Raw genomic sequence first — 112,397 nt, 5'->3', positions numbered from 1 at the left:
CAACCTGCGCGGCTGCGTCGTCGGCAAGAACACCGACATCATGCGGGCCGCGCGGATCGAGGACGGCGCCGTCATCGGCGACGAGTGCCTGGTCGGCGAGGAGTCGATCGTCCAGGGCAATGTGCGGGTCTACCCCTTCAAGACCATCGAGGCCGGCGCCTTCGTCAACACCTCGGTGATCTGGGAGTCGCGCGGGCAGGCGCACCTCTTCGGAGCGCGCGGGGTGTCCGGCATCCTCAACGTCGAGATCACACCGGAGCTCGCGGTGCGGCTCGCCGGTGCGTACGCGACGACCCTGAAGAAGGGCGCCACCGTCACGACGGCCCGTGACCACTCCCGTGGCGCCCGGGCGCTCAAGCGGGCGGTGATCTCCGCGCTGCAGGCCAGCGCCATCGACGTCCGCGACCTGGAGAACGTGCCGCTGCCGGTGGCACGGCAGCAGACCGCGCGCGGCAGCGCCGGCGGCATCATGATCCGCACCACGCCCGGAGTCCCGGACTCGGTCGACATCATGTTCTTCGACAGCCAGGGCGCCGACCTGTCGCAGGCCAGCCAGCGAAAGCTGGACCGGGTCTTCGCGCGCCAGGAGTACCGGCGCGCGTTCCCCGGTGAGATCGGTGACCTGCACTTCCCGGCCAGCGTCTTCGACTCCTACACCGGGTCGCTGCTGCGCAACGTCGACACCACCGGGATCGCCGAGTCGGGCCTGAAGGTCGTCGTGGACGCCTCGAACGGCAGCGCCGGGCTCGTCCTGCCGAGCCTGCTCGGCAAGCTCGGCGTGGACTCGCTGACCATCAACCCGGGTCTCGACGAGTCCCGGCCGACCGAGACGGCCGACATGCGCCGTTCCGGCCTGGTGCGTCTCGGGGAGATCGTGGCGTCCTCCGGAGCCGCGTTCGGTGTCCGCTTCGACCCCGTGGGCGAGCGGCTGTCCCTCGTGGACGAGAAGGGCCGCATCATCGAGGACGACCGCGCCCTGCTGGTCATGCTCGACCTGGTCGCCGCCGAACGGCGCAGCGGCCGTGTGGCCCTGCCGGTGACCACCACGCGGATCGCCGAGCAGGTGGCCGCCTACCACGGCACCCAGGTGGAGTGGACGACCACCTCGCCCGACGACCTGACGCGCGTCGGCGGCGAGGAAGGGACCATCTTCGGCGGTGACGGCAAGGGCGGGTTCATCGTTCCCGAGTTCAGCAGCGTCTACGACGGCACGGCGGCTTTCGTGCGGCTGATCGGCCTGGTGGCGCGCACGCAGCTCACGCTCAGCCAGATCGACGCCCGGATCCCGCGGGCCCACGTCCTCAAGCGGGACCTGGCCACCCCGTGGGCCGTCAAGGGCCTGGTCATGCGCCGGGTCGTCGAGGAGGCGGGGGACCGCCACATCGACACCACCGACGGCGTGCGGGTCGTGGAGGCCGACGGCCGCTGGGTGCTGGTGCTGCCGGACCCGGCCGAGGCGGTCACGCACCTGTGGGCGGAGGGTCCCGACGACGCGTCCGCCCAGGCACTGCTGGACGAGTGGTCGGCCGTCGTGGACAGCGCCGGACGGTAAATACGGACAGCGCGTACGCGTGCCGGACAAGTCTCCCCCAAGGGGGCCTGTCCGGCACGCCGGTGGGGCCGTTCGGAGGTACCGGCCGGACCGTGCGACGATGTGCGGCATGCCGCAGCAACCCCCCATTCGGAGCACACCCGCGCGGCCCTCCCGTCCGGACGCGTCGATGTCGTTGATCACCAACGTCATGGACCACAGCCTCGACGACGGATACGCCGAGGCCGCCGAGCGGAAGAGGGCCGCGGGCGAAGGGGGCATGCCGAAGACGCTCAGGGCGAAGCTGGGTCTCGCCGGCGGCCTGGTGCTCGCCGCCCTCGTCGTGACCGTGGGGGCTGCGCAGGCGCGCGTCGCGGCCCCGACCGTCGCCAAGGAGCGCGAGGAGCTGATCGACCGCATCGACCGCGAGACCGCGGCGGCGGACAAGCTCGAAGCCGCCGTCGACGAGCTGCGCGACGACGTCAGCGCCCGCCAGCGCAAGGCGCTGAAGCAGAGCGGCGGCAACGACCGGGCCGACCTGGTGGGCATCCTGTCGGGCGCCGCCGCGGTGCACGGCCCCGGTGTGAAGCTGGTGGTGGACGACGCCAAGGAGGCCGGGACCGGAGGCGAGGCGGACCCCCGTCAGGCGGCGGGCTTCTCCGACACGGGCCGGGTGCGCGACCGGGACATGCAGCGCGTCGTCAACGGACTGTGGCAGTCGGGGGCCGAGGCCGTCACCATCAACGGGCAGCGGCTGACCGCCCTGTCCGCGATCCGCGCCGCGGGTGACGCCATACTGGTCGACAACAGGCCGCTGGTCCCGCCGTACACGGTGCTCGCGGTGGGGGACGGCGACCGGCTGAGCGACCGGTTCCAGAACAGCCCGGACGGGCTGTATCTGAACGCCCTCCAGGAGAACTTCGGCATCCGGACCGCCATCTCCGTGGAGAGCGACCTCCGGCTGCCCGCCGCACCCAGCGTCATCGTTCGTACCGCACAGCCGAGCACTGAGAAGGGCACATCGTGATCGCCGTACTGGGCCTCGTCGTGGGAGTCGTGGCCGGCCTGTTGGTCCGGCCCGAGGTTCCGGCGGTCGTCGAGCCTTACCTGCCGATCGCCGTCGTGGCGGCACTGGACGCCGTCTTCGGTGGTCTGCGGGCCATGCTCGACGGCATCTTCGACGACAAGGTGTTCGTCGTGTCGTTCCTGTCGAACGTCGTCGTGGCCGCGCTGATCGTGTTCCTGGGCGACAAACTGGGCGTCGGCGCCCAGTTGTCCACGGGCGTCGTGGTCGTCCTCGGTATCCGTATCTTCTCCAACGCCGCGGCGATCCGACGGCACGTGTTCCGGGCGTGAGGCCGATGAGCGAGCAGGACGAGCAGGCCGGGACCCCGCTGCGCAGGGAACTGCCCGAGGAAGTGCCCGCGGGGGCCGCCGGCGGTGAGGTGCCGCGCGCGACGCCCGGGACGGCGCCGGGCGCTGGGGCCGGGGCCGCGCTGACCGGCCGGCAGCGGCTGGCCGACGGCCTGTGGCCGCCGCGGTTCAGCCGCGCCCAACTGATCGTCGCGCTGCTGCTGTTCGGCCTCGGGTTCGGCCTGGCCGTCCAGGTCGCCTCCAACAGCGACAGCGACAGCGCGCTGCGCGGGGCACGCCAGGAAGATCTTGTCCGCATCCTCGATGAACTGGACGACCGCACTCAGCGTCTTGAGGACGAGAAGCAGGGTCTGGAGAAGCAGCGCCAGGAGCTGGAGAACAGCTCGGACCAGGCCGAGGAGGCCCGCAAGCAGACGGCCGAGAAGGAACGGCAACTCGGCATCCTGGCGGGCACCGTGGCGGCGCAGGGACCCGGCATCACCATCACGGTCGACGACACGAAGGGGACGGTCGAGGCGGACATGCTGCTCGACGCCATCCAGGAGCTGCGCGCGGCCGGTGCGGAGGCGATCCAGGTGAACGGCGTACGGGTCGTCGCCGGCACGTACCTCACGGATTCCGGCAAGGGTGTGGAGGTCGACGGGAACAAGATCGGCACGCCGTATCGTTTCAAGGTCATCGGCAAGCCGCAGGACCTCGAACCGGCGCTCAACATCCCCGGAGGCGTGGTGCAGACCCTGGAGAAGGAGCAGGCCACGGTGGCCGTCGAGCGGTCGGACAAGATCGTCGTTGACGCCTTGCGGGCGGCGAAGCGGCCTGACTACGCTCGGTCGTCCTCCCGGTGAGCACCGGGAGCATGGGGCTCGTCCGGGAAGGGCAGGAGGTTGCGGGGGGTCGGCGCACCAATCGGGTGGTGCGTGGTGGAAACTGTCTGGTGGATACGGACGTTGTGAGGATGTCCGGGTCGGCCGGTGTATGCAGTCAGGGTTCGTCCTGCCCCACGGGCGGGTCTGTTTCGGTCAAGGGGAATCGCCCGTGAAGTTGTTTGCGAAGTTGTTCGGCAAGAGCGCACGAGAGGACAGCGGCAGCGCGTCCGCTCGTCATCGCGCGGAGCCCGGTGCGGAGGGCCAGCGGCCGCTGTTCCGGGACCAGGTCGCCGGTCCGGGCGGCGACATTTCCGGTGGTCAGGGCGCGGCGTCTGTTGACCCGGCCCAGGCGGGCGGCATAGGTTTCGGGCAACCGTCAACCTCAGGTACGGGTGGAGGGTTTGCCACCGACCCGTACGCGTCCCAAGCCCCGGCGGGGCAGCCGCGGCAGGAGGATCCGTCCATGTCGGCCCTGGTGTGTACGAGGTGCGGCAACCGCAACGCCGAGAACAGCCGCTTCTGTTCCCACTGCGGTGCGCCGCTGCGGGCCGGTGCGGCGGCGGAGCGTCCGTCGGAGACCACCTCCACGATCTCCATCTCCGGTATCGAGGCCTACGACGCCGAGGCGACCGGCCAGACGCCGATGCTCTCCCCGGAGGCGCAGGCGGCCGTCGACGCGCTCCCGCTGGGCTCCGCCCTGCTGGTGGTGCGCCGCGGACCCAACTCCGGCAGCCGCTTCCTCCTGGACGGCGAGCTGACCACCGCGGGGCGTCACCCGCAGAGCGACATCTTCCTGGACGACGTGACGGTCTCGCGCCGGCACGTGGAGTTCCGGCGCCGCCCGGACGGCTCGTTCACGGTGGCCGACGTCGGCAGCCTGAACGGCACGTACGTCAACCGGGAGCGGATCGACGAGGTCGCCCTGGCCAACGGTGACGAGGTGCAGATCGGCAAGTACCGGCTGGTCTTCTACGCGAGCCGGCAGGCAATCTGACCGTCCCCCCGACGCCTCCGGGGGGACCCAGGGAAGGTCCATGCGCCAACCACCGAGCGGCGGTGCCGGCTACGGCGCCGCCGCCGCGGACACTGGGCTGATGAGCATCGGCACGGTGCTGAACGTGCTGCGCGACGAGTTCCCCGAAGTCACGATCTCGAAGATCCGCTTCCTGGAGTCGGAGGGGCTCGTCGAGCCCCGGCGCACCCCCTCGGGGTACCGCAAGTTCAGCGCCGAGGACGTCGAGCGACTCGCCCGCGTCCTGCGGATGCAGCGGGACCACTACCTTCCGCTGAAGGTGATTCGCGAGCACCTGGACGCGATGGAGCGCGGCGAGGCGGCTCCGCTGCCGGTCCTGGGCCGGCAGCGCGAGGGAGAGGCCGTGCCGGCGGTCCCCGAGACGCCGACGGCGGCCCGGATCGGCCGGGCCGAGCTGCTGGCCGCCGCCGGGATCGAGGCGGGGGACCTCGAGGAGTGGGAGTCGTACGGGCTCGTCACTCCGCTGGCGGACGGGGTCTACGACGCCGAGGCGGTCACGGTCGCCTCGCTCGTCTCCGAGCTGGGCCGTCATGGGATCGAACCCCGGCACCTGCGGGTGATGAAGGCGGCCGCCGACCGTGAGGCCGGGCTCGTCGAGCAGGTGGTGGCACCGCTGAGGCGGCACCGCAATCCGCAGACCAGGGCGCACGCCGAGGCCCGTACCAGGGAGCTGGCCGAGCTCACGGCGAGGCTGCACGCGGCGCTGGTGCAGACCGCGCTCGGGGTGCGGCTGCCGTGACCGGGGCGGGACGGTGCGGCCGGGATCGGCCACCCGTTCCCGGCCCGACTACCCAAACCTTGCGACCACGGCCTAGGGTTGCTGTGTGAACGAGCTCGATGTCGTAGGTGTCCGGGTCGAAATGCCCTCCAACCAACCGATCGTGCTCCTGCGTGAAGTGGGAGGCGACCGCTACCTCCCCATCTGGATCGGGCCGGGGGAGGCGACGGCGATCGCCTTCGCCCAGCAGGGCATGGCTCCCGCGCGACCACTGACGCACGACCTGTTCAAGGACGTGCTGGAGGCCGTCGGGCAGGAGCTCACCGAGGTACGCATCACGGATCTGCGCGAGGGTGTCTTCTACGCGGAGCTGGTGTTCGCGAGCGGGGTCGAGGTGAGCGCCCGCCCGTCCGACGCCATAGCGCTGGCCCTGCGCACCGGGACGCCGATCTACGGCAGCGACACGGTGCTCGACGACGCGGGTATCGCGATCCCGGACGAGCAGGAGGACGAGGTGGAGAAGTTCCGCGAGTTCCTCGACCAGATCTCGCCGGAGGACTTCGGCACCAGCAACCAGTAGAACCAGCAGGTCGCCGCACGCCCGGGGCGTACGGCCCCGACGGGCGTGGGCGGGGGCTGGAGGGAGGCGGTCGTCCGGGCGCCGGTTTCCGGGTGGGACCGGGCAGGGCTCGGGCGGGCGGACGTCCGTCGGCACATGCCACTGGTCTGGTGGTGTTCCGCGGCTCCGGCCAGGGCATTCGGCTAGCCTTTCCCCGCGGTGGGGTTCGGGAAACCACTCTTAGGGTGATTATCACTCGGCGTGCCGAGTGTGGCGATCGTTGACGCGCCCCTGGTGACTGCCTACCGTCGAGAAGGCAGGTCGAGGACGGAGGTCGGCGTGGGAAGCAGCGGCGACGGTACGGCTGGGGGTGCCCCCGGACGCGGTGTCGGGGGAAGCGGTCCGTACCCTCCTCCCAGCTCTCGGCCCCGCCCCGGCTGGGGGCACGCCCAGCACGGCGGTGCGGCCGACCGCGCTCCGCAGCGACCGACGGCCGTGCCGAGCAGCGGAGGGGCGACGTCCATGGCGTCCGAGGAGATCGGCTACCGCGGCCCGACGGCCTGCGCGGCCGCCGGCATCACCTACCGGCAACTGGACTACTGGGCGCGCACCGGTCTCGTCGAGCCGAGCGTGCGGCCCGCCTACGGATCCGGCACGCAGCGCCTGTACAGCTTCCGCGACGTGGTCGTGCTCAAGATCGTCAAGCGCTTCCTCGACACCGGGGTGTCCCTGCAGAACATCCGCACCGCCGTCCAGCACCTGCGGGAGCAGGGTTTCCACGACCTGGAGCGCCTGACGCTGATGAGCGACGGCGCCACGGTGTACGAGTGCACCTCGCCCGACGAGGTCCACGCACTGCTCCAGGGCGGCCAGGGCATCTTCGGGATCGCCGTCGGCGTCGTCTGGCGGGACGTGGAGAACGCGCTGTCGCAGCTGCACGGGGAGCGCGTCGACACCGGGGAGACGCTGGTCGGGCACAACCCGGCCGACGAACTGGCCCGCCGGCGCAACAGGGCGGTCTGACGCGGGTCGGCCGGGTAGCCGGTCCGCCTGGCTCGCCTCGTGGGGCCGCCTGGCTCGCCTCGCCGGTCCGTCGGGCTCGCGGCGGATCGAACGCCGCCCTCCGGTGGTCACCGGTCCTCCGGCTCTTCCTCCGCTCCTGAGCGTCCCGGCCCGCCGGGGTGTGCCCGGGATGCGGTGCTGTCAGTGGCGTGGTGCAGCATCGGAGGTGTGAGAACCGCGCCCACGATCCTGCACCTCGACATGGACGCCTTCTTCGCCTCGGCGGAACAGGCGTCCAAGCCGAGCCTGCGCGGGAAGGCCGTGGTCGTGGGCGGTCTCGGGCCGCGCGGTGTGGTCGCCACCGCGTCGTACGAGGCGCGGGTCTTCGGGGTGCACTCGGCGATGCCGATGGCGCAGGCGCGGCGGCTGGCGCCGAACGCCGCGTACCTGGTGCCGCGCTTCGCCTTCTACCGGGCGATCAGCGAGCAGGTGATGGGGCTGCTGCGGGCGCTGTCGCCGCTGGTGGAGCCGCTGAGCCTGGACGAGGCCTTCGTGGACCTGGAGGCCGGGGGAGCGGCGTGGGACGCCGAGTCCGCGCGGGCGGTGGGCACGAAGCTGCGCGCGGACATCCGGGCGGTCACGGGACTGACGGGGTCCGTGGGTCTCGCCGCATCCAAGATGCTCGCAAAGATCGCCTCCGAGCAGGCCAAGCCGGACGGCCTGGTGCTCATCGAGCCGGGCACCGAGCGCGCCCTGCTCGAACCCATGCCGGTGCGGACCCTGCCGGGCGTGGGGCCTGCGACGGGCGACCACCTGCGGCGGGCGGGCATCCACACGGTCGGCGAGATCGCCGAGGCGGGCGAGGACGAACTGGTCCGGCTGCTGGGGAAGGCGCACGGGCACGCGCTGTACGCCATGGCGCTGGCGCACGACGAGCGGCCCGTGGTCGCCGAGCGGGAGGCCAAGTCGGTCTCGGTCGAGGACACCTACGACGTCGACATCCACGACCGCCTCCGGGTGGGCCTCCAGGTGCAGCGGCTCGCCGACCGGTGCGTGCGGCGGCTGCGCGGGGCCGGGCTGTCGGGCCGGACGATCGTGCTGAAGGTACGGCGGTACGACTTCTCCACGCTGACCCGGTCGGAGACCCTGCGGGGACCCACCGACGACCCGGCCGTCGTCCGGGAGGCGGCCGCCCGGTTGCTGGACTCGGTGGACACCACGGGCGGGGTGCGGCTGCTCGGCGTCGGGGTCACGGGGCTCGCCGACTACACGCAGGAGGACCTGTTCGCCCAGGCGGCCGGGGTGCGCGAGGCCGGACTCGCGGAGGAGCCGGCGGAGCAGGAGCCGTCGCAGGAGCAGCCGGAACCCGGTGAGCGGCGCTGGCCCGCGGGACACGACGTGCGCCACGCGCTGCACGGGCACGGCTGGGTGCAGGGCAGCGGCCTGGGCCGTGTCACCGTCCGGTTCGAGACGCCCTACTCCGCACCGGGGCGGGTGCGGACGTTCCGGGTCGGCGATCCGGACCTGGAGCCCGCGGATCCGCTCCCGCTGGTGCCGCGGGGACCGGGTGAGGAGGGCGGTGGGGTCTCCGCGGGGCCGGACGGAGCCGGCGCTCAGGTCTCCTCGGAGCCCGCCAGCTTGCCGAACTCGTGGTCGGGGACCGGGGGAGCGGAGGCGACGTCGAGGCCGTAGTGGTGGTACAGCTGCAGTTCCTGCTCGGGGGAGAGGTGACGGCCGACGCCGAAGTCGGGGGCCTCCTTGATCAGGGCGCGGTCGAAGGGGACGCGCAGGGTGCCCTCGACCAGTTCGCTGGGCGCCAGGGGCACGAAGGCGTCCCGGGAGAACAGGCCCGTGCGTATCGCCGCCCACTCCGGCACCCCGGTCGCGTCGTCGAGGTACACCTCGTCCACGGTGCCGATCTTGTTGCCGTCGCGGTCGAACGCCTTGCGTCCGATCAGATTGCGCGGGTCGATTTCGGTTCGCACGGGCCCTCCACAGCGTCGCGATGGTTCGCACCTCATCCGTAAGCACTACGAAAGAGCACAATCGTCACGGCGGCCACTCGAGGGCCCGGCCGGCGGGCCCGCTGGTAGGCTGGCAGCGGCTGCTGACCCCGTGCGGGAGAGTCCTCCGGTGACACCGGAGGCGCCGAAGGAGCAAATCCTCCCCGGAATCTCTCAGGCCCACGTACCGCACGGACGAGGTCACTCTGGAAAGCAGGGCGGGTGTCGACGGCGTCCGCCCTCACCGACGGTGAAAGCCGGAGCCCTCGGGCGACCCGGTGAAGCTCTCAGGTCGAGATGACAGAGGGGGAGGCCGTCCGGGCACCCGTGCCGTGGTGCCCCCGAAGGTCGCGTCAGACCAGGAGGCCTCCGCAATGACCGCCCATCGCATTCCGCTCTCCGAGCTCGAACAGGGTACGCCCTTCGAGCAGCGCCACATCGGCCCCGACCACGAGGCCCGGGCCAAGATGCTCGCGCAGGTCGGCTACGGCTCGCTGGACGAGCTCACCGCCGCGGCGGTCCCGGACGTGATCAAGAACGCCGACGGGCTCGCCCTGCCGGGCGCGCGCACCGAGGCCGAGGTGCTGGCCGAGCTGCGCTCCCTCGCCGACCGCAACCAGGTCCTCGGCTCCATGATCGGCCTCGGGTACTACGGGACGTTCACCCCGCCCGTCATCCTGCGCAACGTCATGGAGAACCCGGCCTGGTACACCGCCTACACCCCCTACCAGCCGGAGATCTCCCAGGGCCGCCTCGAGGCGCTGCTCAACTTCCAGACGATGGTGGCCGAGCTGACCGGCCTGCCGACCTCCGGCGCGTCGCTGCTCGACGAGGGCACCGCGGCCGCCGAGGCCATGGCGCTGTCCCGGCGCATGGGCAAGAACAAGAAGGGCCTGTTCCTGGTCGACGCGGACGCGCTGCCGCAGACCATCGCCGTCATCCGGACCCGGGCCGAGCCGACCGGCGTGGACGTCGTCGTCGCCGACCTGAGCGAGGGCATCCCCACGGAGATCGCCGGCCGTGACATCAACGGGGTGCTGCTGCAGTACCCCGGCGCCTGTGGTGCGGTGCGCGACCTGAAGCCGGTCATCGACCAGGCGCACGAGCTGGGCGCGGTCGTCACCGTCGCCGCCGACCTGCTCGCCCTCACCCTGCTGAAGTCCCCCGGCGAGCTCGGCGCCGACATCGCCGTCGGCACCACCCAGCGCTTCGGTGTCCCGATGGGCTTCGGCGGGCCGCACGCCGGCTACATGGCGGTGCGCGAGAACTTCGCGCGCAGCCTGCCCGGCCGCCTCGTCGGCGTCTCCGTCGACGCCGACGGGCACAAGGCCTACCGTCTCGCGCTGCAGACCCGCGAGCAGCACATCCGCCGCGAGAAGGCGACCAGCAACATCTGCACCGCCCAGGTGCTGCTCGCCGTGATGGCCGGCATGTACGCGGTGTACCACGGCCCCGAGGGCCTGCGGACCATCGCCCGGCGCACCCACCGCTACGCCACGCTCCTCGCCGCGGGTCTGCAGGCGGGCGGGGCCGAGGTCGTGCACGGCGCGTACTTCGACACCGTGACGGTCAGGGCCGAGGGCCGTGCCGCCGAGATCGTCGCCGCGGCCCGCGACCACGGCGTCAACCTGCGCCTCGTCGACGCCGACCACGTGTCGGTCGCCTGCGACGAGACGACCACGCGGGCCCAGCTGGCCGTCGTCTGGGGCGCCTTCGGCGTCCAGGGCGACGTCGAGGCGCTGGACGAGGCGGCCGCGGACACCCTTCCGGACGGCCTGCTGCGCACGGACGACTACCTGACCCACCCGGTCTTCCACCAGTACCGCTCCGAGACGGCGATGCTTCGGTACCTGCGCCGGCTCGCCGACCGTGACTACGCGCTCGACCGCGGCATGATCCCGCTGGGCTCGTGCACCATGAAGCTCAACGCGACCACCGAGATGGAGCCGGTCACCTGGCCCGAGTTCGGGCAGCTGCACCCCTTCGCGCCGGCCGAGCAGGCCGAGGGCTACCTCACGCTCATCCACGAGCTGGAGGAGCGTCTCGCCGAGGTCACCGGCTACGACAAGGTCTCCCTCCAGCCGAACGCCGGTTCGCAGGGGGAGCTGGCCGGTCTGCTCGCCGTCCGCGGCTACCACCGCGCCAACGGCGACGAGCAGCGCACGGTGTGCCTCATCCCGTCCTCCGCGCACGGCACCAACGCCGCCAGCGCCGTGATGGCGGGCATGAAGGTCGTCGTCGTCAGGACCGCCGACGACGGCGAGATCGACGTCGAGGACCTGCGGGCGAAGATCGAGCAGTACCGCGACGAGCTCGCGGTGCTGATGATCACCTACCCGTCCACGCACGGTGTCTTCGAGGAGCACGTCGCCGAAATCTGCGCGGCCGTGCACGACGCCGGCGGCCAGGTGTACGTCGACGGCGCGAACCTCAACGCGCTGGTCGGGCTGGCCAAGCCGGGCCACTTCGGCGGCGACGTCTCGCACCTCAACCTGCACAAGACCTTCTGCATCCCGCACGGCGGCGGCGGTCCGGGTGTCGGCCCGGTCGGTGTGCGCGCGCACCTCGCCCCGTACCTGCCCAACCACCCGCTGCAGCCGGCCGCCGGCCCGGAGACGGGCGTCGGCCCGATCTCCGCGGCGCCGTGGGGCTCGGCGGGCATCCTGCCGATCTCGTGGGCGTACGTCCGCCTCATGGGCGGCGAGGGACTCAAGCGCGCCACGCAGGTGGCCGTGCTGTCCGCCAACTACGTCGCCAAGCGCCTGGAGCCGCACTTCCCGGTGCTCTACACCGGCCCCGGCGGCCTGGTCGCGCACGAGTGCATCATCGACCTGCGCCCGCTGACCAAGGCGACCGGCGTCAGCGTCGACGACGTGGCCAAGCGGCTGATCGACTACGGCTTCCACGCGCCGACGATGTCGTTCCCGGTGGCCGGCACGCTGATGATCGAGCCGACCGAGTCGGAGGACCTGGCCGAGCTCGACCGGTTCTGCGACGCGATGATCGCGATCCACGCCGAGATCGAGAAGGTCGGTTCCGGCGAGTGGCCCGCCGACGACAACCCGCTGCGCAACGCCCCGCACACGGCGGCCGCCCTCGGCGGCGAGTGGAAGCACGCCTACAGCCGTGCGGAGGCCGTCTTCCCGGCCGGCGTCACGGCCGCCGACAAGTACTGGCCGCCGGTGCGCCGCATCGACCAGGCCTTCGGCGACCGGAACCTCGTCTGCTCCTGCCCGCCGCTGGACGCGTACGAGGACTGAGCACGGCACCTGGGCTCCGCCCGGCCCCTCTTCCGGGGGCCGGGCGGAGCCCTTGGTGTGTCCGAGGGCGCGCATTTCGTCCCGGGGTGCCGCCTGGCGGGGCTGGTCGGGCCGCGAAGGGCGCTGTCCGGCTTGTGCCCTGCGCGGGCCAACCAGGCCGTGCCGCCAAGTTCTGGTGTGTCCCGAGGGCGGCTCACCGCGTCGTGCCGCCAAGCGTCCGGTCGTGTTTCGAGCGGGGGCTCGTCCGGTCTGCCGCTCAGCGTCCGGTCGTGTCCGGCACGGGGCCGCGGCGGTGCCGCTGAGCGTGCGGTCGTGTCCGGCACGGGGCCGCGGCGGTGCCGCTGAGCGTGCGGTCGTGTCCGGCACGGGGCCGCAGGGGTGCCGCTGAGCGTGCGGTCGTGTCCGGCACGGGGCCGCAGGGGTGCCGCTGAGCGTGCGGTCGTGTCCGGCACGGGGCCGCAGCGGTGCCGCTCAGCGTCTGGTCGTGTCCCCCACGGGGCCTCGGCGGCCAGCTGCTCGCCGCTCGGTGGCGTCTCGGCCGGCCGCTCGCCGCGCGGTCGCCGTCGTCCGCCGGTCCGCTCCGGGTGCCGCCTCGGCCGGCCGGCACTCCTCAGGCGGGATAGGCGTGGGTCTGGGTCGCCTTGACCGTCGCCCAGACCCGGGCGCCGGGGTGCAGGCCGAGCTCGGCGGCGGCCACGGCGGTGAGGTCGGCGGCGAGCCGCAGCTCGCCGGTGAGGTCGGCGCGGATCTGGTCGCCGTGGGTCTCCAGTCCGGCGACCTCGCAGGCCCACAGGTTGCGCGCGCTGGAACCGGTGGGCCGGTCCCGGTGCAGGGTGACTGCACCCGGTGGGAAGGCGACGAACACCGCCCCGGCGAGGTCCTCGGTGGTGGTGACGGCGGGACCGGCCTCCAGCCGGACGGTGTGCCCCTCGGCCCGCCCCCGGTAGAGGTTCAGCCCGACGAGCCGGGCGATGTAGTCCGTCCGGGGCCGGCGGGCGATGGCGGACGGGGTGCCCTCCTGGACGACGCGTCCGTGCTCGACGACGACCAGCCGGTCGGCCAGCACCATCGCGTCCAGCGGGTCGTGCGTGACCAGGACCGCGACCGCCTCGAACTCGGCCAGATGGCGGCGGAGCCGGGCCCGGACCTCCAGACGGGTGCGGGCGTCCAGGGCCGCGAGCGGCTCGTCGAGGAGCAGCAGCCGGGGGCCGGTGGCCAGGGCGCGCGCGAGGGCGACGCGCTGGGCCTGGCCGCCGGACAGCCGGCGCGGCCTGGCGTCCGCGTGGTCGGCGAGGCCCATGCGCTCCAGCCACGCGGCGGCCAGGGCGCGGGCCTCCCTCCTGCCGGCGCCGTGGCAGCGCGGCCCGAAGGCCACGTTGTCCAGGGCGGACAGGTGGGGGAAGAGCAGGTAGTCCTGGAAGACGACGCCGACCGGGCGCTCCTCGGGCGGGGTGCGGTCCAGCGCGACGCCGTCGAGGCGCAGGTGACCACCGGTCAGCGGCAGCAGGCCGGCGAGGGCGCGCAGGGCGGTGGTCTTGCCCGCGCCGTTCGGCCCGAGCAGCGCGACGACGTCGCCGGGTGCGGCGGTGAGGGCGACGTCCAGGCGGAAGGAGCCGCGGTCGACCACGAGCCGGGCGTCCAGGCCCTCGTCCCGGGCGCCTTCGGGGAGCACGCCGGTCGCCGTGCCGTCGATGTCGGTCATGAGGCGGATGTCCAGAGGTCGTGGGCCGGGGCCGTCGCGGGGCGCGGGGCGGGGCGGCGGCCGGGGGTCATGGCGCCGTGATCCAACGGTCCCGCAGTCCCGCCAGCACCGCGATCGACACGGCCAGCAGCACCAGGCTCAGCGCGATCGCCGCGGCCGGGTCGTTCTGCAGGGCCAGGTAGACGGCGAGCGGCATGGTCTGCGTACGGCCGGGGAAGTTGCCGGCGAAGGTGATCGTCGCGCCGAACTCGCCGAGCGCCCGCGCCCAGGCGAGCACGGCGCCCGCCGCGACGCCGGGCGCGACGAGCGGCAGGGTGACGCGGCGGAACGCGGTGAACCGGGAGGCGCCCAGCGTCGCGGCGGCCTCCTCGAAGCGGGGATCGGCGGCGCGCAGGGTGCCCTCGACGCTGATGACGAGGAACGGCATGGCCACGAATGCCTCCGCCACCACGACCCCGGCCGTGGTGAACGGCAGCGTGATCCCGAACCACTCGTCCAGCCAGTGCCCGGCGACGCCGTTGCGGCCGAGCGCGAGGAGCAGCGCCACGCCGCCCACCACCGGCGGCAGCACCAGCGGCAGGGTCACCAGTGCCCGTACGAGCCGGCGCCCGGGGAAGTCCGTGCGGGCCAGCAGCCAGGCCAGCGGCACCCCGAGCACCAGGCTCACGGCGGTGGCGGCGCTGGCGGTGACGAGGGACAGCCGCAGCGCCTGCCACACCTCCGGGCCGGTCAGCTGGGCCGGGAGGTCGCGCCAGGGAGTGCGCAGCAGCAGGGCGAGCAGCGGCAGCAGCAGGAAGGCGAGTCCCACGAGGGCGGGGACCAGCAGGGGCAGCGGGGCGCCGCGGGAAGCGGTGCGGACGCGGCGGCCGCGCCGCGGGCCACCCAGCGGGCCGGCCGCGGACCTGGTCCCGTCCTCTCCGGTCACGGCGCGAGGAACCCCGCCTCGGACAGGACCTTCAGGCCTCGCGGGGACCTCACCAGCTCGATGAACGCCTTGGCCGCCGCGGTGTGGGGCGCGTCCTTGAGCAGGGCGATCGGGTAGTCGTTGACGGCCGTGGCCGACTCGGGGAACTCCACGCCCTCCACCTTGTCACCGGCCGCCTTCACATCGGTCCGGTAGACGACGGCCGCGTCGGCCTCCTTCAGCTCCACCTTGGTCAGGGCACTCTTGACGTCCTGTTCGTAGGAGGCCGGTGTCAGGGTCAGTCCGGCGGTGTCCAGGGCCTCCCGGGCGGCGGCACCGCACGGGACCGTCCTGTCGCACAGCACCACCTTCAGACCGGACCGGGTGAGGTCCTTCAGGGAGGAGACCTTGTGCGGGTTGCCGGGCAGGGTGGCGATCTCCAGCTGGTTGCGGACGAAGGTGACCGGTGTGCCGGCCGCGTCCTCGCGGTCCGTCACGAGCGCCATCGTCCTGGTGCTGGCGGCGGCGAACACGTCGGCCGGCGCGCCGGCGGTGATGCTCGCGGCGAGCGTGTCGCTGCCGCCGAAACTGAAGGTGACCCTGGTGCCGGGATGCTGCCGTTCGAACTGCCGGCCGAGGGCGGTGAAGCTCTCCTTCAGCGAGGCGGCGGCGAAGACCGTGACCGTGCCGGACAGCTTCCGGGAGGACGGCGAGGAGCCGGACGCTTCGGGTGCCGACGAGCCTTGGGAGGAGCAGGCGCTCAGGGCCAGCAGTACGGCCGCTCCGGCGGCGGCCGTCCGTGCGATCCGGCGTGCGGGACGGGTCATCCGGGTCAGCTCCCTCGTGTCGGTGGCCGTGCGGCGATGATACTGCCGCAGATACGAGGGGGAAGCGTGATGCCGCATCGCAGGAGCGAGCCGGTCGCGCCGTCGGCCCGGGCACTTGCGATCGAGTGAGATGGGACTCCGCGGCCTTTCGTCCGACCCGGGCGCGGGGGATCCGGATGTCAGGTCCTAGGCACGGTCGATGTGCACGTTCGTCGACTTCACGCGGGCGGTCGCCTCCATGCCGACCTCCAGGCCGAGTTCCTCCACGGCCTCCCGGGTCAGCAGCGAGACCAGGCGGTGCGGACCGGCCTGGATCTCCACCTGAGCCGCGACGTCGCCGAGCTTGACGGCGGTCACGATGCCGGGGAAGGCGTTGCGGACCGAGGTGTGCGACGGGGCTTCCCCGTCGCCTCCGGTGCGGGCCAGTTCGACGGAGAACGCGGCGAGGTCGCGCCCGTCGATGAGCCGTCGTCCGGTGTCGTCGCGGTGGGTGGCGACCCGTCCGGCGTCGGCCCACCGTCGTGCGGTGTCCGGACTGACGCCGAGCAGCCGGGCCGCCTGGCCGATCGTGTAGGACTGCATGCCGGTCACGATAGGGCCCGGGTGTCGCGGACGCCGATCCGGAGGGGGCGGCCCTCGCCCGGCGCCTGCCCGGGCCGTCCGGCGGGAGCCGGGCGGCCGGGTCAGCCGACGTGCACGTGGGGACGCCTGGCGCGGTCCGGTTCGGCCTCGCGCAGCACCTCGCGGGTGACCGGGGCGATCTCGCCCTGGCCGAACAGGAAGAAGCGCAGGAAGTTGGCGAAGGGGTTGCCCTCCGTCCACTCGAAGTAGATGTGCGGGGTGCGGCCGGTCGTGTGCTGTACATGAAGGAGAAGGGCGGCCAGGGCGTTGGGGACGGAGGCGGACTCCATGGTCAGGACGCGATAGCGGCCGTGCAGGACCTCGCCGTGCACCGTCAGGCCGGCCTCGAACTCGGACGGGTCGGTGACCGTCACCTCGGCGAAGACGAAGTCCTCCGGGCCCGTCATGTCGTGGTCCTTGCGGATCTGCTCGATCTTGTCGCGGTACTCGTTCTTGTCCCGCTGGTCGGGTTCGTTGGCGATGAAGCGCAGTGTCCGGCTGGCCATGTCCCGGACGAACCGGTCCGCCAGCGGGTCCAGAGTCACGCTCGTGATGCGGAGCTCGAAGGCGCGGGCCAGCCGGGACAGCAGCGAGACAAGGATGATGCCCGCGATGAAGCACGCACCGATCTTCACGCCGTCCGGACGCTCGATGATGTTGGCGACGGTCGTGTAGACGAACACCGCCGAGATCACGGAGAAGGCGACCGTCCACTTGCGGTGGCCGGCCTTGCGGGCGGCGATGGTCACCGCGATCGCGGCGGAACTGATCAGCACGAGCACGCCGGTGGCGTACGCGCCGCCCTGGGCGTCGACGCTGGCGTCGAAGATCCAGGTGACCAGGAAGGCGATGACCGTGAAGACGAGCACCATCGGGCGGACCGCGCGCGCCCAGTCCGGGGCCATGCCGTAGCGGGGGAGGTAGCGCGGCATGAGGTTCAGCAGTCCGGCCATGGCGGAGGCGCCCGCGAACCACAGGATCGCGATGGTCGAGACGTCGTAGACCGTGCCGAAGGCGCTGCCCAGGTACTCGTGCGCGAGGTAGGCGAGCGCCCGACCGCTGGCCTGACCGCCGGGCTTGAACTCCTGCGCCGGGATCAGCAGCGTGGTGATGAGGCTGGTCGTGAGCAGGAAGCAGCTCATGATCAGGGCGGCCGTGGTGAGCAGTTTCTTGGTGTCGCGGATCCGGCCGGTGGGCCGCTCCTCGGTGTCGTCCGGGTCGCCCCGCACGTGCGGCATGACGGCGACGCCGGTCTCGAACCCGGACAGGCCGAGCGCGAGTTTGGGGAAGACCAGCAGGGCCACGCCGATCATCATGAGCACGTCGGCGTGCTGGGCGGTCAGGGCGGCGGTCCAGTCCGTCACCAGCCGGCCCTGGGTGAGCACGTGCCACAGCCCGGTGGCCACCACCACGGCGTTCAGTCCGAGGTAGACCGCGACCAGCGCGACGGCCACCCCGATCGCCTCCAGGAACCCCTTGAGGAAGACGGCGCCCAGCAGCGCCACCAGCAGCAGCGTGATCAGCATCTGGTGGCCCTGCAGCACGCTCGTCAGGTGCGGGTTCTGGATCAGGTGGGTGGAGGCGTCCGCGGCCGACAGGGTGATGGTGATGAGGAAGTCGGTGGCGGCGAAGCCCAGCAGGGTCAGCACGAACAGCTTGCCCTGCCAGAAGGACAGCAGCCGCTCCAGCATGGCGATCGAGCCCTGGCCGTGCGGGCTCTCCTCGGCCACCCGGCGGTACACCGGCAGCGCCCCCGCGAGCGTGACCAGGACCAGCACCAGGGTCGCGATCGGGGACAGCAGCCCGGCCGCCAGGGCCGCGATGCCCGGCTGGTAGCCCAGGGTGGAGAAGTAGTCGACACCTGTCAGGCACATGACCCGCCACCACCGCTGTCCCCGTTCGGGCTGCGGCTCGGCGTACGGACCCTGCTGCGCGCCCTTGCTCATGTCGGACAGACCCTCCAGCAGCCAGGCGCGCAGGCGGCTGGGGAGGTGTGCGGTGGCGGCCATCGGACTGCTTCCGGTGGAGTGCTCCGCGTGCGGTACGGACACTCACGCGGACGGTCACACCAGCGTAGGCGGAGCGTGACGTCCGGGCTCGCGGAGGCGAGTCCGACGGCGTGGATCCCGGGTCCGTCCGACGACGTGGACCGCGTCCGAACGAGCGCCGGCGAGAACTCAGGCGGCCGTGGTCACCCGGTGCGTGTCCAGCGGGCGGTGCGGCGCGATGATGCTGCCGTCCGGCAGGAGCTCACCGGTGTCCTCGAAGAGCAGTACCCCGTTGCACAGCAGGCTCCACCCCTGCTCCGGGTGGTGGGCCACGAGCCGGGCGGACTCCCGGTCGGCGGAGGTGGCGGAGGGGCACGGCGGCTGGTGCTGGCACATGGGTCGGATCTCTCGCTGTGTCGGCTGGTGCTGAATGGGCGTTTTGTCTGTACTGCGGTGGGATGCATTCTCCATGACCGCTCCCCGTGGTGATGAGTCGGCGTGGGCCAGTCTTCCCTCACGGCGGTGCGCTCCGCAGGGATTTCGCGGCACCACTTCTCACTGGTTGGAGACGTGTGGCCCGCAGAGATGGTTCAGCTCGACTCCCCTGTCCCTTCGGGTGGTTCGCGATGGCCGGAACGGGCTAGTCCACACGGGCCCCGGCTTCCGCGGCCCGTCGGAGCGGCGCACCGCCCGTCCGCGCGTGCTTCCGGCGGGCGGTTCCGCCGAACGGCTGACCTGCGCGCACGCGTCGTACCCCGTTCCCGGGCGATCCGGGAACGGGGTACGCGGGGATCCGGGGTGTCCTCAGGCGGCGGGCGACCCCATGAGCCGCACGCGCGTCACCCGGCGGGTGAGGACCGGGAGGAGTTCCTCGACCCGGTGCGGCCGGTGGGAGGCGATGCCGGGCGGGGCCGGCGCCAGCGGGACGAGCAGGTCGGCCGGGGCCGGGCCGCCGGTGGCGCCGTCCGCCGTCACGTCGCCGTGCAGCCACAGGGTGAGCATGTAGAGGCCCGGCACCGACAGCAGGCGGGGCTGGTGGGGCTGGGCGGTGGTCTCGGCCTGGCGCAGGGCGCGCTCGGTGGAGGTGACGTAGGGGCCCTCGAAGAAGTGCGAGAACGCCCAGCCGTCCGGGGTCAGCATGGTCTCGGCGGCGGCCACGGCGCGGTCGTCGCAGCGGATCAGGAAGCGCCAGCCGGCCAGCCGGGTGGCCCAGCCGCCGGTCGCGGTGATGTGGTCCAGGACGTGGACCGGCAGCGGGAGCTCGGGCGTGACGGGACCCTGGGCCGCGCGCAGGGCCGGTGTGCGGGCCTCGCGGACCGCGGTGGGGGAACCGAGGGCCGTGAGGACCGAACGCAGCGCGGGTGCGGGCGCCGGGGGGAGGTGAAGCGGCATGGTGGGTCGCCTCTCATTCGACAGGCACGATGGCGCGAGGGCGGGGCGTGGGCGGACGGCGCTGTCAGCTCTCCGGGCAGGAGAGGGTGGGGCCGGGGCCGGTGTACGGGGGGTGCAGGAGTGCGGCCTGCCACATGTGACCCGGACGGCAGGACCCCAGGCCGTGGGCGCCAACCTTCTGCCTTCGGACGAGCTTATACGACAGATGTTCACAGGATGTTTCCGCTAGCGGCACCCGGCCCGAACAACAAGAGGCTATTCGGTCGATAATATGTGAGGAAAATCCAGGTTTCCCGTGAGCGGTGCCGCCATGACCTCGGATGGTCCCCTTTCGGGGGTCGGCCTGTTCTCGTCGGCGTTTTTCACCAGTTCCCCGGGGCACTCGCAACTGCGTTGTGCTCCATGCCGCGTGAATGTGCCTCCGGTCTTCCGGGACCAGGGTAGCGGGCGCGGGGCGGGCGCGGGACGTTATCGATCGCGTTCGCGGGGCATCATGACACCTGACCGGGACCCCGGCGGCCGTGATCTCGGCCCGCCCATCCGAGGAAGGACACAGCGATGGGGGAAAAGGTCGTGGCGGGCCAGTTCGACCTGTCCGATCGCCACCGCTACCGTGACAAGCTCCGGCGGTGCCTGACGGGGCTGGAGCGGCTTCTGGAGGAGAAGCGGTTCGACCGCCCCCAGAACCTCATGGGGCTGGAGATCGAATTGAATCTCGTCGGCTCCGACGGCATGCCCAAAATGCTGAATGCACAAGTGCTGGAACGCATCGCCAGCCGCGACTTCCAAACGGAACTCGCGATGTTCAACCTGGAAGTCAACATCGCCCCGCACCGCCTGGGCGGGCGGGTATTCGACCGGCTCACCGAGGAGCTGACGACTTCCCTGGCATATGCGCACCGGAAAGCGGGCGAGGTCGACTCCGGAATAGCGATGATCGGCATTCTGCCGACCCTGGACCGGGACGACCTCGTGTCGTCCAACCTCTCCGACGTCGACCGCTACACCCTGCTCAACGATCAGATCGTCGCGGCCCGGGGCGAGGAGTTCGCCCTCGACATCGACGGCGTGGAGCACCTCAGGTGCACCTCCAAGTCGATCGCGCCCGAGGCCGCCTGCACCTCCGTGCAACTGCACCTGCAGGTGACCCCGAACCGCTTCGCGGACGTGTGGAACGCGGCGCAGGTCGCCTCCGCGGCGCAGATCGCCGTGGGCGCCAACTCGCCGTTCCTGTTCGGCCGTGAGCTCTGGCGCGAGTCCAGGCCGCCGCTGTTCCAGCAGGCCACCGACACCCGCCCGCCCGAACTGCAGGCGCAGGGCGTGCGGCCGCGCACCTGGTTCGGCGAGCGATGGATCTCCTCGGCGTACGACCTCTTCGAGGAGAACCTGCGTTATTTCCCGGCCCTGCTGCCGATCTGCGACGACGAGGACCCCCTGGCGGTCCTGGACCGGGGCGGCGTCCCGAAACTCGCCGAGCTGGTGCTGCACAACGGCACCGTGTACCGCTGGAACCGGCCGGTCTACGACGTGGCCGACGGCGTCCCGCACCTGCGCGTGGAGAACCGCGTGCTGCCCGCCGGGCCCACCGTCACCGACGTGATCGCCAACGCGGCCTTCTACTACGGTCTCGTCCGCGCCCTCGCCGAGGAGCCGCGGCCCGTGTGGACCCGGCTGCCCTTCGAGGCGGCGGCCGCCAACTTCGAGGCCGCGTGCAAGCACGGCATCGACGCCCGCTTCACCTGGCCCCGGCGCGGCCGGTACGCCGGCACGGTCGAGGTCGACGCCGTGAGCCTCGTCCGCGACGAGCTGCTGCCGCTGGCCGAGTCCGGCCTGCGGGCGTGGGGCATCGAACCGGCCGACCGGGACCTGTACCTGGGCGTGATCGAGGAGCGGTGCCGCAACCGGGCCAACGGCGCGACCTGGCAGGTCGCCACCTTCCACGAGGCCCTCGACAAGGGGCTCGACCGCGACGCCGCGCTGGCCGCCACCACCCGGCGCTACTGCGAGCTGATGCACCTCGGTGAACCGGTGCACGCCTGGCCGGTGGGCCTGCCGCAGCCGGTACCGCTGGGCTGAGGCCGCCGCACCCGCCGCGCCCTGGGCGCGGCGGGGCGGCGACCTGCCGCTGGGCCGAGAGGCCGGCCGGGTGGTGGCGTTGCGGTGGGCCGAGGGCGTCGTCCGGGCGCTGCCCCTCCTGCTCAGTAGGGGGCGGGCGGCGGCGCGCCGCTGGGCTCAGGCGCCCTCGGGCCGGGAGGCTGCTGCCGGGCCGCCGGTGCCGGCTGCCGCCCGCTGTCGTCGTGCCGCCGGGCCGGTTCGGGCGGCGTGTGCCGACCCGGCCCGTCGCGCAAGGTGGGGCCGCCGGTGACCGCCGCCGGAGGATCGGGCAAGCTGTGACGTCCGACGACGGGCGATGCTCCCCCCGCCGTGCTCGCCTCCCTGTGCGGTGGTCCGGGCGGGGCGGGGCGCTCCACGCCCGTACGGTGTCCGTCCCCGACGGCCTGTCGCGCGGGACGCTCGCAGCGCCGGGAGCCCGGCCGGGCCGGACGGGGCGGGACGACCCGACTGGAGGCAGGCGTGCAGGCGGAGACAGTGCCAGTGGCCGGAGACGGTCCTCAGGAGCGGCCGTCGCGACGGATCCTCCGCGACGAGACACTGCTCGTACTGGCCCTCTCGCTCGGTGCGAGCGGGGTCTCCGCCCTGATCAGCTTCATCGGCTCCCTCACCAGGCCGGGAGGTCTGAAGGACCAGGCGGCCACCCTCAACGCCTCCGCCGCGCCGGGCCGGCCGTGGCTGGACCTCGCCTGGCAGCTGTTCGGGATCGCCTCCGCGCTGGTGCCCGTGGCCCTGGTCGCGCACTTCCTGCTGCGCGAGGGGCGGAGTCTGCGCACCCTGGGCTTCGACCGGACCCGGCCCTGGCCGGACCTCGGCCGCGGGGCCGTGGTCGCGGCGGTGATCGGCAGTAGCGGCATCGTGTTCTACCTGGCCGCCCGGGCCGTCGGCTTCAATCTCACCGTGGTGCCGGAGGCGCTGCCGGACGTGTGGTGGAAGTTCCCGGTGCTCGTCCTGTCCGCGCTGCAGAACGCGATCCTCGAAGAGGTGATCGTGGTGGGCTACCTGCTGCGCCGGCTCGGCGGTCTGGGCTGGACACCGGGGACCGCGCTGGCGGCCAGCGCCGTGCTGCGGGGCTCCTACCACCTCTACCAGGGCGTCGGGGGCTTCGTCGGCAACATGGTGATGGGCGTGGTCTTCGTCTGGCTGTACCGCCGGTGGGGCCGGGTGGGCCCGCTGGTGGTCGCCCACTCCCTGCTCGACATCGGGGCCTTCGTGGGCTACGCGCTGCTGGCCGGCAGGGTGGGCTGGCTGCCGACGGCGTGAACCGCGGGAGGGGGCGTGGGCACATCGGCCCACGCCCCCTCGTCACGGCGTGACGTGTCCGAGCGCTACGCGAGCAGTTTCCCGTCGATGACGGTGACCGCGCGGCCGGTGAGCAGGGTGCGGTCGCCGCGCAGCCCGGTGCGGACGAGACCGGAGCGCGGGGAGGCCTGGAGACCGGTCAGGTCGGGGCGGCCCAGGCGCTCGGCCCAGTAGGGGGCCAGGGCGGTGTGCGCGCTGCCGGTGACCGGGTCCTCGTCGATGCCGACGTTCGGGAAGAAGCACCGGGAGACGAAGTCGTAGCCGGCGGCGGGGTCCTCGGCGCGGGCGGTGGCGATGATGCCGCGCGCGGAGAAGGCGCCGAGGGCCTTGTGGTCCGGGTCGAGCCCGCGGACCGTGCGCTCGTCGGCGAGCTCCAGCACCAGGTCTCCCACGTTCGGGCCGGTGTCGAAGGCGCCCGCCGGCTCGGCGCCGAGGGCCTTGGCGACCCCGTCGGGGACCTCCACCGGGGTCAGCGGGGCGGTCGGGAAGTCCAGGGTGATCGAGCCGTCCTCGCCGGGCGTCGCGATGAGCACGCCGCTGCGGGTGGCGAACCGGACCGGGCCCTCGTGGGCGCCGGTGGTGCTGATCACGTGGGCGGTGGCGAGTGTGGCGTGACCGCACATGGCCACCTCGGTGGCGGGGGTGAACCAGCGCAGCGCCCAGTCGGCGTCCCCGCCCTCGGGCAGCCGGTGCGCGAACGCCGTCTCGGCGTGATTGACCTCCAGGGCCACGTGTTGGAGCCAGTCGTCCTCGGGAAAGGCGTCGAGGAGCAGCACCCCTGCCGGGTTGCCGCCGAAGGGACGGTCGGTGAAGGCGTCGACGATTCGGATCCGCATGGTCCGACGCTAAGGGGTGCGCGGAGCGGCCGGCCACGGCCAATTCACGGGCCCTGGCCTCGGCGCGGGGGAGGCGGGGCGGGCCGGCTGCAAGGGTCTGGCATCCGCGAGGGCCGGATGCTGAACGGTGCGTGCTGCTGCTCCCGCCTTCCGCGAGGGGGTTGTCGCACCGTGCACACCGATATATCGTCGAAGCATCGCGAGCGATCGACGAGGGAAGGAGCGATGGTCATGCGCACCCATGGATTCGAGCGCGGACACCGGCAGGACGGCCCCTTCGGGCGGGGTCGTGCGGGTTTCGATGGGCGGCGGGCCGCGTTCGGCCCCTTCGGCCCCGGTGGACCGGGCTTCGGCCCTGGCGGCCCGGGGTTCGGCCCGGGGTTCGGTCCGGGGCCCTGGGGCGGACGGGGACGTGGCGGACCGCGCGGGAGGGCTCGGCGGGGCGACGTGCGGGCGTCGATCCTGGCCCTCCTGAAGGACCGTCCCATGCACGGCTACGAGATGATCCAGGAGATCGCCGAGCGCAGCGGCGGCGCGTGGAAGCCGAGCCCGGGCTCCGTGTACCCGACCCTCCAGCTGCTGGAGGACGAAGGCCTGATCGTCAGTGAGTCGGAGGGCGGCAAGAAGCTCTTCTCGCTCACCGAGCCGGGCCGCGCGGCGGTCGACGAGGGGCCGGACGCCCCCTGGGAGGAGGCCTCCCGCGGGATCGACTGGGAGGCCCTCGGCGAGATCCGCCAGGCCGGCTTCGGCCTGATGGAGGCCTTCGGCCAGGTGTGGAAGACGGGCAGCAAGGAGCAGCGCGAGAAGGCGCTGGGCGTCGTCAACGAGGCCCGCAAGAAGCTGTACCGGATCCTCGCCGACGAGGACTGACGGACACCCCGGCGGTGGCCGGGACCAGCTCCAGGACAGGCGCCCCGCGGAGTGCTTCGCGGGGCGCCTGCGCCGGTACCGACTGGATCCGGCTCAGACGGCGGTGCCCTGCCAGTGAACCCGGTCGGGGGGAAACGGTGCCCCGATTCCGGCTGATCTCCTCCCCAAGGAGGAGACCGAGCCCCGGGATGTCCACTCCCCGTGGGACGGCGAAATGCTTCCCGCCGTGGATGACCGGGACCCGTCGTGGCTGATGGGGTAGGCGGGGTGCACTCCCCGAATCCCCGGCAGCCGGCTCGAGAGCAGGACACCCGCCGCCCGGACGACGCCACCGGGCTCAGCACGCAGCTCGTGGCGGCGGTCGCCGGTGCCCGCAGGAGGGCGGTCCGGGACGGGGACCGGCAGATCGACACGGCACACCTGCTTCACACCCTCCTGGAGGCCGACCCCGAGGTGCGCGCCCTCTTCGACGGCGGCCCGCGGATCGCGCGGCTGCTCGGCTATCTCGTGCAGCGCAGCATCGGTTACGGCCTGCGCTGGCAGAGCGCCGTCGAGGACTCCGCCGCCGTCCCCGTCGTGACAGAGGCCGACGGCTGGTCGCCCGCGGCCGCGGCCGCCCTGGAGCGGGCCCGCGAGCGTGCCGCCCGGCGCGGCGAGGACGTGGCGCACGGCGTCGATCTCCTGGCGGCCCTCGTCGCGGACCCGCAGGCGCGCGCCGTCGAGGTGCTCGCCCGCGCCGGAATCGACGCACGCGACCTGGCCGCGCGGGTCGAGGAGCAGGGCGCGGCCGCTTCGGCGGAGCACTGAGGGGGCGCAGGGGCGCCCGGCCGCGCCCGTCGTCGCGGGGCGCGGCCTTCCGGTGGGGTGAGAGCACCTGCCGATCGACGGCGGGGCCCATGGGACGGACGTCGTGTCGCGTGCGGTCGCCGTCCAGCCGGTGAGACAGGTGCCATCGGGCGTGACGGTCATGTCATCGCCTGTCATCATGTGCCGGTGCGTACGTCAGAGAGCAGTCAGAGCCGCCACGGCAACGGCGCGGGGCTCGGCCTCGCGCTCGTTTCCGCGGTCGCCTTCGGCGGATCCGGTGTGGCCGCCAAACCGTTGATCGAGGCGGGCCTCGATCCGCTGCACGTCGTGTGGCTCCGGGTGACCGGCGCCGCCCTGCTGATGCTGCCTCTGGCCGTGCGCCACCGGGCGCTGCTGCGCCGTCGCCCCGCCCTGCTCGCCGGGTTCGGGCTGCTCGCCGTCGCCGGCGTGCAGGCCTGCTACTTCGCCGCCATATCCCGGATCCCGGTCGGGGTCGCGCTGCTCATCGAGTACCTGGCTCCCGCCCTGGTGCTCGGCTGGGTGCGGTTCGTCCAGCAGCGGCCGGTGACGAGGGCCGCCGCGCTCGGCGTGGTCCTCGCCGCGGGCGGACTCGCCTGTGTCGTCGAAGTCTGGTCGGGCCTGGGCTTCGACGCCCTCGGGCTGCTGCTCGCCCTCGCCGCCGCCTGCTGCCAGGTCGGCTACTTCATCCTCTCCGACCAGGGCGGCGACGCCGGCGACGCGGCCCCGGACCCGCTCGGCGTCATCGCGTACGGGCTGCTCGGCGGCTCCGTGGTGCTGACGCTCGTCGCCCGCCCCTGGAACATGGGCTGGACGGTGCTGACGGGCACCGCCCGCGTGAACGGCACCCCGGTCCCGGCCGTCGCGCTGCTGGCCTGGATCGTGTTGGTCGCCACGGTCCTCGCGTACGTCACCGGGGTGCTCTCGGTGCGCCGGCTCTCGCCGCAGGTGGCGGGTGTGGTGGCCTGCCTGGAGGCGGTGATCGCGACCGTGCTGGCGTGGGTGCTGCTCGGCGAGCACCTCACGGCGCCGCAGGTCGCCGGCGGTGCGGTGGTCCTGGTGGGCGCGTTCATCGCCCAGTCCTCGGCGCCCGCGCACGGATCGGCCGAGCCGGCGGCGAGCGGCGGCGGGGAACGGCAGTTGTCGGCCCGCGGAACGGCGGCCTAGTGTGCTGATCATGCATCTGGACGCACTCGTTCTTCCGCCTCCGGCCGCCTGAGGCGGGCCTCCCCGTGACCGAGCCCGGTAGCCACCGGGCCGGACGGTGCTGCCCGCAGAAGAAGTCCGCCGACCTCCCTCGCTCGGGATTCCCCCCGGCGCACGGGGTCGTCATCCGAACTTCAGCCTCGCGGAGAACAAGTCGTGTCCCAAGCTTCCTCTGGCCTGCCCGTCGGGCGTGGCCTGCTCTACCTGATCGTCGCCGGTGCCGCCTGGGGCACCGCGGGTGCGGCCGCCTCACTGGTCTACCGGACCAGTGACATGGGTCCGGTCGCCCTGTCCTTCTGGCGCTGCGCGGCCGGGTCCGTACTCCTGCTCGCCGTCCGCTTCCTGCGGCCGCGGCGGCGCGGCGCGGCGCCCGTGCCGTTCGGCCGCCGCATGTGGCGGGCCGGTGCCACCGGCCTCGGCCTCGCCGTCTTCCAGACGGCCTACTTCGCCGCCGTCTCGGCCACCGGGCTCGCCGTGGCGACCATCGTCACCCTCGGCGCCGGACCCGTGTTCATCGCGCTCGGCGCCCGCCTCGCACTCGGCGAGCGGCTCGGCCGGGCCGGGGCGGCCGCCGTCGCCGGGGCGCTCGGCGGGCTCGGCGTGCTCGTACTCGGCGGTGGTGGCGCGACCGTCCACCCGTGGGGCGTGCTGCTCGCGCTGGCCTCGGCGGCCGGCTACTCGCTGATGACGCTGCTCACCCGGTGGTGGGGCCGCGACGGCGGCTCGGACAACTCCGGCACGACGGTGGGCGCGTTCCTGGTCACCAGCGTGTGCCTGCTGCCGTTCGCGCTGGTGGAGGGACTGGTGCCGCACACGGCCGAGCCCGGCCGGCTGGCCTGGCTGATCCTCTACATCGCGACGGTCCCCACGGCCCTCGCCTACGCCCTCTACTTCGCCGGCGCGGCGGTCGTACGGTCGGCCACCGTCTCGGTGGTCATGCTGCTGGAGCCGGTCAGCGCGGCGGTGCTCGCCGTCGCCCTGCTCGGCGAGAGGCTGACGGCGGCGACACTCGCCGGCACGGCACTGATGCTGGGCTCGGTCGCCGGCCTCGCCGTGGCGGAGACCCGCGGAGCGCGGGCCGGGACGCCGGAGGAGGAGCCGGTACTCGTGTGACGCCGGTTCCCGTCGGGGCCGTGACGAGGCGCCCTGTGTGAACGGGGCTGCCGCTCGGGCGGAGCTCCTCCGCCCGAGCGATCCCGCGCGCCGCGCCGGCGGAGCCGGCCGCCGTCGGTTCGTGCGCGAGACCGCACCGTGGGAGTGCGCCCGGCCGGCGCCGGGCCGCGCGGGCCGCGGAGTGCCGCCGTGTCGCGCTGCGCTGGCCGGGCCGGTCACGCCCCGCTGCCACCCGCGGCTGCCGGTGCTGCTTCCCGCCGTCCCGGCCCTCCCGTCCGGGGCGGTCGGGCGGCGGGCTGGTGTCACAGGGCCGCCAGGTACTCCGGCAGTGCGGTGCCCGGCGTGAGGGCGGCGTCGGCGAGCGGAGCGCCGTACCGCCGGCTGACCGGGATCACGCCGGCCCAGTGGGGGAGGGCGAGGTCCTCGGGCTCGTCGCTCACTCCTCCGGTGCGGACCTTCGCGGACACCTCCTCGAGGTCGAGGCGGATCACGGCCGTCGCGGCCAGCTCCTTGGTGTTGGCGGGTCGGGAGTCGGCCGACCGGCCCGGCACCACGTGGTCGACGAGCGCGTTGAGAGCCGTCCGCCGCTCCTCGGGGTCGGTGACCTGGTGCGCGATCCCGTGCACCACCACGGAGCGGTAGTTGATCGAGTGATGGAAGGCGGACCGGGCCAGCACCAGGCCGTCGACGTGGGTGACCGTCAGGCAGACCGCGAGGCCCGGGCCGGCCTGACCGGTCATCCGCAGCGGGCGGGACCCCGTCGAACCGTGCACGTACAGCCGCTCGCCGACCCGGCCGTACAGCGTGGGCAGCACCACCGGGGCACCGTCGCGCACGAAGCCGAGGTGGCAGACGTAGCCCTCGTCGAGTATCGCGTGCACCAGTTCCCTGTCGTACGACGCCCGTTGCGCCGAGCGCGTGGGAACGGTGCGGTCGGTCGGGGTGTAGGCGGTGGGTTCCGACGCCGGCGGCAGGGTCCCCTGCATTGCGACCTCCATTGCACTAGTGCATAATATGTTTTGTGCTAGGAGGATATCGGATCGAGGGCCGGCGCGCAGCGGACATCGCGGCGAGCGTCGAGCGCGCGGTGGGTTCCGGTGGGCTGGAGCCGGGCCAACTGCTGCCGCCCATGCGGGAGTTGGCGGTCGAACTCGGCGTCAATCCCAACACCGTCGCGGCCGCGTACCGGGTCCTGCGCGACCGGGGGGTCATCGAGACCGCCGGCCGGCGCGGCAGCCGAGTGCGGCCCGCGCCCGCCACGACCGGGCGGGACCACATCCGGGTGGACGTGCCCGAGGGCGTGCGGGACGTGTCGAACGGCAACCCGGACCCTGCCCTGCTGCCGCCCCTGGCCCCGGCGTTCGCGGCGGCGGCCGCACAGGGCGACCGGGAGCCCGTGCTCTACGGGGACGTCGCCGTCGAACCCGAACTGGAACGCGTCGCACGGGACCGGCTGGACGCCGAGGGCGTGCCCGGCGGACCGCTCGCCGTGCTGTCCGGAGCGCTGGACGGCGTCGAACGCGTCCTCGCCGCCAACCTCAAGCCCGGGGACACGGTCGCCGTCGAGGACCCCGGGTGGGGGAGTGTGCTCGACCTCGTGCCCGCGCTCGGGCTGCGCACGGCCCCGGTGGGCGTCGACGACGAGGGGCCGCTGCCCGACGACGTGCGGCGCGCCCTGGAGGGCGGCGCCCGGGCCCTGATCGTGACGGCTCGGGCCCAGAACCCGACCGGCGCCGCGGTGAGCGCGCCGCGCGCGCGGACGCTGCGGGCCGTGCTCCGGAAGCATCCGGACGTCCTGCTGATCGAGGACGACCACGGCCACGGAATCGTCGACCTGCCCCTCCACCCCCTCGCCGGGGCGACCCGGCACTGGGCGCTGGTGCGGTCGGTCGCCAAGGCCTACGGCCCCGATCTGCGTCTCGCGGTGCTCACCGGGGACGGGGTCACGGTCGACCGGGTCCGCGGCCGGCAGCGGCTCGGCCCCGGCTGGGTGAGCCGGCTCGTGCAGCGGGCCGTGGTGCGGCTGTGGGAGGACGGCGGCCTCGACACACGCGCCGTGGCGGCGGCGTACGGGGCGCGGCGCGACCTGCTGATCGGCGCGCTGGCCCAGCGCGGGGTCGTCGCCCACGGGCGCAGCGGGATGAACGTGTGGGTACCGGTGCCGGACGAGACCGGGGTGGTGGCCCGGCTGCTGCACGCCGGCTGGGCCGTCGCCCCCGGAGCCCGCTTCCGGATGAGCGCGCCCCCCGGCATCCGCATCACGGTTTCGGATCTCGGCGAGGAGGAGACCGGCCGCCTGGCCGACGCGGTGGCCGCGGCCCTGGTGCCGGCGCCGGCCCGGAGCTACGTCTAGCCGCCGGACGCCGGACGCCGGACCCCTGAGGGTGGGGCCGTGCGGGTGGGGCCGTGCGGGTGGGGCCGGAGGAGCCGGTTTCGGATCGGGTCCGGGGCGCCTGGACCGTACGGACACGGCCGGGAGCGCGTCGGATGGGAGCCGCGTCCGGGCCACCAGGCGGTCTGGACGCCCGTGACGCGCGCCGGCGCGGGCGGGGGCGCGTCGAGCCGCACATCGACGTCGGTGTGGGGCTGCGGCCCGGCTGAACCGGTCGGAGGCGCCAAAGCCCGCGGCCACGCCAGCCGGTCGGCAGGCCCGGCAACGTGCCCCGGTGGCGAGGGACAGGAGGGGGCGGCTCGACCCTCCGTGCTTCGCCCGTTCACATGCCGGCCTGGCCGCGGGCCGACCCGCACGGGCCCGCAGCCGGGCAGCCGGGCGTGGCCTGCGCCCCGCTCGGCCGGGTGCGCTTGGACGGCGCTTCCGCCGGGGCGCCGACGGCCCGGCTCGGCCTCCGCCCGTTACGCCGTGGCCGCGGGCTCGGAGCGGGCCGGCCGGGTGTCGTCGTCCGCCGGGAGGACGGGCGCCGGTGCGGCCGCCGCATCGACGGCGGCCGTGCCGGGCGCCGTCCCGTCCGCAGGCGCCGTTCCCGCTGCCGTGTTTCCGCCCTCGGTCCCGCCCGTCTCGGCGCGGCGCTTCGGACGGGCCTGCGTCAGGGCCGCGCCGGCCAGGACGATCACCGCGCCGACCGGAGTCGACCAGGTCAGGTCCTCGTCGAGGAGGGCCACGCCCGCGGCCGTGGCGATGACCGGCACGAAGTACGTGACCATCTGGGCCGTCGTCGGGCCGACCTCGGCGACCAGGCCGTACTGGACGAGCATCGCCAGTCCCGTGCCGAGGGCGCCCAGCGCCGCTATCGCCAGCAGGGGCAGGGCGGACAGCCGGCCGGGGAGGTCGGTGAACACCGGCGTGACCACCGCCAGCTGGAGCGTGGCCAGCAGCAGCTGACCGCCGGTCAGGGACAGGTGCGACTCGGAGGAGCCCGCCAGGGTGCGGCGGACGTAGATCCAGCCGACGGGGTAGCTCAGCGACGCCAGCAGGGCCATCGCCGTGCCGGTGGCGTCGAGCCCGCGGAAGCCCTGCCAGGCGCCCAGCACCGTGAGCACCCCGAGGAAGCCGAGCCCGAGGCCCGCCACCCGCACCCGGGTCGGGCGGTCCTCCGAGAGGGCGACGAGCGACAGGCCCATGCCCCACAGCGGCGACGTCGCGTTGCAGATGCCGGCGAGCGTCGACGGGATCGTCAGCTCCGAGTACGCGAAGAGCGAGAACGGCAGCGCGTTGAGGAAGAAGCCCGCGACCGCCAGATGGGCCCACGTCCGCACACCGCGCGGCAGGCGCTCCCGCTTCACCGCCATGACCGCCGCGAGCACCGCCGTGCCGAACACCAGCCTGCCGAGCGTGACCTGGAACGGCGCGTAGCTCTGCGTGCCGACCTTGATGAACAGGAAGCTGAAGCCCCAGATCAGGGACAGGAAGGCGAAGCGGACCCGCCAGTGCGTCTGGCGGCGGCCGGGTCCGGCGGGTGGGACGGGGGCCGGCTGGGAGGAGGCGGTCACGGTGCTCATGGTGCCCACCATGCAGCCGAACGACCTCTTAGCACAATCGAGAATTCGCCCCCGGTGTTGCGTAGCATCGCTTACATGTTGAACCTGGAGCGCCTGCGCACCCTGGACGCCCTCGCCCGTCACGGCTCGGTGAGCGGCGCGGCCGAGGGTCTGCACGTCACGACGTCGGCCGTCTCGCAGCAGATGACGAAGCTGGAGCGGGAGGTGGGCCAGCAGCTCCTCACCCGGAACGGCCGGGGGGTGCGGCTCACCGACGCGGGCCGGCTGCTCGCCGAGCACGCGGCGCGCATCCTGTCGCAGGTGGAGCTCGCCCAGTCCGACCTGGAGGCGCAGCGCGGTCAGGTGGTCGGCGAACTGCGGCTGGGCGCGTTCCCCACGGCCGCGCGCGGTCTCTTCCCCGCCGCGCTGGCGGAGCTGCGCGCGCGCCACCCCGGTCTGCGGGTCACCAGCGCCGAGACGGAACCGGTGACGGCGGTGCGCTCCGTGCTGCGCGGCGACGTGGATCTGGCGGTCGTCCTCGACTGGTACAACAAGCCGCTGCCCGTGCCCGACGGGCTTGTCCGGGCGCCCCTTCTCGACGACGCCGCCGACGTGGCCCTGTCCGCCGCACATCCGCTCGCGGGCCGTACCGAGGTCGACCTGGAGGACTTCGCGGACGACGACTGGATCACGTGGCGTGAGGACGAGTTCTGCCACGAGTGGCTGCTGGACACACTGCGGTCCAAAGGAGTGGAGCCGCGGATCGCACACCGTGCCGAGGAGCACGCGACGCAGCTGGCACTGGTGGCCGCGGGCCACGGGGTGTGCGTGGCACCGCGCCTCGGGCGCGGGCCGCTGCCCGCCGGGGTGCGGACCGTCGCCGTGCGACAGGCGGTCCGGCGGCACGTCTACGCCGTGTGGCGGGCCGACGCCGACCGCCGGCCCTCGATCCGCGCCGCGGTCGACGCCCTGCGGTCGGCCGGGGAGACGGTCTCCTGACGACCGCCCCACGACCGCCGGACGGCCGCCCACGACCGGCCTGCGGACGACGCGGTGGCCGTTCCCGGGAACGACCCGGTGGCCGTCCCCGGAACGACCCGGTGGCCGGGCAGGGCAGCGGGCGGAGACGAGGGCCAGGTGGCCGCGCCCCGGGCGGAGAACCAGGGCCGGCTGCCGGGCGACAACCGGCCGGCCGTCCGCACGGCGAAGGAGCCGCCGCTGAGCGCAGGAGCCGGGGGAGCCGCCGTTCGGTGCACGAACAACGGTCTCCGCTCGGCCGGGACTGGCCGACCATGGCGGATCCCGGGACTGCCTGGTCACCGCGGATCCCGGGACTGGCCGGTCACCGCGCATCCCGGGACTGCCCGGTCCGCCGCGTGCACGGCTGCAGTCGCCGGCCCACGGCCGGCAAGGACGAGGGCGGCCGGTCGCCATCAAGCAGCCGGCCGCCCGCCCGCTAGCCCAGCTTGCGGAAGTCCCAGGACACGGTCTTCTCCGGCGTCAGCCTCACCCACGCGTGCCGGCCGTCGTGCGGCATCTCCTCCAGGTCGAAGTACTTGCGGGCGAACAGCGTCTCGGGCACGTCGAGTTCGGCCCGCAGCTCGCCGGTCCGCGGGACCTCGCCCACGAACTCCGCCCTGCCGGACAGTTCGACGCCGCGCAGCTGGTCGTACTCCTCGCCCGTGTCGACCACGATCGCGACCCGGGGATCGCGGCGCAGCTCGGCCCAGCGCCTGCTGCGCACCACGGAGTACAGCCACAGCGAGACGCCGTCCCAGGCGAACCACAGGGCGCTCACGTGCGGAGCGCCGTCGGGCGACACGGTGGCGACCCGGCAGGTGCGCTGCGCGGTGAGGAACTCGTCCAGTTCGCCCGGCGTCATCATGATCTTCCGGCCCCGGCGCTGAGTCGCGGTCATGCGGCCCCCTCTTCCCTCGAGTCATGTCCGGGCAGCCATCCTCCGGCATGGCGGCGGGCCGCGTCGGCCGGCCGTGCCCTGCCCGCTCCGGCCGGCGTCGTCCGCTCCGGCTGCCGCGGCGCGTCGGCGCCCCGCTCGCCCGTCCGGCATCGGGGGGCGGGACGCCCGCGCCGGTCAGGCCAGCGTGATCTGGTCCCCCGAGACGGTGATGTTCTTCGCGGGCAGCGGCTGCGTCGCCGGGCCCTTCTTGACGCTGCCGTCGGTGGCGGAGAACTCGCTGTTGTGGCACGGGCAGCTGATCACGCCGTCCGCGATCCTGCTCACCGCGCAGCCCTGATGGGTGCACCGGGACGAGAACGCCTTGAACTCGCCCTTCGCCGGCTGGGTGACGACCACGCCCTGATCGCCGAAGACCTTGCCGCCGCCCTCGGGGATGTCGGCCGTCCTGGCCAGCACCGCGCCGGCGCCACCGGCCGCGCCACCGCCGCCGCCCGAACCGCCGTTGCCCGCCTGGCCGTTGTCCTGGGCGTTCGAGGACTCGGACGCCTTGTCGTCCGATCCGCACGCGGCCAGCGCGACGGCGAGCCCCGCCGCGCCCGCCGCCGCCACGACGGTACGGCGGGCCGGTCCCTCCAGGGCCTGAAACGATTCGCTGGTCATGCTGACATTCCCTTCCGCGAGCTTCCTCGATCCGCACTGGGGTACGGCCGCCGGGCGTCCGGCGTTCAGACTGCCGCGATCCTGACCCGCCCGGGGTCGGACGGGCGTAAGGAGCGGTGGACGAGCCGCCTCCGCAGCGGGTGAACGCCCCAGTAACCTGGGGCGATGCTGAAGGAAGTCATCGCCACCCGCTACATCACGCCCCTGCGTGAGGGCGGCTCGCTGCCAGGGCTCGTCGAGGCCGACGACTTCGGGACGTACGTCGTCAAGTTCACCGGTGCCGGCCAGGGCCGCAAGACGCTGGTCGCCGAGGTGGTCTGCGGCGAACTGGCCCGGCGGCTGGGCCTGCGGGTGCCGCGGCTGGTGACGGTCCGCCTCGACCCGGTGCTGGGGCTCGGCGAACCCGACCCGGAAGTGCAGGAGCTGCTCAGGTCCAGCGGCGGCACCAATCTCGGCATGGACTTCCTGTCCGGCGCACTCGGCTTCGACCCGCTCGCCTTCCCGGTGGACCCCGGGGAGGCCGGGCGGATCGTCTGGTTCGACGCGCTGGTGAACAACGTGGACCGCTCCTGGCGCAACCCCAACCTGCTCAGGTGGCGGGACGAGCTGTGGCTCATCGACCACGGCGCCACCATGATCTGGCACCACAACTGGCCCGGTGCCGAGGCCTCCGCCGCCCGGCCCTACGACGCCTCCGAGCACGTCCTCGCGCCGTTCGCGCCGGACGTCGCCGCGGCCGCCGCCCGGCTCGCCCCCCTGGTCACCGAGGACCTGCTCGCCGAGGTGACGGCGGAGATCCCCGACGCCTGGCTGACCGGCGAACCCGGCTTCGACACCCCGGACGACCTGCGACGGGCCTACGCGCGGCCGCTGCTCGCGCGCGCCGCCGTCGTGCACGACCGCATCCGGGGCATCGAGGGGGCGGCATGAACGACCGGCGTACCGGCGGGCGGGGCCACGGTGGCGACAGCCGCATCATCGCGGGCAGCGTCGTGACCGACCGCCACATCATCAGGGGCGGCCCGCGCGGTGAGCGCGAGGTCTTCGAGTACGCCGTGCTGCGGGTGGTGCCGCGCGTGGAGCGCGGGGAGTGCATCAACGCCGGCGTGCTCGTCTACTGCCGCGCCAAGGCCTACGTCGGCGCCCGTACCCACCTGGACGAGGCCCGGTTGCTGGCGCTCGACCCCGTGGCGGACGTGGCGGGGGTGCGGGCGGCGCTGCGCGCCGTCGAAGGGGTGTGCGCCGGGGGACCGGCCGCCGGCCAGGCCGGCCGGGACGACCCCGGACGGCGCTTCCGCTGGCTGATCGCGCCCCGGTCCGCCATCGTCCAGCCGGGCCCCGTGCACACCGGGCTGACCGCCGACCCGGCCGCCGAGACGGAGCGGTTGCTGGACCTCCTGGTGAGGTAATGGATCACATGCACCCGGTGCGCCGTTGACACCGGGTGCCAGGGCTTCTAGCGTCACGTCTACTGAAGGTACTAAGCGGTCGCTCACCTGACGGGCGTACCGTGGGAGCCGCAGAGTTCCGAAGGTGTTCCAGGCTTTCCAAGGGCGAGGAGAAGCAGCAATGTCCACCACTGAGCAGCGGGTAGCCGTCGTCACCGGTGCCGCGCGCGGCATCGGCGCCGCCACCGCCGTACGACTGGCCGCCGAGGGCCGCGCGGTCGCCGTGATCGACCTCGACGAGGCCGCCTGCAAGGACACCGTGGAGAAGATCACCGCGGCCGGCGGCAGGGCCATCGCGGTCGGCGCCGACGTCTCGGACGAGGCGCAGGTCGAGGCGGCCGTGGCGCGGATCGTCGAGGAGCTCGGCGCGCCGACGATCCTGGTCAACAACGCGGGCGTGCTCCGCGACAACCTGCTGTTCAAGATGAGCGTCTCCGACTGGGACACCGTCCTGAACGTGCACCTGCGCGGCTCGTTCCTGATGACCAAGGCCTGCCAGAAGCACATGGTGGACGCAGGCTTCGGCCGCATCGTCAACCTCTCCTCGTCCTCCGCCCTGGGCAACCGCGGCCAGGCCAACTACTCGGCCGCCAAGGCGGGTCTGCAGGGCTTCACCAAGACCCTCGCCAAGGAGCTCGGCAAGTTCGGCATCACCGCCAACTCCGTCGCGCCCGGCTTCATCGCCACCGAGATGACCAAGACCACCGCGGAGCGCGTCGGCATGGGCTTCGAGGACTTCAAGGCCGCCGCCGCCACCCAGATCCCGGTGCAGCGCGTCGGCGAGCCGGAGGACATCGCCAACGCGATCGCCTTCTTCACGGGCGAGGCGGCCGGCTTTGTCTCCGGCCAGGTGCTGTACGTCGCCGGCGGACCGCTCAACTAGGACCGGGGAAAAGAAGGACATGACTTCCGTGGAACTCTCCGGCAAGGTCGCTCTCGTCACCGGCGCGAGCCGCGGCATCGGCTACGGCATCGCCGAGGCCCTGGTGGCCCGCGGCGACCGGGTCTGCATCACCGGCCGCAACGAGGAGGCCCTGAAGGAGGCCGTCGAGAAGCTCGGCGCCGACCGGGTCATCGGCGTCGCGGGCAAGGCCCACGACGAGGCCCACCAGGCCGAGACCGTCGAGCGCGTGATGGAGGCCTTCGGCCGCGTCGACCACCTCGTCAACAACGCCGGGACCAACCCGGTGTTCGGGCCGATCGCCGACCTCGACCTCAACGTGGCGCGCAAGGTCTTCGAGACCAACGTCATCTCCGCGCTCGGCTTCGCCCAGCGCACCTGGCACGCCTGGCAGAAGGACAACGGCGGCGCCATCGTCAACATCGCCTCCGTCGCGGGTCTCGCCCCCTCGCCCTTCATCGGCGCCTACGGCGTCAGCAAGGCGGCGATGATCAACCTGACCCAGCAGCTGGCGCACGAGTTCGCGCCCAAGGTGCGGGTGAACGCGATCGCCCCGGCCGTGGTGAAGACCAAGTTCGCCGAGGCCCTGTACGAGGGCCGGGAGGAGGAGGCGGCGGCGGCCTACCCGCTGGGCCGGCTCGGCGTGCCCTCCGACATCGGCGGCGCGGCCGCCTTCCTCACCTCGGAGCAGTCCGACTGGGTCACCGGCCAGACGCTCGTCGTCGACGGCGGCATCTTCCTGAACGCCGGAGTGGGCTGAACGCAGCGGGCGCCGGGTCCGTACCCGGGGAGGGGTTCCTCGCAGCCCCTCCCTTGACGGAAACGGCGCCCGTGTCAGCTCCGGACACCCGCGCGGAGGCGGATGACAACGTAGTCAATAACGCGCTGATCAAGCCTTGTCCGAAAGGGTTGAGCGAACGTCACGCTGCGGTATGGTCTGCCGACCCTTGGTATGGCGGATCGAGGAGCGTGCGCGTGTTCAAGCGGAACCGGTGTCTTCGGCCGGCGGTGGTGATGGCCTCCATATCCCTGGTGGCCGGATGCGGCGTCTTCTCCGACGACGACCCCGCGGCGCAGGGGCCGATCGTCGTGGGCACCACGAGTGCCCCCAGCACGCTGGACCCGGCCGCGTCCTGGGACGGCTCCTGGGAGCTGTTCCGCAACATCTACCAGACGCTGCTCGCCTACCCGAACGGCGTGAGCACACCGCAGCCGGACGCGGCCGAGAGCTGCAAGTTCACCGACACCACCAACACCACCTACCGCTGCGAGCTGCGGTCCGGCATGAAGTTCGCCGACGGGGACACGCTGGACGCGCAGGCGGTCAAGCACTCCATCGACCGCATCAGGGCCATCAACCTCCCCGGCGGCCCGGCGGGACTGCTCGGCAGCCTGGACCGGGTGCAGGCGATCGGCGACCGGGAGATCGTCTTCCACCTCAACAAGCCGGACGCCACCTTCCCGTTCGTGCTCGCCACCCCCGCCATGTCGATCGTCGACCCCGACGACTACCCCGCCCGGTCCCTGCGCAAGGACGACAAGGTCGTCGGATCGGGTCCGTACGTCCTGCGGTCGTACGAGGAGGGCAAGGGCGCGGAACTGGTCAGGAACGACCGCTACAAGGGCTTCGCCCACCGCAGAAACGATGCGGTGACCATCCGCTACTTCCAGGATTCGTCCGCCATGGTCAAGGCGCTCAAGTCCCGGCAGATCGACGTCACCTACCGCGGCCTGGCCGCCGACGACATCATCGACCTGCAGCGCCACGACTCCACCGACCTGGAGCTGGTCGAGGGCGCCGGCACCGACATCAGCTACCTGGTCTTCAACCCCAAGGACTCCTGGGCGGGCAAGACCGCCGTCCGCAGGGCCGTCGCCCAGGTCGTCGACCGGGCGGCGATCGCGCACGAGGTCTACAAGGACACCGTCGACCCGCTGTACTCCATGGTCCCCAAGGGCCTGACCGGACACACCACCGGCTTCTTCGACGACTTCGGCGACCCCAGCACCGACAAGGCCCGGAAGATCCTCACCGGAGCCGGCATCACCCAGCCGGTCCCGCTCACCCTCTGGTACACCACCGACCGCTACGGCTCGGAGACCGCCAGGCAGTTCCAGGAGCTCAAGAGCCAGCTCGAGGGGTCGGGACTGTTCAAGATCACCCTGAAGAGCCGGCCCTGGAAGACGTACGTCACGGGCTACCAGAAGGGCGAGTACCCGGTGTTCGGGCGCGGCTGGTTCCCGGACTTCCCCGACCCGGACAACTTCATCGCGCCGTTCGTCGGCCAGCAGAACGCACTCGGCACGCCCTACCCGGCGCCCGAGATCACCAAGGACCTGCTGCCCAAGTCGCGCGGCGAGAGCGACCGCGCCAGCGTGGTGAAGGAGTTCGAGCGGGCGCAGCAGGTCCTCGTCGACGACGCGCGGCTGCTGCCGCTGTGGCAGGGCAAGCAGTACGTGGCCGCCAACGTCGACATCTCCGGCGGTGAGCGCGCGCTCGACCCGTCGACGATCATGATGATGTGGGAGCTGTCCCGGAAGACCAGCTGGTAGACCGCCGGTTTCCCGGAGCGGGCGTGCGTTGTCAGTGGTCGCCGGTAGGTTCTGAGGCCTGGAAGACGACCGCACATCGTAAGGACGTTGACGTGACCGACATCGCCATGCTGCCCGAGTCCTGGCGCGGGGTTCTGGGTGACGAGCTGCAGCAGCCCTACTTCAAGGAGCTGACCGAGTTCGTCGAGGAGGAGCGGGCGAAGGGTCCCGTCTACCCGCCGCGCGAGGAGGTCTTCGCGGCGCTGGACGCCACGCCGTACGACCAGGTCAAGGTGATGATCCTCGGGCAGGACCCCTACCACGGCGCGGGCCAGGGCCACGGTCTGTGCTTCTCGGTCCGCCCGGGCGTGCGCATCCCGCCGTCGCTGCGCAACATCTACAAGGAGATGCACGAGGAGCTGGGCACGCCCATCCCGGACAACGGCTACCTCATGCCGTGGGCCCGGCAGGGCGTGCTCCTGCTCAACGCGGTGCTCACGGTGCGCGGGGGCGAGGCCAACTCGCACAAGGGGCGCGGCTGGGAGAAGTTCACCGACGCGGTGATACGGGCCGTCGCCGGCCGGCCCGACCCGGCGGTCTTCGTGCTCTGGGGCAACTACGCGCAGAAGAAGCTGCCGCTGATCGACGAGACCCGCCACGTGGTGGTCAAGGGCGCGCACCCCTCCCCGCTGTCGGCGAAGAAGTTCTTCGGCTCGCGCCCGTTCACCCGGATCAACGAGGCGGTGGCCCAGCAGGGACACGAGCCGATCGACTGGACGATCCCGAACCTGGGCTGACACGGCGGACACCTGCCGTCCCCGGTCCGCCGGGTACGGCGGGGCGGGCCGGCGGCGCGGGCGGCTCGGCTGACTGGGCGACCGGTGTCCGGCGCGTGGTTCCGGGCCGGCGAGGTATCCGGGTGAGGCCCGTGCGGGCCGGCCGGGACCCCGGCGCGTGGGTGCGGCCGGTGCGGGCGTCCGGCCTGGCGGGCCGGCCCGTCCGGGGAAGGGTCCGGCCGGTGCGTTCGGGGCCGCCTGACCGGGATCGGCGGTGCGGGCGGCTAGCGTCTGGGGGAGTGGGGCCGGGGTCAGGGCTGGAGGACGTGGTGGCGGAGCGACAGGAACAGACAGCGCCGGAAGCCGTGATGACGCGGATCGGACAGGGCGTCATGCTGCACCATGCGGGGGACCGGGAGGAGGCCCGGATCCGCTTCCTGGAGCTGTGGACGGAGATCGGTGAGCGGGGCGACCCGCTGCACCGCTGCACCCTGGCCCACTACATGGCCGACACCCAGGACGACCCCGCGGACGAACTGGCCTGGGACCTCAGGGCGCTGTCGGCCGCCGAGGAGCTCACGGACGACCGGCTCGCCGAGCGTCGGGGCACGCTCGCGGCCCGCGCCCTGTATCCGTCCCTCCACCTCAACCTCGCCGCCGACTACGTGAAACTCGGCCGCTCGGAGGCCGCCCGCACCCATCTGCGGCGCGCCCGCGGCGCGGCCGACGCCCTCGGTGACGACGACTACGGCGACGGGGTGCGCGCGGCGATCCACCGGCTCGGGCTGCGACTCGGGGACTGACGCGGGCCGGCCGGTGGCCTCGGCGCGCGTGGGCGTTGGGCCTGCCGCGCGGCCCGGAAGGCGTGCGCCCGCCGGCGGAAGGACAGGCGGCCTGCCCGCGCCGGGAGGGGCCGGCTGCCCGAGGCCCGGTGACCGTGGGCCTGCCCGATCACCGTCCGAAGGCCACCATCCCCGCCCGAAGGACCCGATCACCGGCCGAGTGCCTCCCATCGCCGGCCGAAGGACCCGATCACCGGCCGAGTGCCTCCCATCGCCGGCCGAAGGACCCGATCAACGGCCGAAGGCCACCAGCACCGGCCGAGTGCCCGTATCACCGGCCGAGTGCCCGTATCACCGGCCGAGTGCCCCATCACCGTCCGAAGGCCACCATCACCGCCCGTACGCCTGCCGGCAGATCCTCGCCTGGGGGCTGTCCGCCGGCCAGTGGCCGAACTCCCGGCCGAGCGCGCAGACGTCCAGGTTCTTCGGGGCCGCCGGGGGAGCGGCGGGGACCCCGGCGCGGGGCGGCCGGACCCGTCGCGGCGGACGGGGCGCCGGTCGCGGCCGTTGCCGGGCGGGGGAGTGCGCCGACGACGGCCGGCGGCGGTCCTCGGCCTCCTCGGCAGCCGCTGTGGGGCGATCACGCGCGGTCTCCTCAGGGGGGCGGCGGGGACCGACGTGCTCCAGCGCCTCCTGGGCCGGGGCCTGCGCGTCGCGCGGCCGGGCGCTGCCGTCGGGGCGTGGCTCGGCGGGCCGGGTGTGCGCGGCCGGGGAACCGGCAGCGGGCGGCCGGTGGATCTCGACGCAGCCGGTGAGGGCCGAGACGGCCACGGTGACCAGGAGCGTTGCGGCGGTCGTCGTTCGATGCACGCGGCATACTCTGCTCGCTCGGGGCGGCCGCGGTCCGGTGGACGGGCGGGTAAGCCCTCGCACGGGTGACAGGTGTGCCCGTTGGAAGGCGAAGAGAGTCGTGGGGCTGACGCCGTGGAGACGGGCGTCGGCCTGCGAACAGCACGACAGCCGCCCCCGGGCGAACGGCGGCCGGGCGATGTCCGGGCGTCCCCCAGCCGCCCGTCCCTCAGCCGCCCGTCCCTCAGTCGCCCGTCGCTCCGTCGATGCGCTCCCGGAGGAGGTCGGCGTGGCCGTTGTGGCGTGCGTACTCCTCGATCATGTGGGTGTAGATCCAGCGCAGGCTGAACGGCTCGTCGGTGGACCTGCTCCGCCCCTTGGAGAGGTCGTCCAGGGCGAACCGGGCCGCGTTGCGCCGGGCGGCGTCGATCTCGGCCTGCCAGGTGGCGTACGCCTCCGCCCAGGTGTCCTCCCCGGTCGGGTGGAAATCGCCGTCCCGGTCCTCCTCCGTGCAGTAGATCGGTCCCGCGTCCTCGCCCGCGAGCACGGTGCGGAACCAGCCCCGCTCGACCTCGGCCATGTGCCGCACCAGCCCCATGAGGGTCAGCTCGGAGGGCTCCACGGAGGCGGTCCGCAGCTGTTCGTCGGTCAGGTCCTCGCACTTCCACGCCAGGGTCTGCCGGTGGTAGTCCAACCAGCCCTCCAGCATGGTGCGTTCGTCGGCGTCCAGAGCGGGCTCGCGGCGCTGCGTCGTCATGCCCCGATCCTTGCCCACCGCACTCCGCCACGCCACGCCTTTTCGTCCGTGAGCACACCGTCCGGGCTCCGCCGCGGGCCTTCGGGGGCATCGCCGGCCGGCGGACGCCGCCGGCGCCGTAAGCTGCGGTCCAGGCACGGCGGAGGCAACTGAGGGAGCGCACGTGAAGGTCGGCTGCATCGGACTCGGCGACATCGCGCAGAAGGCGTACCTGCCGGTGCTCGGCGTGCAGCCGGACGTCGAACTCCACCTGCAGACCAGAACCCCCGCGACGCTCCACCGGATCGCCGACGGCCTGCACCTGCCGGCCGGTCGCCGCCACGCCACGCTGGACGCGCTCCTCGGCGCGGACCTGGACGCCGCCTTCGTGCACGCGCCGACCGCCGTCCACCCGGAGATCGTCGCCCGGCTGCTCGAAGCGGGCGTGCCGACGTACGTCGACAAGCCGCTCGCCTACGAACTGGCCGACTCCGAGCGGCTGGTGGCCCTGGCCGAGGACAGGGGAGTGTCCCTGGCGGTCGGTTTCAACCGGCGCCACGCCCCCGGCTACGCGCAGTGCGCCGAGCACCCGCGCGAGCTGATCGTCATGCAGAAGAACCGCGTCGGGCTGCCGGAAGCGCCCCGGACGATGATCCTCGACGACTTCGTCCACGTCGTGGACACGCTCCGGTTCCTCGTGCCGGGGCCCGTCGACGACGTGACCGTCCACGGCCGGGTGCGGGACGGCCTGCTGCACCACGTCGTCCTGCAGCTCGCCGGGGACGGGTTCACCGCGCTCGGCGTGATGAACCGGCTCAGCGGCTCCGTGGAGGAGATCCTCGAGGTCTCCGGGCGGGACACCAAGCGTCAGGTGCTCAATCTCGCCGAGACGATCGACCACAAGGGACAGCCGACCGTGCGGCGGCGCGGCGACTGGGTGCCCGTGGCCCGGCAGCGCGGCATCGAGCAGGCCGTGCTGTCCTTCCTCGACACGGTACGGGCCGGGAAGACGCTCAGCGCCCGGGACGCGCTGGAGACCCACGAACTGTGCGAGCGGGTCGTACGTGCGGTTCTGGAGTCCTCCGGCGCAGCCTGACCGTCCGCACACCACCCGTGGCGGACCCGGCCGCCAGCACGAGCAGCGCCCCGTACACCGGCCAGTCGCCGAAGCGCACGTACGGCGTGGTGCCGGCCGCCAGCGGCACGTCGAACACCTGGGCCGTACTGGCCCGGGTGCCGAGCCAGGGGCCGACGCGCTCCCCGCCCGGGCCGTAGACCGCGGACACCCCGGTCAGCGTCGCGTGCACCATGGGACGTCCGGTCTCCGCGGCGCGCAGCGCGGCGAGGGAGGCGTGCTGCGCCGGCGCCCAGCTGTGCTGGAACGTCGACGTCGAGGACTGCGCGAGCAGCACCCGGGCGCCGTCCCGGGCCAGGTGGCGGCTCATGTCGGGGAACGCCGACTCGAAGCACACCATCGGGCCCACCCGCACTCCGTGCCCGGCGTCCATCACCACCTGACGGGTGCCCTGCCGGCGGTCCTCGCCCGCGGCCTTGCCGACGGAGGTCGCCCAGCCGAGCACGGAGCGCGCCGGTATGTACTCGCCGAACGGCACGAGCCGCATCTTGTCGTAGCGGTCGCCGGTCGGGCCGTCCGGACCGACGAGCACGGAGCTCTTGTAGATGCCCGGCCGGTCCGACCGCCGTGCGTCGACGTTGACCAGGAGGTCAGCCCCGGTCTCCCGGGAGAGCGCGGTGAGCCGGCGTGCCAGGTCGGGCCGGTCGGCGAGGTCGAAGCCGACGCTGCTCTCGCCCCAGACGACCAGGTCGACCCGCTGTCCGGCCAGGCGGTGGGTCAGCCGTTCCTCCAGGGCGAACCGCCGTTCCGCGCTGCGGGCGCCGTCGACGACTCCCGGCTGGACGACGGCGATGCGGACCCGGCCGTCGAGGTGCGGCCGCGGCGACCACACCCAGGCCGCGGAGGCCACGACCGCCACGGCGAGCAGGCCGGCCACCGCCGCGGCCCGGGCCGCGCGGACCGTGACGAGGAGGACGACGGCGACGTTGAGGGCCACCACCAGGAAGCTGAGCAGCCACACCCCGCCCACGGAGGCCAGGCGCAGCGCCGGCCCCACCTGCCACTGGCCGGCACCGAGCATGCCCCACGGGCCGCCGAGCCCCTGCCAGGAGCGCACGAGTTCCACGGCCAGCCAGCCCGACGGCAGCACGACGAGGGCGGCCGCGCTCCGCCCCGGCGAGGGGGCTCCGGCCAGGAAGCGGCGGACCAGCACGCCCCAGGGGGCCCACAGTGCGCCGAGGAGGGCGGCGATGACGAAGGTGAAGACGTGCAGGCTCGGCAGCAACCAGTGGTGCACGGCCAGCATGAAACCGAACCCGCCGAGCCAGCCGTCGTACGCCGCCCGCTTCCCGGTGGGTGCCGAGCGGACGAGCAGCAGCCAGGGCACCAGGGCGACGTAGGCGAACCACCACAGCGACGGGCCGGGGAAGGTGACCATGGGCAGGGCGCCGGCGAGCGCGGCGAGGAACGAGCGCCGCCAGGGGGAGGAGAGCCAGTGGCCGAACGTCTTCATACGAGGCCTTCCTACCCAGTGGTGGTTCCCCTGTGCGTGCAGGGGCCGATCTCCTGCCGGGAAGCCCGGCCGAGGCCTCCCGAAGAGCGGCCCCTTTTCGCGACGGACCGCTCCCGGCTACGTGTCCGGGGCCGGAACGGGCCGGTCGCGGCTCGGTTATTCGGTGGCCGGCCGGGGGCGGGCGGGCCGACCCTGGTTGCCGTGAACGAAGAGTATGACGATCAGTACGCCGGCCAGGAGCCGAGATTCCGGGTGCGCGCCCGGCACACGGAGCGCACGGTCACCGTCTACCAGGCCTACGGCCCCGGCATCGGCCGCGCCGCGGCCCGCACCGGACGCTTCCCGCCGTCGTGGAAGCGCGACCGTATGACGTGGATCAAGCCGTCGTTCCTGTGGATGATGTACCGCTGCGGCTGGGGCACGAAGCCGGACCAGGAGACCGTCCTCGCCGTCGAGATCACCCGGGACGGCTTCCTGTGGGCGCTGCGCAACGCGTGCCTGTCGCACCACGTGCCCGCGCTGCACGGGGACAGGGCCGCCTGGCGGCGGCAGGTCCGTGAGGCGCCCGCGCGCGTCCAGTGGGACCCCGAGCGCGATCTGCGCCTGCGCCCGCTGCCGCACCGGTCCCTGCAGCTCGGCCTGACCGGCGAGGCGGCGGCCCGTTACGCGGACGAGTGGATCGTCGGGATCCGGGACGTCACACCGCTGGCGGCGCGGATCCACTCGCTGGTCCGGACGGGCGACCTCGGGCAGGCGGCCGCGCTGCTGCCCGAGGAGCCGCCCTACCTCCTCGACGACGAGGTGCCGGCCCACCTGCGGGCCTGAGCGGCCGCTCCGGCCGCCCCGGTCCTTCCGCGGCGCGCGCGGACCGGGAGGGGCCTAGGGTGATCGCAGGGGTCGTGTCGCCGTCGATCGAGTGGGGGCCCTCATGAAACGTCTCGTCACGGTGGTCACCGGTGGCAGCGGAGGCATCGGCGCGGCGATCTGCCGGCGGCTCGCGGCCGACGGGCAGGACGTGGTGGTGGGGTACGTCCAGGACGCCCGGGCCGCCGAGGCGGTCGCGGACGACGTGAGCGCGGCCGGGGCCCGCAGTGTCACCGTACGGGCGGACACGTCGCTCGAGGCGGACGTCGAGCGGCTCTTCGCGACGGCGGAGGAACGGCTCGGGCCGGTGACAGGGCTGGTCAACAGTGCCGGGGTGACCGGGATCCCGGGTCCCCTGGCCGTCGCGGACACCGCCGACCTGCGGCGCGTCGTCGACGTCAACCTGTTCGGCACGCTGCTGTGCGCGCGGCGCGCGGCGCAGCTGATGACCCCGCGGCGCAGCGGCGTCATCGTGAACGTGTCGTCGGCCGCCGCCACGCTCGGCAGCCCCGGCGAGTACGTGCACTACGCCGCGACCGAGGCGGCCGTCGACGCGCTGACGGTCGGCCTGGCCAAGGAACTGGGCCCGGACGGCATCCGCGTCAACGTGGTCGCGCCCGGCCTGATCGACACCGGGAGCCACCGGACGATGGGCGAAGCGCAGCGGCTGGGGCGGGCCGCCGGGGCGATCCCGCTGCGCCGCGCGGGCCGGGCCGACGAGGTCGCCTCGGCTGTCGCGTGGCTGATGTCGCCGGCCGCCTCCTACACGACGGGAGCCGTGCTGCGGATCGCGGGAGGCGGGTGAGGAAGGGGCACGGCTCGAAGTGCGGGAGGGGCGCGGTCGAAGGCGCACGGCCGGGGGTGCGGGAGGCGGCGCGGCCGGAGGGGCGGCGCCGGGCAGGGGTCACGCCGCCTCGACGACCCGGCCCCGCATGGCCGCGGCCCACTCGACGACCAGCAGTTCGTACTCCGCGCGTTCCTGGGGCGACAGGGACCCGCCGGCGCGGAGCCAGAGGGAGCGGATCCGCTCGTTCAACTCGGCAGCGGACCGCACGGAACCAGGGGCCACTGAATCGGGGGACATGGCCCCAGCCTAGGGGCAAGCACTGACACTGCGCTACCGGACGGCTACGCGGCCCGTAGGGGGTCGGTCACGAACCGGGCGTTCCGGCTGCGGACGGCCCCGCCGCGGGGCCGCGGTCCCGCCGCCCTCCCGCTCCGTCATTCCGCCGACTCGGCCGCGTGCGGGCTCAGTACGCCGGCCGTCACCAGCACGATGATGACGATGCCGAGGGCCACGCGGTACCACACGAACGGCATGAAGCTCTTGGTCGAGATGTACTTCATGAACCACGCGATGACCGCGTAGCCCGACGCGAAGGCGATCAGCGTGGCGAGGATCGTGGGCCCCCACGTCACATGGTCGCTCTCCAGCGCGTCCTTGAGCTCGAAGGTGCCGGACGCGAGAACCGCGGGGATGGCGAGGAGGAAGGAGTAACGGGCCGCGGCCTCGCGGCGGTAGCCCATGAACAGTCCGCCGCTGATGGTGGCGCCGGAGCGCGAGACGCCGGGGACGAGGGCCATCGCCTGGCAACAGCCGTAGATCAGGCCGTCCTTGACGCCCAGGTCCGTGAGGCTCTTGCGCTGCTTGGGCGCCCGGTGCCGGCCGCCGGTCTCGTCGCGTGCCGCGAGCCGGTCGGCTATGCCGATGACCACGCCGACGACGATCAGCATGGTCGCCGTGACCCGCAGGTCGCGGAACGGCCCCTCGATCTGGTCCTTGAGCGTCAGCCCCAGCACGCCGATGGGTATGGAGCCGACGATCACCAGCCAGCCCATCTGCGCGTCGTGGTCCCGGCGCATCGCCTTGTCGGACAGTGAGCGGAACCAGGCGGACAGGATCCGGCCGATGTCCTTGCGGAAGTAGATCAGCACCGCCGCCTCCGTGCCGATCTGGGTGATCGCCGTGAAGGCCGCGCCCGGGTCCTCCCAGCCGGAGAAGGCCGCCGTCAGGCGCAGATGGGCGCTGGAGGAGACGGGGAGGAACTCGGTCAGCCCCTGGACGAGTCCGAGGATGAGTGATTCGAACCAAGACATGGAGGTACGGAGTCCAAGTGCCGATCGGGAAAAGGGCGATGGACACACCGAGCCGCAACGTGCGGTGATCGGGGTGTTGAGGGGCAGCGTAGCGTCCCGCTGCGACCGAGCTGCCACAGGGGCTTGTCCCGGCGGCCGGCGGCAGCGGGCGGGCGGGCCGGCCGCCAACGCCGCCGGGGGCAGGGTCCGGGGCGGACGGACCCCGCGCGGGCGCTTCCGGGCAGTCCGGCCCGCCCGTTCAGGCCGCGGTCGGGCCCGTCACCGTCCAGCCCGGCGCCTGCGGGTGGGCCGTCAGGTCGTCGTGGCGGACGGGCTCGCCGCAGGCGGCGCAGGTGACGACGGGCGTCAGCGCGCTGCCGCAGCTGTGCTCGATCACCATGGGCCGGTCGCCGTCCCCGTGCAGATGGCGGTCGCCCCAGGCCATCAGTGTCATCAGCACCGGTTCCAGCTCCAGACCGGCCCGGGTGGGCCGGTACTCGAAGCGCTGCGGACGCTCGCTGTAGGCCCGTTTGGTCAGGATCCCGGCGTCGACGAGGCGGCGCAGCCGGGTGGCCAGGATGTCGCGGGGGGCGCCGATGTTGCGTACCAGCTGGTCGAACCGGCCGTTGCCCAGGCACGCCTCGCGCAGGACGAGCAGGGAGTACTTCTCGCCGACGAGCGCCAGCGTGTCGGCGATCGAACAGGGACGCGGATCCTTCGTGGCGGCCATGGCCACCAGTCTAGGTGAGGGTTTGATTTTCCAACTCTTCGCGCTATGGTGAGTCCGGATTTCCTACTCATCGGTAATCGCCGGTGGCCGGTCGTCAGTCACCCCAGCACCCGTCACTGATCGGCGGCCACCGATTGCCGTCCGGCGGCCAAGGAGGCCCGCAGCATGCGTGACGCAGTGATCGTCGAAGCCGTACGCACCCCCGTCGGGAGGGGCAAGCCGAACGGCGCCCTCGCGCACGTCCACCCCGTCGAACTCCTCGCCCACACCCTGCGCACCCTCGTCGAGCGCTCCGGTGTCGACCCGGTCCTGATCGACGACGTCATCGGCGGCACCGTGGACCAGGTGGGCGAACAGGCCATGAACACCACGCGCTACGCCGTGCTCTCCGCGGGCCTGCCCGAGTCCGTGCCCGCCACGACCGTCGACCGGCAGTGCGGCTCCTCCCAGCAGGCCGTGCACTTCGCGGCCCAGGGGGTGATGGCCGGCGCGTACGACGTCGTCGTCGCCTGCGGTGTCGAGTCGATGAGCCGCGTGCCCATGTGGTCCAACGTGCCCGCCGGCGCCGACCCGTTCGGCCCCGGCGTCGCCGCACGCCACCCCGGCGGTCTCGTACCGCAGGGCATCAGCGCCGAGCTGATCGCCGCCCAGTGGTCCCTCGGCCGCGAGCGGATGGACGCCTTCGCCGTCGCCTCGCACCGCAAGGCGGCGGCCGCCTGGGACGCCGGTTGCTTCGACGCCGAGGTCGCGCCGCTGGAAGGCGTCGTGCGGGACGAGTGCGTCCGGCCGGACAGCACCCCCGGGATCCTCGCCGGCCTGAAGCCGGCCTACTACGACCCGGCCTTCGCCGAGCGGTTCCCGCAGATCGAGTGGAACGTCACCGCGGGCAACGCCAGCCCCGTCAACGACGGCGCGTCGGCCGTGCTCATCACGTCCGGCGACACCGCGGCCCGCCTCGGCCTGCGCCCGCTGGCCCGCCTGCACAGCTTCGCGGTCACCGGCTCGGACCCGCTGCTGATGCTCACCGGCGTCGTCCCCGCCACCGAGAAGGTGCTGCGCCGCGCCTCACTGACCCTCGACGACATCGACCTGTTCGAGGTCAACGAGGCCTTCGCCAGTGTGGTCCTGGCCTGGCAGCAGGAGACCGGCGCCGACCTGGCCAAGGTCAACGTGCACGGCGGGGCGATCGCGCTCGGCCACCCGCTGGGCGCCAGCGGCACCCGTCTGACCACCACGCTGGTCCACGCCATGCGCGAACGCGGCGCCCGCTACGGCCTGCAGACGATGTGCGAGGCGGGCGGACTCGCGAACGCGATGATCCTGGAGGCGGTGCAGCGGTAGTGGCGGTGGTGATGGTGCGCTGCCTCCGCGTCGCGGTGCCTCTACTGCGGCGCCCTGACCCGAAGCGGCGTGCGGTGTGCGGCGTGGTGGTGCCGCCCGGGCCCCGTGGTGCCGCCGTGGCGTGGTGGCGACCGTGCCGGCCCCGTGCGGGCGCGGCGGGGCGGTGGGGTCTCAACCCCGGCGCAGGTGGTGGCGCTTGCGCCAGGCGACGACCGCGCCCGCCACGGCGGGAGCGGCGATGCAGGCCACCGCGATCAGGAAGGCCGGCGAGGTCGGCGACGACGCCCGGGCGCCGGCGACGACGTACGCCGCGGTGTTCGGAACGGAACCGAGCGCGGTCGCGAGCACGAACGCCGGCCAGCCCATGCGGGAGACGGCGGCGCAGTAGTTCGCAGCCCAGAACGGCACCCCCGGGAACAGCCGCGCCGCCAGCATCGAACGGAAGCCGTGCCGGCTGAGCTGCCCGTCCGCCGCCGTCAGCCAGCGGCCCCGCAGCAGCGGCCGCAACGCGTCCTGGCCGAGGACCCGGCCGAGGCCGAAGGCGAGGCCGGCGCCGAGGACCGTGCCGGCCAGTGCCGTCGCGAGCCCGAGCGCGGAGCCGAAGAGCGCGCCCGCAGCGAGGTTCAGCAGCGGACGCGGTACGAACGCCACGGTGCACAGGCCGTAGGCCACCGCGAACACCACGGCCGCCGCGGGCCCGGCGAACTGCGGCGGCCAGCCGTCCGCCAGCAGTCGCTGCGGGTGGAGGAGCAGCACCGTGGTGCCGGCCCCGGCCAGCAGGACGAGCAGCAGGGACAACCGTGCCCACGGCGACGACACGACTCTCGTGCAGCGGGCGCGCCGGCCCGCCGGTGCGGCGGGCGGGACGGACGGCGGACGTGACCTGACGGGCGCCGGGCGTGCGGGCAGGAGCGGTGGCCCCGCCGCGGGGACGGCGACGGCGAGCTCCGTGGCGGCGGCCCGGGGAGAGGCCGTGGCGGTGCCCCCAGAGCGGGTGGTGGCATCGAGCATCCGGCGACACTAACCGACACAGGTGTGTGAGCGCCGTATGGTGCGTCTCATGACCGCCGCAGGAGCGGGCGCCGGGAGGCCGCGCAGCGCGCTCGCCGACACCCTCGTCGCGCGGCTGACCACCGAGTACGCCGCCGCGGCCGATCGCGAGGGGCCGCGGGCATGCGGGCGTACATGAAGGACGCGGCCCCGTTCCCCCGCGAGGCGCTCAAGCACGTCGGGGAGTAGGGCCCCGGCCCCCCGGCCCCCGGTCCGCCGCGCGGTGGCTGCCGTCGCGTCCGGACCCCGCGGTGCGGCGGACCGGCCACGTGGTCACGCGGCCGGCACCGGGCGCCCGGGCGGCGTCGACCCGCGGACGGCGCCGGCGTCCGGGCGGCATCGACCCCCTGCCGGCGCCGGCGCGCAGCCGGCGGTGGTGCCTGCCGGACGGCTCACGGCGGTCCGGTCCGGGTGGTCCGGTCCGGAAAACCATTCGACGGAAACCCGGCAGTCGGACAGGATCGACCCCATGTTCCGGCACGCCTTCCTCCTCGCAGCATCCGCCTCCGCGGATGCTCCGAAGGCTGCCGTCCCCGTCCTCGTCGCCGCAGTCGACGGCGCCCGAAGCTGACCCTCCCCGGATCGTCCGGCGGACCCCGCAGGGGGAGGGTCGGCGGTTCCCGGGGTCCCGTCCCGGCCGCGTGTGCCCGACACCGCGCCGGGGCCTCACACCACACCAGTGGAAGGCTTCGAGGTACAGCCATGCCCAAGACGGCGTACGTGCGCACCAAGCCGCACCTCAACATCGGCACGATGGGCCACGTCGACCACGGCAAGACCACCCTGACCGCCGCCATCACCAAGGTGCTCGCCGAACGAGGCACCGGCACCTTCGTCCCGTTCGACCGCATCGACCGGGCCCCGGAGGAGGCCGCGCGCGGCATCACCATCAACATCGCCCACGTCGAGTACGAGACCGACACCCGGCACTACGCGCACGTCGACATGCCCGGCCACGCCGACTACGTCAAGAACATGGTCACCGGCGCCGCGCAGCTGGACGGGGCGATCCTCGTCGTCTCCGCGCTCGACGGGATCATGCCGCAGACCGCCGAGCACGTGCTGCTCGCCCGGCAGGTGGGCGTCGACCACATCGTCGTCGCCCTCAACAAGGCCGACGCGGGCGACGAGGAGCTGACCGACCTCGTCGAGCTGGAGGTGCGGGACCTGCTCACCCAGCACGGCTACGGCGGCGACGCGGTACCCGTCGTCCGGGTCTCGGGCCTGAGGGCCCTGGAGGGCGACCCGCGCTGGACGGCGGCGATCGAGGCGCTGCTCGACGCGGTGGACACCTACGTGCCCATGCCCGAGCGGTACCTGGACGCGCCGTTCCTGCTGCCGGTGGAGAACGTGCTCACGATCACCGGCCGCGGCACGGTCGTCACCGGCGCCGTCGAGCGCGGCACGATCCGCGTCGGCGACCGCGTCGAGGTCCTCGGCGCGGACGTGGAGACGGTGGTCACCGGCCTGGAGACCTTCGGCAAGCCCATGGAGGAGGCGCAGGCCGGTGACAACGTGGCCCTTCTGCTGCGGGGCGTGCCGCGCGACGCGGTCCGCCGCGGGCACGTCGTCGCGGCGCCCGGCAGCCTGACGCCGGGCCGGCGCTTCATGGCGCGGGTGTACGTCCTGTCGGCGCGCGAGGGCGGCCGGACCACGCCGGTGGCGACCGGCTACCGGCCGCAGTTCTACCTCCGCACCGCGGACGTGGTCGGCGACGTCGACCTGGGGGAGACGGCCGTCGCCCGGCCCGGTGACACCGTCACCATGACGGTGGAGCTGGGCCGCGAGGTCCCGCTGGAGCCGGGACTCGGGTTCGCGATCCGCGAGGGCGGACGCACGGTCGGCGCGGGGACGGTGACCTCGGTCGGCTGAGGCCGGCCCGGGGCAGCCGGGCCGGGCGCGGCCTGTCCTCCCGTGATCCGTCGCGGGAGGACGGGCCGCCCGCCCTTTGTCTTCGGGCACTCCTGCGGGAGGGCCGGCCGGCCCGGGGCCCGCTCCTCTGCCGGGGGTCCCGGGGAGCCGCCCGGCGCCGGTTCCCCGCCCGCACTCGGGTCCCGGTCCGCGGGTGCGGGCAATCCGTGGGTGTGGGCGAGCCGTGGGCGCGGGTGCGATCCGGTACGGTCCGCGGTCCGGACCGATTCGGCCCGTCGTCCCGCTCGTATTGCAGCCCGCAGCCCGCAGCCCGCAGCCCGCAGAAGATCTTCGCCGACCACGGCCGACGGCTCGGCGCAGGAGGCCTCGACGTCCGGCCGGTTTCGGCGCGCGGTCCGGTCGGTTTCGGCGCGCGGTCGGGCCGGATCCGACCGGTGGTCCGAACGGTTCGGGCCCGCAGTCCGGACGGTCGCGGCCCACCGTCCGGACGGTCGCGGTCCCACCGGCAGAATGGAGCCGTGACCGAGCCCCTGCCCGTGATGCGCGCCGTCGACCACGGGACCGCCAAGCTGATGCCCGACGTCGACCACGAGCAGGCGTGGCTGCTGACCGTCGACGGGGCACCGCAGTCCTACGTCGACCTGGAGGCGCCCACGCACCTGGAGTTCGAGTACGCGCAGCGGCTGGGGCACGCCCTGGACACCGTCGCCGAGCCGGGCCGCCCGCTGGACGTGCTGCACCTCGGCGGCGGTGCGCTGACCCTGCCGCGGTACGTCGCCGCGACCCGGCCCGGCTCCCGGCAGGACGTCGTGGAGGCAGACCGGGCGCTGCTGGAGCTGGTCGTCACCCACCTCCCGCTGCCGGGCGACGCCGACATCACCCTCCACGCCGCTGACGCCCGCGCCTGGCTGGAAGCCGCCCCGGACGACTCCGCGGACGTGCTCATCGCCGACGTCTTCGGCGGCTCCCGGGTCCCGGCGCACCTGACGTCGCTCGGATACGCGCGGGAGGCGGAGCGCGTCCTGCGAGCGGACGGCGTCTACCTCGCCAACCTGGCCGACGGCGCGCCCTTCGCCTTCCTGCGCTCCCAACTCGCCACCTTCGCGGCGCTGTTCGAGGAGCTGGCGCTGATCGCCGAACCGGCCGTGCTGCGCGGCCGCCGCTTCGGCAACGCCGTCCTGCTCGCCTCGCACCACCCCGTCGACACGGCCGGCCTCGCCCGGCTCACCGCCTCCGACGCCTTCCCCGCCCGCGTCGAACACGGCGCCGCGGTGCGGGACTTCATCGGCGGGGCCGAGCCCGTCCGGGACGAGGACGCCGTCCCCTCGCCCGAGCCCCCCGGCGGCGCGTTCGGCATCGGCTGAACCGGGTCCCCGGCCGCGCGTGTCCGCGGCGGCGCGGCGGAATGCGGCCCGCCCGGACGGCACTCCCGCACGGCCCGCCCCGTCCGGGGCAACGTTCCGCGCGTCCCGTTCCGGGCGACGAATCTGCACGGCTGATCTGCGCGGCTGATCTGCGCGGCCCGTCCGGGGGCACGTCCGCACAGCCCGTCCGGCAGTCCCTTCCCGCCGTTCCGGACAGCCCGTCCGGACGTCCGTGCGGCCGGAGCGTCAGCCGGTCGGGTCGCCGTGCAGCCGGACCGTGCTCAGGATCTGCTGGACCGTCGCGTCGGGTACTTCGTCCTTGACGCCCTTGGCGCCGTAGAAGGTCCACGAGACGAAGTCGCCCTGGGAGTTCTTGAAGGCGAAGGTCGTCGCCTTGCCGTCGGTGTCGCACTTGTGCGTCCGCGGCACCCCCGACGTGTACGACGTCGCCACGCTGCCCTGGACCCCGGCCTTCGTGGTGTACGGCTTGGCCGCGCCGATCTTCAGGTACTTCTTGGCGGCGTCGCTCTGGTCGGTGTAGCCGCCGAAGGCGAACGCGGCGGCGTCCCCGCGGGCGATGCCGGCGGTGTCCTTCGCGCCGTCCTCGCCCTTGGTGCCGCCGGCCGCCAGCGACGAGGTCTCCTTGTAGCCGTCCTTGTCGTCGTCGGAGGAGCAGTAGTCCTCCTTCAGATAGGCAGGCGCGGAGAAGCCTATGTAGGGGGAGCCGTCCCCCTTCTTCTCGTCCTCGAAGAAGGAGAACACGCCGGGGGACTGCACCGCCCAGTCGGCCGGGACGTCGAAGGCGGTGCCGTACTTGGGGTTCACGACGACCTTCCAGCCGGCGATCGTCGGCTTCTCGGTCTCCGTGCCGCGCGGGTTGTCGTCCGAGCCGGAGGCCGCGCCGCTCGGATCCGGGGCCGACGCCGACGCGGAGGGGCTCTCCTCGCCCTTCGCCGCCGTCCCCCCGTCGTCGTCCCCGCCGAGGACCAGGAACCCGGTCACACCGGCCGTCACGACCACGGCCGCCGCGGCGACGATCGCGACGATCTTCGTGCGGTTGCCGCCTCCGCCCTGCGGCGGCCGCGGTCCCTGCGCGGCCGTGGGCGCCTGCCACTGCGGCTGCTGCGCAGAGGGGTCGGGCTGCCGGTACCCGGGCTGCTGATACGGGTTCGGCTGCTGGTACCCCGGCTGCTGGTACGGGTTGTGCTGCGGGTTCTGCTCGCCCCCGGGCGGCTGCTGTCCTGGCCACATGGGCAGTAACCCTAGTGGCGCCACGGACACGATTGGGTCACCGCCCCTTGTCAGGGACGTACCAGAAAACGGGGGCCCCGGGCCGGGCGGGCCGCGCTCCCGCGGCTCTGGCCAGGTCGAGCTACTGATGAGTAACATGCGGTCATGGACGCAGACCAGATGTCGATCGGCGAGCTGCTCGCCGCCACGGTGCCGATGGTGCGCACCCTGAAGCTGGAGTACCTGGAGACGACCCCGGAGCGGGCCGTCCTGGCCCTGCCGGACCAGAGCGAGTACCGCAACCACGTCGGCGGGCCGCACGCCGGCGCGATGTTCACCCTCGCCGAGTCCGCCAGTGGCGCCATCGTCCTCGCCGCCTTCGGCGACCAGCTCGCGCGGGCGGTGCCGCTGCCCGTCACCGCCCAGATCGCGTTCAAGAAGATCGCCCTCGGGCCCGTCAAGGCCATCGCCACCCTCGGCCGCCCCGCCGCCGAGGTCGTCGCCGAACTCGACCGGGGCAGGCGCCCGGAGTTCCCGGTGACCGTGGAGATCCAGCGCGAGGACGGCGCCGTGACCGGCGAGGTGACCGTCGTGTGGACTCTGCGGCCCAACGGCTGAAAACGTCCCTCAGGAGTCGTGGCGCGCCGGGTGCGGAAAGGGGAACGGGGCCTGCACGGGGTCGGGCCTGCCCCGGATGGACGCCTGGCCGGCATCAAGTGCCGAGGCCCGGCGGCCGGCAGTGCGGGCCTTGCGCACCGCAGGCGTGGACGGCGATGTGCGTGACGACTGATCACGCGCCCGGCGCAGGCGCACGGGGGATGAGAGCGGGACGCGAAATGCGGACGACCCCACGACGGCGTGACGCGGACCGATCACTACCGCCCTTTCTGGAACCCCCCGTTGACAGGTGGAGTCGGCCACCGTCCGCGCCTGCAGGCCCTGGTCGCACGGGGGTTGGCGACCTGGCCTGACGTGCCGTTTCGGCGCGAGCGAAGGCGTCGCTTGTCAACGCTTCTTCTCTCAGGGCCTTTTCGGCCACCGAGCCTTTCCGGCCGCTTGTTCCCATGAGCGGCCTGTGCCAAGGTGAGCGTTCCTGCGAGAGAGGCGACGGTCAGGTTCGCTTTCCCGACAGGTATGCACCCATCAGGCACCTGCTTTCCAGTGGACGCGCGTATCGCCTGCCGTCCTGCGCCTTGGAAAGGAAACAGCTCAGTGCAGTTCCCCCACCCCCCACACCCTCCCTGCCCGCCCCACTCCCCGTCCCGGGAGTCCGACCGCACCCTCGTCGCCCGCCTGCGGGGCGACGAGGGCGGCCACCGCTCCGTGGCCGGGCTGCTCGCCCGGCACTGGCGCGCCACGTACGACTACGCAGGCATCTGCCTCACCGGACACGGCAGTTCCGCGGCGATGGTCGCCACCGAGGCCTTCCACCGGGTGCTGCGGCACGCGGCGGACGGGCCGGACGGCGGCGCCCTGCGCCCGGCGCTGCTCGTCGCCGCCCGTGACACCGTCCGCGCCTGGGCCGCCGACGACGTCGCGTGCGTCGTACTCCCGGAACTGCTCAGGCCCGGCGGCGGCCGCGCGCTCCGCGCGGTGAGCGGCGCGACGCCGGAGCGGCGGCGGCTCGCCGAGCGGGCCTTCCACGCTCTGCCCGAACCCTTCCAGTGCCTGCTGTGGCACTCGGAGGTCGAGGCCGACCCCCTGTCGGTGCCCGCCGCCCTGCTGGCCATGGACACCGCCACGGCGGCGGCGTCGCTGGAGCAGGCGCGGCGGCGGTTCCGGGCGGGCTGTGTGCGCGCCCACCGCGACCTCGCCCCGGCCGAGCAGTGCCGCCTCTACACCCCGCACCTGCAGGGCTCCCCGCGCCCGGGCGCCGCCCTGCCGTGCGACGTGCGGCGGCACGCCGCCCACTGCCGCCACTGCGTACACGCCACCGAACAACTCGGCCACTTCGACGGCGGCCTGGACGTCCTGCTCGCCGAAGCGGTACTCGGCTGGGGCGCCCGCCGCTACCTCGCCACCCGCCCGGCCCGCGCCGTCCGCCGGACGGCCCCGGGAACCGGCGGGCCGACCCGCCCCCGGCGCGACGCCGGCGACCGCACCGGGCCGGCCGGCCGCGACGAACCGCCGCGCGGGCGGCGGACGGCCGTGGCCGTGGGCGTCGGCCTCACGTCCCTCGCCCTGCTGTCGACCGGGCTGGTGGCCGGCGGCCGGCTCGGCGACCACGCCCTCCCGGGCCCGGACATCACCTGGGACGTGCCCGGCGGCTTCCTCGGCCCGGGCGCGCTCCGCACGCCGTCGTCCGGTGAACGGGAGAAGTAGAAGGACGCGCCGGGCAACGCACGCCGGCCTCCGTGCGTCTGTTCCACCGGGAGCAGCCGCGCGGTCGGCGGGAAGTCCCGCAGCCGGCCGAGCAGGTAGGCTTCCTGGGGGCCGCCGTAGCGGGCGCCCCCGGGAACACTGACCACGATCGGGGAGGAACCGGCGGTGCACGTGCAGGAATGGCTCGACACGGTACCCGCGGTCGCCGTCTACGCCGTGGTGGGCCTGGTCATCGGTCTGGAGAGCCTGGGCATCCCGCTGCCGGGCGAGATCATCCTGGTCTCCGCGGCGCTGATGTCCTCTCAGCACATGGGCATCAACCCCGTCGTCCTGGGCGCGTGTGCCATCGCCGGCGCGGTCATCGGCGACTCCATCGGGTACGCCATCGGCCGCCGGGGCGGCCGGCCGCTGCTGGCCTGGCTGGGCAGAAGGTTCCCCCGGCACTTCAGCGAGGGGCACGTGGCGACCGCCGAGCGGTCCTTCGAGAAGTGGGGCATGTGGGCGGTGTTCTTCGGCCGCTTCGTCGCCCTGCTGCGCATCTTCGCCGGCCCGCTCGCGGGCGTGCTGCGGATGCCGTACTGGAAGTTCCTCATCGCCAACGTCCTCGGCGGGATCTGCTGGGCGGGCGGCACCACCGCGGTCATCTACTACGTCGGTGTGGTCGCCGAGTCCTGGCTGAAGAAGTTCTCCTGGCTGGGCCTGGTCGCCGCCGTGGTCATCGGACTCGGCTCGATGCTGGTCCTCAAGCGCAAGGCGAGGAAGGCCGGCCCCGTCCGGCTCGAGGCCGAGGAGCCGGAGCCGGTCCCGGCGGGCGAGTAGCCGGCCCCGGGGCACACCCTGCGAGGGCCGCCGGTCTTCACGGACCCTCATGAACAGCGAAGGCGTGCCCCGCGGGGAATGCTTACGCGTGCACGTCGCGGTGCTGCCGTGCCAGCTCCGCGTACATCGTGCCGTTGAGGCTGATCCCCTGACGCTCCTCCTCGGCCAGCTCGCGCCGCACCTTGGCGGGCACCCCCGCGACGAGCGAACCCGGCGGCACCCGCATGCCCTGCGGCACCAGCGCCTGCGCGGCCACCAGCGAGCCGGCGCCGATCACCGCGCCGTTCAGCACCGTGGCGCCCATGCCGACCAGGCAGTCGTCCTCGACCGTCGCGCCGTGCACGACGGCGTTGTGCCCGATGGACACGCGCTCACCGACGCTGACGGGGAAACCGGGGTCGGCGTGCAGCGTGCAGTTGTCCTGGACGTTGCTGCTCGCGCCCACCTCGATGCGCTCCACGTCACCGCGGAGCACCGCGCCGTACCAGACGCTCGCGCCCGCACGCAGCGTCACGTCCCCGATCACCGTGGCCGTGGGCGCCACGAACGCCTCCCCGTCCACCTGCGGCTCCCTGCCGCCGATGCCCGTGATCAGCGCCTTGTGCGTCATGCTCGTCTCCAACGTCCGCAAGCTTCCTGGGTGTACCGCACGGTACGTCATCCGGTAGGGCGAAGATCACAGCAGTCCGGCCCCTGGGCGCCGTCCGCGCTGAGTACGGTGAGCGGGTGCCCAAGCGCAAGAACACGTTCTCATCATGGCGGCGCCGCCTCGCGCAGCGCGCCGTCCACGCGGGCTGGGCCTTCGTGCAGCGCACGGGTTCCGTCACCGCCGAACACCCCGGGCGCTTCCGCTTCGGCGCGATGGGAACAGGTACCAGGCTCGCCTTCCCGCTCGGCACGGTCTTCGGCGAGCCCTGGATCCACCTCGGCGCGCACTGCATCATCGGCGAGCAGGTCACCCTGACCGCCGGCCTGATGCCGGACCTCGACCTCGGCCCGGACCCGATCCTGCGCGTCGGCGACGGCGTCGTCCTCGGTCGCGGCAGCCACGTCATCGCGGACACCACGGTCACCATCGGCAGCGACTGCTACTTCGGTCCGTACGTCTACGTCACCTCCACCAACCACTCGTACGACGATCCCCACGAGCCCATCGGCAGGCAGTGGCCGCGGATGGAACCGGTGGAGATCGGCCCCGGATGCTGGATCGGCACCGGCGCCGTGATCCTGCCGGGGGCGCGGATCGGGCGGAACGTCGTGGTGGCGGCCGGCGCGGTGGTCCGCGGCGAGGTTCCCGACCACGCGGTCGTGGCGGGCGCGCCCGCCCGGGTCGTGCGGCGGTGGACCGCGGCCGAGGGCTGGCAGCCGCCGCTGCGGACACCGGCCCCGGTGCCCATCCCCGAGGGCGTCACCCCCGAGCAGCTGCTCGCCCTGTCGGACCTGGACGAGGAGACCGTGGCCCGGCTGGCCGAGCTCGACGAGGAGAGCGCGGCCCGCCCGGGCGAGCTCGACGAAGAGAGCGCCGCCCGGCTCACCGGCCCGGCGGAGGGCCGGGGCGCCCGCCTCGCCGGACTCGACTAGGGCGGGTCCATTTGACGGGTGGTCAGTTGATCGGATGTGTCTGTCCGGTTAGTGATCACTGATGCGATGTGGGACCGGATCGAGCCGCCGTTGCCGGCCGTTCCGGTCCGGGGACGGTGATGGGCCGACCACCGCCGCACGCTCGAGGCCATCGCGTGGAAGTACCGCACCAACTCGCCCTGGCGGGACCTCCCCGAGGGGCTCGGCTCGTCCAGACGCTCACAAGCGGCTGATCAGGTGGGCCGTCGACGGCACGTGGGAGAAGATCTTCGCCGCCGTCCTCGCGGCAGCGGATGCCGTCGACGAGTACGACTGGACCGTATCGGTCGACTCCACTGTCGTCCGGGCCCACCAGCACGCCGCTGGAGCGGCGGTCCCACGGGCAGTGTCCGGGCCCGCATCGTCCGGCCCGCCGGCGCCCGGGGAACCCTGCCGGTGATCCTCCACATCCACGGCGCGGGCTGGGTGTTCGGCAACGCCCACACCCATGACCGCCCGGTGCGTGAGCCGGCCGTCGGCGCCGCCGTGGTGTTCCCCGAGTACGACCTGTCGTCCGAGGCCCGCTACACGCCGGCGCGAGTCTGCTCCTCGGCAGAGCGGGCATACGGCGGTGTGCCGGGGGAGGAGGACAGCCACCGGCGAACGCGTCGCCAAGCGTTGAGCCAAGAGGGGTACCCGATGTCGACTGCCGTGCCGGAGAGACCCGCCGAGCCGGGGAGACCAGCCGAGCTCACCGCCGCACTGCCAGGCGCCGGACCTGGCGAAGGACCCGGAGCCGTCGCCCGGAGCCGTCCCGCGATGCCGCGCGGCATCGGCTGGTCCGTGCGGTGGATCGCGGCGCTGACCGTCTGTCAGACCACCCTCATGGTGGGCCTCGGGCTGCTGATCACCGGCCCGGCTCGCCACCTGTGGCCGCTCACGGCCGAGGACCGGGTGAACGAGGCCTTCGTGCGCCTGCGCACCGGTACGCTCACCACCCTGTCCTCCGTCGCCTCGCAAGGAGGCAACACCGGGACGGTCATCGGCGTCACCCTGGCGAGCTGCCTGGGGCTGATCCTGATACCGCGGCTGCCGATGTGGCGGCAGGCCGTGTTCCTCGCCGTCGCCGTATCCCTGCAGTCGCTGGTCTTCCTGGTCATCACCTTCGCGGTCGACCGCCACCGCCCCGAGGTGCACCGCCTCGACGGCTCCCTGCCCACGTCCAGTTACACTTCCGGTCACACCGGCGCGGCCACCGCCATCTACGGCGGCCTGGCGCTGCTGGCGCTGTCCCGGCTGCGCGGCCCGTGGCGAACCGTCGTGGCCTGCCTGCTCTGCGTCCTGCCCCTCCTGGTGGGCCTCGCCCGCCTCTACCGGGGCATGCACCACCCCACCGACGTCATGGGCGGCCTCGTCAACGGAACCCTGTCCCTGCTGATCGCACGGCGCGCACTGCTCGCGGACGGCGCGGTCGCCGCTCCCCCCGCGCCCGCGTCCACGCCCACGGCCGGCCCGTCCCGGCCCGTGGCCCCCGGCCGCACCGCCGTGATCTTCAACCCCATGGTCACCGACGAGGCCGGCCTCGACGCCCTGCGCCGCGTCCTGGAACACCACGGCCACACCGCACCGGTGTTCGTCGAGACCACCGCCGAGGACCCCGGAGGCGGTCAGACGGCCGACGCGGTCCGCGACGGCGCGACCCTCGTCGTGGTCTGCGGCGGCGACGGCACCCTCCGCGCGGCCGCCGAATCCCTCGCGGGCACCGACGTACCGCTCGCCCTGGTGCCCTGCGGGACCGGCAACCTCCTGGCCCGCAACCTCGGTCTGCCGCTCGCACCGGCCGACGCCCTCGACGCCGCGCTGCTCGGCACCGCCCACCGCGTCGACCTCGGCCGTATCGAGGGCGACGGCCTGCCCCCCACGCACTTCGCCGCCATGGCCGGCGCCGGCCTCGACGCCGCGACGATGCGGCGGGCCAACGCCAACGACCGCGCCAAGGCCGTCCTCGGCTGGCCCACCTACGTGCTCGCCGTCCTGCGTGAACTGCGCACCCCGCGCACGGGGGTGAGCGTCCGTATCGACGGCGCGCCCGCCCTGCGCCGCACGGCCCGCATGGTGCTGGTCGGCAACATCGGCACCGTCCAGGGCGGAGTGACCCTGCTGCCCGACGCCCGGGCCGACGACGGACGGCTGGACCTGCTGATCCTGGACCCCCGCGGCATCGGCGGCTGGCTGTCCGCGCTGTGGACGCTGCTGCGCGGCGGCACGACGGCGTCACGGGAGGGCGGCGAGGGCGGCGCACCGGTGGAGTTCTTCACCTTCCGCCGCGCGGAGTTCACCTTCGACACCGAGCTGCCCCGCGAGCTGGACGGCGATCCGGTGACCGCCGGCCGGCACCTGACCGCCGAGGTCGGGCCGGGCGCCCTGACCGTGCTGCTGCCGGCGCGGGAGCAGTGAGATGGGCACCGCGACGAAGGTCCCCGAGACGCGGGACATGGGCGGGGAGGAGCTGTCCGGCGACGAGGCGTGGGCGGCCCTGCGCCGCTACGGCGGCTGGTCCCTGCTGCGGGACGCGTTCCTCCGCTTCCGCTACGCCGACGGCTTCACGCACTCCCGCGCCCTCGCCCTGCAGACGGTGCTGTCCGTCATCCCGCTGGCCATCGCCTTCGTCGGCCTGTCAACCGCCCTGCACACCGAGAACATCGGCAGACTGGCCGAACTGACCATCCATCGGATCGCCCAGGGCCCCAGCGCCCACGTGGTCGACGACGCCCTCGACCGCAGCCGGCGCACGGCGGGCGACGGCGCCGCCCTCGCCCTCTGGTTCGGCGCCGCCTTCTCCCTCGTCAACGTCACCACCGCCATGTGCCAGATCGAGCGGGGCGCCAACCGCATCTACGGCAACGAACGCGACCGCCCCTTCCACCTCAAGTACCTGCGGGGCCTGCTGATGTCCGTCGGCGCGGGGTTCCCGCTCGGCCTCGGGTTCATCGTGATGATCGCCGGCGACGACCTCGCCTCTGCGGCGGTGGACGTCTACCACCTGCACGACACCACCCGGGCCGCCTGGGACGTCCTGCGCTGGCCCGTCGGGCTGCTGCTCGCGCTCCTGTCCGCCAGCGTCATCTTCCGCCGCTCTCCGCGCCGCAAGCAGCCCGGCTACACCTGGCTCGCCTTCGGCGCGGCCGTCTACCTGGTGCTGTGGATGACACTGACCTGGCTGCTCAGCCTCTACCTGGACCTCAGCGGCTCGTTCGACACCGTCTACGGCCCCCTGAGCGCCTTCATGTCCCTGCTGCTGTGGGCCTCCCTGACATCCGTCGCCCTCTTCCTCGGGCTGGCCTTCGCCGCGCAGCTGGAGGCGGCGCGCGGCCGCCGCCCCGGCCCGATCCAAGCCGATCCCGGAGTCTGACATGCACGACCTGACCGCCCTGCTGCTCCTCCGCGACCGCCGAGCACGCCGTGAACGCCGCCGGCAGGCCGACCGCAGGTTCGGCGCGCGGCTGCTGGCCGCCGCCGGCGTCGCCGCCGTGGCCGCGGTCGCCTTCGGACTGCTCCTGACCCTGGTCGAGGGCCAGTGGCGGCCCCTGTCGCACCTGGACGCCTCCGCCGCACAGGACCTGCACCGGTACGCCATGCGCCACCGGGAGTGGACGGCCGTGCTCCACCTGCTCTCCGACCGGATCTGGGACCCCGTGACGCTGCGCGCGGCCGTCGCGCTGCTGACCGCGTGGCTGGTGTACCGCCGCGCCTGGCGCCTGGCGGCCTGGGCGGCGGTCACCGCCGTGGCCGGCGGGCTCGTCGGACTGCTCGTCAAGACCGTGGTCGGCCGGGCCAGGCCCGTGCTGCAGGACCCGGTGGCGCACGCCCCGGGCTACTCCTTCCCGTCCGGCCATGCGATGACGGCGACGACCTCCTTCGCCATCTTCATGCTGGTCCTGGCACCCCTGCTGCCGCGGGCCTGGCGCATCGCGGGCTGGTGCGTCGCCGTGCTCTGCGTCCTCGGGACCGGCTTCACCCGGGTTGCCCTCGGCGTGCACTGGTTCAGCGACGTCCTGGGCGGCTGGCTGCTGGGCCTGACCGTCGTCGCCCTCACCGCCTGGGCCTTCGAGGCCTGGCGCGTCGACGCCGGACGGAGCCGTGCCCCGGTGAGCGACGGCCTGGAGCCGGAACTCACCGAAGCCACCCCGGAACCCCGTCCGCGGACCCGCTGAGAGACGTACGGGATCGACGACGAGGTCGCCTTCGAGACCAAGGTGGCCATGGCCAAGGCGATGGTCCGCCGGGCCATCACGGACAAGATCCCTTCTCGATGGGTGACCGCGGATGCCGCCTACGGCTTCTCCGAGGGCCGGCGGTCCGAGCTGGAGCGGGCGGACGTCTTCCACGTCATGGCCACCACCCGGCACGACACCGTGGTCACCCGGTGGGCGATCGACCATCCTGTCCACGATCTGTTCCACGGTCTTGCCCGGCAGAAATGGAAGCGCCGTTCGAGCACATCCTGCACTGGTCGACCTGGCGCCGACGACGACAACACCAGGCCCGCGTCAGCCACTACAAAAGACGCGGACACAGCCCCTGACCTGGCCATCAGTCACCGCAAGCACCGTTGCAGTACCAGCCCGGCGTTCGCCGACGCGGCAGCGCGTGCCCGACGTCCGGGCCCGGCGCGGCTGGTGGCGCTGTGCCGGGCCCGTCGCACGGGAGGCCGGCCCAGCTCGGGCCTCGGCTCCGATCGGGCCTCGGCTCCGAACCGTCACCCGGTCGCCAGCAGCAGGGTCCCCACCAGAGCCAGGCCCGCCCCCGCCGCCTGGATCGCGCGGAGCCGCTCGCGGAGGAAGCCCCGGGCGGCCAGCGTGGTCACCACCGGGTAGAGGGAGGCGAGTACGGCCGCCACCGTGACCGGGCCGTGCTGCGCCGCCACCGCGTACGTGCCGTTCGCCGCGACGTCGGCGAGCCCGACGAAGGCGAGCGCCGGCAGCGCGCGCCAGGGGAAGCCGGTCTCCGGCAGCGCGGCGCCGCCGCGCCGCGTGGAGACGTACAGGGCCGCGCCGCCCACGGCGACGTTCGTCACGCGCTGCACGAAGAGCGCCAGGAACAGGCCCGTCACGCTGGTGGAGGCCTCCGCGATCAGCGCGAAGACGGCGCCGAACCCCAGCGCGGCGACCAGTGTCAGCGTGATCGCCCGCCGTTGCACCGGGGCGCCCTTGAGCTGCGGACCACCCGCCAGCACGACACCGCCGACGGCGACGGCGATGCCCGCGACCTGCAGCCACCCGGGCCGCTCGCCGAGCACGAGCCCGACGGAGACGGGGACCGCGACGCTCAGCGTGGCCAGCGGCGAGACCACGCCCATCGGGCCGAGGGCCAGCGCCTTGTAGAAGGAGAGCATCGCCACCGGCCCCACCAGGCCGGCGGCGAACGCGAACCACAGCCGGGGACCGGCCTCGCTCCAGCCGCCCGTCGCCACCACGATCGCGCCGAGCACGGCCGCCGCGATCGTCTGGGAGACGACGACCACCGTGAGGGCCGGGTTGCGCCGCGTCAGCAGCCCGCCGCCGAAGTCGGCCAGGCCCCACAGGAGACTGGTGGCCAGGGCGAAGAATGCTGTCACGACAGGCCTCGCAGTACAGTTCGGTGAACAATCGGGTGCACCCCACCGTAGTTCAGTGAAGTGAACTCTGTCATCCATCACATTGGACGGAATGTGTCGGACCTCGACCTGCTGACCCAGTCCCTGGCGCGCAACGTCAAGCGCTGGCGTACCGAGCGCGGCTTCACCCTGGACACGCTCGCCGCCCGCGCCGGAGTCAGCCGCGGCATGCTCATCCAGATCGAACAGGCCCGCACCAACCCCAGCCTCGGCACGGTCGTCAAGATCGGTGACGCGCTCGGCGTCAGCATCACGACCCTGCTCGACTACGAGCAGGGGCCCACGGTCCGCATCGTCCCGGCCGACCAGGCCGTCCGCCTGTGGCACACCGACGCCGGCAGCTTCAACCGGCTGCTCGCGGGCGTCGAGGCGCCCGGGCCGCTGGAGATGTGGGAGTGGCGCCTGATGCCGGGCGAGCGCAGCCCCTCCGATCCGCATCCCCAGGGCACCGTGGAACTCGTCCACGTCACGGCGGGGGAGCTGACCCTCACGGTGGACGGGACCGAGTACCGCGTCCCCGAGGGCGCGAGCGCGTCCTTCGAGGCCGGCACCCCGCACGTCTACGGCAACGAGGGCGACGTGCCGATGGAGATGCTGATGGCGGTGTCCGTCCCGCCCGTGCACTGACCCCGGCCGGCAGGGAGCGGACCGGCCGCCCGTGCGCCCGTGCGCCCGTCGCCGAGACGGGCGCGAACGGCCCCGTCCGGGTCCGCGCGCGGAGCGAGACCGGCGGGAACGGCCCGGTCCGTATCCACTCGTGCACCGAGTCGGGCGAGAACGGGACGGTCCACATCCGCGCATGGAGCGACACGGGTGAGAACAGGACGGTCCGCGTCCGCTCGTGCAGCGAGACGCCCCGGCCGGCGCACGCCGGCCGGCTGTTACCGTGCGGCCATGCACGCACCGATCGGGAACTTCGACCAGGCCACTCCCGCCCCCGACTGCCTCGACGAGCTGACCCGCCCGGTTGCCCACGCCGTACGCCACTGGCGCGGCAGCGTCCCGGCCGAGCAGATCGTCTACGTGGAGACCGACCCCCAGTGGGCCGACACCGCCGTCTTCGTCGAGCACTACGGCCGGGACCTGCTCGAACAGTCCGCGAACTGCGTGGTCGTCGCCGGCCGGCGCGGCGGTGACACCCGTCTCGCCGCCTGCGTGGCGCTCTCCACCACGCGCGTCGATGTCAACGGCGTGGTGCGGCGCCGCCTCGACGCCCGCAAGGCGTCGTTCGCGCCGATGGACGTGGCCGTCGGCGAGACCGGCATGGAGTACGGCGGCATCACGCCGATCGGGCTCCCCGCGCACTGGCCGATCCTCGTCGACTCGGCCGTCGTCGACCTGCCGTACGTCCTGGTGGGCAGCGGCCGTCGGCGCGGCAAACTGCTCGTGCCGGGCAAGGCGTTCGCGGAGCTGCCCGGGGCCGAGGTCGTGGAGGGGCTCGGTATCTGACCCGGCCGGGACCCGCTCCGGCGCGACTTACGGCAGGCACCGGCGCCGGCGGCGGGGGCCGCCGGTCCTACCGGGCCAGGCGGGGGATCTCGATGGCCGGGCAGAAATCCATCACCATGTCGAGCCCGGCCGCGCGGGTGCGCTCGTAGGCGGCCTCGTCCACGACGCCGAGCTGGAACCAGACGGCCTTGGCCCCCTTGGCGACCGCCGCGTCGGCGACCGGGCCGGCCAGCTCACTGTTGACGAACACGTCGACGACATCCACGTCGAAGGGGATGTCCGCGAGGTCGGCGTACCCCTGCTCGCCGTGCACGGTCTCGGCCTTGGGGTGCACCGGCACGATCCGCTTGCCGAAGCGCTGCAGCACCTCCGCGACGCCGTACGCGGCACGGTTCCGGTTCGACGACAGGCCCACGACGGCCCAGGTGTCGCCGAGTTCGGTCAGGATCTTGCGGATCGTCGCTGCGTCGCCGTACACGGTGGGTCTCCTGAGGACTCGGGGACTGGGGTCTTGGGATCCGGAGGAAGGCGGACGACAGGGCAACAGCGGCCGCCGGCCGGCGATTCCCCTGCCGTACGAGTGCCCGGCGTCGGGTTCTTCCCCCGCCTGCGGTCACGTGTCCGCAGGCGGCGGCCGTCCGACCGGGACCCATCCTCCCCGGACGGCCTCCGCGTGCGTCGCGGAGGGTCCTTGCGGCTCCTGGTGGACGATCCTCCGGGCTCCCCAGGGACGATGCCGGGTGCTCGGCGGCGTCCGTCCGCCGGACCGCTCGACCGGGCGACCGACCTTCCGGCCCGGACTCCGGACTCCGGGTGCCTTGGTCGCGTCGACGGGACTCCGGACTCCGGGTGCCCTGGTCGCGTCGACCGGACTCCCGGATTTCGGCCCCGGGATCTCCTTGCTCCCCGCAAGAAGCCCGGCCCTTGGCTCCCGGGACCTCGGCCCTTGGCCCGCCTCGCGGGACCCGGACCTTGACCGGCCCCGCGCGGACCCGGCCCTTGGCCCCCGGGATCCCGGCCCCTTGGACCCGCGGGACCCCGGCCCTCGGATTGCAGGGACCCCGAACCCCGCCCACCGGCCGGACGCGGCGCGTCGAGGGCTCCGTGGCCGGTCGAATTCCGCCACCTTCCGCGGAACGCGCGCCACCTGCCTGCGCACGGCCCGGCGCCCGCCTACGCTCGGCCCGTGCTGCGCATCACCGACGCCCGAACCGGCGAGCCCGTCGCCGCCGCCCCCGCCCGCCGTGGCCTGACCCGTGTCGAGGCGCACGCGTCGGGCTTCGACGCCTCGGGGCTGCGCGTGCTCCTGGTCGCCGACCTCCTCGTCCGCGCCCTGGAGTTGGGCGGCACGCCCGTGTGGGCGCTGCTGACCGGGGACCGGGAGCAGGCGGAACTGCGGGCCGGCGCCACGGCCCTCGGCACCCGGCCCTTCGAGGACAGCAGCGACCTCGGCGCGGCGCTCGGCGAGGCGCAGGTCGTCCACGTGGTCGGCGGGGACGGCGCGGCCCCCGACGGCGTCCGGATCGCCGTCGCGCCCGTCCACTCCGCGATGACCCTCGCGCCCGGGTCCGCCGACGATCCCGCCGTGATGCGCCTGGCCCTGCTCGCCCGCCCCCGCGGTCTGCCCCTCCGCCTCGACGAGCCGGCGCTGGCGGGCGCCCACCGGGTGCTGGAGCGCTGGCGCCGCGCGGTCGCCGCCTGGGCGAGCCGGCCCTCGCGGCCGGTCCCCGACGAGGTGCGCGGCCGGCTGCGCGATGCCTGGGAGGACGATCTGGACGTCCCGGCGGTGCTCGGGGTGCTGGAGTGGGTCGAGCACCGGCCGGACCTCGACGACGGCGCCCGCTTCGAGACCTACGCCTACGCGGACCGGCTGCTCGGCCTCGACCTGGCCCGGGACCTGGGGCGCATGCCCTGACCGCCCGCGGAGGGCGCGGCCCGCCGCGGGAGGCCGGTGGCCGCGTGACGCGCGGGCCCGTGGCCCACGAGCGGCCGTGCGACGCGCGGGCCCGTGGCCCACGAGCGGCCGGCCGCTCGCGCGCACCCACCTTCTGCCCCCAGCCGTGCCCCCTCCCCAGGGGACCGCGACCCGCCCGCGCGCCCGGCCGTCCCGTCTCCCTACGGAGCCGCGACCCGCCCGGCGCTCGGCCGCTCCCGCCCCTGACGCTCGCGTCCCACCCCGCGCTCCACCGCCCGCCCCGATCGTCCCGAGGCGGCCTCCCGACCTCCGGCGGTCCGGCCCGCGCGTCCGGCAGGCCGCGGGGGCGTGCCCCGGACCGGGCCCGACGTGGGCATAGGCTGGCCGGATGCAGGACGAGTACCGCACAGTCGCCCGCGCGGGCGTGCACGAGACCGAGGTCAACCGCTCCCGTTTCCTGTGCGCCCTCGCCCCGGCGGCCACCGAGCAGGAGGCCCAGGACTTCGTCGCCGCGGTCCGCAAGGAGCACGCGGACGCCAACCACAACTGCTGGGCCTACGTCATCGGCGCGGACGCCGCCGTGCAGAAGGCCAACGACGACGGCGAACCGGGCGGGACGGCCGGCGTGCCCATGCTCCAGATGCTGCTGCGCCGCGACATGCGGTACGTCGTCGCCGTGGTCACCCGCTACTTCGGCGGCGTGAAGCTGGGCGCCGGCGGGCTCATCCGGGCGTACGGGGGAGCGGTGGGCGAGGCGCTCGACACGCTCGGCACGATCACCCGGCGCCGCTTCCGCCTCGCCACCGTGACCGTCGACCACCAGCGGGCCGGCAAGCTGCAGAACGACCTGCGGGCCACGGGACGGGAGGTGCGGGAGGTGCGCTACGGGGAGGCCGTCGCCATCGAGATCGGGCTGCCGGACGCCGACGTGGACGCCTTCCGGGGGTGGCTGGCGGACGCCACCGCCGGCACCGCCGGGTTCGAACTGGGCGGCGAGGCCTACGGGGACGCCTGACACTTCGGGCAAGCAGAACATAACGGGGCAGCAGGCGGTCGCCGAGGGCGGCCGATACGGGAGTAACCGCCCGTGATGTCAGACCCGGCGGTTAGTCTTCGGGGACCATGAGGCTCCTGCACACTTCCGACTGGCATCTCGGCCGGGCGTTCCACCGGGTGAGCATGCTCGGCGCCCAGTCCGCGTTCATAGGCCACCTCGTCGCCACCGTGCGCGAGCGCGCCGTGGACGCGGTGGTCGTGTCGGGGGACGTGTACGACCGCGCGGTTCCGCCGCTGGCCGCGGTCGAGCTGTTCGACGACGCCCTGCACCGGCTCGCCGACCTCGGCGTGCCCACGGTGATGATCTCCGGCAACCACGACTCGGCCCGCCGGCTCGGAGTGGGCGCCGGGCTGATCGGCCGCGCGGGCATCCACCTGCGCACCGAACCGGCGGCGTGCGGCACGCCGGTGGTGCTGGCGGACGGCTTCGGAGACGTCGCCTTCTACGGCCTGCCCTACCTCGAACCGGCCCTGGTCAGGGATCAGTTCGCAGTCGAGAAGTCCGGTCACGAGGCGGTGCTGGCGGCCGCCATGGACCGGGTCCGCGCCGACCTCGCCGCCCGCGCGCCCGGCACCCGGTCCGTCGTCCTCGCCCACGCCTTCGTCACCGGCGGCGAGGCCAGCGACAGCGAACGCGACATCACCGTCGGCGGGGTGGCCTCCGTGCCCGCCGGGGTCTTCGACGGCGTGGACTACGTCGCCCTCGGCCATCTCCACGGCTGCCAGACCATCACCGAGCGCGTGCGGTACTCCGGCTCCCCGCTGCCGTACTCCTTCTCCGAGGCGGACCACCGCAAGAGCATGTGGCTGGTCGACCTGGGCGCCGACGGCTCCGTGACCGCCGAGCAGGTCGACTGCCCGGTCCCACGGCCGCTGGCCCGGATACGCGGCACGCTGGAGGACCTGCTCGCCGACCCGGACCTCACCCGCCACGAGGACGCCTGGGTCGAGGCGACGCTCACCGACCCGGTCCGCCCGGCCGACCCCATGGCCCGCCTCACCGAGCGCTTCCCGCACGCCCTCAGCCTCGTCTTCGAGCCCGAGCGTGCTCCCGACGAGGCCGGCGTGTCCTACGCCCGCCGCCTCGCGGGCCGCAGCGACCAGCAGATCGCGGAGGACTTCGTGGCCCACGTGCGCGGCGCCGGACCCGACGAGCACGAACGCCTGGTGCTGCGGGAGGCGTTCGACACGGTCCGCGTGGACGACACGGTGCGCGAGGTGGCGCGGTGAGGCTGCACCGGCTCGACATCACCGCCTTCGGGCCGTTCGGGGGCTCCCAGCGCGTCGACTTCGACGCGCTGTCCGCCGCCGGGCTGTTCCTGCTGCACGGGCCCACCGGCGCCGGCAAGACGTCCGTCCTGGACGCCGTGTGCTACGCCCTGTACGGCGCGGTGCCCGGAGCCCGCCAGAGCGCGCAGGGCCTGACGCTGCGCAGCGACCACGCCGCACCGGCCACCCGCACCGAGGTCGGCCTCGAACTGACCGTCGCCGGACGGCGGCTGGAGATAACCCGGCAGCCGCCCTGGGAGCGGCCGAAGAAGCGGGGCACGGGCACCACCGTCGACAAGGCGCAGACCTGGCTGCGCGAGTACGACCCGGCGGCCGGCGCCTGGAAGGACCTCAGCCGCTCCCACCAGGAGATCGGCGAGGAGATCACGCAACTGCTCGGCATGAGCCGCGAGCAGTTCTGCCAGGTCGTCCTGCTGCCCCAGGGCGACTTCGCGCGCTTCCTGCGCGCCGACGCCGAGGCCCGGGGCAGACTGCTCGGTCGCCTGTTCGACACCCGCCGCTTCGCCGAGGTCGAGAAGCGCCTCGCCGACCGCCGGCGCACCACCGAGGCCCGGGTGCGCGAGGGTGACGCCGCGCTGCTCGCGGACGCCCACCGGATGCAGCAGGCCGCGGGCGACGCCATGGAGCTGCCGGAGCTCGCGCCGGGCGAGCCCGGCCTCGCGGAGGCCGTGCTGACCGCTGCCGCCGTAGCCCGCAGCACCGCCCGCGAGCAGCTGGCGATCGCCCGGACCCGCCTCACGGCCGCCGAGGAGGCGCAGGCCGCCGCCGAACGCGCCCTGGACGAGGTACGGGAAGTGGCGCGGCTCCAGCGCCGGTTCGCCGAGGCGCGGGAGCGCGCCGCGCGCCTGGAGGAGGGCGCCGACGCCCGCCGTCAGGCGCAGGAGCGGATGGACCGGGGCCGCAAGGCCGAGGCGGTGGCGCCGGCGCTGGAGCTGCGCGACGCCGCCGAGGCCGAGCACCGGCGGGCGGCCGCCGCCGAGGAGCGGGCGCGGGCCGCACTCCCCGGGGCGTACGTCGGCGACGGCGCGGCCGGGCTCGCCGCAGCCGCCCGCCGGACCGCCGGGGAACTGGGCGGCCTGGAGGCCGCCCGCCGCGCCGAGCAGCGCCTGGCCGGCCTCGTCGCCGAGCGGGCCGGCCTGGACCGGCAGGAGCGCGCCGACGAGGACGTGCTGCAGGAGGCGGAGGCCTGGCTCGCCGCGTGGGAGACCACACGGGCGGCGCTGCAGGACCGTGTCGAGTCGGCGCAGGAGGCCGCCGGCCGGGCCGAGCAGCTCGCCGTCCGGCTCGACCCCGCGCGGCAGCGGCTGGAGGCCGCCCGGCTGCGGGACCGGCTGGCCCGGGAGGCCGAGGACGCCCGGCAGCGGGCGCTCAGCTCCGGCCGGGAGGCCCTGCGCGCCAAGGAGCACTGGCTGGAGCTGAAGGAACAGCGCCTGAACGGCATCGCCGCCGAACTCGCGGCCCAACTCGCCGACGGTGAGCCGTGCGCCGTCTGCGGCGCCACCGAACACCCCGCCCCCGCGCGGAAGGTCGCCGGACACGTCGACCGCGAGGCGGAGGAACGCGCCCTGGCCGCCTACCAGCGGGCCGAGGAGCAGCGCGCCGAGGACGAGCGAGGTCTTGGGGCCGCCCGCGAGACACTGGCCGCCGCCACCGCCGAGGCCGGCGACACGCCGGCCGACCGGCTCGCCGTGGAACTGGACGAGCTGGAGAGGCGGTTCGCGGAGACCCGCCGGGACGCCTCCGCACTGCACACGGCCCACGAGGAGCTGCGCCGGGCCGAGCAGGAACGTGAGCGGCGCCTCGCCGACCGGCAGCAGGCCGAGGTCCGGGCCGCCTCCCGGCTGGCCCGCCGGGACACCCTGGACCGGGAGAAGGCGGCCCTGGAGGAGGAGCTGGCGCAGGCCAGGGGCGGCGCCGGCAGCGTGGCCGCACGGGCGGCGGACCTGGAGCGCCTGGCGGCGCGGCTCACCGAGGCCGCCGACGCCGCACGCGCCGCCGAGGACAGCGCCGTACGGCTCAAGGAAGCCGACGGACGGCTCGCCGAGGCGGCGTACCGCGCCGGCTTCCCCACCCCGCGGGACGCGGCGGCCGCCCTCCTCGACGACGCCGCCCACCGTGAACTCCAACGGCGCGTGGACACCTGGCAGTCGGAGGAGGCCGCCGTCCGCGCGGTCCTCACCGAGGCCGCCACGGCCGCTGCCGCCCAGCGGCCGCCCGCCGACCTCGCCGCGGCGGAGGGGACCGCGACCGCCGCCGTCCGCACCCTGCGAGAGGCCGCCTCGGCGTGCGACGCCGCCGCCCGCCGGGTCGCCGAACTGGACCGGCTGTCCGCACGAGCCGAGGCCGGAGTACGCCGCCTGGCCCCCCTGCGCCGGGAGTACGACCGTGTGGCCCGCCTCGCCGCCCTCACCGCGGGCACCTCCGCGGACAACGAGCGCAGGATGCGCCTGGAGTCGTACGTGCTCGCCGCCCGTCTGGAGCAGGTCGCCGCCGCGGCGACCGTGCGGCTGCAGCGCATGTCCTCCGGCCGCTACACCCTCGTCCACTCCGACGACCGCTCCGGACGCGGCCGCAGCGGGCTCGGGCTGCACGTCGTCGACGCCTGGACGGGCCGGGAGCGGGACACGTCGACGCTGTCGGGCGGCGAGACGTTCTTCGCCTCGCTCGCCCTCGCGCTCGGGCTCGCGGACGTCGTCACCGACGAGGCGGGCGGGGTCCGCCTGGACACGCTCTTCATCGACGAGGGTTTCGGCAGCCTCGACGACCAGACGCTCGACGAGGTCCTCGACGTGCTGGACTCGCTGCGCGAACGCGACCGCAGCGTCGGCATCGTCAGCCACGTCGCCGACCTCAGGCGGCGCGTCCACGCGCAGCTGGAGGTCGTCAAGGGAAGGTCCGGGTCGACGGTCCGGCAGCACGGCGCGGCCTGACCCCCGAAGCGGCGGCAGCCCGGCACGACCGGACACACGGGGGTCAGCCGCGGCGCGACCGAGGACGCGTCGCACGGCACCTGCTCAGCCGCCCGGCCGGCCGAAGCCCAGGACTTCGCCCTCGTCGAGTCGGAGCTTCCGCAGCCGGGTGACGGCCAGGTCCTCGTCCGCAACGGGTACCTCTCGGTGGACCCCTGCATGCGCGGCAGGATGAGCGCCGCGAAGTCGTACGTGGCGCCGTACGAGCTGGACACGCCGACGCGCGGCGCCGGGCGCGCCCGCCGGCCCACCGGCTGCGACCGTGCCGGTCCCGGGACGGACGGCCGGGGGCCGCCGAGCCGTCCCGGAACAGCCGCTCCGGACGCGGGCCGGAGCCGGACGCGGGCCGGTAAGAGGCCGCGGCCCGGATCCGGGCCGTACGAGCGCGTTTCGCGGGGGCGGCCCGAATCGGCCGCCCCCGCATGGGCCTACAGGCTCGACAGTTCGTCGACCAGGTCGTCCAGGCCCAGGGAACCCTGCGAGAGGGCCGCCATGTGCCAGGCTTTGAGGTCGAAGGCGTCGCCGTGGCGCTTCCTGGCGTTCTCCCGGCCCAGCAGCCAGGCCCGCTCGCCGAGCTTGTAACCGATCGCCTGGCCCGGAATGGTCAGGTAGCGGGTCAGCTCGCTCTTCACGAAGTCCGCGGGGCGGCTGCTGTGCGCGGCGAAGAACTCCTCCGCCAGCTCCGGCGTCCAGCGCTCACCAGGATGGAACGGCGAGTCCGCCGGGATCTCCAGCTCCAGGTGCATGCCGATGTCGACGATGACGCGGGCCGCGCGCATCATCTGCGCGTCGAGGTAGCCGAGCCGCTCCTCCGCGTCCGTCAGGAAGCCCAGCTCGTCCATCAGCCGCTCCGCGTACAGGGCCCAGCCCTCCGCGTTGGCGCTGACGAGGCCGACGGTGGCCTGGTAGCGGGACAGGTTCTCCGCCACGTGTGTCCACTGCGCGAGCTGGAGGTGGTGTCCGGGGACGCCCTCGTGGTACCAGGTCGACACCAGGTCGTAGACCGGGAAGCGGGTCTGCCCCATCGTCGGCAGCCACGTCCGGCCGGGACGCGAGAAGTCCTCCGAGGGCTGCGTGTAGTACGGCGCGGCCGCGCTTCCCGGCGGCGCGATGTGCGACTCCACCCTGCGCACCCGCTCGGCGAGCTCGAAGTGGGTGCCGTCCAGCTCGTCGATGGCCCGGTCCATCAGCTCCTGCAGCCAGACGCGGACCTCGTCGACGCCCTCGATGTGCCGGCCGTGCTCGTCGAGGTGCGCCAGCGCCACCCACGGCGTCTCGGCGCCCGGCAGGATCTTCTCGGCCTCCTGCCTCATCTCGCCGAGGAGGCGGTGGAACTCCGACCACCCGTACGCGTAGGCCTCGTCGAGGTCCAGATCGGTGCCGTTGTAGTAGCGCGACAGGCGGGCGTACCGCTCGCGGCCCACCGTGTTCGGCGCGTTTTCGACCGCCGGGGCGTACACCGCGCGCATCCAGTCGCGCAGCTCCACGACGGCGGCGGTCGCGGCGCGCGCGGCCGCGTCCAGCTCCGTGCGCAGCGCGTCGGGACCCGCCGCGGCGAAGTCCTCGAACCAGCCGCGGCCCGTGCCGTCCGTGTCCGACCACTCGGCGAGCTGCTCGATGAACGTGGCCGTCGGCCGCGGACCCGCCGTCAGCTTCCGCTCCAGCCCCAGCGCCAGGGACTCGCGGTAACCCGCCAGCGCGCCCGGGACCGCGCGGAGGCGCTCGGCGACCGCCGCCCAGTCCTCCTCGGTCTGCGTGGGCGTCACCGTGAACACCTCGCGCACGTGGTGCGCCGGCGTGCCCAGGTTGCCGACCGCGCGCAGCTTCTCCTCCGCCTCGTGCACGGCGAGCTCAGCGGTGAGCCGCTCGCGCAGCAGCCGCGCGCACCGGCGCTCGGCGTCACCGTCCGCGCCCGGCCGCCGCTCCGCCTCGTCCAGCCGGGCGAGGGTCCGGCGCGCCAGGTCCGCCAGCGCCTCCTGGCCGGCGGGTGAGAGGTCCGGCAGTCTGCTGGAACTCTCCTGCACGCCGAGGTACGTACCGGTGACCGGGTCGAGGGCGATCAGGTCGTCGACGTAGGCGTCGGCGACCTGACGGGGCAGCGGGCTGTTGGTCTCTGACATGCGGACCATCCTCGTACGGGACGTGGCCCGCGTCACCCCGATTCAGCTGAGGGCGAGCCCGGCCCGGCTCCGGGCGGCAGCAGCGGACCGCAGTCCCACTGCTGGAAGATCAGCCGGGTCTCCACGCGCGCCACCTCCCGCCGGGCCGTGAACTCGTCCAGGACGAGCCGTTGCAGGTCCGCCATGTCCGCGACCGCCACATGGACGAGGTAGTCGTCCGGGCCGGTCAGGTGGAAGACGGTCCTCGACTCCGGCAGCGCCCGGATCCGCTCCACGAAGGGACCCACCAACTCCCGCCGGTGCGGCCGCACCTGGACGGACAGCAACGCCTGAAGACCCCGGCCCAGTTTGGCCGGATCGAGCCGCAGCTGGTGGCCGAGGATCACGCCGGAGCGGCGCAGCCGGGTCACCCGGTCCAGGCACGTCGACGGCGCCACCCCGACCCGGGCGGCGAGATCGCGGTAGGTGGTCCGGGCGTCGTTCTGCAACAGCCGCAGCAGGTGGAGATCCACCGGGTCCAGTACGACAGATTCGGCCATGTGCCGAACGTTACCCGGCATCCGGCGCAGCCGCCCCGGCCCGTGTTCACCCTTCCGCCCATGGACTCAAGCCGCAGCCGCGCGCACGACGACGTGCGCACCGCCCCCAGGGCACTGGCCACCGAGGCCGTGCACGCAGGCCGTGACGACCTCGCCCGGCAGGGACTGCACGCCCCGCCGATCGACCTGTCCACCACCTACCCCTCCTACGACAGCCGCGGTGAGGCCGCGCGGATCGACGCCTTCGCCGCCGAGGGCGCCGAGCTGGAGGGCTCCCCGGTCTACGGCCGCCTGGGCAACCCGACCGTCGCCCGGTTCGAGACCGCCCTCGCCCGTCTGGAGGGCACCGAGGCCGCGGTCGCCTTCGCCAGCGGCATGGCCGCGCTCAGCGCGGTCCTCCTGGCCCGGGCCGGCACGGGCCTGCGGCACGTGGTGGCCGTACGGCCGCTGTACGGGTGCAGCGACCACTTGCTGACAGCGGGCCTGCTCGGCACGGAGGTGACCTGGACGGATCCGGCTGGCATCGCGGACGCCCTGCGCCCGGACACCGGGCTGGTGATGGTCGAGTCGCCCGCCAACCCGACACTGGCCGAGGTGGACCTGCGGGCCGTGGCCCACGCCTGCGGGTCCGTGCCCCTCCTCGTCGACAACACCTTCGCCACACCGGTGCTGCAGCGCCCCGCCGAGCACGGCGCACGGCTGGTGCTGCACAGCGCCACCAAGTACCTCGGCGGGCACGGCGACGTGCTCGCGGGCGTCGTGGCGTGCGACGAGGAGTTCGCGCGACGGCTGCGTCAGGTGCGGTTCGCCACGGGCGGCGTCCTGCACCCGCTCGCCGGCTACCTGCTGCTGCGCGGCCTTTCCACGCTGCCGGTGCGGGTGCGGGCCGCCTCGTCCACCGCCGCCGAGCTGGCCCGCCGCCTGGCGGCCGACCCGCGCGTCTCCCGGGTCCACTACCCGCGCGTCGGCGGCGCGATGGTCGCCTTCGAGGTGCACGGCGACCCGCACGCCGTCATCGCCGGTGTCCGCCTGGTCACCCCGGCCGTCAGCCTGGGCAGCGTGGACAGCCTCATCCAGCACCCGGCGTCCATCAGCCACCGCATCGTGGACGCCGACGACCGGCGGGGCGCCGGAGTCAGCGACAAGCTGCTGCGCATGTCCGTGGGACTGGAGGACGTGGACGACCTGTGGGCGGACCTGGACGCCGCCCTCGGACGGGCGTCCGCGTCGCAGGAGCCCAGGCCCCTGCGTGAGGCGATGAGCTGAACCACCCCGCCCACCGCACCCACCGCGCCCGCCGCGGCTGCGCCCGTCGTGCCACCGCCGCGCGAGTCCCGTGCCACGCGTGACGCCGTGCCACGCGTGACGCCGTGCCACGCGTGACGCCGTGCCGCGGCTGCGGATGGCGGACGGCCGGATGGCGGACGGCGGGGACCCGGTGGTGGATGGGGGACGGCGGGGCCCCGGGGATGGATGGGGCCCGGTGGTGGACAGGGCCCGGCCGTGGACGGGGGTCCGGGGCCCCACATAGGGGCCCGCGGCGTACGGCGAACGGCCTTGCGCACTCCGCTGAACCGGCGGCGTACGGCGTACGGCCCCGCCCATCTCGCGAGCCTCACGGAGCATGACGGTCGGCCCGGCGGGCTGCGCCGGGCCGACCGTCATGTCCTCCGGATCCTTCTCAGGCCTCCTTGCGCACGCCGGTGCCCTGGTGGTACTCCTCCCGCCCGCCGTCGTACGGCAGACGGGAGGTCACGGGGGTGGCCTCCAGCCGGGCCGTGATGACGAGGACGCCCTCCTCGATCTGGTAGTCGAGCGGAAGACCGAGGCCGCGCATCGCCGCGACCATGCCCGTGTTCGACGCCTGCGTCACCGCGTACACGCTGTCGCAGCCCGCCTCTACGGCCATCGCCACCAGCCGGCGCAGCAGTTCGGCGCCGACGCCGCGCCGCTGCCACTCGTCCTCGACGAGCAGCGCGACCTCCGTCTCGTCACCGTCCCACAGCAGATGGCCGAGGCCGACGATCCGCCCCGACGCGGTCCGCACCGCCAGCGTCCGCCCGAACCGCGGGCTGAGCAGGTGCCGCAGGTAGCGGTCCGCGTCACCGACGGGCCCGTGGTAGCGCATGGCCAGCGTCCGTGCCGAGCACCGCTCGTGCATGGCCCTGGCCGCCTCGAGGTCGCCCGTGTCCGCCCGCCGCACGGTGATCGGGTTGCCCGTGGGGAGCGTCAGCACGTCCTGGCTGGGCGGGATGCGCGGCCCGAGCCGGGAGTCCAGCTCGACCAGGGCCCGCGCCCGGGCGAACTCGGTCGGCGTGAACGGCAGGTAGGGCCGCTCGACGGTGATCACTCCGCCCTCCGGGGCCCGCAGCCGCATGACCGTGTCGTCGAGCACCCCCTCGACCGGGACCTCCTGCGGACCGCGCCCGCCGCCCACGGGCTTTCCGGGCAGCGACCGGATGGTGCACCGGCCGAGCAACTGCCTCAGCGCCAGTGGGAGTTCCGCCGCGTCCAGCGCCGTCCGCGCGGCCAGGCCCAGCACCCGGGTGGGCGCGTCGACCAGGTCGTGGGCGTCCGCCCGCTCGATCCACGTGTCGGTGCCCCCGGCCCCCGACACCAGCCGGGTGATGCCGGTCGCCTCCACCTCGCCGGGCGCGCGCAGCAGGAACTCGTCCACCGTGCCCGCGGCCAGCGGGTGCGTCTGCAGGCTGAGGATGTCGATCCGGTACACGGCCAGGGCCGTGCACAGCGCGGCCAGGGACCCGGGCTCGTCCTTCACCGTGGTGCGCACCCGCCACAGCGTGCTCGTGCGCGCCACCGCGTCGGGCCCCGCCGGCGGCGCGAGCGGCCCGGCCTCCCCCCGCTGTCCGGGGAGCGGCCGGGCACCGGTATGGTCCGCCGGCGGTGCGTGGCCGTGGCGCCGTGCCCACCATGTGTGGAACGCCGCCGTCGCGATCAGCGCGACCGCCGAGATCCCCAGCAGGGCGGGACCGCCGGGACCGTGCCCCACGAGGTTCGCCACCGCGTCGGCCACCGCGACGGCCGTGAACAGGGCGGCGAGTTCGATCACGTCCCGCCGCCAGTGGTGCACCGGGCGCCCGTGCTTCGCCCGTGTCACATCAGAGATTGCTCGCGTCATGCAGCCACTGTGAAGGAACGGTGTTGCGTGATCACGAACGCCTTGTGTCCGACGGGTAAAGGACGTTCTGTGTCTTTTTCCCGCCTCTCGTCCGGTGGTCACGTCACCGGTGACGCCGTGTCAGGCGCCCTCTGAGGCACCGTCTTCCCGGGCCGCGACGGCTGTCCGCGAGGGAGGCGGGGTGGGGGAGGGCGTGCCGCGCACCAGGGGATGACGCAGGTGCGCGGCAACGAGACAGAGGGTACGGGAGGTGGCGGCCGATCCGGCCAGGTCCGGCCGAGGCATCCGGGAGGAGGGCCCGGCGCCGCCCTGCTTCCGCCGCCGCATCGCCGGCTTCCCGCCGGGCTGTCGCCGTCGGCCTCGCCGAGCACCCGGTGGCCCTCGCGGCAGCAGCGGCCGGGGTCAGCGGCTGCCGTCGAGGATGACGCGTGCGACCAGTGCGGGGTCGTCGTTCATCGGGACGTGCCCGCAGCCCGGCAGCCGGACCAGCCGGGCCCGCGGGATGACCTGCTTGGCCCGGACGCCCTGCCGGCGCAGCAGCAGCCGGTCCTGGGTGCCCCAGGCCACGGTGACGGGCACGCCGGCGACGTCGTCGGTGAACTGGACCGTGGCGCCCGCCCGGAGTGTCTCCTCGAACCCCGTGGCCCGCGCCAGCGCCAGCGTCTCGGCGACCACCGCCTCCGGTGAACGGCGGGCGGGCCGGGCGTAGATCGTGCTCGTCAGGGCGGTGCGGCCGGCCGCCGAGCGGGACAGCCGCTCCACGAGCGGCAGCGGCAGGCGCCGTGCGATCCGCCGCATCCCGAGCAGCACGCCGAAGGCGTAGCGCCGCTCGGCCTGCGTCCAGAACCCGGCGGGGGAGAGGGCGGTGACGGACCGCGCGAGTCCTTCGCGTCCCATCTCCAGGGCGAGCAGACCGCCGAGGGAGTTGCCCGCCACGTGGGGCCGCTCGGCCTCCAGTTCCCGGCACAGGGCGCCGAGCGCGGCGTTCATCGTGGGCAGGTCGTGCCGCAGTCCGTCCGGCAGGGCGGGGGACGCGCCGAATCCGGGCAGGTCCACGGCGATCACGTCACGCTCGGCGGCGAGGAGGTGCACCACCGGGTCCCACGCCTGGCGGTGGTGCCCGATGCCGTGCAGCAGGAGCAGCGGCTCGCCGCTGCCCACGCGCGCGTAGGAGAGGGTCACGGTCTGCCGGCCCTGTGCGAAGGGGACCTTGACGGAGACGGTGGCGGACATGGGTGCTCCTCGTCGGGATCGTGACGAACGCCGGGTAGACAGTTTGTCAGCAATCGCTACCCACGGGTAGGCCCCCTTGGTGCGAGTCGGGGGAGCCGTCCGTTCGCGGTCGCGGGGATCAGGGGATCCGCACCGCACGGCCCGAGCGCGTGGCCGCCGCCCGTTCCGGTCCGTACCGGGCGTCGTCGCCTGGACACGGCCGGTGGGTGTCCGCTGGGATGGAGGGCGTGACGACCGAAACCGGCACCGACGTCTTCGAAGAGCACCGCCCCGTCCTCATGGGGGTCGCCTACCGCATGCTCGGCCGGGTGGCCGACGCCGAGGACGTCGTCCAGGAAGCCTGGCTGCGCTGGGCCGGAGCCGACCGGAGCGACGTCCGCGAACCGCGCGGCTACCTGGTGCGCGTCACCACCCGGCTCGCCATCGACCGGCTCCGTCAGATCAAGGCGCGGGGCGAGGCGTACGTCGGTCCCTGGCTTCCCGAGCCGTTCGTCACCGACTTCGCGGACTCCGTGCCGGACGCCTCGGAGCAGGCCGTGCTGGCCGACTCCGTGTCGCTGGCCGTGCTGGTCGTCCTGGAGTCGCTGTCACCGCTCGAACGCGCCGTGTTCGTCCTGAGGGAGGCGTTCGGCTACCCGTACGCGGACATCGCCGCCATGCTCGACCGGGGCGAGCCCGCGGTGCGCCAGTTGGGAGCGCGGGCCCGCCGGCACCTCGACGAGGGGCGGCCGCGCTACGAGGTCGACCCGGTCCAGCGGCGGGACCTGACGGAACGGTTCCTGGCGGCCGCCGTGGACGGCGACCTGGAAGGGCTCATGGCGCTGCTCGCGCCGGACGCCCGCCTGGTGGGCGACAGCGGCGGCAGGGCCAAGGCTCCGCTGCGCGTCCTGCAGACCGCCGACAAGGTGGGCCGCTTCCTCACCGGCGTGGCCGGCAGGGGTGTCGAGGACCCGTCCATCCGGCTCGTGGAGCTCAACGGCGGCCCTGCCGTGCTGCTGCTGTCCGGTGGCAGGCCCGACACCGTCTTCCAGCTGGACGTGGCGGAGGGGCGGGTCCAGACCATCTACGTCATCCGCAACCCGGACAAGCTGGCGTGGCTGGCCGGCATCTGAGTGACGGAGTGGGCACCGGGGCGGCGGCGGGTGCGCCGGAGCCCCGGCGCCCGTCCGTACCTGTCCCCTGAGGGCCGGCGCCGCCTCCGGGACGGCCCCGCCCGGCCGCCCTCCCGCCTCCCCGCGCCCGGAGGATGCCGCGCCCGGCCGCCTCGCCGCGCCCAGGGGATGCCGCGCCCGGCCGGATTCCAGTCGTCGCTCCTGCCGCCCACCGCAGGCCGCCGGAAAATTTTGCACGGCGTGCACTTCTTCCGCAGCATGGGCGGCACCGTCGGCACCAGCGTCCTCGGCGCGATCCTCGCCCACCGGGTGACCAGCGAGATGACCAAGGGACTCAAGGAAGCGGGCATCCCCGCCACCGGCGGCAGTGCGGGCGCCGGGAGCAGCGTGCCCGACATGCACACGCTGCCCGCCCCGATCCGTGCCGTCGTCGAGCACGCCTACGGCGCCGCCACGGCCGACCTGTTCCTCGTCGCCACGCCGTTCGCCCTGCTCGCGCTGGTCGCCGTCGGCGGGCGGCCCCGTTCGCGTGCTCCCCCGGCCGCGCGGTGATGTCATCCGTGCGACCCTGCGCGAACGCCTAGTGAACGCTGGGCGGCACCGCGCCCGTGCCGGGTCCGCGAGGTGGAGGATTGGTCTTGACCAAGGATGGGGGCCGTCCTATGGTCGCAGAGAAGTAAAACAACCTTTAATAAACAAGGGCGCTAAAAACGCCGCCGAACCACGGCGATCGCGGAGGACAGGGTGGGGACGACGCAGCTGGAATCGGTGCCGGAGCCCAAGTACTGGCACCTGAAGACCGTGCTCAGTGAGGCACTGGACTCGGAGTTCTCGGTCGGCGAGGTCCTGCCCAACGAGCGTGACCTCGCCGCCCGCTTCGGCGTGGCCCGGGCCACGCTCCGCCAGGCACTGGAGCAGCTCGAACTCGAGGGGAGGCTGCAGCGCCGCCGCGGCGTCGGGACGACCGTCGCCCCGCCGCGCGTCGGGGTGGCCGTCGGCTCCGAGCAGGACGCCTGGCCGGGCGCCGCCGGTGACGCCTGGCAGCCGGTGGACTGCGCCCTGGCCGTCCCGCCCGCGGCCGTCGCCGCCGCGCTGGAGACGGGCGGTAACGAGCCCGTGCACACGGTGCGCCGGTCCCGCGTGAGCCACGGCCAGCCGGTCGCCGCGGAGCTGCTGTACATCCCGGCGTCGTCGGTGCCCGACCTGACGGCCATCGACGCCCCCTCCGGCGCGGCACGCGCCCGTGCGGTGCTGCGCGAGCTGCAGCGCCTGGAGCTGGAGGGCCAGGACCGCGCCGTCGAACTCGGCTCGGCCCGCGCCGACGACGCCAAGGAGCTCGACCGGCTGCCCGGTGCGCCCGTCCTCGTCGTGACCACCCGCTTCTTCGCCGGGGGCCGCACCGCGGCGCTCTCCGTGGCCACCTACCGGGCGGACACCTGCCGGCTGACCTTCGGCGACTCGGGCCGCGTGGAGATCCACCACGGTCCCGAGCGCCAGGCCTCCTGAGGACGGCCGGGGGGCGCGCGCCGCGGGCCCCCCGGCACTCAGCGGCGGGCCGTGACCGTGCCCTCGACCGCGAACAACTGCTCCTCGACGTGCGCGAGGGCCAGCCGCAGCGCGCCCGTCGCCACGGCCGCCTCACCCAGCCTGGAGAGCGTCACCTTCGGCGGCCGCAGGCAGTAACGGTTCAGCTCCCGCCGCAGCGGCTCCAGCACCCCGTCCAGACCGGCCGCCCAGCCACCGATCACGACGAGTTCCGGATCGAGCGCCAGCACGAGCGCCGCCACGTCGTGCACCAGCCGCCGGATGAAGCGGTCCACGGCCGCACGGGCCCGCCCGTCGCCCTCACGGGCGAGCGCGAAGACCTCGGCCACGGCCTGCTCGTCCAGCGGGTGCAGCGGCTGATCGGTGGTCGACAGCAGCGTCTCGGGGGTGGCCTCCCGGCCCAGCAGGTGCAGCGCGCCGATCTCACCGGCGGCTCCGCCGTACCCGCGGTGCAGCCGCCCGCCGATCAGTGATCCCGCTCCCGGGCTCAGTCCGGCCAGCACGAAGACCACGTCGTCGGACTCGGTGGCGGCGCCCTTCCAGTGCTCGGCGACCACGGCGGCGTTGGCGTCGTTCTCGACCAGGACCGGGCACTTGAACGACCGGCTCAGCCGCTCTCCCAGGTGCAGGCCCGTCCAGTCCGGCAGCGCGGTGCCCAGCCGGACGACACCGTCCGCCTCGACGATGCCGGGCGTGCCCACGCCCACGGCCCGCAGCGAACTGCGCGGAACGCCGGCCCGGCGCAGCAGCTCGGCCACCGCGCCCCGCATCCGCTCCAGGCGCTCGTCGGCGCCCGCCGTCTCGTCCACGTCCCTGGCCTGGGCCCCGAGCACGCGCCCATCGAGGTCGGCCAGCAGCACGGCGACGCGGTGCGCGCCGATCTCCAGCCCGAGCAGGTGCCCGGCCTCGGCCCGGAACCGGAACCGCCGCGCGGGCCGTCCCTGACGCCGGGCGGCTCCTTCCTCGGCGGCCTTCTCCACGACGAGACCGGCCTCGATGAGCCCCTCGACGACCCCCTCCACCGTCGGCCGGGACAGCCCGGTCACCCGGGTGATCTCCGTGAGCGTCGCGCAGTCCGTGGCACGCAACGCGTGCAGGACCACCGCGGAGTTGATCCGCCGCAGCAGCGAGGGGTCCCCGCCGGTCAGCCGCCCCACCGTCCGTCCTCCCAGCTCGTGCGCGTGTTGGGCGGATCGTACTCGGCACGGCCCGGGGCAGCGAGGGCCGGGCCACGGGCATGTGCCGACCACGCACCCGCACCCCCCGGCGCGGCCCCGCCCCCCCACACAGCCGCACGCACGTCGGGACGTCGGGCCGCGCCAGTCACGGCCCGTCAGCGCACCCACGCCTCACGCGGCGTCAGTCACCGTACCCACGCCTTACGCGGCGTCAGTCACCGTGCTCACACGTGCTGTCGGACCGCGCGCCCGTGCTTCACGCGCCGTCAGTTCGCGTGCTGTCGGTCACCGCGCCCCTGCCTCACGTGCTGTCGGTCACCGCGCCCCTGCCTCACGCGCTGTCGGTCACCGCGCCCGTGCCTCACGCGCCGTCAGTCACCGTGCCCGCGCCGACGCAAAGCCGTACGACAACCGTCGAGGCCCCCGCGGCCGGCACCCGGGCGCCGGCCCTCCTCAGCGCACCGCACCGGCCCACCGATTGACGCCCCACCAGTTGTCAGTGGCGACCGCTTTACTGGACGACATGGACATCGCCGAGTACCTCGCCGTGATCGACCGGCTGTGTGCGCGGGACTTCCCGGCCGCGCAGGACCGGTTCGATCCGGGGTCGGCCGGACCCGGTTACTTCATAGCCGAGTTGGCGACGCGTCCCGGCCGGCCGGCGGACGACGCCGCTCCGTGCGAGCAGGCCGTCGAGGACGCGCACGCCCTGAAGGAGGCGGTCTCCCAGGTGCTGGACATCCGCCGCGGCCGGCACCAGCCGCCCTGGAGCATGCTCACCCTGCGGGTACGGGCCGAGCGCGGCGAGCAGATACCCGAGCCGTGGTCCACCGTCAGCGTGCGGACGGACGAGGTCGACCTGTGGGAGCCGGACGCCTCCGGGCGCTGGGTCGCGGTCGGGGTGGCCGACCGCGACGAGGACGACGACATACGCCTCCTGGCCGTCGTCACCGAGACGGATCCGCCGTGACGCGCGGCGTCTCCTCCGCGGCCTCTCTCAGCCGCGCGAACTCGTGCGCCATGGTCTCCGCGGTCCAGTGCGCGTTCAGTCCGCTCGGGTTGGGCAGCACCCACACACGCGTGTCGCCGATCGTCCTGTCCTGCGGCCCCACCTGCGCCTTGCGGTCGTCGAAGGCGGCCCGGTAGGCGGTGACGCCCACCACGGCCAGCCACCGCGGCCGCAGCCCCGCCACCTTCCGGGCCAGCAGCCGCCCGCCCTCGCGGTACTCCTCGGCCGACAGCTCGTCGGCCCGCGCCGTCGGCCGTGCCACGACGTTCGTGATGCCGAGTCCGTACGACAGCAGCTCCGTCTGCTCGGACGGCTTCAGCAGCCGCGGCGTGAAGCCGGACCGGTGCAGCACCGGCCAGAACCGGTTGCCCGGACGGGCGAAGTGGTGGCCGGTCGCCGCCGTCATCAGACCGGGGTTGATTCCGCAGAACAGCACCTTGAGGCCGTCCGCGACCACGTCCGGAACGAGACGGTCGCGGGCGGCCTCGAGGTCCGCCGGAGTGAAGCGGGTCAGAGGATCGCCCCCGGGGTGTAGCCGGCCGCCTCCGGGTGCTGCTTGACGATCTCCTCGACCCGGCCCACGACCGTGCCGACCTGGTCGGCCGCCGCGCCGGTGAAGGACAGCTTGTCCGCCATCAGCGCGTCCAGCTGCGCGCGGTCGAGCGGCAGGCGCTCGTCGGCGGCGAGCTTGTCGAGCAGGTCGTTGCGCTCGGCGCCCTGCTCGCGCATCGCCAGAGCGGTGGCGATGGCGTTCTCCTTGATCGCCTCGTGGGCGACCTCCCGGCCGACACCGGCCCGCACCGCGCCCATCAGGACCTTGGTCGTCGCCAGGAACGGCAGGTAGCGGTCCAGCTCGCGGGCGACCACGGCCGGGAACGCGCCGAACTCGTCGAGCACGGTCAGGAACGTCTCCAGCAGCCCGTCCAGCGCGAAGAACGCGTCCGGCAGCGCGACCCGGCGCACCACCGAGCAGGAGACGTCGCCCTCGTTCCACTGGTCGCCCGCCAGCTCGCCGGTCATCGAGGCGTAGCCGCGCAGGATCACCATCAGGCCGTTGACGCGCTCGCAGGAGCGGGTGTTCATCTTGTGCGGCATCGCGGAGGAGCCGACCTGGCCCGGCTTGAAGCCCTCGGTCACCAGCTCGTGCCCGGCCATCAGCCGGATGGTCTTCGCCAGCGACGACGGGGCGGCCGCCAGCTGCACCAGCGCGGTGACGACCTCGTAGTCCAGCGACCGCGGGTAGACCTGCCCGACGGAGGTGAACGCCTGCGAGAAGCCGAGGTGGCCGGCGATGCGGCGCTCCAGCTCGGCCAGCTTCGGGGCGTCACCGCCCAGCAGGTCCAGCATGTCCTGCGCGGTGCCCACCGGGCCCTTGATGCCGCGCAGCGGGTAGCGGCCCAGCAGCTCCTCGACGCGGCCGTACGCCACGAGCAGCTCGTCCGCGGCGGTGGCGAACCGCTTGCCCAGGGTGGTGGCCTGCGCGGCGACGTTGTGGGAGCGGCCGGCCATGACCAGCTCGCCGTACTCGCCGGCCAGCTTCGCCAGGCGCGCCAGGACGGCCACCGTGCGGTCGCGCACGAGTTCCAGCGAGAGCCTGATCTGCAGCTGCTCCACGTTCTCCGTCAGGTCACGGGAGGTCATGCCCTTGTGCACGTGCTCGTGCCCGGCGAGGTCGTTGAACTCCTCGATCCGCGCCTTCACGTCGTGCCGGGTGACCTTCTCGCGCTCCGCGATGGAGACGAGGTCGACCTGGTCGAGGACGCGCTCGTAGGCGGCGATCGCCTCGTCCGGCACGTCGATGCCGAGGTCCTGCTGGGCGCGCAGCACGGCGAGCCAGAGCTGCCGCTCCAGCTTCACCTTCTGCTCGGGGGACCAGAGCGTGGCGAGTTCGGCGGAGGCGTAGCGTCCGGCGAGGACGTTCGGGATGCGGGGCTTGGCGGGCGCAGAAGTCACGTGTACGGATTCTACTGGCGATTCGTGCAGGCCGGCGCCACGGGGGTGTTCGTCGGATCCTACGAGGGGGCGGTCGGGCCGCCACCGGGGCCAAGCCCCCACCGGACGGCGACATCCGGCACGAGCCCCGCCGGACCCGCGGCGTCAAGGTCGAGCCCCTGCCGGACCCGCGATGTCCGGACCAAGCCCCCGCCGGGGTGGGCGACTTCCCGGCCAGCCACCAGCCAGCCGCGTCGCCAACCTGTCCGGACAGCACACCTAGAGCGAGGGCTCCTCCCAGGGCAGCAGCTCCGGTCGCTTCGCCGGACGGCCGTCGCCGGACGAGCGTCCGGTCAGCCGGCGGCCTATCCACGGCAGCAGGTGCTGCCGGGTGAAGCGGGCGTCCGCGACCCGCCGGGCGACCCAGCCGGGCGGGGCGGCCGACGGCATCGGCGTGTGCCACTCGGGGTCCTCGGCCTCGTAGCCGAGCCCCTGCCACACCGCCTCCGCGACCCGGCGGTGTCCCTCGGCGGTCAGGTGCAGCCGGTCCACGTCCCACAGCCGCGGGTCGGCCAGCGAGGCCGCCCCGTACAGGTCCACGACCAGCGCACCATGCCGGGCGGCGAGCTCGTCCACGCAGGCGAACAGCTCCTCCATGCGCGGCCGGAATCGCTCCAGCACGGGCCCCTGGCGGCCGGGGCTGCGCATCAGGACGAGCTGCTTGCACGCGGGCGCCAGCCGCTCCACGGCCTCGGTCAGCAGCCCCCGTACCCGGCCCATGTCGCACTTGGGCCGCAGCGTGTCGTTGAGGCCGCCGACCAGCGTGATCACGTCGGCCCCCATGGCCGCCGCCACGTCCACCTGCTCCTCGACGATCTGGCCGATCAGCTTGCCGCGGACGGCGAGGTTGGCGTAGCGGAAACCGGGGCTGTGGGCGGCCATCCGCGCTGCGAGGAGGTCGGCCCAGCCCCGGTAGGAGCCGTCCGGCAGCAGGTCCGACATGCCCTCGGTGAAGGAGTCGCCGACCGCGACCAGGCTGGTGTACTGGGGATTCGTCTGCATGGCGTGAGCGATGGTATCCCGCGGGCCCGCAGGCATACCAAGCGGTCGGTCCGCCGCCAGGCGTCCGGCCCCCGCGCCGTCCGTGGCCGGTCCGTCCCCGTCCGCGGCCGGTCACGCCCCAGGACGGGGGACGGACCGGCCGCGGAGCAGGGCGCTCAGACGGGCTGCCCGAACAGCTCCCGCAGCACGTCCTCCATGGTCACCAGCCCCGCGAGCCGTCCGTCCGCGCCCAGCACGGCTGCGAGATGGGCGCGGCCGCCCCGCATCGCGGTGAGCACGTCGTCCAGCGGCGTGGCCTCCCGCACCCGGGCAATGGGCCGCATGTCGCGCAGCCGGAACGGCTCGGTGCGCGGCGAGGCGTCCAGCGCGTCCTTCACGTGCAGGTAGCCGATGATCCGGCGCCCCTCGTCCACCACGGGGAAGCGGGAGAAGCCGGACTCGGCCGACAGCCGCTCCAGCTGCTCCGGTGTCACCCCGAGCTGCGCGTAGACAACCCGCTCCAGCGGGACCACGACGTCGCGGACCGGCCGGCTGCCCAGCTCCAGCGCGTCGTGCAGCCGCTCCTGCGCCCGGTTGTCGATCAGTCCCGCTTCGCTGGCGTCCTTGACTATGTCCGCCAGCTCGGTGTCCGTGAAGGTCGCCGAGACCTCGTCCTTGGCCTCGACCCGCAGCAGCTTCAGCAGGGTGTTCGCGAAGGCGTTCACCATGAAGATCACCGGGCGCAGTGCCCGGGACAGCGCGACCAGGGGAGGGCCGAGCAGCAGGGCGCTGCGCACCGGCTCCGCCAGGGCGACGTTCTTCGGCACCATCTCGCCGAGCAGCATGTGCAGGTACGTCGCCAGGCTCAGCGCGATGACGAACGACACCGCGTGCCCAACGCCGGCCGGCAGGCCGACCGCGTGGAACACCGGCTCCAGCAGGTGCGCGATCGCGGGTTCGGCGACCACACCGAGGACCAGGGTGCACAGGGTGATGCCGAGCTGTGCGGCGGCCAGCAGCGCGGACACGTGCTCCAGCCCCCACAGAACGCTCTTCGCCCGCCGGTCGCCGGCCTCGGCGTGCGGCTCGACCTGGCTGCGGCGGACCGAGATCAGGGCGAACTCGGCGCCCACGAAGAAGGCGTTGACGACCAGGCTCGCCAGACCGATCAGAATCTGCACGGCGGTCACCGGTCGTCCCCCCTGACGTCGTCGTGGTCGCTCCGCACGTCCGCCGGTCCGTGGAGACTTCGTTCGCGCCGCGCGCCACGTTCGTGCCCCTCGCTTGGCGCGGCGTGCGCCTCACTCCGCGCGGCCTGCTCGTCGCCCCGCGGGGCGTCCCGCTCGGGCGGCGCCGGCCGTTCGTCGTCGAGCGGGGCGTGCAGGAGCACGCGCGCGGCCCGGCGCCCGCTCGCGTCGGCCACGTCCAGCCGCCAGCCGGCGATCTCCAGCGTGTCGCCGGCCCGGGGGATCCGGCCGAGCTCGGCGGCGACGAGTCCGGCGAGGGTCTCGTACGGCCCCTCCGGCACCCGCAGGCCGATCCGCGCGAGATGGTCGATGCGGGCGGAGCCGTCGGCCGAGTACAGGGCACGGCCCGCCTCGTCGGCTCCGGCCGGGGCGATGTCGGGTGTCTCGTGCGGGTCGTGCTCGTCCCGGACCTCGCCGACGACCTCCTCGACGATGTCCTCCAGCGTCACGACGCCCGCCGTGCCGCCGTACTCGTCGATGACCACCGCCATCGTCCGCTTGCCGCCCAGGCGGTCCAGCAGCCGGTCGACGGTCAGCGACTCGGGGACGAGCAGGGGCGCGCGCATGATCTCGGCGACGGACACGCGGGTGCGCCGCTCGGCGGGCACCGCGAGCACGTCCTTGATGTGGGCGGTCCCGACGACCGTGTCGAGGCTGCCCCGGAAGACGGGAAAGCGCGACAGCCCGGTCGCCCGGGTCGCGTTCGCCACGTCCTCGCAGGTGGCCTGCGTGTCGAGGGCGACGACCTGGACGCGCGGTGTCATGACGTTCTCCGCGGTGAGGTCGGCGAGGTTGAGCGTCCGCACGAACAGTTCCGCGGTGTCCGGCTCCAGGGCGCCCTCCTTGGCGGAGTGCCGGGCGAGGGCCGCGAGTTCCTGCGGGCCGCGCGCCGAGGCCAGTTCCTCGGCGGGCTCCACGCCCAGTCGGCGCACCACCCGGTTGGCGGTGCCGTTCAGGTGGGTGATGAAGGGGCGGAAGGCGGCGCTGAACCAGCGCTGCGGGGTGGCCACCCGCTTGGCCACCCCGAGGGGTGAGGAGATCGCCCAGTTCTTGGGCACCAGCTCGCCGACGACCATCAGGAAGACCGTGGACAGGGCCGTGCCCAGCACCAGGGCCACCGAGGCCGCCGCGGACTCCGGGATGCCGAGGGCCTTGAGCGGTCCGGTGATCAGCGCGGCGATCGACGGCTCGGCGAGCATGCCGACCACCAGGTTCGTGACCGTGATGCCGAGCTGCGCCCCGGAGAGCTGGAACGTCAGATTCCGAACCGCCTTGAGGGCGCTCGAGGCGCCGCGCTCACCGCGTTCGACCGCGCGTTCCAGCGCGCCGCGCTCCACGGTCGTCAGCGAGAACTCGGCCGCGACGAAGGCGCCGCAGGCGACGGACAACGCGACCGCCACCAGCAGCAGGAGGACTTCGGTCATCGGGTCACCCCCCTCTCATGGTCGCGCGGAGAGACGGGGATCGCGCGGTGTCGCGCACCGGGAGGCTCGCCCATGGGCGGACGCTCACAACCTTTCATGGAGACCGAGTGTCCCTCCAGGGTAAAGGATGGGCAAAGAGAAGCCGAGCGCCGCTCACCTGGCGGCTTACACCGGCCCCGCCGGTGCCCCCCGGCCGCTGACCGTCCGCCCGGCGTGCGTCTCGCTCTCCTCGGGCTGCTGACCGTCCGCCCGGCGCGCGTCCCGTTCTCCTCGGGCCGCTGACCGGCCGCCCGGCGCGCGTCCCGTTCCCCATGACCCGGACGCCCTCCCCAGCCCGGCGAAGGTCCCCTCGCACAGACACTCGGCGCCGGTCCGAACGCCCGGCCAACGCCGACGCGACCCCTCCGCCGGCACCGGTCCGCCTACTGGCCGCGCAGCGCCTCGATCACCGGTGCGAACGCCTCCATGGACGGTTCCAGCACGGTCAGGTACGAGAACCCGTACCGCTCGCGCAGCCCGCGCACCTGCTCGACGATCTGCTCCGGCGTACCGAGCAGCACGATGGGCAGTTCCAGCACCTGCTCCCGGCTCAGGTGCGGCACCAGTTCCTGGAAGGAGCGGGCCGCCGCCTCGCGGTCGCCGGTGACGGTCACCCGCTGGATCAGCAGGTTCAGCTCCGCGGGCTCCGCGCGGTCGGCCGCGAGCTTCCGGTACAGCGAAAGGCGCTCGTCGAGCTCCTCCGCCGTGATCGGTGCGAGCTGCCCCGTGTCGCTGCCGGGCACCGAGCGCGCCCCCGTGAACGCCGCGATGTCGGCGTGCTCGGCGGTCAGGTGCAGCATGCGGTCGCCGTTCGCGCCGATCAGCAGGGGCACCCGCGGCTCCTGCACCGGGCGGGGACGGTGCTCCGCGGAGGCGAGCAGCCGCCGCAGCTCCTCGACGGTGCGGCGGAGGTGGTCGACGCGCGCGCCCGGCGAGCCCCAGGGCAGCCCCGCCGTCTCGTGCTCCGCGCGGACGTACCCGGTACCGAGCCCGAGTTCGAGCCGGCCGCCGGTCAGCGCGTCCGTCGTCGCCACCTCGCGGGCCAGCAGCACCGGGTTCCAGAAGCCCGCGTTGAGCACGAACGTGCCCACCCGCGGAGTTTCGGTCGCCTCCGCCGCCGCGACCAGCGCCGGGAACGGCGCCGGCAGGCCGAGGTGGTCCGGCACGAGGATCACGTCGTAGCCCAGTTCCTCGGCCCGGCGGCACTTGGCACGCCACTGACCGGTCGGCGCCGGCTCCAACAGGTTGACTCCGAAGCGGAACGGGCGCGGCATGTGAACTCCCCCGGGCAGAAGACGACGTGGGCACGTGCCGCGATTCCATCACTCGTGCGCGATCGCCGCCAGCACGTTCATCCGCGAGGCACGCAGCGCGGGCAGCAGGGCCGCCACGATGCCCACGACCACGGAGCCGACCACCACCGAGACGACCGTGCCCCAGGGGATCGCGAGCGCCGTCATGCCCTGCAGGGCGAGCACCCGCTGCATGCACACGCCCCACACCAGCCCCAGCGCCAGCCCCAGGACCGCGCCGAAGACCGCGATCACGACCGACTCCAGCCGGATCATCCGGCGCAGCTGCCGCCGCGCGAGCCCGATGGCCCGCAGCAGCCCGATCTCCCGCGTCCGCTCCACCACCGACAGGGCCAGCGTGTTCACGACACCGAGGACCGCGATCACGATCGCCAGCCCGAGCAGGGCGTAGACGAGGTAGAGCAGCACCGCGATCTGGTCGTGCACCAGCTTCTTGTAGTCGGCCTGGTCGCGCACCTCCATCTGCGGGTACGGCGCGAGGCTCCGCTCCAGCGCCGAGCGCAGCAGGTCGGGCCCGGCGCCGGGGGCCGCGTTCACGTACAGCGCCGCGTCCGGCGTGCCGGGCACGTACTTCTCGACGGTCGCGATGCCGAAGTACAGCCCGCCCTCCACGCCGAAGCCCTCGACGGCGTCCTGGTCGGTCAGGGCGCCCACCGTCAGCTGCGCGCGCCGCCCGCTCTGGAACTCGACCGGCAGCACACTGCCCGGCCGCACGCGGTGCTGCCGGGCGAAGTCGACGTCCATGGCGATGTGGTCGTCGGCCAGGGCGGCGGCGGTGCCGCCCGCCGCGTAGTTGAGGTGGGCGACGTCGTCGAGCTGCCGGTCGTACCCGGCCGCGGTGGTCTGGACCCGCTTGCCGTCCGGCAGCCGCACCGCCACGGCCGCGAACCGCTGCCGCACCGCCAGGGCGGCCCCCGGCGTCCGGCGCACCACGTCCGTCACCTCCTGCGAGAACGGCTGGTAGCCACGGCTCTGCACGACGAAGTCGGCGCCGAGCGTGGTGTCGATCTGGTGGTCCAGGGACCGGGTGATGGACGCGCTCGCCACCGACAGCCCGCCCACCAGCGCCAGCCCCACCATGAGCGCCGCCGCGGTGGCTCCGGTCCGGCGCGGATTGCGCAGCGCGTTGCGCTGGCTCATCCGGCCGACCGATCCGAACACCGCCGGGAAGGCGCCGCCGAGCACCCGGATGAGCGGACGCACCAGCAGCGGGCCCGCGACCACGGTCGCGATCAGCGTCAGGGCGACGCCGAGCCCGAGGAGGGAGGCGGCGGTGGCGGTCCTGGTCGCGGCGGCGCAGCCGCCGAGCGCGGCCAGACCCGCCACGCCGACCAGTGAGCCCACGACGGCCCGCGCCCGCAGGGGCCGTCCCACGTCGGCGACCTCGGCGTCCGCCAGGGCAGCCATCGGCGACACCGCGGCGGCCCGCCGGGCCGGCAGGTAGGCCGCCACGAACGTGACGCCGACGCCCACGACGTACGCGGCGACCGGAGTCGGCCACTTGAAGACCATCTCGGCGGTCCTCAGGTTCATGCCGAAGGCACTCAGCAACTGGATCAGCCCGGCGGCGAGCCCGATCCCGGCCGCCAGGCCCAGCGTGGAGCCGACCAGGCCGAGCAGCACCGCCTCGGTCAGCACCGACCGCCGGACCTGCCGCCGGTCGGCGCCCAGGGCGCGCAGCAGACCCAGCTCACGGGTGCGCTGGGCGATCAGCATGGAGAAGGTGTTGACGATCAGGAAGATGCCGACGAGGACCGCGACACCGGCGAAGCCGACCATCACGTACTTGATGACGTCGAGGAAGCTGCCGAGTTCGGCCGCGGCCGACTTGGCCTGCTCGCCCGCCGTGCGCACGTCGTAGGCGGTCGTGCCGACGACCCGGCCGACGCGGCGCTTGAGCTCGCCGTCGGTGACTCCCTTCGCCGCGTCGACCGCGATGCCGGTGGCCCGGTCCGTGGAACCGAGCAGCCGCTTCTGCGCGGTGGCGGTGTCGAGGTACACCAGAGCCGAGCCCGGGTTGGTGGTGGTGAAGGTGGCGATCCCGACGACGCGCACCCGGAACGAGCCCGGCTGCGCCCGCACCGTGAGCGGGTCGCCGATCCGCACCTTCGCGTGCCGGGCCGTGTCGGCGTCCAGGACGGCCTCGCCGCCGCCGCGCGGTGTGTGGCCCGAGGTCAGCTCCACGGGACTGCGGTCGGTGTCCTGCCAGTTCCGGGCGATGGTCGGGGCGCCCGTGGTCGGGCCCACGGGCCGGTTCCGGCTGTCGACCACCACGGCGTTCGGGACGGAGGCGACCAGGCGGACGGCCGCCGCTCCGTCGACCCGCGCCACGCGGGGGGCCAGTGAGGCGGGGACCGTCTCGACCACACCGGTGGGCACGGAGGACCGCAGGCCGTGCCGCGGCTGGACGGTGACGTCGGCCGAGGTGGAGGCGAAGAGCCGGTTGAAGGTGCGGCCGACGGTGTCGGAGAAGATCAGGCTGCCCGCGACGAAGGCCACGGACAGCACGACGGCCAGCGCCGAGAGCAGCAGCCGCCCCTTGTGGGCGAGGAAGCTGCGCAGGGTCGCCCTGAGCACGGGATCAGCGTCCCTCGGGGGCGGCGCCCGGCCCGTCCACGGGGAGGAAACGGTCACTTTCCGGTGGCGGCGGACGGGTTCCGTCGCGGGTGGTGGCGTGCCCGTCGCCGGGGGAGACGCTCCCGGCCTCGCCCGAGGAGCCGGCGTCCCCCTTCTTCGGGGCGGCGACGTCCCCGCCGTGCGGGGGCGCTGCCTGCCCCCCGCGGGGGGCAGGGGCCGTCCCGTCGACGGAGGGGACGGCCCCGCGGAAGGAGGGGACCACCGCCCCGTCGACGCGGCCGGTGTCGAACCGCTTCATGCGTTCCAGCACCGCCTCGGCGGTCGGCCGCTCCGTGCGGTCCACGATCCGCCCGTCCGCCAGGAAGAGCACCAGGTCCGAGTGCGCGGCGGCGCTCGGGTCGTGGGTGACCATGACGACCGTCTGCCCGAGGTCGTCGACGGCCTCGCGGAGGAAGCCGAGCACCTCCAGGCCCGAGCGCGAGTCGAGGTTGCCGGTCGGCTCGTCCGCGAAGATCAGCTCGGGCCGGCCGGCGAGCGCCCGAGCGCAGGCGACGCGCTGCTGCTGGCCGCCGGAGAGCTGGGAGGGCAGGTGCCCGAGCCGGTCCCTCAGGCCGAGGGTGTCGACGACCTGGTTCAGCCACTCCTCGTCGGGCTTCTTGCCCGCGATGTCCATGGGCAGGGTGATGTTCTCGAGCGCGTTCAGCGTCGGGATGAGGTTGAACGACTGGAACATGAAGCCGATCCGGTCGCGCCGCAGCCGGGTCAGCTCCCGCTCCTTGAGCGCCGTGATCTCCGTGTCGCCGAGCCAGACCTGCCCCGCCGAGACGGTGTCGAGCCCGGCCAGACAGTGCATGAGGGTGGACTTGCCGGAGCCGGAGGGACCCATCACCGCGGTGAACCGGCCGCGTGCGATGTCCACGTCCACGGCGTCCAGCGCGAGTACCGCGGTCTCGCCCGAGCCGTACGCCTTCGTCAGGCTGCGGGCGCGGGCCGCGATGCCGCCGGCCGGCGCCCCGCCCGGCGCCGCAGCAGGTGTCGACACGACGGCCTCCCTGTGGTCCTTCGCGGATCGTCCCGGTTTTCCTTCGTCCCAGGATGAGCCTAGTGTGACCCGTCGCACACCAGGTATCCCCCCATTGGGCCGAAGCGGGCCAATGGCGGGGCGGCAAGGTGCGCCGCTCACCGGGCGCGGAAGGGGGGCTGCTGCGGTCCGGCGTCCGGCTCGTGGTCAGCCGGCCGTGTCCGGGTCGCCGTCCGCCGGCGTCCAGGCGGTGCCGAGCACGCAGTAGGACGTGGGCAGCTTCGGCCCCCTCCCGGGGAGCAGCAGCCGCCGGTACGGACCGAGCCGGAACCCGGCGTCCCGCAGGCCCGCGACCGGATCCCGGGCCAGGTGGCAGCCGCCGGCCAGGGGCGGCCACACCGTACGGTCCAGGGCGCGCTGAGTGAGCCTCATCGCCCGGCCGCCGCCCCTGCCGTGCTCGAAGAACCGCACCTCGCCGCCCGGACGCAGCACGCGCCGGACCTCGCCGAGGGCGCGGGCCGGGTCGCGCACGCTGCACAGCACCAGCGCGAGCACCACCGCGTCGAAGGCCTCGCTCTTGACCGGCAGCGCCTCCGCCACCCCGGGCACCACGTCCACCGGAACCCCGGAGCGCAGCGCCGCCTCCACGGCCCGCTGCCGCAGCAGGCGCTCCGGTTCGATGGCGACGACCTCCGAGACGGTGCCCGGGTAGTGCGCGAAGTTCAGCCCGTTGCCCGCGCGGATCTCGATGACCCGGCCGGTCAGCCCGGCGAGCAGTCTCTCGCGGATCCCCGCCATCCCGAAACCGGTCTCCGCGCGCACGCTGACGCGCGCGTAGTACCGCGCGAACAGCGGATGGCGGACGGGGCCGCGCGCCACGCTGCCGGAGCCGGCGGACCGAAACGGCATGGCGACCTCCCGGGCGGAACGGGACCTACGGCCATGCTGCCCCGCACCGGCGCGCCGCACGCTCGCCGGCGCGAACTCGCCCGGGGCGGCCGACGCCCGCCGGTGCGCGCCGCCCGGACCGGCCCACCTCCACCCCCGGCGGACTGGCCCGCGATGCAGGCACCCGCCCATCGGGCGGCGCCACCGGGCCGCCCGCCGGGTCCGGCCGTCAGTCCGCGGTGCCCGCGAAGGGATCGGGCGCCTCCCGGAGCGCGAAGGCCTCCGCGTCCCACCGGCCGTTCAGACGCGGTGCCAGCCACTCAGGAGCCGCCGCCCGGAAGTCTGCGGGCGCCAGCGCCCCGGCTCCGGCGGGCAGCGCGCCGAGCAGCGGCGCGCCGGCCACGTGCGGCAGGTCCGCCACGTTGCAGCGTGAGGCCAGATCGGCCTGCTCGGGCCAGCTGCCGATCACGACACCGAGCAGGTCCAGCCCCCGCACGCGCAGTTCACGGGCCGTGAGCTCCGTCGTGTTCAGCGTGCCGAGCCCCGCGGAGGCGACCACGAGCACCGGCGCCCGCAGCAGCCGGGCCGCGTCCGCGAGCGTCCCGCCCGCGGCGTCGAAGTGGACGAGCAGGCCGCCCGCTCCCTCCACCAGCACCAGGTCGTGCTCGGTGGCCAGTTTCGCGGCCGCCTCGGCCACCTCGTACGGGTGGACGGGCGCGAGACCGGCCCGCCGCGCGGCCGTGGCGGGCGCCAACGGCTCGGGGAAGCGTGCCAGTTCACGCGCGGTCACCGCACCGGCGAGCCGTGCCACCTCGTCGGCGTCCCCGCGCTCGCCGGGGGCGACACCCGTCTGGGCGGGTTTCAGCACGGCCACCGTCCGGCCGGCCCCGACGGCGGCCGCCGCGACGGCGGCGGTCGCCACCGTCTTCCCGACCTCGGTGCCCGTGCCCGTGATCACCAGTACCGGCATGTCATCCCTCCCGCGCCGCCGCGCACACCGCGCGGGCGATCCGCGCCACGTCCGCGTCGTACGTGACGTACGGCGGCATCGTGTACACCAGGTCCCGGAAGGGGCGCAGCCACACGCCCTCCCGTACGGCGGCCCGGGTGGCCGCCGTCATGTCCACCTCGTGGTCCAGCTGTACGACCCCGATCGCGCCGAGCACCCGTACGTCCTTCACGCCCGGCAGGTCGGCCGCGGGGGCCAGCCCGTCCCGCAGGCCGGCCTCGACGCGGCCGACCTCCGCACGCCAGTCCTGGTCCAGCAGCAGCCCGATCGAGGCGCAGGCCACAGCCGCCGCGAGGGGGTTGCCCATGAACGTCGGGCCGTGCGCGAGCACCGGCACCTCGCCGCGGGAGATGCCCTCGGCCACCCGCGTACTGCACAACGTGGCCGCCAGCGTCAGATAGCCGCCGGTCAGCGCCTTGCCCACGCACATGACGTCCGGCGCGACCGAGGCGTGCTCCGCCGCGAACAGCGTGCCGGTGCGGCCGAATCCGGTGGCGATCTCGTCGAAGACCAGCAGCACGTCGTGCTCGTCGCACGCCTCCCGCAGCACCCGCAGGTAGGCGGGGGAGTGGAACCGCATCCCGCCCGCGCCCTGCACCACCGGCTCGACGATCACCGCGGCGAGTTCGCCGGCGTGCCGTGCGACCGTCGTGCGCAGGTGGGCGGCGTACGCCTCGTCGTGGTCCGCGGGCGGCGCGTCGGCGAACACCTGCTTCGGCAGCACCCCGGTCCACAGCTCGTGCATCCCGCCCTCGGGGTCGCACACGGACATCGGCTGCCAGGTGTCGCCGTGGTACCCGCCGCGCCAGGTCATCAGCCGCCGCTTGGCCGGGCGGCCCAGGGAGCGCCAGTACTGCAGGCACATCTTGACCGCCACCTCGACCGACACCGAGCCGGAGTCGGCCAGGAACACGTGCTCCAGGCCCTCGGGCGACATGTCGACAAGGAGCTTCGCCAGGCGTACGGCGGGCTCGTGCGTGAGCCCGCCGAACATCACGTGGCTCATGCGGGCCAGCTGCTCGCGGGCCGCCTCGTTGAGCACCGGGTGGTTGTAGCCGTGGATCGCCGACCACCACGAGGACATGCCGTCGACCAGCTCGCCGGTGCCGCCGGCGAGCCGCAGCCGGACCCCGCTCGCCGACTCCACGACGAGCGGGTCCTGCCGGCCGGGCATCGGACCGTACGGGTGCCACACGTGCCGCCGGTCCAGGTCGAGCAGTTCGGGGAGGGGCAGGCCGGCCGGGTCAGGCATTGGGGGCGAGGTCCGTTCCAGCGCCCCGCCTGCGCACGGCGACCAGGTCCGTGCGCGGCGTCTCGGCCGCCGGTACCGCCGCCGGCCCGCAGACCCCGCCGCCCTCGTGCGATCCGCAGCCGCCGCCCTCGTGCGACCCGCACCCGGCGCCCTCCTCGGACCCGCACCCGGCGGACTCGTGCGTGCCGCAGCCCGACGTGGCGTGTGACCCGCAGCCGCCTCCGGCCGCCGCCCGGTGCTCCGGCAGCGTCACCTGCTCCGCGCCCTCGACCTCGAACCCGGCGTCCGCGATCATCTCCAGGTCGGCCTTGCCGGCCTGCCCCTCGCTGGTGAGGTAGTCGCCCAGGAAGATGGAGTTGGCCAGGTGCAGCGCGAGGGGCTGCATGCTCCGCAGGTGCACCTCGCGGCCGCCCGCGATCCGCACCTCCACGTCGGGGCAGACGAAGCGGACCATCGCGAGGATGCGCAGGCACCGCTGCGGGGTCAGGTTCCACTCCTTGGCGAGCGGCGTGCCCTCGAAGGGGATCAGGAAGTTCACCGGCACCGAGTCCGGGTCCAGCTCGCGCAGCGAGAAGACCACGTCGACGAGGTCCTCGTCGCTCTCACCCATGCCGGCGATCAGGCCCGAGCAGGCGGACAGCCCGGCCGCGTGCGCCTTCTGCACGGTGTCGACCCGGTCGGCGTAGGTGTGGGTGCTGGTGATGTCGCCGTACGTCGCCTCGGAGGTGTTGAGGTTGTGGTTGTAGGCGTCGGCGCCGGCCTCGCGCAGCCGCTCGGCCTGGCCGTCGGACAGCAGACCGAGACAGGCGCACACCTCGACGCCCTCGTTCCCGTCCTTGATCGCCTTGATGGTCTCGGAGACCCGGTCCACGTCCCGGTCCGTCGGGCCGCGCCCGCTGGCCACCAGGCAGACCCGCTTGGCGCCCCCGGCCAGCCCGGCCGCCGCGGCACGGGAGGCCTCGTCGGGTTTGAGCCAGGTGTACTTCAGGATGTCGGCCCGGGAGCCCAGCCGCTGCGAGCAGTAGGAGCAGTCCTCGGGGCACAGGCCCGACTTGAGGTTGACGAGATAGTTGAGTTTCACCCGCCGGCCGAACCAGTGCCGGCGCACCCTGCCGGCCGCGGCCACCACGTCGAGCACGTCGTCGTCGGAGGTGGCCAGCACGGCCAGCGCTTCCTCACGGGTCGGCAGCTCGCGCCGAAGCCCCTTGTCCACCAGCGTGTTCAGCAGGTCCATGAGAGCCGATCCTGTCCTACGGGGCGGCCCCAGGCCAAGGAGACTTCGCACAACAAGGGCACTTCGACGTGTGGGTATGGCCACATCTCGGTCCGCCGGCCCTCCCGCTAGTGTCTGTGCACTGCCTACAAAAGCCCTGGAGGAGCCATGGCGTTCGGCTGGATCGACGAGCAGGCCCGGGCGCGTCGCGGCGCGGGGCTCGTGCGGACCCTGCGCCCGCGTCCGGCCGACACGCCGCTGCTGGATCTGGCGAGCAACGACTACCTCGGGCTGGCCCGCCATCCCGAGGTCACGGAGGGCGCCGCGGCCGCGGCCCGCGCCTGGGGCGGCGGTGCCACCGGTTCCCGGCTGGTCACCGGCACCACGGAACTGCACACCGAACTGGAACGCGAACTGGCCGGTTTCTGCGGGTTCGAGGCCGCACTGGTGTTCTCCTCCGGGTACGCGGCCAACCTCGCCGCGGTCACGGCGCTCGCGCCGCACGGCTCCCTCGTCGTCTCCGACGCGGGCAACCACGCCTCGCTCATCGACGGGTGCCGGCTGGCCCGCGGCACGACGCAGGTGGTGGGACACGCCGACCCCGAGGCCGTGCGCAAGGCCCTGGCGGGCCACACCGGGCCGGCGCTCGTCGTCTCCGACACGGTCTTCTCGGTCGACGGCGACGCGGCCCCGCTCACCGCGCTCGCGGCGGCCTGCCGGGAGCACGGCGCGGGGCTGGTCGTCGACGACGCCCACGGCCTGGGTGTCCTCGGCGACGGCGGCCGCGGCGCGCCGCACGCGGCGGGGCTCGCCGGCGCGGAGGACGTGGTCGTGACGGTCACGCTGTCCAAGTCGCTGGGCAGTCAGGGCGGGGCCGTGCTGGGGCCCGCCCGGGTGATCGACCATCTGGTGAACGCGGCCCGGACGTTCATCTTCGACACCGGCCTGGCCCCCGCGGCGGCGGGCGCCGCCCTCGCCGCGCTGCGGTTGCTGCGCCGGGAGCCGGAGCGCGCGGCGCGGTCCCGCGCGGTGGCGGGCGAGCTGCACGCACGGCTGACGGCCGCGGGTCTGGACGCGGTACGTCCGGACGCCGCGGTCGTCTCCGTGCGCGCGCCGTCCCCGGAGGGGGCCGTGCGGTGGGCGGCCGACTGCCGGTCGGCGGGGCTGGCTGTGGGCTGTTTCCGTCCTCCTTCCGTACCCGACGGTGTCTCACGGCTCAGGCTGACCGCACGGGCCGACCTCTCCGGGGCGCAGATCGAACGGGCTGTCGCGGCGATCGGCGGCACACGACCGTGAGTCGGCGTGACACGGCCGGGTCCCGCCCGAGGCCGAACGGGTCGGCGGGCTCGGACCTGACGAGGGGTGTCACCGCAACGAGGTGAGGAACCCGGCCCAGCTCCCGGGGGAGAAGAGCAGCGCGGGGCCGGCCGGGTCCTTGGAGTCGCGCACGGCGAGCCGCCCGGCCGCGGGACCGGAGCGCGGTGACGCCGTCTCGACGCAGTTGTTGGCTCCCGTGCTGTAGCTGCTGCGCAGCCATCGCACGCCGTGCAGGTCGTTGCTGGAAGGTACGTGGCAAGGCAGGGCAGCGGGCATGGCGCCTCCTTACGCGGATGCTCCGTGAGCTGTCGCGGCGATGAAGTCCAACGAGTCCTCGGGGGAAAGAGCGTGCTCCTGAAGGGAGTTGAAGGCCTCCGAGTAAGCCTCTACGTCTTCTTTCCGTTCGAGATGCGCGCTACTCGTCAAGTGGTCGAGAACCACCACGTCCAGGTCAGAAGTGCTCAGGAATGAAAAGATGACAAAAGGTCCGGTGACGCCGATGTGCGCCCCCGCCGCGAACGGCAGCACCTGAAGGGTCACCTGGGGCAGCCGGGCCGCCTCCACCAGCCGCTCCAGCTGCCGCGCCAGGACGCCCGGCCCGCCGACCTCCCGCCGCAGCACCGCCTCGTCGAGCACCGCGCTCAGCTCCAGCGGCGGCTGCGCCCGCAGCACGTCCTGCCGGGCCAGCCGCACCTCCACCAGCGCGTCCAGCTGCTCCTCGTCGAGGCCCTCCACCGCCGCCCGGGTCACCGCACGCGCGTACTCGGGCGTCTGCAGCAGGCCGGGCACGACCGAGGTCTCCAGCGTGCGCATGGCGCTGGCCTGCGACTCCAGGCTGATGAAGTCGCGGTAGGTCGGCGGCAGGACACCCCGGTAGGCCTGCCACCAGTGGTGCCGGCCTGCGCCGTCGTGCGAGCCCGCCAGCACCGTCAGCAGCTCGCGCAACCGGGCGTCCTCGACGGCGTAGGCGTCCAGGAGCAGCCGCACGTCGGCCGGCTTCACACCGCTCGCGCCGGTCTCGATCCGGCTGACCTTCGACTGGTGCCACCCGACCAGGCCGGCCGCCTCTTCGCTCGTCAGGCCGGCCGCGGTGCGCAGGGCGCGAAGTTCGGCGCCCAGCTTCCGGCGGCGTACCGCGGGACCGTGCTGCATGGGCTACTCCCTATCCCCTCCGCGCCGCCCGAATACGGTCTGCCGTCGCAGAGTTCACCGCTTCGAGCGACAGATATATGCATATCTCGGTGGAACGCCGTCGTGGGCGACGCGGTGATGGCAGTCTGACGACGAGGCACCAGTCCGGGACCGTACTCGAACCATCCGCTCCGTGTCGGTCTGCGGTCGCGCGGGAAAGGGATGACGTCGCCATGGCAGACCATCTGGAAGCATCCGTCACTCTGCCGAGCGAACCGGTCTCGGTGTCGGCGGCCCGCAGCTTCGTCGCGGACACCCTGACGGAGTGGGGCCTGCCGGCGGAGGCGGACACCGCCGACACGGTCCGGCTCATCATCTCCGAACTGGCCACCAACGCCGTCCAGCACACGTTCGGTCAGTCGCCGACCTTCACGGTCGACCTCCTGCTCGACCGCGACGAGCAGTTGCGCATCGGTGTCACCGACAGCCACCCCCGGTTCCCGAAACGGCTCCCGGGCGCCGTCCAGCAGGACAACGGCCGGGGCATGGTGATCATCCGGTGGCTGACGGCCGAGTACGGGGGCCGGTTCAGCGTCAGACCCACGCGCGAGGGCGGCAAGACCGTCTGCATCGCGCTGCCCTGGCCGGTGCTCACCCCTCCGGTCACGGCGGCGGGGCCGCCGGAGCCGTAGGGCTGCCCGGTGGGCCCGCCACCGCCGGGCGGACGGCCCGGGGGCCGCGGTCCCGCCGCCGGGCCGCGCCAGCCGCACGAGCCGCGTCGGCCGGAGGCGCCGTAGGGGCCGGGCAGCCGCCTGGGCTGCCTCAGCCGCACGGGCGTTGTCGGCGGGCCTGCCCTCGGCCGCGTCGGCCGGAGTCGCCGTCGGGGACCGGGCGGCCGACCCGGGCCGCGTCAGCCGTACGGCCCGCGTCGGCCGGCCTGGCCTCGGCCGCGTCGGCCGGAGTCGCCGTCAGCGAGCAGCTGCAGCCGCAGTGGACCGGACCGTTGCCGGCCGCCTCAGCGCCGACGGGTTCCTCAGAGCCGCGTCGGCCGCAACGGCCCGTCCGGGACCGCGTCGGCCGCAACGGCCGGCCCGGGGCCGCGTCAGCCGGGTCCGCCGTCGGGGGCAGCGCAGCCGCAGCGCGCCGCCCAGGAGGGCGGGACCGCACGCCGCGGCCTCCGTCGGGCGATCGCCGTGCGCGGGGGCCCGGTCACGGGACCGCGGCTCGCCGGCCGGGGGCGGGGCGGTGCGTCAGGGCACCGCCACCCGGCCCGGCCGGCCCGACGGACCCGGCCGGCCCCTCGCCCCCTGCGGGCCGGGTCAGCCGACCCGCCCGTACCAGACGCTCTTCGTCCAGATCTTCTGCAGCCGCACCACGTCTCCCGTCTTCGGGGCGTGCCAGATCTTGCCCTTACCCGCGTAGATGCCCACGTGGTACACGTTCGAGCCCGAGTGGAAGAACACCAGGTCTCCGGCCCGGCGGCTCTTCGCGGAGATGTGGCGGCTCTTGTTGTACTGCTGGGCCGCCGTACGGGGCAGCTTCTTGCCCGCCTTCTTGAACGAGTACAGCGTGAGCCCCGAGCAGTCGAAGCGCCGCGGACCCACGGCCCCGTACTTGTACGGGGAGCCCTTCTTGGACGCCGCGATGTGCAGCGCCTTCGTCGCCGACGTGGCGGCCGCGGCCTCGGAGGCGACACCGGGGACCACGATCGAGCCGCCGACGGCGGCGATGGTCAGGGCCGAGGCCGTGCCGGCCCGGGCCATGAGCGACGGGACACGATTCAGCGCAGTCATGCGCAACCCTTCGTCAGCCGCCTGTGAAGGATGACCTGTCGGATTCGGGCTGGCGAAGTAGCCCGGCCGCGTTGCCGCGGCTTCACCCCAAGGGCTGCTCGGCCCGGCCATGACATGGCCGTTCCGGCGACCCGTCGTACTTGGGTCCTCCACTCCTGCCGATCCACTTCCGTCGACCGGTCATCCGGGCGGCGGCAGGACTCGGCGTCCGCCCGGACCGCCCCGCCGTTGTGGCGGGGGCTTGTCGTCAGACACGGATCTTGGCTCACGGATGTCCGAAAATCCCAACGGAACCGGGGATTTGTGTTGTTACTCACCACTCACCCGTTCGGGTGGACACCCCACCGATCGAACGTCTGTCGCGGGTCCCGACGAGTCCCGGACCTGCGGCGGAACGCTTCATTCCGACCAACGGGCAGGCGCTGTGCGCAACTCGGACAGCCCTTGGAGAGGAGCTGGAAGTCGACCGGAAGGGCGTAGGCCGTTCGGCTCGTTCTGCGGCGGAACCGTGCCCTCCGTCGACGGCGAGGAGGGAGCGCGTCGGTGGTACGGCGTCAACTTCGCTGCGCCGGCGGGACGGTGACACGCGCCGTGCGCCGCTCCCCGTCCAGCACCCGCAGCGCCCGTGCCAGGGTGGTGGAGTGCAGCTCGCTCTCGCCCCGCTGGTGCATCAGGCTGAGCGCGTCCCGCAGCCCGGCTGCCTCGCGGACGAGCGCCTGAGCAGCCCTCAGGCCGCGGTAGGTGCTCCCCTCGCGGGCGGGGTTGATCCGGCCCAGCAGGTCGGCCACGCGGAGGTAATGGTCGATCAGCTCGCCCTCGGCGTGGGTCAGGGCGGGCATCGGTGGCAGCTCGGGCGGCAGCACGGGCGCGTCACCTCGCACCCGGTGCGGCCTGCGGGCCCCTGTGGCCGGTGACGACGCGGTCGACCAGCCCGTGCGCCGGCGCGGCCGGCGCGTCCAGGACCGTTTCCCGCTCCAGGTCCGCGCTCACCTGCCGCGGGGCCCGCCCGGTGTGCCGCACCAGCATCTCCTCCAGGCGTGTCCACACGCGCGCCATCTCCTCCGCCCGGGTGGTCAGGCAGGACGTCCGCCCCCGCAGCGGCTCGGAGACCGGCGGCTGGCCGAGGGTCACGCGGGCGCCGGGCAGGACGGACCGCTTGCCCGGAGTCCCCGCGGCCGGCAGGACGGCCGCGTACCGGTCCGCCCGGCCCAGGCAGGTGGTCGCCACGTCGCAGCCCACGTACCGCATCGTGTCGTAGATCGCCGCCATCGCGCCGAACGCGCCGCCGGGCGAGTTGACGTACAGCGCGATGTCGCGGTCCGGGTCCCGGTGCTCCAGGTGCACGAGCTGTGCGATCACGTCGTTCGCCGCGGTGTCGTCGATCGGTGTGCCGAGGACGACGATCCGCTCCTCGAACAGTCCGGCGTACGGGTCGAGTATCCGGTCTGAGAGGCTCGTGCGCTCGGTGAAGGCGGGCAGGGCGTGGCGGGCGGACGGTCGGTTCATGCGCATCCCCTCCAGCGGCAGGAAGTCTCCGGTGGCCTCGGCGAAAAATGTACAGGACGTACGTTCTCTACGGAGGCGTCGGCTCGTGCCCGGGGCGCCGGGTCGTGGCGGCGGCGGTCCTGAGAGAAGCTGGTGCTCCGGCCGCGCGACGACCGAGGTGGTCCCGATGGCGTTCTTCGCGATATCCGAGCGGCATCCCCTCAAGCCGCTGTCCGTCACCGATCTGGTGCTGGAGCACGAACGGCTGCACGAGGAGATCGACCAGCTGCAGCGCGCCCTGACCTCCCATGCCGTGATCGACCAGGCGATCGGCGCGGTGGTGGTCGTCGGGCGCATCCCGCCCGACGACGCCTGGCTGGTGCTGCGGGACGTCTCCCAGCGCACGAACACCAAGCTGCGCACGGTCGCCGAGCACGTCCTGAAGTTCGCCCAGGGCGGCGCCCTCTCCGACACCGAGCTGGAGGAACTCCGGCGGGCGCTCGACCGGCACGCGGTGCGTCTCTCCGCCGACCGGGCCCGGCACTGAGCCGCCGGCCGCGCCCAGGGCCCGTCCTCGTCCCGCGCCGGACATCGGGCACGCCACTGACCTGCGCTTTCGTCGTCCCCCGCGCCCCGGACGAACACCGTGGACGCCCCGTAAGCTGGGGGTATGGCCTACGAGATTCCGGTGACGCAAGCCAGAGCTGAGCTCGCCGACCTGATCAACCGGGTGGTGTACGGCGGGGAGCGCGTGGTGGTCACCCGGCACGGCAAGCCCCTCGTCGCCCTGGTCTCCGCCGCCGACCTCGAACGGCTGGAGCAGGCCGAGGAGCCCGCGGAGGAGCAGGTGGTGAGCGCGGTCTCCCGGGTCCGCGACACGCCCTCCGCCCCGAGCGAGCGGCAACGCTTCGGCATCACCGCCGAACACCGCGGCCCCGACCCCCGGTAGCGCCCGCCCGGCGACGCCCGTGGGGCACCGTTCGCGTGCGCCCCGACGAAGGACGTCGAGGTGGTCTCCTGGCGGATGCCGGGGTCCGAGCAACAGGCCTCACCGTGTCGCCACCTCCGGCGAGGTGCCCCACCCCGGCACGGTCGGGAGGTACGCCGCCGTGTCGACACGTTCGTACGCGCCCGCCGGTCCGCGAACGCGCGCGACGCGCGGCGTGTCCGGCGACGCCAGGACCGCGGCTCGCGGTCGGCGAGGCGGAGGACTCGGTGCCGATCCGCCGGTTCCCGTTGCCGGGCGGCGCCCGCACGGGTGCACATGAGGCCGCCGACGCGCGGGTCTCCCGTGCGGCACAGCGGGATGCGCCCCGTCACCCGACGGTAAGACCGGCTTCCCCCCATCGGGTGATCCTGGACCTTCGTCCCACGACCACCGGCCGGATCCGCCGGCACGGCCGGACAGCCGGGCGGGGCGCCCACCGGGGAGCCGGCTCCGGCCCCTGTCATGCGGGGCCGGCGCCTCTCCGCAAGAGCGCACGAGCCGCCGGTCGAACAGGCCGCGGGAGCGGGTGCGCAGCCGATCGGGCCGGGGCCGGACGCGGTCCCGGCCCGATCGGCGTAACGCCGCCGAAACTCCGGCGAACTACCCTGCCGATCCACGCCACCTGGGGTCATCCGTCCGGGTTGCCCGGGAACGCGCAACCGGTGTGTCGGAACCCGCCCCGTCGCGGTGGCTGCGGCAACCGGGCCCCGCACGGTCCGGAGCGAGGACTGTGAGGTGGGCACGTGCAACTGACCCCGCACGAGCAGGAGAGACTGCTGATCCACGTGGCGGCCGACGTCGCCGCGAAGCGCCGGGCCCGCGGCGTGAGGCTGAACCACCCGGAGGCGGTCGCGCTCATCGCGGCGCACGTCCTCGAAGGGGCCCGCGACGGCCGTACGGTCGCCGAGCTCATGTCCTCCGGACGCAAGGTCCTCACCCGCGCCGACGTCATGGACGGCGTTCCGGAGATGATCGCCGACGTCCAGGTGGAAGCCACCTTCCCGGACGGCACCAAGCTCGTCACCGTGCACGGGCCGATCGTCTGAAGGGGGCGGCTTTGATTCCCGGAGAGATCCTGTTCGCCGACGGCCCGATCGTCTGCAACGAGGGCCGCGAGGTCACGCGGCTGACCGTCCTCAACGCCGCCGACCGGCCCGTCCAGGTCGGCTCCCACTACCACTTCGCCGAGGCGAACCCGGGACTGGAGTTCGACCGCGCCGCCGCCCACGGCAAGCGGCTCGACGTTCCCGCCGGCACCGCCGTGCGCTTCGAACCGGGCATCCCCGTCGACGTCGGCCTCGTCCCGATCGGCGGCGCCCGTGTCGTGCCCGGACTGCGCGGCGAGACGGCGGGCGCCCTCGACGGGCGTGACATGCGTGGGGCCGCCGGGCCGCCGGCGACCGACGACGGGCACGACCGCCCCGGGGCCGGCGGGGCGAACGGAGCGGCCGGTGCCTGAGGTCTCCCGCGCCGCGTACGCCGACCTGTTCGGCCCCACCACCGGCGACCGCATCCGGCTCGCCGACACCGACCTGCTGATCGAGATCGAGGAGGACCGCTCCGGCGGACCCGGGCGCGCCGGCGACGAGGCGGTGTTCGGCGGCGGCAAGGTCATCCGCGAGTCCATGGGCCAGTCACGGGCCACCCGCGCGGACGGCGCCCCGGACACCGTGATCACCGGCGCGGTGATCGTCGACCACTGGGGCGTCGTCAAGGCCGACGTGGGCATCCGCGACGGCCGGCTCACCGGCATCGGCAAGGCGGGCAACCCCGACACCATGGACGGCGTCCATCCCGACCTGGTGATCGGCCCGGAGACCGAGGTCATCGCGGGCAACGGCCGCATCCTCACCGCAGGGGCCGTCGACGCGCACGTGCACTTCATCTGCCCGCGGATCGCCGACGAGGCCCTGGCCGCCGGCGTCACGACGCTCGTCGGCGGCGGCACCGGCCCGGCGGAGGGCTCGAAGGCGACCACCGTCACCCCCGGCCCCTGGCACCTGGCCCGCGTCCTGGAGGCGATGGAGGCCTACCCGCTCAACATCGGCCTGCTCGGCAAGGGCAACACCGTCTCGCACGAGGCGATGCTCTCCCAGATCCGCGGCGGCGCGCTCGGCCTGAAACTGCACGAGGACTGGGGGGCGACGCCCGCCGTCATCGACGCCGCGCTGACCGTCGCCGACCGGACCGGCGTCCAGGTCGCCCTCCACACCGACACCCTCAATGAGGCGGGCTTCGTCGGCGACACGCTCGCCGCGATCGCCGGCCGCGGCATCCACGCGTACCACACCGAGGGTGCGGGCGGCGGGCACGCCCCCGACATCATGACCGTGGTCTCCGAGCCGCACGTGCTGCCCAGTTCGACGAACCCGACCCGGCCCTTCACCGTCAACACCGCCGAGGAGCACCTCGACATGCTGATGGTGTGCCACCACCTCAACGCGGCGGTGCCGGAGGACCTGGCCTTCGCCGAGTCGCGGATCCGGCCCTCGACGATCGGCGCCGAGGACGTCCTGCACGACCTCGGCGCGATCTCGATCATCTCCTCCGACTCCCAGGCCATGGGACGGGTGGGCGAGGTCGTCCTGCGCACCTGGCAGACCGCGCACGTCATGAAGCGGCGCCGCGGCGCCCTGCCGGGCGACGGGCGCGCGGACAACCACCGCGTCCGCCGCTATGTCGCCAAGTACACGATCAATCCCGCGCTGGCGCAGGGCCTCGCCCGGGAGATCGGTTCGGTGCAGAGCGGCAAGCTCGCCGATCTGGTGCTGTGGGAACCAGCGTTCTTCGGAGTGAAGCCGCACCTCGTCATCAAGGGCGGGCAGATCGCGTACGCGCAGTTGGGCGACGCCAACGCCTCGATCCCGACGCCGCAGCCGGTCCTGCCGCGGCCGATGTACGGGGCGATCGGGCGGGCACCCGCCGCGAACTCCGTCAACTTCGTCGCGCCCGCGGCGCTGGAGGACGGCCTTCCCGAGCGGCTGCGGCTCGGGAAGCGGTGCGCGGCCATCGAGTCGACCAGGGGCGTCACCAAGGCGGACATGCGGGAGAACGACGCGCGTCCGCGGGTGGAGATCGACCCCGACAGCTTCGCCGTACGCATCGACGGGGAGCCGGTCGAGGCGGTGCCCGCCGCGGAACTGCCCATGGCCCAGCGTTACTTCCTCTTCTGATGTCCCGGGGGACACTGCTCGTCCTGGCCGACGGGCGCTTTCCGGCCGGGGGGCACGCGCACTCCGGCGGGGCGGAGGCGGCCGTCCGGGCCGGCCGCGTCACCGGGGCGGCGAGCCTGGAGGCCTTCTGCCGGGGGCGGCTGCACACGGCGGGCCTGGTGGCGGCCGCGCTCGCCGCGGCGGCCGCCCTCGGACACGACCCCGGCGAGCTGGACGCCGCGGCGGACGCGCGGACACCGTCGCCCGCTCTGCGCCTCGCCGCCCGGAAGCTGGGGCGGCAGCTGGCGCGGGCCGCCCGCGCCACCTGGCCCTCGCCCGAACTGGACGCCCTGGCACGGGCGTTCCCGAAAGGAGCCCACCAGCCCGTGGTCCTGGGCCTGACGGCGCGGGTGGCGGGGCTGGGCCCCGACGACGCGGCGTACTGCGCGGCCTACGAGAGCGTGAGCGGACCGGCCACGGCGACGGTGCGCCTGCTGAGCCTGGACCCGTTCGAGGCGACGGCGGTGCTGGCCCGGCTGGCGCCGGAGCTCGACCGCGTCGCCGACCGCGCCGTCCTGGCGGCCCGTCAGGCACTCGACGACGGCGCCGACGCCCTGCCCGCGGCCTCCGCGCCCGTGCTGGAGATCGGCGCCGAGGCGCACGCGGCCCGGCCGGTACGGCTGTTCGCGTCGTGAACCTTGTCCGACCATGCGCGTCTGCCGTGCGACGCCCTGCACGCTCCCCAAGCTCTCGGCTTCGCCCGAGCAGGGGGTACCCCCCACTCGCCGCACCGGCCCCGGACCCGAGTACGTCCAGTACGAGGGCCTGGGGCCGGCACGCCGGGAGCACGCACCGGACGCCGCGCGGCCGCCCTTCGGGCGACGACGCGCATGGTCGGACAGGTCCTGGGCCGTGTCCGCGAAGTCCCCCGGCCCCCCCAACCGGGACCAAGCCGGCCCCGCCCCCC

103 protein-coding genes, 5 pseudogenes and 2 riboswitches (1 of these 110 running past the window's edge) are annotated in these 112,397 nt (G+C 73.9%); of the genes and pseudogenes, 62 read left to right on the top strand and 46 right to left on the bottom strand.

The window, feature by feature from the left end; translation table 11 throughout:
- From ABZ920_RS20940 to ABZ920_RS20900, 9 genes are all read left to right on the top strand, one after another.
- On the top strand, positions 1-1,552 hold the 3' portion of the coding sequence (locus ABZ920_RS20940; protein ID WP_361506916.1) for a mannose-1-phosphate guanyltransferase. 944 nt of this gene lie to the left of the window's left edge; only the last 1,552 of its 2,496 coding nucleotides appear in the window; its start codon lies off the left edge, out of view; the stop codon is at positions 1,550-1,552.
- Between the two features lie 109 nt (positions 1,553-1,661).
- Positions 1,662-2,558, top strand: a complete 897-nt coding sequence (locus ABZ920_RS20935) for a DUF881 domain-containing protein (protein ID WP_361506896.1) — start codon at positions 1,662-1,664, stop codon at positions 2,556-2,558.
- Positions 2,555-2,887: a small basic family protein gene (locus ABZ920_RS20930; RefSeq protein WP_003988855.1), complete on the top strand. Its 333-nt coding sequence runs from the start codon at positions 2,555-2,557 to the stop codon at positions 2,885-2,887. The genes ABZ920_RS20935 and ABZ920_RS20930 overlap by 4 nt, the downstream gene beginning before the upstream one ends.
- A gap of 5 nt (positions 2,888-2,892) precedes the next feature.
- Positions 2,893-3,750, top strand: coding sequence for a DUF881 domain-containing protein (locus ABZ920_RS20925; protein ID WP_361506893.1), 858 nt, complete (start codon positions 2,893-2,895; stop codon positions 3,748-3,750).
- A 130-nt stretch (positions 3,751-3,880) separates the two neighbouring features.
- On the top strand, positions 3,881-4,765 hold the full coding sequence (locus ABZ920_RS20920; RefSeq protein WP_361506890.1) for an FHA domain-containing protein: 885 nt from the start codon (positions 3,881-3,883) through the stop codon (positions 4,763-4,765).
- Positions 4,766-4,805: 40 nt separating this feature from the next.
- Positions 4,806-5,543: a MerR family transcriptional regulator gene (locus ABZ920_RS20915; RefSeq protein WP_361506887.1), complete on the top strand. Its 738-nt coding sequence runs from the start codon at positions 4,806-4,808 to the stop codon at positions 5,541-5,543.
- Positions 5,544-5,628: 85 nt separating this feature from the next.
- Positions 5,629-6,102, top strand: a complete 474-nt coding sequence (locus tag ABZ920_RS20910; RefSeq protein ID WP_004934251.1) for a bifunctional nuclease family protein — start codon at positions 5,629-5,631, stop codon at positions 6,100-6,102.
- Between the two features lie 318 nt (positions 6,103-6,420).
- A complete protein-coding gene (locus ABZ920_RS20905) occupies positions 6,421-7,104 on the top strand; it encodes a MerR family transcriptional regulator (RefSeq protein ID WP_361506884.1) in 684 nt (227 codons plus the stop codon).
- A 207-nt stretch (positions 7,105-7,311) separates the two neighbouring features.
- Positions 7,312-8,775, top strand: coding sequence for a DNA polymerase IV (locus ABZ920_RS20900; protein ID WP_361506881.1), 1,464 nt, complete (start codon positions 7,312-7,314; stop codon positions 8,773-8,775).
- On the opposite strand, the gene ABZ920_RS20895 is transcribed toward ABZ920_RS20900, so the two are convergent.
- Positions 8,697-9,068: a PRC-barrel domain-containing protein gene (locus ABZ920_RS20895; protein WP_361506878.1), complete on the bottom strand. Its 372-nt coding sequence runs from the start codon at positions 9,066-9,068 to the stop codon at positions 8,697-8,699. The two genes, ABZ920_RS20900 and ABZ920_RS20895, sit on opposite strands and share 79 nt — an antisense overlap.
- A 123-nt stretch (positions 9,069-9,191) precedes the next feature.
- Positions 9,192-9,286: riboswitch (glycine riboswitch) on the top strand.
- Positions 9,287-9,460: 174 nt separating this feature from the next.
- Here ABZ920_RS20895 and gcvP point away from each other — a divergent pair.
- Entirely contained in the window at positions 9,461-12,346 is a 2,886-nt protein-coding gene (gcvP, locus tag ABZ920_RS20890) for an aminomethyl-transferring glycine dehydrogenase (RefSeq protein ID WP_361506875.1), read from the top strand.
- Between the two features lie 610 nt (positions 12,347-12,956).
- On the opposite strand, the gene ABZ920_RS20885 is transcribed toward gcvP, so the two are convergent.
- From ABZ920_RS20885 to ABZ920_RS20855, 7 genes are all read right to left on the bottom strand, one after another.
- Positions 12,957-14,048: an ABC transporter ATP-binding protein gene (locus tag ABZ920_RS20885; RefSeq protein ID WP_361506872.1), complete on the bottom strand. Its 1,092-nt coding sequence runs from the start codon at positions 14,046-14,048 to the stop codon at positions 12,957-12,959.
- Positions 14,049-14,115: 67 nt separating this feature from the next.
- Positions 14,116-14,934 (bottom strand): ABC transporter permease, encoded by an 819-nt coding sequence (locus tag ABZ920_RS20880; RefSeq protein WP_361506913.1) that lies wholly within the window; start codon positions 14,932-14,934, stop codon positions 14,116-14,118.
- Between the two features lie 35 nt (positions 14,935-14,969).
- Positions 14,970-15,779: a molybdate ABC transporter substrate-binding protein gene (modA, locus tag ABZ920_RS20875; protein WP_361506869.1), complete on the bottom strand. Its 810-nt coding sequence runs from the start codon at positions 15,777-15,779 to the stop codon at positions 14,970-14,972.
- Between the two features lie 186 nt (positions 15,780-15,965).
- A complete protein-coding gene (locus tag ABZ920_RS20870) occupies positions 15,966-16,361 on the bottom strand; it encodes a helix-turn-helix transcriptional regulator (protein WP_361506866.1) in 396 nt (131 codons plus the stop codon).
- A 101-nt stretch (positions 16,362-16,462) separates the two neighbouring features.
- On the bottom strand, positions 16,463-18,409 hold the full coding sequence (locus tag ABZ920_RS20865) for an amino acid transporter (protein ID WP_361506863.1): 1,947 nt from the start codon (positions 18,407-18,409) through the stop codon (positions 16,463-16,465).
- A 168-nt stretch (positions 18,410-18,577) separates the two neighbouring features.
- Positions 18,578-18,784, bottom strand: a complete 207-nt coding sequence (locus ABZ920_RS20860) for a DUF5999 family protein (protein ID WP_361506861.1) — start codon at positions 18,782-18,784, stop codon at positions 18,578-18,580.
- Between the two features lie 408 nt (positions 18,785-19,192).
- Positions 19,193-19,780: a hypothetical protein gene (locus ABZ920_RS20855; protein WP_361506858.1), complete on the bottom strand. Its 588-nt coding sequence runs from the start codon at positions 19,778-19,780 to the stop codon at positions 19,193-19,195.
- Positions 19,781-20,338: 558 nt separating this feature from the next.
- Between ABZ920_RS20855 and ABZ920_RS20850 the strand changes: the two genes are divergently transcribed.
- Positions 20,339-21,856 carry a glutamate--cysteine ligase gene (locus ABZ920_RS20850; protein WP_361506855.1) on the top strand — a complete coding sequence of 506 codons (1,518 nt, stop codon included), beginning with the start codon at positions 20,339-20,341 and terminating at the stop codon, positions 21,854-21,856.
- A gap of 498 nt (positions 21,857-22,354) precedes the next feature.
- The gene (locus ABZ920_RS20845) at positions 22,355-23,155 is read left to right on the top strand and encodes a type II CAAX endopeptidase family protein (protein ID WP_361506852.1); all 801 of its coding nucleotides are present in this window, start codon (positions 22,355-22,357) and stop codon (positions 23,153-23,155) included.
- Positions 23,156-23,220: 65 nt separating this feature from the next.
- On the opposite strand, the gene ABZ920_RS20840 is transcribed toward ABZ920_RS20845, so the two are convergent.
- Positions 23,221-24,030 (bottom strand): PhzF family phenazine biosynthesis protein, encoded by an 810-nt coding sequence (locus ABZ920_RS20840; RefSeq protein ID WP_361506849.1) that lies wholly within the window; start codon positions 24,028-24,030, stop codon positions 23,221-23,223.
- Positions 24,031-24,261: 231 nt separating this feature from the next.
- On the opposite strand from ABZ920_RS20840, the gene ABZ920_RS20835 reads away from it, so the two are divergent.
- The 4 genes from ABZ920_RS20835 to ABZ920_RS20820 all read left to right on the top strand — a co-directional run bounded on the left by ABZ920_RS20835 (position 24,262) and on the right by ABZ920_RS20820 (position 28,044).
- Positions 24,262-24,900, top strand: a complete 639-nt coding sequence (locus ABZ920_RS20835) for a PadR family transcriptional regulator (RefSeq protein WP_361506846.1) — start codon at positions 24,262-24,264, stop codon at positions 24,898-24,900.
- Positions 24,901-25,146: 246 nt separating this feature from the next.
- Entirely contained in the window at positions 25,147-25,707 is a 561-nt protein-coding gene (locus ABZ920_RS20830; protein ID WP_361506843.1) for a Clp protease N-terminal domain-containing protein, read from the top strand.
- Positions 25,708-25,887: 180 nt separating this feature from the next.
- Entirely contained in the window at positions 25,888-26,892 is a 1,005-nt protein-coding gene (locus ABZ920_RS20825; RefSeq protein ID WP_361506840.1) for an EamA family transporter, read from the top strand.
- A 195-nt stretch (positions 26,893-27,087) separates the two neighbouring features.
- On the top strand, positions 27,088-28,044 hold the full coding sequence (locus ABZ920_RS20820; protein WP_361506837.1) for an EamA family transporter: 957 nt from the start codon (positions 27,088-27,090) through the stop codon (positions 28,042-28,044).
- Positions 28,045-28,346: 302 nt separating this feature from the next.
- Here ABZ920_RS20820 and ABZ920_RS20815 read toward each other — a convergent pair whose 3' ends face one another.
- On the bottom strand, positions 28,347-29,030 hold the full coding sequence (locus tag ABZ920_RS20815) for a pyridoxamine 5'-phosphate oxidase family protein (RefSeq protein ID WP_361506834.1): 684 nt from the start codon (positions 29,028-29,030) through the stop codon (positions 28,347-28,349).
- Positions 29,031-29,065: 35 nt separating this feature from the next.
- Between ABZ920_RS20815 and ABZ920_RS20810 the strand changes: the two genes are divergently transcribed.
- Positions 29,066-30,397: an aminotransferase class I/II-fold pyridoxal phosphate-dependent enzyme gene (locus ABZ920_RS20810; RefSeq protein ID WP_361506831.1), complete on the top strand. Its 1,332-nt coding sequence runs from the start codon at positions 29,066-29,068 to the stop codon at positions 30,395-30,397.
- A 500-nt stretch (positions 30,398-30,897) separates the two neighbouring features.
- Here ABZ920_RS20810 and ABZ920_RS20805 read toward each other — a convergent pair whose 3' ends face one another.
- Positions 30,898-32,001 carry a DMT family transporter gene (locus tag ABZ920_RS20805; protein WP_361506828.1) on the bottom strand — a complete coding sequence of 368 codons (1,104 nt, stop codon included), beginning with the start codon at positions 31,999-32,001 and terminating at the stop codon, positions 30,898-30,900.
- Between the two features lie 75 nt (positions 32,002-32,076).
- Here ABZ920_RS20805 and ABZ920_RS20800 point away from each other — a divergent pair, with 75 nt between their 5' ends.
- Entirely contained in the window at positions 32,077-32,979 is a 903-nt protein-coding gene (locus tag ABZ920_RS20800; RefSeq protein WP_361506825.1) for a LysR substrate-binding domain-containing protein, read from the top strand.
- 457 nt (positions 32,980-33,436) lie between these two features.
- Here ABZ920_RS20800 and ABZ920_RS20795 read toward each other — a convergent pair whose 3' ends face one another.
- Positions 33,437-33,898, bottom strand: coding sequence for a pyridoxamine 5'-phosphate oxidase family protein (locus ABZ920_RS20795; RefSeq protein WP_361506823.1), 462 nt, complete (start codon positions 33,896-33,898; stop codon positions 33,437-33,439).
- Between the two features lie 174 nt (positions 33,899-34,072).
- On the bottom strand, positions 34,073-34,558 hold the full coding sequence (locus ABZ920_RS20790; RefSeq protein ID WP_361506820.1) for a Rieske (2Fe-2S) protein: 486 nt from the start codon (positions 34,556-34,558) through the stop codon (positions 34,073-34,075).
- 165 nt (positions 34,559-34,723) lie between these two features.
- Between ABZ920_RS20790 and ABZ920_RS20785 the strand changes: the two genes are divergently transcribed.
- The 7 genes from ABZ920_RS20785 (at position 34,724) to ABZ920_RS20755 (ending at position 41,018) form a co-directional block, all read left to right on the top strand.
- On the top strand, positions 34,724-35,488 hold the full coding sequence (locus ABZ920_RS20785) for a HipA family kinase (RefSeq protein ID WP_361506817.1): 765 nt from the start codon (positions 34,724-34,726) through the stop codon (positions 35,486-35,488).
- A gap of 62 nt (positions 35,489-35,550) precedes the next feature.
- Entirely contained in the window at positions 35,551-35,967 is a 417-nt protein-coding gene (locus tag ABZ920_RS20780; RefSeq protein ID WP_361506910.1) for a DUF3037 domain-containing protein, read from the top strand.
- A gap of 160 nt (positions 35,968-36,127) precedes the next feature.
- The gene (gene fabG, locus ABZ920_RS20775; protein WP_361506814.1) at positions 36,128-36,889 is read left to right on the top strand and encodes a 3-oxoacyl-ACP reductase FabG; all 762 of its coding nucleotides are present in this window, start codon (positions 36,128-36,130) and stop codon (positions 36,887-36,889) included.
- Positions 36,890-36,908: 19 nt separating this feature from the next.
- Positions 36,909-37,667, top strand: coding sequence for an SDR family oxidoreductase (locus tag ABZ920_RS20770; RefSeq protein ID WP_361506811.1), 759 nt, complete (start codon positions 36,909-36,911; stop codon positions 37,665-37,667).
- A gap of 215 nt (positions 37,668-37,882) precedes the next feature.
- Positions 37,883-39,460 (top strand): ABC transporter substrate-binding protein, encoded by a 1,578-nt coding sequence (locus ABZ920_RS20765; RefSeq protein ID WP_361506808.1) that lies wholly within the window; start codon positions 37,883-37,885, stop codon positions 39,458-39,460.
- Positions 39,461-39,552: 92 nt separating this feature from the next.
- Positions 39,553-40,236, top strand: coding sequence for a uracil-DNA glycosylase (gene ung, locus ABZ920_RS20760; protein WP_361506805.1), 684 nt, complete (start codon positions 39,553-39,555; stop codon positions 40,234-40,236).
- 308 nt (positions 40,237-40,544) lie between these two features.
- Positions 40,545-41,018: a hypothetical protein gene (locus tag ABZ920_RS20755; RefSeq protein ID WP_361506802.1), complete on the top strand. Its 474-nt coding sequence runs from the start codon at positions 40,545-40,547 to the stop codon at positions 41,016-41,018.
- Positions 41,019-41,387: 369 nt separating this feature from the next.
- Here the strand turns inward: ABZ920_RS20755 and ABZ920_RS20750 are convergent, their stop codons facing one another.
- Together ABZ920_RS20750 and ABZ920_RS20745 are read right to left on the bottom strand one after the other, a co-directional pair.
- Complete coding sequence (locus ABZ920_RS20750) at positions 41,388-41,867, bottom strand: hypothetical protein (RefSeq protein WP_361506799.1); 480 nt, start codon at positions 41,865-41,867, stop codon at positions 41,388-41,390.
- Positions 41,868-42,090: 223 nt separating this feature from the next.
- Positions 42,091-42,603: a DinB family protein gene (locus ABZ920_RS20745; protein WP_361506796.1), complete on the bottom strand. Its 513-nt coding sequence runs from the start codon at positions 42,601-42,603 to the stop codon at positions 42,091-42,093.
- 163 nt (positions 42,604-42,766) lie between these two features.
- Here ABZ920_RS20745 and ABZ920_RS20740 point away from each other — a divergent pair, with 163 nt between their 5' ends.
- Positions 42,767-43,678, top strand: a complete 912-nt coding sequence (locus ABZ920_RS20740; RefSeq protein WP_361506793.1) for a Gfo/Idh/MocA family oxidoreductase — start codon at positions 42,767-42,769, stop codon at positions 43,676-43,678.
- Here ABZ920_RS20740 and lnt read toward each other — a convergent pair.
- On the bottom strand, positions 43,596-45,170 hold the full coding sequence (gene lnt / locus ABZ920_RS20735; RefSeq protein ID WP_361506791.1) for an apolipoprotein N-acyltransferase: 1,575 nt from the start codon (positions 45,168-45,170) through the stop codon (positions 43,596-43,598). The genes ABZ920_RS20740 and lnt overlap by 83 nt on opposite strands.
- A 201-nt stretch (positions 45,171-45,371) precedes the next feature.
- Here lnt and ABZ920_RS20730 point away from each other — a divergent pair, with 201 nt between their 5' ends.
- Both ABZ920_RS20730 and ABZ920_RS20725 read left to right on the top strand, forming a co-directional pair.
- Positions 45,372-45,995, top strand: coding sequence for a DUF4291 domain-containing protein (locus tag ABZ920_RS20730; protein WP_361506788.1), 624 nt, complete (start codon positions 45,372-45,374; stop codon positions 45,993-45,995).
- Between the two features lie 103 nt (positions 45,996-46,098).
- Positions 46,099-46,839: an SDR family oxidoreductase gene (locus tag ABZ920_RS20725; RefSeq protein ID WP_361506785.1), complete on the top strand. Its 741-nt coding sequence runs from the start codon at positions 46,099-46,101 to the stop codon at positions 46,837-46,839.
- Positions 46,840-46,938: 99 nt separating this feature from the next.
- Here the strand turns inward: ABZ920_RS20725 and ABZ920_RS20720 are convergent, their stop codons facing one another.
- The 3 genes from ABZ920_RS20720 to ABZ920_RS20710 all read right to left on the bottom strand — a co-directional run bounded on the left by ABZ920_RS20720 (position 46,939) and on the right by ABZ920_RS20710 (position 48,840).
- Positions 46,939-47,118 carry a hypothetical protein gene (locus ABZ920_RS20720; RefSeq protein ID WP_361506782.1) on the bottom strand — a complete coding sequence of 60 codons (180 nt, stop codon included), beginning with the start codon at positions 47,116-47,118 and terminating at the stop codon, positions 46,939-46,941.
- Between the two features lie 137 nt (positions 47,119-47,255).
- Complete coding sequence (locus tag ABZ920_RS20715; protein ID WP_361506779.1) at positions 47,256-48,131, bottom strand: undecaprenyl-diphosphate phosphatase; 876 nt, start codon at positions 48,129-48,131, stop codon at positions 47,256-47,258.
- Between the two features lie 238 nt (positions 48,132-48,369).
- Positions 48,370-48,840 carry a helix-turn-helix domain-containing protein gene (locus tag ABZ920_RS20710; protein ID WP_361506776.1) on the bottom strand — a complete coding sequence of 157 codons (471 nt, stop codon included), beginning with the start codon at positions 48,838-48,840 and terminating at the stop codon, positions 48,370-48,372.
- 165 nt (positions 48,841-49,005) lie between these two features.
- On the opposite strand from ABZ920_RS20710, the gene ABZ920_RS20705 reads away from it, so the two are divergent.
- Positions 49,006-50,181 (top strand): thiolase family protein, encoded by a 1,176-nt coding sequence (locus tag ABZ920_RS20705; RefSeq protein ID WP_361506773.1) that lies wholly within the window; start codon positions 49,006-49,008, stop codon positions 50,179-50,181.
- A gap of 171 nt (positions 50,182-50,352) precedes the next feature.
- Here ABZ920_RS20705 and ABZ920_RS20700 read toward each other — a convergent pair whose 3' ends face one another.
- Positions 50,353-51,192, bottom strand: coding sequence for a TVP38/TMEM64 family protein (locus tag ABZ920_RS20700; protein ID WP_361506770.1), 840 nt, complete (start codon positions 51,190-51,192; stop codon positions 50,353-50,355).
- Positions 51,193-51,241: 49 nt separating this feature from the next.
- Between ABZ920_RS20700 and ABZ920_RS20695 the strand changes: the two genes are divergently transcribed.
- From ABZ920_RS20695 to ABZ920_RS20685, 3 genes are all read left to right on the top strand, one after another.
- Complete coding sequence (locus tag ABZ920_RS20695) at positions 51,242-51,370, top strand: hypothetical protein (RefSeq protein WP_361506767.1); 129 nt, start codon at positions 51,242-51,244, stop codon at positions 51,368-51,370.
- 563 nt (positions 51,371-51,933) lie between these two features.
- The gene (gene tuf / locus ABZ920_RS20690) at positions 51,934-53,103 is read left to right on the top strand and encodes an elongation factor Tu (RefSeq protein WP_361506764.1); all 1,170 of its coding nucleotides are present in this window, start codon (positions 51,934-51,936) and stop codon (positions 53,101-53,103) included.
- A 518-nt stretch (positions 53,104-53,621) separates the two neighbouring features.
- Positions 53,622-54,467, top strand: coding sequence for a fused MFS/spermidine synthase (locus ABZ920_RS20685; RefSeq protein ID WP_361506761.1), 846 nt, complete (start codon positions 53,622-53,624; stop codon positions 54,465-54,467).
- A 246-nt stretch (positions 54,468-54,713) separates the two neighbouring features.
- Here the strand turns inward: ABZ920_RS20685 and ABZ920_RS20680 are convergent, their stop codons facing one another.
- Entirely contained in the window at positions 54,714-55,718 is a 1,005-nt protein-coding gene (locus tag ABZ920_RS20680; protein WP_361506758.1) for a hypothetical protein, read from the bottom strand.
- Between the two features lie 159 nt (positions 55,719-55,877).
- Between ABZ920_RS20680 and ABZ920_RS20675 the strand changes: the two genes are divergently transcribed.
- The 3 genes from ABZ920_RS20675 (at position 55,878) to ABZ920_RS20665 (ending at position 58,838) form a co-directional block, all read left to right on the top strand.
- On the top strand, positions 55,878-56,315 hold the full coding sequence (locus tag ABZ920_RS20675; protein WP_361506907.1) for a DUF4442 domain-containing protein: 438 nt from the start codon (positions 55,878-55,880) through the stop codon (positions 56,313-56,315).
- A 594-nt stretch (positions 56,316-56,909) separates the two neighbouring features.
- Entirely contained in the window at positions 56,910-58,019 is a 1,110-nt protein-coding gene (locus ABZ920_RS20670) for a hypothetical protein (RefSeq protein ID WP_361506755.1), read from the top strand.
- 165 nt (positions 58,020-58,184) lie between these two features.
- Entirely contained in the window at positions 58,185-58,838 is a 654-nt protein-coding gene (locus ABZ920_RS20665; RefSeq protein ID WP_361506752.1) for a DedA family protein, read from the top strand.
- An 82-nt stretch (positions 58,839-58,920) separates the two neighbouring features.
- On the opposite strand, the gene ABZ920_RS20660 is transcribed toward ABZ920_RS20665, so the two are convergent.
- A complete protein-coding gene (locus tag ABZ920_RS20660; protein WP_361506749.1) occupies positions 58,921-59,448 on the bottom strand; it encodes a gamma carbonic anhydrase family protein in 528 nt (175 codons plus the stop codon).
- Positions 59,449-59,564: 116 nt separating this feature from the next.
- Between ABZ920_RS20660 and ABZ920_RS20655 the strand changes: the two genes are divergently transcribed.
- The 7 genes and pseudogenes from ABZ920_RS20655 to ABZ920_RS20625 form a co-directional block, all read left to right on the top strand.
- Positions 59,565-60,419: an acyltransferase gene (locus tag ABZ920_RS20655; protein WP_361506747.1), complete on the top strand. Its 855-nt coding sequence runs from the start codon at positions 59,565-59,567 to the stop codon at positions 60,417-60,419.
- A 36-nt stretch (positions 60,420-60,455) separates the two neighbouring features.
- A pseudogene (locus tag ABZ920_RS20650) lies at positions 60,456-60,789 on the top strand (transposase); the annotation flags it as partial.
- Positions 60,786-60,986: pseudogene (locus ABZ920_RS20645) on the top strand (alpha/beta hydrolase); the annotation flags it as partial. The pseudogenes ABZ920_RS20650 and ABZ920_RS20645, both read left to right, overlap by 4 nt.
- Before the next feature lie 231 nt (positions 60,987-61,217).
- On the top strand, positions 61,218-62,855 hold the full coding sequence (locus ABZ920_RS20640) for a diacylglycerol kinase family protein (RefSeq protein WP_361506905.1): 1,638 nt from the start codon (positions 61,218-61,220) through the stop codon (positions 62,853-62,855).
- A 1-nt stretch (position 62,856) separates the two neighbouring features.
- A complete protein-coding gene (locus ABZ920_RS20635; protein ID WP_361506744.1) occupies positions 62,857-63,810 on the top strand; it encodes a YihY/virulence factor BrkB family protein in 954 nt (317 codons plus the stop codon).
- Between the two features lies 1 nt (position 63,811).
- Positions 63,812-64,612 carry a phosphatase PAP2 family protein gene (locus ABZ920_RS20630; RefSeq protein ID WP_361506741.1) on the top strand — a complete coding sequence of 267 codons (801 nt, stop codon included), beginning with the start codon at positions 63,812-63,814 and terminating at the stop codon, positions 64,610-64,612.
- A gap of 9 nt (positions 64,613-64,621) precedes the next feature.
- A pseudogene (locus ABZ920_RS20625) lies at positions 64,622-64,894 on the top strand (transposase); the annotation flags it as partial.
- A 263-nt stretch (positions 64,895-65,157) separates the two neighbouring features.
- Here the strand turns inward: ABZ920_RS20625 and ABZ920_RS20620 are convergent.
- Entirely contained in the window at positions 65,158-66,015 is an 858-nt protein-coding gene (locus ABZ920_RS20620; RefSeq protein ID WP_361506738.1) for a DMT family transporter, read from the bottom strand.
- Between the two features lie 93 nt (positions 66,016-66,108).
- Between ABZ920_RS20620 and ABZ920_RS20615 the strand changes: the two genes are divergently transcribed.
- Positions 66,109-66,681: an XRE family transcriptional regulator gene (locus tag ABZ920_RS20615; protein ID WP_361506735.1), complete on the top strand. Its 573-nt coding sequence runs from the start codon at positions 66,109-66,111 to the stop codon at positions 66,679-66,681.
- Positions 66,682-66,948: 267 nt separating this feature from the next.
- Positions 66,949-67,503, top strand: coding sequence for a YbaK/EbsC family protein (locus ABZ920_RS20610; protein ID WP_361506732.1), 555 nt, complete (start codon positions 66,949-66,951; stop codon positions 67,501-67,503).
- 67 nt (positions 67,504-67,570) lie between these two features.
- On the opposite strand, the gene ABZ920_RS20605 is transcribed toward ABZ920_RS20610, so the two are convergent.
- Complete coding sequence (locus ABZ920_RS20605) at positions 67,571-67,981, bottom strand: CoA-binding protein (protein ID WP_361506729.1); 411 nt, start codon at positions 67,979-67,981, stop codon at positions 67,571-67,573.
- 708 nt (positions 67,982-68,689) lie between these two features.
- Between ABZ920_RS20605 and ABZ920_RS20600 the strand changes: the two genes are divergently transcribed.
- The 5 genes and pseudogenes from ABZ920_RS20600 to ABZ920_RS20580 form a co-directional block, all read left to right on the top strand.
- Positions 68,690-69,418, top strand: coding sequence for a hypothetical protein (locus ABZ920_RS20600; RefSeq protein WP_361506726.1), 729 nt, complete (start codon positions 68,690-68,692; stop codon positions 69,416-69,418).
- A 388-nt stretch (positions 69,419-69,806) separates the two neighbouring features.
- The gene (locus tag ABZ920_RS20595; protein ID WP_361506723.1) at positions 69,807-70,433 is read left to right on the top strand and encodes a YigZ family protein; all 627 of its coding nucleotides are present in this window, start codon (positions 69,807-69,809) and stop codon (positions 70,431-70,433) included.
- Positions 70,434-70,540: 107 nt separating this feature from the next.
- Positions 70,541-71,704 (top strand): exonuclease SbcCD subunit D, encoded by a 1,164-nt coding sequence (locus tag ABZ920_RS20590; RefSeq protein WP_361506720.1) that lies wholly within the window; start codon positions 70,541-70,543, stop codon positions 71,702-71,704.
- On the top strand, positions 71,701-74,694 hold the full coding sequence (locus ABZ920_RS20585) for an SMC family ATPase (protein WP_361506717.1): 2,994 nt from the start codon (positions 71,701-71,703) through the stop codon (positions 74,692-74,694). Before ABZ920_RS20590 ends, ABZ920_RS20585 begins: the two co-directional genes overlap by 4 nt.
- Before the next feature lie 80 nt (positions 74,695-74,774).
- Positions 74,775-74,943 (top strand): annotated as a pseudogene (locus tag ABZ920_RS20580) (NADP-dependent oxidoreductase); the annotation flags it as partial.
- Positions 74,944-75,161: 218 nt separating this feature from the next.
- Here the strand turns inward: ABZ920_RS20580 and ABZ920_RS20575 are convergent.
- Both ABZ920_RS20575 and ABZ920_RS20570 read right to left on the bottom strand, forming a co-directional pair.
- Positions 75,162-76,853 carry a DUF885 domain-containing protein gene (locus tag ABZ920_RS20575; protein WP_361506715.1) on the bottom strand — a complete coding sequence of 564 codons (1,692 nt, stop codon included), beginning with the start codon at positions 76,851-76,853 and terminating at the stop codon, positions 75,162-75,164.
- 32 nt (positions 76,854-76,885) lie between these two features.
- Complete coding sequence (locus ABZ920_RS20570; protein ID WP_361506712.1) at positions 76,886-77,392, bottom strand: Lrp/AsnC family transcriptional regulator; 507 nt, start codon at positions 77,390-77,392, stop codon at positions 76,886-76,888.
- Positions 77,393-77,452: 60 nt separating this feature from the next.
- On the opposite strand from ABZ920_RS20570, the gene ABZ920_RS20565 reads away from it, so the two are divergent.
- Positions 77,453-78,658: a PLP-dependent transferase gene (locus ABZ920_RS20565; protein WP_361506709.1), complete on the top strand. Its 1,206-nt coding sequence runs from the start codon at positions 77,453-77,455 to the stop codon at positions 78,656-78,658.
- A 415-nt stretch (positions 78,659-79,073) separates the two neighbouring features.
- Here ABZ920_RS20565 and ABZ920_RS20560 read toward each other — a convergent pair whose 3' ends face one another.
- Both ABZ920_RS20560 and ABZ920_RS20555 read right to left on the bottom strand, forming a co-directional pair.
- Positions 79,074-80,531: a GNAT family N-acetyltransferase gene (locus tag ABZ920_RS20560; RefSeq protein ID WP_361506706.1), complete on the bottom strand. Its 1,458-nt coding sequence runs from the start codon at positions 80,529-80,531 to the stop codon at positions 79,074-79,076.
- A gap of 402 nt (positions 80,532-80,933) precedes the next feature.
- Complete coding sequence (locus tag ABZ920_RS20555; protein ID WP_361506703.1) at positions 80,934-81,764, bottom strand: alpha/beta fold hydrolase; 831 nt, start codon at positions 81,762-81,764, stop codon at positions 80,934-80,936.
- Between the two features lie 227 nt (positions 81,765-81,991).
- On the opposite strand from ABZ920_RS20555, the gene ABZ920_RS20550 reads away from it, so the two are divergent.
- The 3 genes and pseudogenes from ABZ920_RS20550 (at position 81,992) to ABZ920_RS20540 (ending at position 84,382) form a co-directional block, all read left to right on the top strand.
- Positions 81,992-82,876, top strand: a complete 885-nt coding sequence (locus ABZ920_RS20550) for an RNA polymerase sigma-70 factor (protein WP_361506700.1) — start codon at positions 81,992-81,994, stop codon at positions 82,874-82,876.
- Between the two features lie 240 nt (positions 82,877-83,116).
- Positions 83,117-83,386: pseudogene (locus tag ABZ920_RS20545) on the top strand (MFS transporter); the annotation flags it as partial.
- A 234-nt stretch (positions 83,387-83,620) separates the two neighbouring features.
- Positions 83,621-84,382 carry a GntR family transcriptional regulator gene (locus ABZ920_RS20540; RefSeq protein ID WP_361506697.1) on the top strand — a complete coding sequence of 254 codons (762 nt, stop codon included), beginning with the start codon at positions 83,621-83,623 and terminating at the stop codon, positions 84,380-84,382.
- A gap of 38 nt (positions 84,383-84,420) precedes the next feature.
- Here the strand turns inward: ABZ920_RS20540 and ABZ920_RS20535 are convergent, their stop codons facing one another.
- The gene (locus tag ABZ920_RS20535) at positions 84,421-85,578 is read right to left on the bottom strand and encodes an ROK family transcriptional regulator (RefSeq protein WP_361506694.1); all 1,158 of its coding nucleotides are present in this window, start codon (positions 85,576-85,578) and stop codon (positions 84,421-84,423) included.
- A gap of 520 nt (positions 85,579-86,098) precedes the next feature.
- Between ABZ920_RS20535 and ABZ920_RS20530 the strand changes: the two genes are divergently transcribed.
- Positions 86,099-86,569 carry a hypothetical protein gene (locus ABZ920_RS20530; RefSeq protein WP_361506692.1) on the top strand — a complete coding sequence of 157 codons (471 nt, stop codon included), beginning with the start codon at positions 86,099-86,101 and terminating at the stop codon, positions 86,567-86,569.
- Here the strand turns inward: ABZ920_RS20530 and mug are convergent.
- The 12 genes from mug to bioB all read right to left on the bottom strand — a co-directional run bounded on the left by mug (position 86,547) and on the right by bioB (position 101,585).
- Complete coding sequence (mug, locus tag ABZ920_RS20525; protein WP_361506902.1) at positions 86,547-87,122, bottom strand: G/U mismatch-specific DNA glycosylase; 576 nt, start codon at positions 87,120-87,122, stop codon at positions 86,547-86,549. The genes ABZ920_RS20530 and mug overlap by 23 nt on opposite strands.
- Entirely contained in the window at positions 87,119-88,561 is a 1,443-nt protein-coding gene (gene purB / locus ABZ920_RS20520; RefSeq protein ID WP_361506689.1) for an adenylosuccinate lyase, read from the bottom strand. The genes mug and purB overlap by 4 nt, the downstream gene beginning before the upstream one ends.
- A 258-nt stretch (positions 88,562-88,819) precedes the next feature.
- The gene (locus ABZ920_RS20515; protein WP_361506686.1) at positions 88,820-89,602 is read right to left on the bottom strand and encodes an SGNH/GDSL hydrolase family protein; all 783 of its coding nucleotides are present in this window, start codon (positions 89,600-89,602) and stop codon (positions 88,820-88,822) included.
- Positions 89,603-89,757: 155 nt separating this feature from the next.
- Complete coding sequence (locus tag ABZ920_RS20510; protein ID WP_361506683.1) at positions 89,758-90,771, bottom strand: hemolysin family protein; 1,014 nt, start codon at positions 90,769-90,771, stop codon at positions 89,758-89,760.
- Complete coding sequence (locus ABZ920_RS20505) at positions 90,768-92,252, bottom strand: hemolysin family protein (RefSeq protein ID WP_361506680.1); 1,485 nt, start codon at positions 92,250-92,252, stop codon at positions 90,768-90,770. Before ABZ920_RS20505 ends, ABZ920_RS20510 begins: the two co-directional genes overlap by 4 nt.
- A 422-nt stretch (positions 92,253-92,674) precedes the next feature.
- Positions 92,675-93,565: an LLM class F420-dependent oxidoreductase gene (locus ABZ920_RS20500; RefSeq protein WP_361506677.1), complete on the bottom strand. Its 891-nt coding sequence runs from the start codon at positions 93,563-93,565 to the stop codon at positions 92,675-92,677.
- A gap of 48 nt (positions 93,566-93,613) precedes the next feature.
- Positions 93,614-96,181 (bottom strand): FtsX-like permease family protein, encoded by a 2,568-nt coding sequence (locus ABZ920_RS20495; RefSeq protein ID WP_361506674.1) that lies wholly within the window; start codon positions 96,179-96,181, stop codon positions 93,614-93,616.
- Between the two features lie 4 nt (positions 96,182-96,185).
- The gene (locus tag ABZ920_RS20490; RefSeq protein WP_361506671.1) at positions 96,186-97,223 is read right to left on the bottom strand and encodes an ABC transporter ATP-binding protein; all 1,038 of its coding nucleotides are present in this window, start codon (positions 97,221-97,223) and stop codon (positions 96,186-96,188) included.
- A gap of 186 nt (positions 97,224-97,409) precedes the next feature.
- Positions 97,410-98,111: a class I SAM-dependent methyltransferase gene (locus ABZ920_RS20485; protein ID WP_361506668.1), complete on the bottom strand. Its 702-nt coding sequence runs from the start codon at positions 98,109-98,111 to the stop codon at positions 97,410-97,412.
- Positions 98,112-98,319: 208 nt separating this feature from the next.
- Positions 98,320-99,060, bottom strand: coding sequence for a dethiobiotin synthase (gene bioD, locus ABZ920_RS20480; protein WP_361506666.1), 741 nt, complete (start codon positions 99,058-99,060; stop codon positions 98,320-98,322).
- 1 nt (position 99,061) lies between these two features.
- Positions 99,062-100,351 carry an adenosylmethionine--8-amino-7-oxononanoate transaminase gene (locus ABZ920_RS20475; RefSeq protein ID WP_361506663.1) on the bottom strand — a complete coding sequence of 430 codons (1,290 nt, stop codon included), beginning with the start codon at positions 100,349-100,351 and terminating at the stop codon, positions 99,062-99,064.
- A complete protein-coding gene (gene bioB / locus ABZ920_RS20470) occupies positions 100,344-101,585 on the bottom strand; it encodes a biotin synthase BioB (RefSeq protein ID WP_361506660.1) in 1,242 nt (413 codons plus the stop codon). Before bioB ends, ABZ920_RS20475 begins: the two co-directional genes overlap by 8 nt.
- Before the next feature lie 147 nt (positions 101,586-101,732).
- Here bioB and ABZ920_RS20465 point away from each other — a divergent pair, with 147 nt between their 5' ends.
- Positions 101,733-102,860, top strand: coding sequence for an 8-amino-7-oxononanoate synthase (locus tag ABZ920_RS20465; RefSeq protein ID WP_361506657.1), 1,128 nt, complete (start codon positions 101,733-101,735; stop codon positions 102,858-102,860).
- Between the two features lie 69 nt (positions 102,861-102,929).
- Here ABZ920_RS20465 and ABZ920_RS20460 read toward each other — a convergent pair whose 3' ends face one another.
- On the bottom strand, positions 102,930-103,157 hold the full coding sequence (locus tag ABZ920_RS20460) for a DUF397 domain-containing protein (RefSeq protein ID WP_361506654.1): 228 nt from the start codon (positions 103,155-103,157) through the stop codon (positions 102,930-102,932).
- 9 nt (positions 103,158-103,166) lie between these two features.
- Positions 103,167-104,033: a helix-turn-helix transcriptional regulator gene (locus tag ABZ920_RS20455; protein ID WP_361506651.1), complete on the bottom strand. Its 867-nt coding sequence runs from the start codon at positions 104,031-104,033 to the stop codon at positions 103,167-103,169.
- Positions 104,034-104,245: 212 nt separating this feature from the next.
- Between ABZ920_RS20455 and ABZ920_RS20450 the strand changes: the two genes are divergently transcribed.
- Positions 104,246-104,704: an ATP-binding protein gene (locus tag ABZ920_RS20450; RefSeq protein WP_361506648.1), complete on the top strand. Its 459-nt coding sequence runs from the start codon at positions 104,246-104,248 to the stop codon at positions 104,702-104,704.
- Between the two features lie 627 nt (positions 104,705-105,331).
- Here ABZ920_RS20450 and ABZ920_RS20445 read toward each other — a convergent pair.
- From ABZ920_RS20445 to ABZ920_RS20435, 3 genes are all read right to left on the bottom strand, one after another.
- The gene (locus tag ABZ920_RS20445; RefSeq protein WP_361506645.1) at positions 105,332-105,805 is read right to left on the bottom strand and encodes a C40 family peptidase; all 474 of its coding nucleotides are present in this window, start codon (positions 105,803-105,805) and stop codon (positions 105,332-105,334) included.
- 3 nt (positions 105,806-105,808) lie between these two features.
- A riboswitch (cyclic di-AMP (ydaO/yuaA leader) is annotated at positions 105,809-105,990 on the bottom strand.
- A 369-nt stretch (positions 105,991-106,359) separates the two neighbouring features.
- Positions 106,360-106,668, bottom strand: a complete 309-nt coding sequence (locus tag ABZ920_RS20440) for a hypothetical protein (RefSeq protein ID WP_361506642.1) — start codon at positions 106,666-106,668, stop codon at positions 106,360-106,362.
- A gap of 7 nt (positions 106,669-106,675) precedes the next feature.
- Positions 106,676-107,311, bottom strand: a complete 636-nt coding sequence (locus ABZ920_RS20435; RefSeq protein WP_361506639.1) for an ATP-dependent Clp protease proteolytic subunit — start codon at positions 107,309-107,311, stop codon at positions 106,676-106,678.
- A 166-nt stretch (positions 107,312-107,477) separates the two neighbouring features.
- Here ABZ920_RS20435 and ABZ920_RS20430 point away from each other — a divergent pair, with 166 nt between their 5' ends.
- The 6 genes from ABZ920_RS20430 (at position 107,478) to ABZ920_RS20405 (ending at position 112,125) form a co-directional block, all read left to right on the top strand.
- Positions 107,478-107,837 carry an ANTAR domain-containing protein gene (locus ABZ920_RS20430; protein WP_361506636.1) on the top strand — a complete coding sequence of 120 codons (360 nt, stop codon included), beginning with the start codon at positions 107,478-107,480 and terminating at the stop codon, positions 107,835-107,837.
- Between the two features lie 123 nt (positions 107,838-107,960).
- Positions 107,961-108,239, top strand: coding sequence for a type II toxin-antitoxin system Phd/YefM family antitoxin (locus ABZ920_RS20425; protein WP_361506633.1), 279 nt, complete (start codon positions 107,961-107,963; stop codon positions 108,237-108,239).
- A gap of 782 nt (positions 108,240-109,021) precedes the next feature.
- The gene (locus tag ABZ920_RS20420) at positions 109,022-109,324 is read left to right on the top strand and encodes an urease subunit gamma (RefSeq protein ID WP_361506630.1); all 303 of its coding nucleotides are present in this window, start codon (positions 109,022-109,024) and stop codon (positions 109,322-109,324) included.
- Between the two features lie 11 nt (positions 109,325-109,335).
- Positions 109,336-109,737, top strand: coding sequence for an urease subunit beta (locus ABZ920_RS20415; RefSeq protein ID WP_361506627.1), 402 nt, complete (start codon positions 109,336-109,338; stop codon positions 109,735-109,737).
- Positions 109,730-111,451, top strand: coding sequence for an urease subunit alpha (locus ABZ920_RS20410; RefSeq protein WP_361506624.1), 1,722 nt, complete (start codon positions 109,730-109,732; stop codon positions 111,449-111,451). Before ABZ920_RS20415 ends, ABZ920_RS20410 begins: the two co-directional genes overlap by 8 nt.
- Positions 111,451-112,125, top strand: coding sequence for an urease accessory UreF family protein (locus tag ABZ920_RS20405; RefSeq protein WP_361506621.1), 675 nt, complete (start codon positions 111,451-111,453; stop codon positions 112,123-112,125). Before ABZ920_RS20410 ends, ABZ920_RS20405 begins: the two co-directional genes overlap by 1 nt.
- The last annotated feature ends 272 nt before the right edge of the window (positions 112,126-112,397 follow it).

It is taken from the genome of Streptomyces sp. NPDC046831 (assembly GCF_040645305.1).
GTDB lineage: Bacteria > Actinomycetota > Actinomycetes > Streptomycetales > Streptomycetaceae > Streptomyces.
The sequence above is the reverse complement of the archived record's forward strand: the minus strand, read 5'-3'. Positions and strand labels throughout refer to the sequence as shown.

Excerpts from the sequence above, each read along its gene's own strand:
- ABZ920_RS20935 (WP_361506896.1), top strand. The coding sequence starts at position 1,662 with ATGCCGCAGCAACCCCCCATTCGGAGCACACCCGCGCGGCCCTCCCGT.
- ABZ920_RS20925 (WP_361506893.1), top strand. The coding sequence starts at position 2,893 with ATGAGCGAGCAGGACGAGCAGGCCGGGACCCCGCTGCGCAGGGAACTG.
- ABZ920_RS20920 (WP_361506890.1), top strand. The coding sequence starts at position 3,881 with ATGCAGTCAGGGTTCGTCCTGCCCCACGGGCGGGTCTGTTTCGGTCAA.
- ABZ920_RS20915 (WP_361506887.1), top strand. The coding sequence starts at position 4,806 with ATGCGCCAACCACCGAGCGGCGGTGCCGGCTACGGCGCCGCCGCCGCG.
- gcvP (WP_361506875.1), top strand. The coding sequence starts at position 9,461 with ATGACCGCCCATCGCATTCCGCTCTCCGAGCTCGAACAGGGTACGCCC.
- ABZ920_RS20885 (WP_361506872.1), bottom strand. The coding sequence starts at position 14,048 with ATGACCGACATCGACGGCACGGCGACCGGCGTGCTCCCCGAAGGCGCC.
- modA (WP_361506869.1), bottom strand. The coding sequence starts at position 15,779 with ATGACCCGTCCCGCACGCCGGATCGCACGGACGGCCGCCGCCGGAGCG.
- ABZ920_RS20870 (WP_361506866.1), bottom strand. The coding sequence starts at position 16,361 with ATGCAGTCCTACACGATCGGCCAGGCGGCCCGGCTGCTCGGCGTCAGT.
- ABZ920_RS20865 (WP_361506863.1), bottom strand. The coding sequence starts at position 18,409 with ATGGCCGCCACCGCACACCTCCCCAGCCGCCTGCGCGCCTGGCTGCTG.
- ABZ920_RS20860 (WP_361506861.1), bottom strand. The coding sequence starts at position 18,784 with ATGTGCCAGCACCAGCCGCCGTGCCCCTCCGCCACCTCCGCCGACCGG.
- ABZ920_RS20855 (WP_361506858.1), bottom strand. The coding sequence starts at position 19,780 with ATGCCGCTTCACCTCCCCCCGGCGCCCGCACCCGCGCTGCGTTCGGTC.
- ABZ920_RS20850 (WP_361506855.1), top strand. The coding sequence starts at position 20,339 with ATGGGGGAAAAGGTCGTGGCGGGCCAGTTCGACCTGTCCGATCGCCAC.
- ABZ920_RS20840 (WP_361506849.1), bottom strand. The coding sequence starts at position 24,030 with ATGCGGATCCGAATCGTCGACGCCTTCACCGACCGTCCCTTCGGCGGC.
- ABZ920_RS20835 (WP_361506846.1), top strand. The coding sequence starts at position 24,262 with ATGCGCACCCATGGATTCGAGCGCGGACACCGGCAGGACGGCCCCTTC.
- ABZ920_RS20815 (WP_361506834.1), bottom strand. The coding sequence starts at position 29,030 with ATGCAGGGGACCCTGCCGCCGGCGTCGGAACCCACCGCCTACACCCCG.
- ABZ920_RS20805 (WP_361506828.1), bottom strand. The coding sequence starts at position 32,001 with ATGAGCACCGTGACCGCCTCCTCCCAGCCGGCCCCCGTCCCACCCGCC.
- ABZ920_RS20800 (WP_361506825.1), top strand. The coding sequence starts at position 32,077 with ATGTTGAACCTGGAGCGCCTGCGCACCCTGGACGCCCTCGCCCGTCAC.
- ABZ920_RS20795 (WP_361506823.1), bottom strand. The coding sequence starts at position 33,898 with ATGACCGCGACTCAGCGCCGGGGCCGGAAGATCATGATGACGCCGGGC.
- ABZ920_RS20790 (WP_361506820.1), bottom strand. The coding sequence starts at position 34,558 with ATGACCAGCGAATCGTTTCAGGCCCTGGAGGGACCGGCCCGCCGTACC.
- ABZ920_RS20785 (WP_361506817.1), top strand. The coding sequence starts at position 34,724 with ATGCTGAAGGAAGTCATCGCCACCCGCTACATCACGCCCCTGCGTGAG.
- fabG (WP_361506814.1), top strand. The coding sequence starts at position 36,128 with ATGTCCACCACTGAGCAGCGGGTAGCCGTCGTCACCGGTGCCGCGCGC.
- ABZ920_RS20770 (WP_361506811.1), top strand. The coding sequence starts at position 36,909 with ATGACTTCCGTGGAACTCTCCGGCAAGGTCGCTCTCGTCACCGGCGCG.
- ABZ920_RS20745 (WP_361506796.1), bottom strand. The coding sequence starts at position 42,603 with ATGACGACGCAGCGCCGCGAGCCCGCTCTGGACGCCGACGAACGCACC.
- lnt (WP_361506791.1), bottom strand. The coding sequence starts at position 45,170 with ATGAAGACGTTCGGCCACTGGCTCTCCTCCCCCTGGCGGCGCTCGTTC.
- ABZ920_RS20725 (WP_361506785.1), top strand. The coding sequence starts at position 46,099 with ATGAAACGTCTCGTCACGGTGGTCACCGGTGGCAGCGGAGGCATCGGC.
- ABZ920_RS20720 (WP_361506782.1), bottom strand. The coding sequence starts at position 47,118 with ATGTCCCCCGATTCAGTGGCCCCTGGTTCCGTGCGGTCCGCTGCCGAG.
- ABZ920_RS20715 (WP_361506779.1), bottom strand. The coding sequence starts at position 48,131 with ATGTCTTGGTTCGAATCACTCATCCTCGGACTCGTCCAGGGGCTGACC.
- ABZ920_RS20710 (WP_361506776.1), bottom strand. The coding sequence starts at position 48,840 with ATGGCCGCCACGAAGGATCCGCGTCCCTGTTCGATCGCCGACACGCTG.
- ABZ920_RS20705 (WP_361506773.1), top strand. The coding sequence starts at position 49,006 with ATGCGTGACGCAGTGATCGTCGAAGCCGTACGCACCCCCGTCGGGAGG.
- ABZ920_RS20700 (WP_361506770.1), bottom strand. The coding sequence starts at position 51,192 with ATGCTCGATGCCACCACCCGCTCTGGGGGCACCGCCACGGCCTCTCCC.
- ABZ920_RS20695 (WP_361506767.1), top strand. The coding sequence starts at position 51,242 with ATGACCGCCGCAGGAGCGGGCGCCGGGAGGCCGCGCAGCGCGCTCGCC.
- tuf (WP_361506764.1), top strand. The coding sequence starts at position 51,934 with ATGCCCAAGACGGCGTACGTGCGCACCAAGCCGCACCTCAACATCGGC.
- ABZ920_RS20680 (WP_361506758.1), bottom strand. The coding sequence starts at position 55,718 with ATGTGGCCAGGACAGCAGCCGCCCGGGGGCGAGCAGAACCCGCAGCAC.
- ABZ920_RS20675 (WP_361506907.1), top strand. The coding sequence starts at position 55,878 with ATGTCGATCGGCGAGCTGCTCGCCGCCACGGTGCCGATGGTGCGCACC.
- ABZ920_RS20660 (WP_361506749.1), bottom strand. The coding sequence starts at position 59,448 with ATGACGCACAAGGCGCTGATCACGGGCATCGGCGGCAGGGAGCCGCAG.
- ABZ920_RS20640 (WP_361506905.1), top strand. The coding sequence starts at position 61,218 with ATGCCGCGCGGCATCGGCTGGTCCGTGCGGTGGATCGCGGCGCTGACC.
- ABZ920_RS20635 (WP_361506744.1), top strand. The coding sequence starts at position 62,857 with ATGGGCACCGCGACGAAGGTCCCCGAGACGCGGGACATGGGCGGGGAG.
- ABZ920_RS20630 (WP_361506741.1), top strand. The coding sequence starts at position 63,812 with ATGCACGACCTGACCGCCCTGCTGCTCCTCCGCGACCGCCGAGCACGC.
- ABZ920_RS20610 (WP_361506732.1), top strand. The coding sequence starts at position 66,949 with ATGCACGCACCGATCGGGAACTTCGACCAGGCCACTCCCGCCCCCGAC.
- ABZ920_RS20595 (WP_361506723.1), top strand. The coding sequence starts at position 69,807 with ATGCAGGACGAGTACCGCACAGTCGCCCGCGCGGGCGTGCACGAGACC.
- ABZ920_RS20590 (WP_361506720.1), top strand. The coding sequence starts at position 70,541 with ATGAGGCTCCTGCACACTTCCGACTGGCATCTCGGCCGGGCGTTCCAC.
- ABZ920_RS20575 (WP_361506715.1), bottom strand. The coding sequence starts at position 76,853 with ATGTCAGAGACCAACAGCCCGCTGCCCCGTCAGGTCGCCGACGCCTAC.
- ABZ920_RS20570 (WP_361506712.1), bottom strand. The coding sequence starts at position 77,392 with ATGGCCGAATCTGTCGTACTGGACCCGGTGGATCTCCACCTGCTGCGG.
- ABZ920_RS20565 (WP_361506709.1), top strand. The coding sequence starts at position 77,453 with ATGGACTCAAGCCGCAGCCGCGCGCACGACGACGTGCGCACCGCCCCC.
- ABZ920_RS20560 (WP_361506706.1), bottom strand. The coding sequence starts at position 80,531 with ATGACGCGAGCAATCTCTGATGTGACACGGGCGAAGCACGGGCGCCCG.
- ABZ920_RS20555 (WP_361506703.1), bottom strand. The coding sequence starts at position 81,764 with ATGTCCGCCACCGTCTCCGTCAAGGTCCCCTTCGCACAGGGCCGGCAG.
- ABZ920_RS20515 (WP_361506686.1), bottom strand. The coding sequence starts at position 89,602 with ATGCAGACGAATCCCCAGTACACCAGCCTGGTCGCGGTCGGCGACTCC.
- ABZ920_RS20505 (WP_361506680.1), bottom strand. The coding sequence starts at position 92,252 with ATGACCGAAGTCCTCCTGCTGCTGGTGGCGGTCGCGTTGTCCGTCGCC.
- ABZ920_RS20500 (WP_361506677.1), bottom strand. The coding sequence starts at position 93,565 with ATGCCGCGCCCGTTCCGCTTCGGAGTCAACCTGTTGGAGCCGGCGCCG.
- ABZ920_RS20485 (WP_361506668.1), bottom strand. The coding sequence starts at position 98,111 with ATGCCGTTTCGGTCCGCCGGCTCCGGCAGCGTGGCGCGCGGCCCCGTC.
- bioD (WP_361506666.1), bottom strand. The coding sequence starts at position 99,060 with ATGCCGGTACTGGTGATCACGGGCACGGGCACCGAGGTCGGGAAGACG.
- ABZ920_RS20475 (WP_361506663.1), bottom strand. The coding sequence starts at position 100,351 with ATGCCTGACCCGGCCGGCCTGCCCCTCCCCGAACTGCTCGACCTGGAC.
- bioB (WP_361506660.1), bottom strand. The coding sequence starts at position 101,585 with ATGGACCTGCTGAACACGCTGGTGGACAAGGGGCTTCGGCGCGAGCTG.
- ABZ920_RS20465 (WP_361506657.1), top strand. The coding sequence starts at position 101,733 with ATGGCGTTCGGCTGGATCGACGAGCAGGCCCGGGCGCGTCGCGGCGCG.
- ABZ920_RS20460 (WP_361506654.1), bottom strand. The coding sequence starts at position 103,157 with ATGCCCGCTGCCCTGCCTTGCCACGTACCTTCCAGCAACGACCTGCAC.
- ABZ920_RS20455 (WP_361506651.1), bottom strand. The coding sequence starts at position 104,033 with ATGCAGCACGGTCCCGCGGTACGCCGCCGGAAGCTGGGCGCCGAACTT.
- ABZ920_RS20450 (WP_361506648.1), top strand. The coding sequence starts at position 104,246 with ATGGCAGACCATCTGGAAGCATCCGTCACTCTGCCGAGCGAACCGGTC.
- ABZ920_RS20445 (WP_361506645.1), bottom strand. The coding sequence starts at position 105,805 with ATGACTGCGCTGAATCGTGTCCCGTCGCTCATGGCCCGGGCCGGCACG.
- ABZ920_RS20435 (WP_361506639.1), bottom strand. The coding sequence starts at position 107,311 with ATGAACCGACCGTCCGCCCGCCACGCCCTGCCCGCCTTCACCGAGCGC.
- ABZ920_RS20430 (WP_361506636.1), top strand. The coding sequence starts at position 107,478 with ATGGCGTTCTTCGCGATATCCGAGCGGCATCCCCTCAAGCCGCTGTCC.
- ABZ920_RS20425 (WP_361506633.1), top strand. The coding sequence starts at position 107,961 with ATGGCCTACGAGATTCCGGTGACGCAAGCCAGAGCTGAGCTCGCCGAC.
- ABZ920_RS20405 (WP_361506621.1), top strand. The coding sequence starts at position 111,451 with ATGTCCCGGGGGACACTGCTCGTCCTGGCCGACGGGCGCTTTCCGGCC.